Source organism: Geothermobacter hydrogeniphilus, from assembly GCF_002093115.1.
In the GTDB taxonomy this organism is placed as follows: Bacteria; Desulfobacterota; Desulfuromonadia; order Desulfuromonadales; family Geothermobacteraceae; genus Geothermobacter_A; species Geothermobacter_A hydrogeniphilus.
Map to the genome: position 1 here is coordinate 56,518 of NZ_NAAD01000008.1, position 87,189 is coordinate 143,706.

The following is an 87,189-nucleotide window of genomic DNA, read 5'->3' on the forward strand; positions in this document are numbered from 1 at the left end:
AGGCTGCGGCCGCTTCCGGGTATTTCTGCGAAAGAAAATAGGCTTCGGCTATTTTCAGTTCGGCGATGATGTTCAACTCGGGTGAATAATAGCTGTCACGAACCTTTTCCCAGTTGGCGATGGCTTCTTCGTAAAGCTCCCGGTCAAACATCCTCTCGCCCTGTTTCAGGTAGTATTCGGCGTTGCGGGGCGGCGGGACAATCGTGGAGGCGCAGGCCGAAAGAACCAGCAGGGCACACAGGCTGAGCAGTAATTTCATGAAAATTGACCTCTGTTTGATCCGGGTGTTCGGCGCTTGCAACCGATGAAACCTGAATCTGTGGGTCCCTTGTTGGTGGACAGCACACGTTGTTGATCTGTCTGAGCTTCCCGAAAATCGCCAGCGAGCCTGTGGGGGCACTTCAGATTTTTGAAAATCTCATTAAGGCCAAGCACTTGCACTCTTCCATCCAAACAGGAACTCACCGATCCAGGTGAAAGTGAACAACGCGGAATCATCGCCGAAAAGAGCCATGTTTGTCAATCATCCTGAGCAACCAGGCTCTCCCCCCTGGACAACTCGTCCAAGTGGATAAAACAACGGGGGCGGGTCATCGCCCCGCCCCCGTTCGATATTTCCGGTCCCTTTAGCGAGGCAGGGGGCTGTCGGACAATCCATAAACGGGCTGCAAATCCGTGCGTTCGGCCCATATCCCAGCTCCATTTTGCCCCATAGCCACTGCTATGAGGCTGCAATTGAGCCGAAATCTGTGCTCAAACGCCCGAATTTTCGCTTCAGCCTGTATAGTCCGACAGCCTCCTAGGGTTCTATCGCTTCACTGATCTCGCCCGGGATGAGTCGGAGTTTGAAGGTATCATCAATGGTATACCCGGCGGTTAATTTGTCTGGGCTGAGGGTGAAGGTATAGGTCCCGTTTGCGCCGGGATCTGCCACGTTTCCGATGACGGAGGGGTCTGTGCCCGTGGTCGTCGGGCCGGTGGTGGCCAAGAAGCTCCCGTCAGTCTGCTGGTACCAGATAGTCGACACCCCCGGGGTCGGGGTCACCGTGACACCCGCTACGCCGGTACCGCCAGTGTCTTTGATGCCCATGCTGAAAACGGCGTCTTTTACCGGGTCAAAGCCGAGGGCAGTGGCCATCGTGTTCACTGTTGCCGTATCAATCAGCCAGAAGTCCAGCGTCCTGTCGACTGACTCGTTTTCGATCTGGTAGTTATCGGATACATATGTTGTGCTTCCGACTGTATTCCCTTGTGCGTGCAGGTAGAAATCGTGGTTCATTGGCGCGGCGAGGGAATAGAATCCGCTCGCGTCCGTGGTCGCGCTGTTGAACACCGAGTCGTCAGAAGGGTTCCTGGCCGAAACAACAATGTCGGCAAGAGGAGCGTCCGTGTTACCGTCAACGACCGTGCCGCTGATGGTGACGGACGTGCAGTCCACCGTGACGTCAGTTACATTTGCGCTTGAAACAGTTCCGCTGCCGTTTGTTACAACACATGCTGCATTGGCGGGCTGGGTCTTCACCGTCACCAGGTATCCTGATCCGTCCGCCACGGCGACGGCAAAGGAGAAGGAACCGTTCCCCGTCACGGTCATTTCACCCCTCGCGTTGTTCTGAAGCCCAACTGATTCTCCTGTAGGAAGCCCGCTTACACTGCCGCCTACGGTATAGGTGGTGGATGAACAGGTGACATCGACAGTCGTCACATTTGCCCCGGCAATGGTTCCGCTGTTGGCCGACGCCGTGCAGGTTGCGCCGTTGGGCTGGGTCATCACCGTCACCAGGTATGCTGCTCCGTCCGACAGGGCCGTGGAAAAGGTGAAGGAGCCGTCCGCCGACACGGTCAGGTCATCCCCCGCGTTATTCTGAAGCGCAACTGATGTTCCCGTAGGAAGGCCGCTTACACTGCCGCCTACGGTGTAGGTGGGAGCGCTGACGGCAGGTTCCCCGGACGAACTGCCGCCGCAGCCGGTCAGGGTGACCGCCGGCGAGAGAAACAAAATTGCGATCAGGAATAATTTGCCGGATGTTCTCATAACATAACCTCCTTTTGATAGTTGTATTGCCCAATGGTAGCCGTGCCGTCGCGGCGTGGAATGGTTTTCCAGTACATTTTGTTGACGGGTAAGGGGGCGCCGAAGTCAGTCGCACCTGCAGGCTTTCTTTTCTTGCCGGGCGGAGTTCGTCCAGGTTCGAAAAGAGCGCTCTTCACCACTGTGCCAGGAAGATCATCGAGGGCGCGGCGGTCTATGCGGAACTATGTAACTTTCTATCGTGTGCTCGGAACGCGTTTGTATGTCTTGCGTCCCCGGTTTTCCCGCAAACGGACAGAAGTATAGTGTCCGGTGCCCTACAGATTACCTACGGATTTCCCGGTTTTTGTTTTTCGGTGCTGATGGCGGGAATGATGGGCCGGGTTGCGTCCCCTCATGCAGCGGACAGGCAAGGGACGGGAGGTGGTGAGAGTCGGGCGGGATGATGCGGGCGGTGGTGGGACGTGGGCAGGGAGGGGGCGGGTCAACCTTCCGGATGAGTTTTCAGAACGGTGGCGTGGAGTCTCTCCGTGTCGGGAGAGGGGGCGAGGCCGCGGGAGGCAAGGGTTTCGACACATCGGTGGTAGGCGGCCAGGGCCCGACCCCGGTGTCCGAGCGCGTCGTAACAGGAAATAAGACCCCGGTGGAACTCCTCGATGAGGTCGTCCTCCTCCAGTCCCTTCAGGTAGCGGGCCAGGGCCTCCCGCCATCGCCCCCTTTCTTCGAGCAGTCGGCACAACGTCAGGGTGGCGCGGATGAACTTGTCACGCAACCGCTCGCGTGGAGAAATGATCCACTGGTTGTCCCCGCCGGCCAGGAATGACCCGTCATACAGTTCGAGCGCCTGCCTGAGCAGCCGCAATGTTTGATCGTCCACGTTCCCTTCCCCTGCGGCGGCCGTCCTTGCGAGGAGGTCTTCAAAGGCGGTCCGGTCGACATGACAGCAGCGCCTGTTGAGCGTCAGGCGGCCGGCCCGGCAGAGGACGGCGTCCCGCCGGCCGAGAAGGTTTCTCAGGCGCGTTATCGTGACCTCGAGACTTTTGTGAGCCGCGTCGCCGTCGGCGTCGGGCCAGAGGATGTCGCAGAGTCGGCCCTCTTCCACTTCCTCACCGCCGAGCGCCACAAGGGCCCGGACGAGATCCAGCGGTCGCTTCGGGGTCTTCCCCGCGAATCGAAGGGGTTCGCCGTCGCGTTCTATAATGAAACGTCCGAAGGTGCGGACCCTCACCGGCCACGGCCACGCCGCGACATCCACGGGCGGTTCCCCGGGTTCGAGCCTGCGGGCAAGAACGAGATATCGCGCGTATCCGGTCTCAATATCGAGTTCCAGCGCTTTCGCGCAAAGGCCGGAGACAAAGGCGGGATTCCACCACGAGAAGTTGACGTAACCCTTTTCCCGTCCGATGCGCATGGCCCGGCGGAGGGCCGCACGCGCGGGACCTTCCCGATGGTGGTCAAAGGCGAAGCGCGCCCTCGTAAGCAGGCCCACGAACTCGATGGAAGCGCTCTGCATGCGCCGGGCGGTCCGCAGGGCGGCGTCGAGGCGTTTCCGCGCGGCGTCATGATCGCCCCTTTCGTGCAGCAGGTGAGACATGGCGATATTCCCTTGCGCCGTCGCGTAGTGCAGCCCGGTCTGTTTCGCGAACTCCATCGCCCTTTTCTGGTGCGTCAGGGCGTGGGGCAGGTCACCTTTTAAGTAAAAATACCATGAGGTCTCGTAGTGGTAGTAGAACCTGTCCAGGAGGCGGCCGTTGTCTTCCACGCCGCCCATCCCGGCGAGCAGGTCGCCGGCCCTGTCTGTGTCCCCCGAAGAGAGCGAGGCGGCCACGCCCTGCACCATCAGCAGATAGTCCCAGATGCGGACACCCGTGTGCGTGGCCATGTCAAGCCCTTCCGACATCGAGCGGAAGGACGCGTCAAAGGAAGCCGACAGCCATGACCATGTCCCCGCCATTCTGAGCGTGATCCCGGCCAGGGGGGATGCGCCCCCGTCCCCGGCCACGTGCCGCAGCCTCCGGTAGATATCCTCCGCCCGGGGGTAATCGCCCTGCCAGATGGATGAGGTATGGAGATAGAACCCGGCCAGTATCTTGAGGGGGACATCGGGGCAGGTGTCGAGGCATGCCAGGGCTTTTTCCCGCCAGGCCCCGAACCGCGGATGCCATGGTTTTCTGACCGCGAGCGCCCCGAACATCCTTGGGGTCACAAAGGCTTCTACCTCGGCCGAGGGAAAGGAGAACCCGCCGCCGAGCATTTCCTCCAGGATGGAGATCCAGCGATCCAGCGGCCTGAGATCGCCCAACTCGTGCAGGTAGGTCTCGACCACTCCGGCCCATGACATCAGGGCGCCGTCCCTGTCTTCCCTTTTCCTGAAGAGCCGGTATGCGCGTTCGAAGAATGGTCGGCCGGCCGCGGGGGCATCCGCCATGCGGCATACGCCGTTCCAGTAGAGGAGCCATGGCGTTTCGGCGACGATATGGTCCGGCAGAGCGGATATCCATTTTCCGAGAGTTCTGCCGCGTCCCTGGGCGACCATCGACCGGGCCTGGCCCGCCGCGAGCGCGGCAAGGGATATCCATTCCCCGCCCTCAATGTACAGGGCTGCCGCCTCCTCGATATTCCCGGTTTGCTCGAGCAGCGAGGCCGAGTGCCTGCGGATTGCGGCGATTTCGGCCGCCGTGTATTCTTCCCGGGCCCGGCCCAGCAGGAATTCCCTGAAAAGGGGATGGCAGCGGAAGACGGGCTCCGGTCGCTGCAGCCGTTCAATAAAATAATTTCCCGCGTGAAGCCTGGCGAGTATTTTCCCGGCGTCGTCGTTGCCGGTCAACTGTCCCGCCGTCCGGGGGGTCATTTCTGCCAGGAACGCCACTTTAATAAGGAAATTCCGGGTTCGCACATCCGTCGCGTCGAATATTTCCTCAGCGAAATAGTCGAAAACCCCTGCCGGGGAAAGACGGCCCTCCGGGCCGGCCCCGGGCGTCTCTGCCCCGCGCCTTTCGAGCAGCAGGACCAGCCCGGCGGCCCAGCCTCCGGTCATCCCGCAGATGCGCCGGACCTCTGTTTCGGAAAGTGTGTTTCCGGCCCGAAGAGCGATGATCCCCCGGGCCTCTTCGTCTGTCAGCCTGACGTCGGCGCGGCCCAGTACTTCCATCAACCCGTTGGCTCTCGCACGGGCCAGGGCCGGTGGTGGTTTGCTCCTGCTGATCAGGAGGACGCTGACGCCGGCCGGGATCATTTCGATCCCGTTCTTTATGACGTCATGAAAGGGGGAGTGTTCCGGAACCTCGTGATAGTTGTCCAGGACCAGGACGAACGGCGGTGTTACGCGGGCGAAAAGGGCCTCGAAGTAGCGGCGGGTGAAGGTGAGGATGTCGTGACGGTATTCCGGACCCAACAGCGGCAGGGCTTTTCTCTTTCCGGGGGCCGCCTTTTTCACGGCGATGCCCATGTAATGGAAGAAAGTGGCGATGTCGTCGTCACCCCGGTCTACGCGGTACCAGATGCAGGGAAGAGAGCGGTCGTCAAGGTAGGATGCGACCAGTGTCGTCTTGCCGGCCCCGGCCGGGGCCGACACATAAACCACGGACCGGCCGGGTTTGGGGTCGAGCCGGCCAAACAGACTGTTTCTTCTGTAGACTCTCCATGAAACGGGCCGGGTTATCTTGGCATATGCGTGTTCTGATCTCATGCCCCGGGACCTTGCAGTTTGTATAATACCTGAATCAGTGAGCCCCTTGCACTCTCCATCCAGGAGGAACTCACGAATTCAGGTCACATTTACATAAAAGGGAAGGGCAGGGAGATTGCGATCATGGAGTCTCCCTGTAAATTTTTTACAGCCCCTGCCGGACCCGTCAGGCGGTGATCAGTTGTTTCGCCCGCCTGTGGCGGCACATAAAGGCGCCGTTTGCAGCAACTGCCCCGGCAGCGTCGAGGTCTGATGGCCAACCAGGCTTCGGTGGCAAAATTCTTCTCGGTCGGCATGGTGTCGAACAGCAATTTCAGAACTTTGCGCTACGGGGTCTTCGGACGAGAAAGTGCACGCAAAGGCCTTCATGTCAACCATTTTTTTTGTGCCCGAAAATTTTCAACAATCATGAACCTCTAAATATCACCTGTATCAGTTACGGAAATGCCCTCGTTTTGTTGTGAGGCCGGTCCTCAGCAGAGCGCGGCGGAGTTCGGGGGGAACTGAAACATCATCCGCCTGCCCGCCGGCGGCAAAACGCCGGTCACGCAGTTGCCAGTATCTCTCCAACTGAGTCAGCAGCTCTTCGGAACCGCCGGCGGCGGCCAGTTGCGCGAGTCGCTGGCGGCGTGGTTCACACGGATGCTCTTCGTCGAGCCAGGCACGCAGATGTCTGGTCCGTCTGGTTTGACGGTAAAGGAAGGCTGTGGCGAGAAGCATCAGCAGCGCGATTGTCGCGGGCAGCAGCCGTCGGGACGGTTGCTGCCCGTCGACGCCGGTCTGATGATAGCGGCCGGTTCGCGGGTCGAACCAGTTCAACCCGACTCGCAGTTCCCCCCGGCCGCCGTCGGCCGGAGAGTACAGGTAACGCAGTCGGCGGACGAAGATGTTCCCCCGGCGTTGCAGCTGTTCGTCGAGCAGCGTCAGGAGGTCTCCGGGGCGGGCCGACAACGGTGATTGCGCCCGGGTGAGGTCGGCGTCACCGTTTAATTCCAGCACCACCTGCCGCCGTCCCCGGCCGACCTCGTCCACCAGCCGGTAGTCCAGTTGACCGACCATGCCGCTGAAACGGGCCGGTTTTCCCAGCTGCGGCAGGGGGCGGACATGGATCTGCAGGGGGGCGGGCTGCATGCGGAGGGATCTTCCCCCGGCTGTTGCCGCCGTCAGCAGCAGGGGGCCGGAACGCAGGGGCCTGACCAGCCGTCGCAGGTTTTCGACGACCTCGTCCGAGCGGGGCCCGGTCCGGCGGTGGACCGTCCCCGGGAGCTGCGCTTCAACAGCCAGTCCTGCCACTGCAGGCCAGTTGACATTGATTATGCCGCTGAGCCGGTCGCGGTGGACTGCCACGCTCAGGACGAACGCTTCCCCGAGGTAGGGCTCGGGATTCGAGACCAGCAGCCTCGCGCCGGGCTCGGCCCGGCTTGCGGTTGCGATCAGCAGCAGGGCCGTGATGATGAAGGGGAGTTTTTTCATCACCAGTCCTTCTCCAGGATACTGTCATGGATGGTGAGCGTTTCCGGCGCCGTCTCGGTTTCAGAGAAGGGTTTGATGACTGTGCCCCTGAGCATCTCCCGGGCTTCCGCGGCCGACAGTTTCCGGTTGTTCCCCGATGGCTCCGGGCGCTTTTGTCGTCCGTCATTCCCGTCACCTGCCGGTTGCCGGGCCAGCTGCCGGATGGCGAAAGAGAGATCAGCGGCACTGTCGTCCGCTCCGGGGTCGGCAAGCAGGGCTGTTTCACAGCGGCGGAGTGCGTCCCGATAGCGGTGGGCGGCAACCAGGCTGCTGCAGGCGTTGTGCAGTGCCGCGGCTCGTTCCCCGCCGGTAAGCAGTGCCGCCGAGCGGTCGAAGAGCCGCGCCGCCGCGACCCGGTCCGACTGCTTCAGCCCCCTCTCGAACAGCGTCCGGCCTGCGTCACTGCCGGTATCCCGGTCGCAGCCGCCGAGGACCAGCAGGACGGCCAGGACCAGCGCCCCGCTGGTTTTTCGGGGTAGGTCGATCTGCCGCAGGAACAACAGCAGCAGGGCCGGCAACAGCAATGAGATATTGTCGAGAGGACGCGGCGATGCCGGCGGACGCCAGCGCTTGAGCAGGCTGGAGATTGCCGGTGTCGTGCCCTCGTCGGGCAGCAGCCGACCGCCGGTTTGTTCCGCCAGACGTTTCAGTCTTGCCGGATCGGGGGGCGAGACCGCCGGTTGCCCCGCCAGGGTCCGTCCCGGGACCGGGCGCGGCTGACGATCCCCGGGAAGGATCGCGTAAACGGGTATATCGTTCGCGACTCGCGGGGCGGGGGTGGCCACGGTCCGCTCGCCATCGCTGAAGAGCAGGATTGCCTTCTCGCCCCTGACGCCTTCCAGTTGGCGATGGGCGAGTTCCAGGGCTTCCTCCGGGGCTGACCCGGGGGCAGCGACCTGGCCCGGCTGCAGGGCGCGGAGGAAAAAACGCAGGGCCTGGTGATCGTCGGTCAGGGGGACCTGGGTGACAGCTTCGCCGGCGAAGGGGATGAGAGCTATCTGCGCGCCGGGAAGGCCGTCCAGCAGAGCGTTGACTTCCTGGCGTGCCAGGTCAAGGCGACTCAGCCCTTTGTCGCGCAGCCCCATGCTGGGTGAAACATCGATCGCCACAGCCACCGCAAGCGCCGGCTGTGTGCGGGGTGCGGCGCGTCCTTCGTTCGGCAGTGGCTGCATCAGCAGTCCGAGGGCGGCCAGGCTGAAAAGGTCGTAACACAGGCGTGACCAGCTTGTGCGGCGGATGAAGGCCGCCTGCCGGCCGCGACAGAAGGTCCATTCACGCCAGCCGAGCAGCAGCGCCAGGGAGACCGGCAACAGCAGCCAGGTCATGGCAGCCTCCGCAGCCAGCCGCGGAACAGCAGCAGTTCCAGCAACAGCAGCGCCACCAGCCAGGGGCGGATCAGCGGTGCGAGGGGACGGTCGTGGTTGATCGTCTGTTCCTCCAGGGGACTTTTTTCCAGTTTGTCGATCTGTCGGTAAACCTGTTTCAGCGTGTCGGCGTCGGTCGCCCGGAAGAATTTTCCGCCGGTCTGTTGAGCGATCGCCTGTAGCAGGGGTTCGTCGAGGGTGGCCAGCCGGGCCCGGCCGGGGTGTCCCGGCGGCAGCGGGCCGCGCGCGGTGAAATGCAGCGGCGCCCCCTGTTCGGTTCCGAAGCCGATGGTGTAGATGCGGATGCCGAGCGCGGCCGCCGTCTTGCCGGCAATTGCCGGCGCGAGGCGGCCCCGGTTCGACCGGCCGTCGGTAAGCAGGATGATGGCGCGGCTGCGGGCGCGGGAATCCTTGAGCCGGTCAGCGGCCGCCGCCAGCGCGTCGCCGATCGCGGTTCCGGTGCCCCGTTGCTCGGCCTGAACCGCGCGCAGTCGTTGCGCGATCTGTTGCCGGTTGCCGGTGGCCGGGGCAAGGAGAAACGGGGTGCCGGCGAAGAGAATGACGCCGACCCGGTCGTTGCGCCGTCCGGCGATGAAATCGGCGGCCGCTTCACGGGCAACCGTCATCCGGTCCGGGGGGATGTCGGCGGCTGTCATGCTGGCCGAAATGTCGAGGACCAGCATCATCTCGATCCCTTCCCGGTTGATGCTGGTGGTCGTTCGGCGCAGCACCGGTCCGGCCAGCAGAATCAGCAGCAGGGTCAGCAGCAGCGCGGACAGGTACGGCTGCAGCCGGGCGAGGCGCAGTTTCCAGCCGGGTCGGCGCGCCTGGAAGACCCGCAGGCTGGAGACGGTCAGTGCCCGGCGGCCGGTTCGAAAGGGCAGCAGCGCCAGCGGCAGCAACAGCAGCCATAACGGGTTGGACCAGAGCAGGTTCATTTCTCTTTCTCCAGTTCCGTCAGGCGTTGCCGCCAGGCGTCCAGTTCCTCACCGGTCGGTGGATAAGGACCGAAACGCCACGCTGTCAGCATCTTCTGCAGCTGCGTTTTGCCACCACCGGGGGGCAGCGTCTCAAGCCGGTCGGCCATGTCCGCGAAGCGGTTGTCCCCGACCTCCGTCGGCCCGGTCCGATGCTTGCGCATCAGCAGCAGTCCGGCCGCCGCCGTGGCCGGCAGCAGGCCCCACCACCATGCACCGGGCAGCCTTTCACCCGTGGGCAGGGGGCGAAGGGCGCTCGGTTGCCGGATGTCACGATAGGGGTCATCGATGTCGATCGTTCGGGAGGGAGAATTCCAGCTGCGGCTTCCTTTGTACAGCGGGAATTCGGGGAGTCGTGCCGGACCGGGACGCAACGGCAGCAGGGTGATGTGCAGCCGGTCCTCTTCGATGACCGGTCGGCCGAGCAGGCGGAAGGGACGCAGATCGGGATAGTCGCTCAGCTGCCAGTCGGTTCCGGGGAGTTGAACGGTGATCTCAAGAGGCGTCCCCAGTCGGGGCGGATCGGGTTCGATCCGCAGCGGATTTACCGCGGCGCCCAGCAGCAGCGGCAGCATCCCCGCCAGCAGCAGGCCGTAGAATCGGCGTTTCATGACCGTCTCCGGCGTCGCAGGAAGAAACGGCGCAAGGGCGGCAGAACGGGGTGTCCGCCTGCCAGTTTCAGCAGCTCGATTCCACAACCGCGCAGGGTGGTGGACAGCTGTTGATCCTCCCGCTGCCAGAGCAGGTGGCTGGTGCTGCCGTCGCAGAGGGTTGCGGCACCGGTTTCGGCATCGCGCAGCAGCAGCGGCGCTGCCGGCAGCCGCGCTTCTTCCGGGTCGCGCAGCAGCACCGCGATCAGGTCATGGCGGGAGGCGACACGCTGCAGCAGGGCTGTCGGCAGCGCGGCGTGGAAATCGGACAGCAGCAGGATCAGTCCCGGTCGGCGCAGCAGACGCAACGCCTTGTCGAGGGGCGGAGCCAGACGGGTGCCGGTCGCGGTTCGCGGATGATCATCCAGTCGTCCCAGCAGACGGTGGACCTGGGTTGTGCTGTTGCCCGGCGGCAGCACCAGTTCGGTTTCTTCGGCGAATCCGACCAGGCCGACCCGGTCACGCTGGGCAACGGCGGCAAAGGCGAGCAGCGCGACGGCCTCCTGCAGCAGCGCGAACTTGACCGGGGTGATCGAGCGCGACAGGTCGGTCAGCAGCAGCACCTGGCGACTGCGTTCCTCCTGGTAGCAGCGGATGTGCGGCTGGCCCTGGCGGGCGGTGTGGTTCCAGTCGATCAGGCGCGGGTCGTCTCCCGGCTGGTAGGGGCGCAACTCGGCGAATTCGAGTCCCTGGCCGCGAAAGCGGGAGCGTTCTCCACCGCCCAGCAAACCGGCCAGCTGCCGTCGGGAGGTCAGCTCCAGTTGCCGGATCTGTCTGCTTCGCGAAAGGGTCATGGCGGTCGCCGGCGGGTGAGGTGTCAGGGTGTCGGAAGGGTTTTCAGCAACTGGTCGATGATCTGATCGGGGGTGTGTCCGTCCGCTTCCGCTTCGTAGCTGAGCAGCAGCCGGTGACGCAGTACCGGATGAGCGATGCTGTACAGGTCGTCGGGGACCACGTAGCTGCGGCCGCGGATGAAGGCCAGCGCCTTGGCGGCCCGTGCTAGGGCGATGCTGCCGCGCGGGGAGATGCCGTGGGCGATCAGAGGGGCGAGCTGGTCGGCGCCGAAGCGTTGCGGCTCACGGCTCGCGGCGGTCAGGTCGAGCAGATGGTCAAGCAGCTCCGGCGCCAGGTGGATCTCCCGCACCTGTTCGCGGGCCGCGGCCAGCTGCTCCCTGCCGATGCGCAACCGCGGGGTCGGGGCGCTGCCGGAGCTGTGGGCGATCACCATCCGCTGTTCCGCCTCGCGGGACGGATAGTCAACATGCAGTTTGAGAAAAAAACGGTCGAGCTGGGCTTCCGGCAGGGGGTAGGTTCCCTCCTGCTCCAGCGGATTCTGGGTGGCCAGGACGAAAAAGGGGTCGGGCAGCCGGTGGCTGGTTTCGCCGAGGGTCACCTGGCCCTCCTCCATGGCTTCGAGCAGCGCCGACTGTACCTTGGCCGGGGCGCGGTTGATTTCATCAGCCAGCAGCACCTGGGTGAAGACCGGCCCTTTGCGGGTGCGGAACTCTCCGCTCGGAGGATGATAGATGGGGGTGCCGGTCAGATCTGCCGGCAGCAGGTCGGGAGTGAACTGGATACGCTGGAAGTCGAGGTCGAGCAGTCTGGCCAGGGTTTTTGCGGCCAGGGTTTTGGCCAGGCCCGGTACGCCCTCGATGAGTACGTGGCCGCCGCACAGCAGGCCGACCAGCATGCCTTCGATCAGGGACTGCTGACCGTGGACGATCTCTTCGGCGGCGGCCAGCAGTTCCGGGATGAAGGCACCGGTTTTCCGGACGCGGGCATCATCCCGGGTCAGGCGGCTGTGGGCGGACTCAGGCACTGAAGTGCCTCCTTCATTTTTTTCAGGGCATTCTGCTCGATCTGACGGACACGCTCGCGGCTGATGCCGTAGCGGTCGGCCAGCTCCTGCAGGGTCAGGGGCGGATCGTCCAGCAGGCGTGCCGCAACAATATCACGTTCCCGGGGCTTCAGGCGAGACAATGCCTCGCCGACCTGTTTGCGACGCTGCTCGTCTTCCTGTCGCTCTGCCAGCAGTTCTTCCTGGTTGGCGCGTTCATCCGCCAGTGAATCCATCAGGCTGTAGTCATCCCCGTCGACCAGTTTCAGGTCCAGGGAGGCATCCCGGGCGTGCATCCGCTGTTCCATTTCCTCGACTTCGGTGGTGCGGACATCGAGTTCGGCGGCGATCTCTTCACTGTTGCTGCCGCCGGTAAGGCGTTTCAGGGCCTCGCGCGTCTGGTTGAGTTTGAAGAAAAGCTTCTTCTGTGCCTGGGTGGTGCCGATCTTGACCAGCGACCAGCTTTTGATGATGAAGTTCTGGATATAGGCCCGGATCCACCAGACCGCGTAGGAGATCAGGCGGATGCCGCGATCCGGATCGAATTTCTTGACCGCCAGCATCAGGCCGATGTTTCCTTCCTGGACCAGGTCGAGCAACTTGCAGCCGTAGTTGCGGTATTCGTAGGCGATCTTGACCACGAAGCGCAGGTTGCCGGTGACCAGGCGCTCGGCGGCGGTCAGGTCGCCCTGGTCGCGGTAGCGGCGGGCGAGATCGATTTCCTGCTCTGGAGTCAGCAGTTCGAAACGATTCACCTGGGCCATGTAGTGTTCGAAATTGTCGCTGACAACAGCTAGCGCGAGGTCGCTCATGTCGTCACCTCCAGGATGTTTTCTTTTGTAAGATCAAGTCATTGGCACTCTCGACCGGAGAGTGCCAAATCTTTATAGCAAACTCTTCCGCCGCTGGCAAGAGGTCCGGGCAAGATCGGAGGTTGACAGTCCCGGTTTGCCTTCCGATAATGTCGCGAACCCTCAGGAGCTACAGAGTCATGCAAATCCTCTATATCGGTTTGTTCGGCGCTTTCGGCTGCGTCTCCCGTTACCTGGTGTCCGGCTGGGTCTATGCCCTGGCGGGTCGTTCTCTGCCCTGGGGAACCCTGGCGGTCAATGTTGTCGGATCGCTGCTGCTCGGTTTCCTGATGGAGTCCGGCCTGCGCAGCACCCTGCTGCCGGCGCAGGTGCGGATGGGCATCACCACCGGTTTCATGGGCGGCTTCACCACCTTTTCGACCTTTTCCTATGAAACGGTGCGATTGATGGAGGAGGGAAGCACCCTGCAGGCCGGGGCTAATGTTGTTCTCAATATGACGGTCTGCGTGGTCTTTGCCGGTCTGGGCATCTATCTCGCCCGCCAGCTCTAGCTGATGAAAGACGTCCATCTGCGGTGTTGCCCTCACCCCGTGTCAACGACGTACCTTCCGGTACGCCTTATGCCGCAGGGCTTCGGACACCTTGCATCTGAACATTTTTGCTCAGCCTGGGGGACGACTTTTTCAACACCCTGCCAGTCAATTTTGGGGAGGACTCATGACGCGACTCGATGGTGAACTGACCCTGATGCGGATTTTTTTCGGCGAATCGGATCGCTGGGAAAAAAAGCCGTTGTACGATGCCCTGCTGGCCCTGTTTCGGGAACGGGGCCTCGCGGGGGCGACGGTCATCAAGTGCGCCGCCGGTTACGGCGGCGGCAGCGTGCTGCACACCGACAAGCTGCTGCGTTTTTCATCCGACCTGCCGGTGATTGTTGAAGTGGTCGACAAGCAGGAAAAAATTGATCTGCTGCTGCCGGAACTCGACCGCATGATCACCGGCGGCATGATCACCCTGGAAAAAGCCCGGGTGATCCGTTACTTCTGACCAGAACCGGGAAAACTCATGTTTCACAAACTCCTCAGTCTTCTTTCCGCCGGGGCGGGAACCGCGGCCGCCGAGCATCGTGATCGTATCCAGGTCGCGGTGGCGGTGTTGTTGCTGGAGATGGCTCACGCCGATCGAAATTTTCAGCCCCTCGAAGTCCACCTGGTCGAACAATTGCTGCAGGACAGATTCGGTCTCTCCGTCGAAGCCGCCGATGAACTGATCGCCGCGGCCGAAGAGGTGCGTGCTGAAAGTTTCGACCTGCAGCAGTTCACCAGTCTGATCAACCGGCACTTCAGCATCGAGGAAAAGCTCAAGGTGATGGAGGGCCTCTGGCGGCTGGTCTATGCCGACGGCGAGCTGGACAAGTACGAGGATGCCCTGGCGAGACAGCTGGCCGGGCTGCTGCGGCTCTCTCCCCGCCAGGCTATCGACCTGAAGATCAAGGTCCTCGATGAGATCGCCCCGGACCGCCACTCCTCCTGAGTCCCTTGCTCCCCGTTCTTCCCTCGGCCGGGTCGTTGTTCTTGCGCAGCGGCTGCTGGCCGAAGTGATCCGGCCTGATGCCCGGCTGCTTGACCTGACCGCCGGCAACGGTTGCGACAGTCTCTTTCTGGCCCGTCACCTGGGACCGGACGGTCAGCTGCTCAGTTTCGATATTCAGCTGTCGGCAATCGAGGCCACTGCCGTCCGCCTGGCCGCCGCCGGTTTTCTTCCACGGCGGGTGGCCACCCGGGTGCCGCTCCACGAGCCGGGCTGTCAGCTGATCCATGACGGTCACCAGTTTCTCGACGCCTATCTCACCGGGCCGGTTGCCGCCGCCATCGGTAATCTCGGCTACCTGCCGGGCGGAGACAAGCAGCTGATTACCCGCGCTGAGACCACCCTGGAAGCCTTGCGCGCCCTCTGGCCCCGCCTGGAAGCGGGCGGGCGCCTGGCACTGGTCCTCTATCCCGGTCATCCGGGCGGGGATGAAGAATGCGCCGCGGTCGAGTGGGAATGCGCCGGGCTTCCGGCCGCCGCATTCGACGTCATCAGACTGCAGGTCTACAATCGCCGCCGGGCGCCCTCTCTCCTGGTTGTCGAGCGCCGTTTGTGACGCTAAAACCTTAAGGGATGGGGTGGGGGAGCGCCTGCGAGTATGACGTGCCGCGTTCCCAGCGGATTTTTCGGTCGTTTTTGGGCCGAAAGTTTTCATCCTGCCCTCACATCTCACATCTCACATCTCACATCAGTCATCCATGATCTGCAGCCGCTCCCGGTCCCAGCAACCGAGCAGCACCAGTAATTGGGTCACCAGCCGGTAGGTGATGCCCCACAGTACCGGACGGCCTGGACCGAGCAGGTCGATGGCCCGCGCGGTACGCAGCCGACCCTGCCAGTGGAGACTGATTTCTCCGTGGCGGGAGGGGTCAAGCAGGTCGTCGCAGGGGAACCAGAAACAGTCCGTGACTTCTTCGTTGGGGGATAGTTGCGGCATCACCGGTATCCGGTAGACGAAACAGGCGACCTGGATCGGCAGGTAGGCGCCGTGGATGTCGTCGAGGCGTCCAATGCACCAGTCCCGCTTCAGCTGCAGGCCGACCTCTTCCCGGGTTTCACGTTCGGCGGCGGCCTGTTCATCGGCATCTTCCGGGTCGACCCGCCCGCCGGGGAAGGCGAGGTTTCCCGACCAGGGGTCCCGCGGATGGCTGGCCCGTTCGATGAAGAAGATCTGCAGGCCGTCCCGGCACTGGTGCAGCAGCAGCGCGACCGCCGCCCGCTGTTTGCTGCCGGCGGCGGCCAGTTGCGGTTCGTAGTCGGCGAGAACCCGGCGAATTTCTTCCAGTGTGATCAGCATCGTCGACAGCCCTCAGGGGATCAGCACGATTTTTCCCAGGGTATGGGTCTCCAGGACCTCGTGATGGGCTTGGGCGGCCTTCTCCAGCGGCAGTTCGCGGCTGACGCGCGGCGTCAGCACCCCGCTCGCCAGGGCTGCGTCGAGGGCGGCGTGGGTGCGGTGATGTTCTTCTTCACTGGCGGCGAACAGCGACATGCCGCGGATGTCGGTTTCCTTGCCCATGGTCAGGCGCGGATCGATTTCAATGCGGCCGCGGCTGCCGACGATCACCACCCGGCCGCGCGGGGCGAGCAGCAGCAGGTCCCGCTCCAGGTTGACGTTGGCCAGCATTTCGAGGATCAGATCGACCCCGCCGGTCACCTCGGCCAGTCGGTCGGCGTAACCTTCCGCATGGTGGTTGAACACCGCCGCGGCGCCGGCCTGGCGGACCAGTTCCTCTCCTTCAGGGCTGCCGGCGGTACCAAAAACCCGCAGCCCGGCGGCTTTGGCCAGCTGGACCGCGGCCAGGCCGGCAGCGCCGCTGGCGCCGTGAATCAGGACCTTCTCGGCCGGTCTGGCGTCGCCGCGGATAAAGAGCGCCCGCCAGGCAGCCCCGGCGGGGATGGCGACCGCCGCCCCCTGGGCGAAGCTGACCGCATCGGGCAGCGGGTGGAGCTGGTCGGGACGGCAGAGGGCGTGTTCGGCGTAGGTACCGGTCAGCGAGCCCGACAGCCAGACCCGGTTGCCGGGTTCCCATCCCGTGACGTCATCACCGACCGCCTCGATGGTGCCGGCGGCATCGAAGCCGGGGACGTAGGGGGTCTGTGGCAGCACCGGGTAGACTCCGGCACGAATATAGGTGTCGACCGGGTTGACGCCCGCCGCTGCGATCTTCACCAGGATTTCACCGGACTGGGGCCGGCGGGCTTCGATCTCGCCGACCCGCATGGTTTCAGGTTCGCCGAAACTGTTGACCAGGACTGCGCGCATGATGACCTCCTGAATGGAATCTGGATCAGGGAGTCCTTTGTCGGCGGACAGCACTTGCACTCTCCATCCAACAGAAACCCACTGATTCAGGTGGAAGTAATGTTGTGATCTTGATTCAGGGATTTGCTCCGCTTCATTTCTAGCCGGTTTGGCGGGACTTGGCAAGCAGGACTCTCGTTTGCGGCGGTGCGGCAGGCGACCGCCAGCCTTGCGGGGCGGGCAAGGCTGGCGGGATCCGGGTCAGGTTAGGACCTTGTCCGGGATGACGTACCAGAGAATGGCGAAAAAGTGCATCGTGCTGCCGGCCAGGACGAACAGGTGCCAGATGGCGTGGTTGTAGGGCAGCCGGTCCCAGGCGTAGAAGACCACTCCCCCGGTGTAGGCGAGACCACCGAGGACCAGCAGCAGCAATCCGCCGGGGGCGAGCCCGGCCATCAGCGGCCGGGCGGCGATGACCACCACCCAGCCCATGGCGATGTAGGTGGCGACCCGCAGTACACCCATATTTTTGGCAAAGGTGGTTTCGCAGATGATGCCGACCAGGGCGAGTCCCCAGACCACGCCGAAGATGGTCCATCCCCAGGGACCGTGCATCGAGATCAGGGTGATCGGAGTATAGGTGCCGGCAATCAGCAGGAAGATGGCGGCGTGGTCGAGGGTGCGGAGGATATTTTTGGCCGACACATGCTGGATGCTGTGGTAGAGGGTTGAGGTCAGATAGGAGAAGATCAGGGTGGCGCCGAAGACGCTGCAGGTAACAATGTGCCAGGTGTTGCCGCGGGTGCCGGCGTAGGCGGACAGGACGCCGAGCCCGCCGATGGCGAGCAGCGTGCCGATACCGTGGGTGATACTGTTGGCGATCTCTTCGCCGGGGCTGTACTCGGAACAGGTATCGTGGGGGGCTGCCATGGGTAAAACCTCCTTGGCAAGGGTGTGACCAGACATATGGGGTCGCGCAGGGTTAAGCAAACGTTAGCACGCTATTCGGGGGACGGCGAGCCCATGACCAGGAGTTTTACAGAACTTTTACCCGTCTTCGGTGAGTCGTGACCATGCCTTTATCGCAGGTACATCGGCCGGTTTTCCGACAGTTTCAGCCAGCCGTTGACGATCCGGTAGATGAGCCAGATGCCGGTGAGGACGAGAATGAAGTAACCGATGACAAAGGTGAAGGTGATGCCGCCGAGGATGCTCCAGAACAACCCGAACCAGAAGGTCCGGCGTTGCCAGCGGAAGTGGGATTCAACAAAAGTGCCCTTTACCAGATCGGCCTTGAGATAGTTGAGAATAATGCCGATAATGGCGGTCAGGCCGAAGATGAAGGAGGCTGCCTGCAGGGCATAGATAATGGTTGCCATTTTCCGGGCGCGGCCGGTCGGATCAAGGGTGACGGCTTCGTCGTTCATGAAGTCCTCCTCGAGAACAGGGATATGACAGAGCAGGTATTTCCATAAATTGTAACGGATTTTTCCTCTCTGTCATCTTTGATGCTTTCGCAAAAACATCAAGAGTGTTGGCTAAGCAAAAAGCGCCAGCAGCAAGGCGCGCGATTGTCGCGCAATGAGGCGTACTTACGTACGTTGAAGCAGCGAGACAAACGCAGCAACGCAGCTGCTGGTGAGTTTTTGCGACGCCATCATCTTTCGGTTATCGTTTGCGGGGGATTTGCAGTTAGAATGAATCATCGGTCTTGACACGTTTCCCGTCCTGGGTGAAGGTCCTGATCCAGGTAACCAAAAGGAGTCTGTTGATGCGTTTTTTCCTGATTTTCCTGTTGTTGCTGCTGTTCGTGTCACCTGTTCAGGCGGCGAAAAAACAATCGCAAACGGTTCTTGACGCCATCGAGGTTGTGCATGAGATCAACAAGATTCCCGAACAGGGGATCCCGCCGGCACTGCTGAACGATGCCTACGGCCTGGCGATCATTCCCGGGATGCTCAAGGCCGGTTTCATTATCGGCGGCAAATTCGGCAACGGAGTCCTGCTTACCCGTGGGACATCGGGCCGTTGGAATAATCCGGTCTTCGTCTCCCTGATCGGCGGCAGTTTCGGTTGGCAGATCGGTGCCCAGTCGACCGACGTGATCCTGGTCTTCATGACCGAAAAGAGCATCAACGATGTCTTTGAGGGGAAAATAACCCTCGGCGTCGATGCCGCGATTGCTGCCGGTCCGGTCGGTCGCCGGGTCGAGGGTTCGACCGATATCACCCTGAAGGCGGAGATCCTTTCCTATTCGCGCAGTCGCGGCCTGTTTGCCGGGGTCTCTCTCGAAGGAGCCTCGCTGGCGGTGGATGACGATGCCGACGGTGCTTTCTACGGTCGCGAGGGAATTCGTCCCGACGAGATCCTGAAACTCGGCTACGGCCGTCTGCCGATTCCGGCCAGGAGCCTGCTCGATACCCTCAACCGGAGCGCCGCCAAAGGGAAGTGACGATCGTTGCGGAGAGATTCCCGTGCCCTGAATGGATACGGATGCGGCAAGCAGAAAACGGCTGCCTGTTCAGAGTTTTGAGAAAATTCTCCACCGGATGTTGAATATTCTTCATCGCGCCTTTGTCTGATCTTGTAACAGGTTGAATTTAAACGGTGTTGTCTTCGGCACGCAGTTTGAATATCCAGCTGCAGCAACGGAAGCAAAGGAGGCGACATATGCCGGAACGTGGTGGGACCATCCTGGTCGTCGATGATGATGCCGGTCTGCGCAGGGTTATTCAGCACAACCTGGAGGAGGCGGGCTACAATGTCATGCTGGCGGAAGACGGGGAAACAGGGTTCCGGCTTTTTCAGCAGACCCATCCCCGGTTGGTGCTGACCGATGTCCGTATGGGCGGACTGGGCGGCCTGGAGCTGTTAACCCGTATCAAGGCCTACAGTCCGGACGCTCTGGTTGTTGTGGTCACCGCCTTCGGTTCCCTGGAGGAAGCCGTCAAGGCGATTCGTCTCGGTGCCTATGATTATCTGGGCAAGCCTTTCAGCCGCGAGCAACTCGTCCTTGCGGTTTCCAAGGCACTTGCCTTTCAGGGACTGACCCGGGAAAACCGTAAACTGAAAGCCGCGCTCTCCTCCCGGAAACACCGGGTGCTGCTGGGGGATTCCCCGCAGATGCAGGCGGTGCATAACCTGATCCGCAGGATGGCGACCGCCGAGGCCCCGGTGTTGATTCTCGGGGAAAGCGGTACCGGCAAGGAGTTGGTAGCCCGGCAGCTGCACCGACAGGGAGCGCGCCGGAAGGGGCCTTTTGTTGTCGTTAACTGTGCCGCTATCCCGGAAAAACTCCTGGAAAGTGAGTTGTTCGGGCATCTGCGCGGCGCTTTTCCCGGTGCCGCGCGCAACCATCGGGGAAAGTTCGATCAGGCCGATGGCGGCACCCTGTTTCTTGACGAGGTCGGTGAACTGCCGGCCGAACTGCAGTCCAAGCTGCTGCATGTCCTGCGGGAGAATGAGATTACGCCGGTCGGCGGCAAGGCCCATCGGATCAATGTCCGCGTCATTTCCGCAACCAACCGCAACCTTGAAACAGAAATCAGCTGTGGGCGCTTCTGCAGAAACCTGTACTCCCGGTTGGCTGTTCTGCCGTTGTCTTTGCCGCCGTTGCGTGACCGGGAGGAGGATATTCCTCTGCTGGCCCAGCATTTCCTCGATCGTTACAGTGGCGACCGCAACCTCTCTCTGAGTCGGGAGGCCCTGAGTGCCCTGCAGTGCTATCCCTGGCCAGGCAACGTGCGTGAATTGGAAAACCTGATGGAACGGTTGGCGATTCTGGCCAGGGCCGATCTGGTTGAGCGGGATGAGCTGCCCTTGAAAATACTGACCTGCGGCATGTCGGGAGCCCGTCGGGTGGTCCACCTGCCCCCCGACGGCTATTCACTGGAAGAGATCGAGAAACAGGCGATTCTTCAGGCCCTGGCGCTCTGTTCCTGGAACCGGACCAGAGCCGCGGAATTTTTGCGGATCTCAAGCCCCCTGCTGACGTCCCGGATTGAAAAATACGACCTGGTTCCCGAACAGCGGGAAGCCGCGGGAATTTCCCTGGAATCTTCATAGGAGTCGGCCGGACCTTTGGGTTCCGTTGTTGACTCTGTATCGCGCTCCGAACTCGTCGGCACAGGTTCCATCGTGCTGGATGCGGAGCGGCCAATTTTCATCCCGGCAGTATCCTGTGACCAGTTGATGCCACCTTCACATGGGACCTGCTCTGTATGACGCATGAGAATTTTCAGCATAAATCTTCGATTCTGATCGACTGGCTCGGGTTACGGCGGGACGAGCTGCAAGTTTTCGTTCTGGCGACCCTGGCTCTGCTCTGCATCACTGCCTCCAATGTTCTGTTCGGCAATTACGCCGAGACGACTTTTCTGAAGCGTTTCGGCGTGCATTTTCTGCCGACCATGATCCTGATCAATGCCGTTGTGACCTTCTTCGTGATGAGCCGGGTTGGTCGCTGGCTGACGCGGATGTCCGGCCAGACGCTGCTGAGCCGGACCCTGGTTTTTTGCGCCCTGAGCGCGGCCCTGGTCAGGCTGATGGTTCCCCTGGGGTGGCCCCTGCTTTATCCCCTTGTTTATGTCATGAAAAGCCAGTATGAACTGCTGCTGGTTTTTCTTTTCTGGAACCTGGCCAACCAGGTTTTTTCCACCAGACAATCGAAAAGGATGTTTCCGCTGATGGTTTCCGGCGGACTGGTCGGCGGCATTGGCGGCAGTGTCGCCACTCCCCTGGTGGCACGTCTCGGTTCCGTGGACAATATCCTCTGGGTTTACCTGGGCGGTGTTCTGAGCGCGACGGTGCTGATTCGGCTGATGACCCGGACGGTGCGGGCGGCCGCGGGTGCCGAGAAGGTCTCCGGGAAGGAGCACGGCAGGTCATCGCTGTTTGCCGGCATGCGCCAGGCGCTTCCGGTGATGCGTCGTTCCCATCTGGCGCGATGGCTGGTGCTGCTGGCGCTGATTCCGAACATCCTGATTCCGCTGCTTAATTACCAGGTCAGTTTTGCTGTCGATATGACCTATGCCAACGAATCCACCATGCTCGGGTTTTACAGTTTTTATCGCGGTGCCCAGTTCGTTCTCGCGTTGCTGGTGAGCCTGTTTGCCGGGCGGATTTATGCGCGATTCGGTTTGTCCGGGGGGTTGCTGGTCCATCCTTTCAACTACCTGCTGATCTTTGTCGGATTCATGCTGCAGTTCGATATTTTTACCGCGGTTTACGCCGGAATCAGTTCCGGAGTTATCCGCCGAGCGATTCAGACTCCGGCCCGGGCGGCCCTGAACGGCCTGTTTTCTGATGAACAGCGGGTGGCGCTGATGCCCTTTCTGCGCGGTGTCGTCGTGCGTGTCGGCATTCTGATCGGCGCGGTTTTTGTGCTGATCTGCCAGTCGGGATATTTCGTGGTTTGCCGGTTTCCCCTGCACCCGCAGAATCTGGCCCCTTTCGGTTTCGGTTTTGCCCTGCTCTGGTTGATGGTTGCCCTGCGGATGAAAAAGCACTACCCCGAACTGGTGCTGGAGACCCTCGGCTGGTACGGACCGGAGCGCGGCAGGATCAACTTCGCGCCCGAGGTTGTGCGCGCCGCCCGTAAGAAACTGTTTCTGGCCCGGCGCCGTCTGGCCCAGGCGGTTGCCGTGGGGCAGCAGAACGACGGTGTCCATGCTGACAGGCTGGTGGAACATCTGCGCGACACGGCGGCCCGGCTTGCCTTTGAGGTTCTCTGTGAGTTGGAAAACTGGGATTCTTCGGGACGCCTGAGAACCGTGCGGGAGGCCCTGCAGGGGGGAGACGCGCGGCACCGCGCCAACGCACTCGAAGCCCTGGAACAGCTTGTCCCGCACAGCTTGGCGTATGGTCTGGTGCGGGGGCTTGAGAAAGACCTGCAGGGAGGCTGGAGCTACCCGGGGCCGGTGCTGCAGGTTCTGGCTGTCGACGACGATCAGACCACCAGGGAGCTGGTGCGCTGCCTGCTCGGCCGCGTCGCGGACGGCCAGGAGGCATCAGCCGGACGTTCTTCAGCAACCGGGTCCATGGTCAACTGATATCCGGATCGGGATCAGACGCGTTCGATCACCTGCTGCAGTTTATCCCGCACCTGTCCGGCAATATCCGCCAGGTCCGGGTTTTCCACCGCCTGCATCGAGGCCATGGGGTCCACGGCCGCGATTTCGGTTTCGCCCTTGTCGGTGGTGCGGATAATCACATTGCAGGGCAGCATGGTGCCGATGTTCGGTTCGGCCTGCAGCGCCCGGTAGGCAAAATGAGGATTGCAGGCGCCGAGAATCTTGTAAGCCGGCATCTCTTTTCCCAGTTTCTTCCTGATCGTAGCCTGCACATCGATTTCCGTCAGGACTCCAAAACCCTCTTCCGCCAGCTGCACTCGGACTTTTTCTTCTGCTGCTTCGACCGTGCAGGGAACAATTTTGTTGAATGTGTAGCCCATCTTTATCTCCTTTGACCGGATCTTGAGGACTGTTGCAGGAAAAACAAATGGTCCGCGAAGAATTATTCTTCGCTGGCGGTTCCCTGCGGTTGTTTGGTTCTGTGCAACTGCCAGGAACGCCATATCAGGTAGACGACCGGAACCAGAATGAGAGTCAACAGGGTTGCTGAAACCATCCCGCCGACCATCGGTGCGGCGATTCTCTTCATCACCCTGGCGCCGGTTTCCTGACTCCACATGATCGGCAACAGGCCGCCGATGATGGCGCAGGCGGTCATGGTGATCGGACGAACGCGTTCCGCGGCACCTTCCAAAATTGCATCATAGAGTCCCGCCTTGTCAAGAGTCCCCTCCTCGGCACACTTCTTCTCGAAAGCCCGGTCGAGGTAGATGATCATCACGACGCCGATCTCGACGGCGACACCGACCAGGGCGATGAAACCGACCATGACGGCGACGCTTATATTGTAGCCCAGCAGGTACATGAACCAGATGCCGCCCAGGACCGAGAACGGTACCGTCAGCATGACGATCAGAACTTCGGTCAGGTTGCGGAAGTTGAGGAAAAGCAGCAGGAAAACAATCAGCAGGGTGACTGGAACCACCACCTTGAGCCGTGCCCGCGCCTCCTGGATGTACTCGTACTGGCCGCTCCACTGGATGCTGTATCCCGGCGGGATGGTGATTTTCTCCTCGACCAGTGCCTTGGCTTTTTCCACGTAACTGCCGACATCCTGGTCGGAATTGATGTCGACATAGATCCAGGCCTGGGGCCTGGCCCCTTCGGTCTTGATCGAGGGCGGACCCATGCGGGGGAAGATGTCGGCCACCTGCTCGATGGGGATCTGGGCGCCGGTCGGGGTGGCGATCAGCACGCGACGCAGTTCTTCCGGGTTGTGGCGCAGATCTCTCGCGTAGCGGACATTGACCGGATAGCGTTCGAGCCCTTCGACGGTTCTGGTGACATTCTTGCCACCGATGGCCGACTGGATGACGTCGTTGATGTCATCGACGGTCAGCCCGTAACGCGCGGCCTGGTCGCGCTTGATGACGAAATCGAGATAATAACCGCCGGCGACGCGTTCGGCGAAGACACTGCGGGTTCCGGGCAGCCCGCGCACCACTGGTTCGATCTCTTCGCCGAGTTTCTGCAGGACCTTCAGGTTGGGACCGGTCAGCTTGATGCCGACCGGGGTCTTGATGCCGGTGGAGAGCATGTCGATGCGGGTCTTGATCGGCATGACCCAGGCGTTGGTGACCCCGGGCAGGCGAACCAGACGATCGAGTTCGTCGGACAGTTTTTCAATGGTCATGCCCGGTCGCCACTCCTCCTCAGGTTTCAGAATGATGGTGGTTTCGAGCATTGAAAGGGGTGCCGGGTCCAGCGGGGAGCGGGCTCGGCCGACCTTGGCCAGCGCGTGCTTGACCTCCGGCAGGGTCATGATCAGCTGGTTGGTCTGCTGTGCGACCGCCGTCGCCTCCGTGATTGAGACCCCGGGGAGCATGGAGGGCATGTAGAGCAGATCCCCCTCGTTGAGCGGCGGGATGAACTCGGAACCGAGCTGCCGGTAGGGGATGATGGTCAGCACCAGGAAGGCGAGGGCTGCGGCCAGTACCACCCAGCGCAGTCTCAGCGCGGTTTTCAGGACCGGTCGATAGAGCTTGGAGAGAATGCGATTGACGGGGTTCTTGTGCTCGGGAAGAATCCGGCCGCGGATCAGGTAGCCCATCAGGACCGGTACGACGGTGATCGACAGGATGGCTGCCGCCGCCATCGAATAGGTCTTGGTGAACGCCAGGGGAGTGAACATGCGGCCTGACTGGCCGGTGAGAGCGAAGACCGGCAGGAAGGAGACGGCGATGATCATCAGGGAGTAGAAGAGCGCCGGTCCCACCTCCTTGGTGGAGTCAACGATGATGTCCCAGTGGGGTTTCTTGTCCCGATCCCGTTCGAGATGCTTGTGGGCGTTCTCGATCATGACAATCGCGCCGTCCACCATGGCGCCGATAGCGATGGCAATACCGCCGAGGGACATGATGTTGGCACCGAGCCCCTGGAAATACATGATCGTCATGGCGATCAGGATGCCGACCGGCAGGGTGAAGATGGCGACAAATGCCGAACGCAGGTGCAGCAGGAAAACCACGCAGACCAGGGCGACAATGATGCTCTCCTCGATCAGTTTGCCGCGCAGGGTGTTCTGGGCACGGTGGATGAGGGCCGAACGGTCATAGATGGGGACGATTTCAACGCCCTCCGGCAGGCCGGGCTTCAATTCCTCGATCTTCTGCTTGACCCGGTTGATGACGTCGAGGGCGTTGTTCCAGTAGCGCATTTCGACAATGCCGACGGCGGCTTCTCCGAGCCCGTCCAGGTCAATCGCCCCGCGCCTGATTTCGGGTCCGAGACTCACGTTCGCGACATCCCGGATCAGAATCGGCGTGCCGTTCATGTCGACACCGACCGGGATCTGTTCAATATCCTTGACGCTTTCGATGTAGCCGATTCCTTCCACCATGTATTCGGTCTCGGCGTATTCCACCACCCGGCCGCCGACATCGTTGTTGCTGCGCCTGACCGCGCGGATCACCTTGCTGAGCGGCAGGTCGTAGGCCAGCAGCTTGTTGGGATCGATATTCACCTGGTACTGTTTGACGAATCCACCCACCGAGGCGACGTTGGCGACCCCCGGTACGGTCTGCAGCTGATAGCGCACGTACCAGTCCTGCAGACTGCGCAGTTCGGAGAGGTCGTGTTGGCCGCTGTGATCGACTAGGGCGTATTCAAAGACCCAGCCGACCGGGGTGGCGTCGGGGCCGAGGACCGGTGTTATGCCGGGCGGCAACTGATTTTGTACGAAGCTGAGGTACTCAAGCACCCGGCTGCGTGCCCAGTAGATGTCGGTGCCGTCTTCGAAGATCACGTAGACGAAGGAAAGGCCGAAAAAGGAGTAGCCGCGTACAACCTTGGCGTTGGCAACTGCCAGCATGGTGGTGGTGATGGGGTAGGTGACCTGGTCCTCGACGATCTGCGGCGGCTGTCCCGGCCACTCGGTGAAGATGATGACCTGGACATCGCTGACGTCCGGAAGGGCGTCCAGAGGGATGCGTTCGAAAGCGAAGATCCCGGCGCCGATGGCGGCGACCACCGCGAGGGCCACCAGGAACTGGTTGCGAACCGACGCTTCGATCAGTTTACGCAGCACGCGTCACTCCTTGGGATGGCGGGCGGGCATGGCCATGGCGTCAGGGCCGTTCATCTTCTTCGACATGCCCCCGCCGGTTTTATCCATGTCGGGCATTTTCATGCCGGGCATGGCTTGCTGCTGCTTGCCGGTGGTCGGTGCCATCGTCGGCGGAGCCTGGCGCATCTTGTCGATGGCGGCCTGCAGGCTGCTTTCGGAGTTGATCAGGAACTGGGCCGAGGTCACCACCTGATCCCCTTCCCGGAGGCCTTTGAGAACTTCGAATTCGTCACCGACCTGGGCTCCCAGCTTAATTTCGCGCGGGGCGAAACGATCGCCGTCGAGGGCCACCAGCGCGATGTCCCGTACACCGGTGCGGATAATGGCCTGAACCGGGACAGCGAGTCCCTGCCGGTTGATGTCGACTTTTATCGATACATTGGCCCACATGTCGGGCTTCAGGTCGAAATCGTCGCTGTTGGGGAAGGAGATGCGTACCTGCAGGGTGCGGGTCATGTTTTTCAGGTAAGGATAGATATAGATGATTTTCCCGCGATAGGTTTTTCCCGGCTGGTAGGCGAGGGTGATCTCCGCCTCCTGCCCCAGTTTCAGCCAGGGGGCTTCGTATTCGTAGATGTCGGCGTAGACCCAGATGGAGGAGATGTCGGCAATTTCGTACAGGTCCTGGCCGGGTTTGACGTAGCCCCCCTCCGGGACATTTTTGCGCACGATGATGCCTTTGAACGGTGCGTGCAGCGCCATGGTGCGGGTAATTTCACCGCGTTCGCGCAGAGCCCTGATCTGGGCCTCGGTGATATCCCAGTAGCGCAGTCGCGCTTCGGTGGCCCGCAGCAGGCTGTCGGCTCCCGCGGAGATGCCTGAAATCGGACTCTGCTGCAGTCGGCGCTGGTACTGCAGGGCGACCAGGTATTCCTCCTGGCTGGAGACCAGGTCCGGACTGTAGATGGTCAGCAGCTGCTGGCCCTTTTCAACCACCTGGCCGGTGAAGTTGACCTCCTGCCGCTCGACCCAGCCGCCGATTTTGGGAGTGATCCTGCGGACCCGGGTTTCGTCATAGGCGACCCGGCCGATGGTGCGAATGTTTCTGTTCAGGTTTTTGCGGACCAGTGTGACTGTCTTCACGCCGATGTTCTGCCTGGTTGCCGGGTCAATGGTGATCGTCCCCGGTGGTCCTGATGCTCCCGCTCCCTCATAGACCGGAACCAGATCCATACCCATGCGGTCCTTGCCCGGTTCGGGGTAGGTTTCGGTCGGGTTCATGGGCGAGCGCCAGTAGAGAATCTTTTGTCCCTGCTGGGAGGCTGAAGGTTCGGACGAAGGCTGTGTGAGATTCAGAAAGTAGAAGGCTGTTCCGCCGACAGCGAGAATAACGGCGGCCAGGGTGATAATAATCCAGGTGATCCAAGGACGCTTCCGGTTCGTGCGATTCATGGATGAACCCACTTTTTGGAGGATATTGACAAGCTGTCGCAGCCGATATTCTACACCGGCCCTGTCGGCGGAGGCCGGAACTGAAGAGGGTTGGAAATGACCGTTCCGCAGAATATGGCTAAAATGTTGCCGACGTAAACCTCTGTTTGAAATCTACCAGATCTGAACAGTCTTGCAAGACGACTATCCTGAAAGACCATGGGAAGGCCCGTTCGGAAGCAGCGGCTTGCCAACTCAGATTCGGGTATTAAACTTAAAATAAAACGGTTGTTGGGGGGGGCACCAGATTCCGAGGGAGGTACGCTATGAAAGAGATTAAGGCCTATATCCGCACGAGCGCCCTTGAGGCGGTAATCGAAAACCTGCAGAAACATGGTGCGCCCGGCGTTACCGCCATCAATGTCCATCCGGTCGGGTACGGTTTCGATTCGCGGCATCCGCTGAAGCTGAGGGAAGCCAAGGTTACCGAGAAGTATTATGCCGTCACCAAGCTTGAGCTGGTCTGTGATGCGGAGGAGTTGGATAACTATGTCGATGCCATCGTTGAAGCCGCGCACACCGGGACATCAGGAGACGGTCTGATTTTTATTTCCGATGTTGATGAGGTGGTCAAAATCCGCAACCGTGGTCGGGGAACCAATATTGCCGCGGTGTCGGCAGAGGTGTAAGAAGGCCCTCCCCGTGACAGGGAGGGCCGTGCTGCCGCGCGTTTCTCCACGGCAAAATCTCCTCCGGGGAAACCGGGCAGAAAGAAATCCTGGTCGATTCAGATTTCCCCCCGTTCGTGCATTTCGATCAGGCGCTCGAATTTGCGTTCCATGCCGCTGATGATCTCCGCGTGGCTTGCTCCCAGGTCATCCCACAGGAACGCCAGCAGCGCCTGCCTGACGCAGATGTTGCATTCGCTGGCGTGGGAGTCAAAATCCCCGCCGATCTGACCTTTCTGCCAGAAGCAGTAAAGCAGGTTGTCATGTCCCATGCGGTTGCAGAAGCAATAACAGGGGATGATACGATCCTTGTCCGTGACGTTGGCTGTGCCGAGCAGGTCCGGGTTCTTGACCGCGACCTTGTAGCTGATTTCAATCGGATCGTCGGTGTAGACGAAGCTTGGAAACCGGTATTTCTCCCAGTCTTCGTCCGGGTACTTCTGTTCCAGCCGGGCTTCGACCCGGTCTGCCAGATCCTCCAGCGACATCGCGTAGATGCGTTCGAATTCCTTCTTTTGCGCGGCATTCATGGCCAGCAGCGGGCTTGCCGGCAACAGCAGCCCCAGCGTTGTCAACAGGACGATGACATGTTTCATGGTTTTCTCCATTGCGATAGTGTCTCCTGGTTTCAGTTTACCCTGCCCGGCGGGCAGTTTCTCAGTTTATCCCGTGAATCTCAACCGCCGCCCGGCGGCCAGACCCAGCTCCAGTTCGGACCCCGGCACCAGAGCCCGATGGCGATGAAGACCAGCTGGGAGCAGAGCATCAATATCAGCAGCAGCTGCCAGGGACGGGCCCCGGGTGCCAGCCACCGGCCGCCCCCCCGTTCTCTCCGGTCAAGCCAGGGCAGCAGGGCTAAAAACAGGATCATCAGGCTCGGGATAATCACGCCTCCCCAGGTGGCTGAATAGCTGACCATCTCCTGGAATCCGACGAAGTACCAGGGGGCCTTGGCCGGGTTGGGCGGATGTCCCGGATCGGCTCTTTCACCCAGGGGGGCATTGAGCCACAACGCGAGCAGCAGCAGGACCGTCAGGGTGATCAGGGCGACGCTTCCTTCCGCCCGGTAGAGCCAGGGGCGGGCGGGGAGTTCGGCGGGGGTTTCACTGGGGGCGGCCAGCCCGCCGTCCCTGCGGACGCGCCACAGGTGCAACCCCGCCAGACCGACCAGTCCGCAGGGGACCACCGCGGCATGAATGGCGAACGCGCGCAACAGGGTTTCCGCGCCGATCTCTTCTCCGCCGAGCAGGAAGACCTTGAGGGGATGGCCGAGCAGCGGCAGGTAATCGGCGAGGCTGGAACCGACCTTCAGCGCCCAGTAGGCAAGTTGATCCCATGGCAGAAGGTAACCGGTGAAGGCGCCGGCGAAAATCAGGAACAGCATCAGCAGGCCGTAGCACCAGTTCAATCGCCGGCCCCGGTAGCCGGCGGTCAGGGCCACGCGTGCCAGGTGCAGGACCGCGAGGATCAACAGGGCGTTGCCGGCCAGGTAGTGCAGGTTGCGCAGCAGGGTGCCGAAACGCAGAGTCGTGGTCAGGTGCAGGATGCGTTCATAGGCCCGTTGCTGGTCCGGCAGGTAGTAGAGCAGCAGGGTCAGCCCGGTGATCAGCAGGATGCCCAGGCAGGTCAGGGCGGCGATACCCAGTCCCAGGGTCGTTTTCGGGTGCAGGCTGCGCAGCCTGACCCGGGCGGGATGCAGGTGGTCGAGAAAGTTGCGTTGCGGGCCGTTCATGCCGGGCTCTCCTCGCGCGGGTGCCAGAACGGACTGGTCTGCTTGCGTCCGCTGAGGACCCAGATCGCGCCGTGATGCAGGCGCAGCCGGTGCCACGGCAGGTCACGCGTGGCCGGGCCGTTGTAGACCTGGCCGCGGGGGCCGAATTCCGATCCATGGCAGGGGCAGTAAAACCCGCGCTCGTTGACGGTGACCAGGCAACCGAGGTGGGTGCATTCGAGGCTGATGGCGGCGATTTTTTTCGGTGAAACCAGCAGGGCGACCTTCATCTGCGGCAGAGGCACTACCCCGTCGGGAGGTAGCTGGTCGATCGGCAGCAGACGCTGCCAGCGGGCTTCGGAGAATCGCCTGGCCCCGGACCAGATATCGAGCAGGACGGCGCCGCCGAACAGGCCGAGAAGCGCCAGCAGCCCCTTTAACAGCCTGCGTCTGATCAGATCACTCATGGTTGTTCTCCCATGGACAGTCTGCGGACTTCGCGAAGCAAGGCCCAGATCTGTTGTTCATTCAGTTCGCCGAGCCAGGACGGCATGGCGGTGCCCGGTACGCCGTAGGTGATGGCTCTCAGCAGCTGGTTGTCACTGCGCGATACGAGGTAGCCGGTGTTGGTCAGGTTGCGTGGCGACGGTTGCAGCCGCAATCGCGCGGCGTCCGGACCGCGGCCGGTCCCGCTGCGACCGTGACAGCGGATGCAGTATTGTTGGAACAATTGTTGCCCGGCTGCCGCGGTGAGTGCGAATTCCGGCTTCGGCGGCAGTTCCGGCAGTCTCCGCTTGGCGTAGCGATCCCCGCCGATAAAGGCTTTGAACAGCAGGTTAAGCAACATTTCCCGCCGTTCGGGGGACAGCAGCCGGGCAAAGCCGGGCATCGAGGTTCCGGGTATCCCCTGCGCCAGACTCTGCTGCAGTTCCTTGTCGGATTTGTCGGCGAAAAAGTTGCGGTTGTTCGCAAAGGCCCGCGGCATCTGTGCCAGGTTGGCAGCGATCGGCCCCAGGCCGTTGCCGTCGGCGGCGTGACATCGCTGGCAGAGCAGCATGTACAGGTCGCGGCCCTCGGCGGCTTTGGCCAGGCGGGTCTGTTGAAGCCGATCGGCGTTTTGGCGCAATTCCTTTACCAGCAGGCGTTGTTCCGTGGCTGTCAGGCGGATCGCCGGCATGCGCGTGCCGCCGATCAGGGCTGTCGGATCGCCGGGGAAGTCGGCCAGGTATTTGTCGGTTCGCAGCAGCCCGCTGTAGCTCAGGTCCGGTCCGATACGGCCGTCGTCCCGGTTGTAACGATGGCAGGCGATGCAGCGTTTGCGCTGCAGGAGAGCCTGCCCCGGAGAAAGTTGTTCGCTGCCGGGGAACAGATCGTCCGGTTGCAGCAGGCTCTTTTTCTGCAGTTGAGCCATGGGCGTCTGGAACAGTGGACGGGCGGTGCGGCTTTTCAGGAACAGGGCGATGTTGCGGGCCTGACGTTTCGATAACGGATAGCGCGGCATGGTCGAATTGACCGGCTCCCGGTCCGGATCGCGAATGGCGGTCACCAGTTGATCGATCCCCAGGTGGTCGCCGACGGCCGTCAGGTCGGGGGCGTAACGGCCGCTTTGTTGCAGCCCCGCAAGCGGATGGCAGCTGTCGCATCCTTTCTGCAGGTACAGGCGGTAGCCGTTCCAGGCTTTTTCAGCGCCGGCCAGGGGCTGCAGGGGATGGCAGCGGTAGCAGCTCGCCTGAATATCCTTTTTTTTCAGAATGGCGCGGGCGCCATTGCCCGGCAGCCCGTGGGAAACAACCAGGTCAAGCGCCATCCCCTCGCCGAGATGACAGCCGGTACAGCCCAGCTCCGCAGTTTCATGTGGTGCGATGTCGGGGTGCGGGCTGCCGGTTGCGGTGCTCCCTTCCGGGTGGCAGGAGGTGCAGTGTTCACGTACCGGGGTGCCGCCGAGATTGATTGTGACATCGGCAATGTCGCCGTCGAGCGGCCAGGGGTTGTGGCTGATCCCCATAAACAGAATGGTTCCCAGCACAGCGAGAGCCGCGGCCAGCGCCGCGATGTAGAGTGGGGTGACCCAGCGTGGAGGAGACGGTTGATTCATGATCGCCAAATAGGTTCAGCTTTTATGCCAGCATCAATGTTCACAAAATATACAAGAATTTCCTGTAATTACAATGGATTGTGTGATGGTAGGGTTTTGTTTCGCCCTCATGCTCTCAAATTCGCGCAACGAGCCATGTAGAGTATTCTTCACTTTGCTGTCGAATATTCAGCAAATCCGCTTCCGGGAGTTCTCTCCGGGGGTTCCGAAGTTGATCTGAAGCTCGTAAAAACAGCAGGTTCTTTCTGTCGGAGAGGGTTGGCACGGGATGTGATAAGGCTCCCCCTGAGTTTTGTTGAACGAATCCTTGCGAAGGGGTGGTCCATGAGCATGAAACGACGTTACCTGATCTATCTTGTCCTGCCGCTGGTTCTGGTGGCTGTTGCCGCCGGCTGGTGGTTGAAACCGGCCGGTTTCAACCGGGCCGAGGCGGCGCTGGCGGAATTCAGCGTGGAAAAACTTTCCTGCGGTTCCTGTGTGCAGAAAATCAACGAGGCCCTGCAGCCGGTTGCCGGAATCGGGACGATCGAGGTCAGCGTGACCAGCGGCCGCAGTCGGGTGGAGTTTGATCCCTCTCGAACCAGCAGTGCCGAAATCGGCCGGTTGATCACCGAGGCCGGATATCCGGCCCGATTGAGGACCGAACTGAGCCCGGCGGAATATGCCGGTCTGCGCCAGGAGCAGACCCGCCTGGGAGCCAAGTACGTTGCCAGAGTCGGTTCGCGGCTGGTGGCGCGTGATGACTTCGAGCAGGCGTTGAAGCTCCGGCTTGGAGATCGCGAGGCGTCCCCCGCGCTGCTTGAGCAGCTGCGTCGGCAGCTCTGGGAAGAACTGCAGCAACGTGAAATCCTGCTGGCCGCCGCCGAGAGCAGTGGGGTCGTGGTGCAGCCGGGTGAGGTCGATGTGCGTCTCGAAAAACTGCGCCAGGGACACGACGATCTGGACCAGCTGGTGACCAGGCGTTTCGGCAGCATGGAAGCATTCCGTCGCCAACTGCGCAACGACATGACGATTGAAAAACTGATGGCGACAAAAGTCCCGGCTGACATTGCCGATCCGGCGCAACGGCAGCTGCGGCTGCAGCAATGGTACGGCGACCTGGTGCAGCGGACCGAGGTGGTTATTTTCGATCCCCAGCTCAAGCGTGTCACCGCCGGCGGCGGTGACTGCGGCAGTGGCGGTGGTGGTAGTGGTGGCTGCTGCGGCTGACCCCCGATTCAGACCTGAACCAAAGACAAGGAGTTTGTAGAGATGTCCGATCGTCAAACCAAACGTGACCAGTTCAAGAACGAAGAAAAGAAGTCGGCCGGAAAGTTGCTGCTGCCGGGGGTTCTGGCCCTGCTGGCGATTGTCACCGGTGCCGCCTGGTTGCTGCTCGGCTCCGGCGGGACTGCCGGAGCGCGGACCGTAACCGCTGCTGAAGATGGTGTCATCCGCCTTGCGGCGAGTGATTTCGATGGCGGCCGGGCGCAGTTCTTCCGTTACGAAAGCCGGCGCGGCCCGATCACTTTTTTCGTGGTCAGGAGCCAGGATGGGGTTATTCGTGCCGCTTTTGATGCCTGCGACGTCTGCTACAAGGAGAAGAAAGGCTACCGGCAGGAAGGGGACGCCATGATCTGCAACAACTGTGGACAGTCGTTCCCCTCCAACATGGTCAATATCGTCAAGGGGGGCTGCAACCCGTCTCCCCTGTCGCGGCAACTGGCCGGTGGGCAGGTCCTGATCCAGGTTGCCGCCCTGGAGCAGGGAGCCAGGTATTTTTAACGGCATGAGACATCAATATGGCGCCAAGAAGAGTGGGCGCCCTGATGACAGGACGTCAGTGTCCAGATTTAAAGGCTTGAATTATGCGTCTTGAAACAATCACGTTCAACAACCTGAAACGCCGTAAGGGGCGGGCGATCTTCCTGCTGACCGGATTGCTGATCGGGGTGGCGACGGTGGTCGCGCTGTTGTCGCTGACCAATGCCCTGGCCGAGCGTGCCCGGAATGAGTTGGAGAGCTTCGGCGCCAATATCCTGATCACGCCGCGCAGTGATCAGCTGGCGCTCAGCTACGGCGGCATCACCCTCGGTGGTGTTTCCCTGACGGCCCATGAAATCGCCGAGGATTCCCTGGCTGCGATCGGTACCATCCCCAATAACCGTAACGTGGCGGCGGTTGCGCCCAAGGTGCTTGGCGCGGTCGAGGTCGCCGGAGGACGTGCCCTGCTGATGGGGGTTGATCCAGAGGTCGAGTTCGGTTTGAAAAAATGGTGGCAGTTGATGGGCAGCCGCCCTGAGGCGGATGACCAGCTGGTTCTCGGCAGCGCTGCGGCGGCCCGGCTCGGTCTGGCCATCGGTGACACCCTGGATGTTTCGGGGAAGCGGTTTCGGATCAGCGGCGTGCTGCAGCAGACCGGCAGTCAGGATGATCAGCTGCTGATCGCCCGGCTTCCGGCTGCCCAGCGGCTGCTCGGCAAGCCGGGACAGGTTTCGCTGGTCGAGGTTGCCGCCCTCTGCGCCAACTGTCCGATCAGCGATATGGTCAACCAGATCAGCCGGGCCCTGCCGGATGTTGAAGTACAGGCGGTACAGCAGGTGGTCAAGACCCGGATGCACGCCATCTCCCAGTTTCGTATTTTCGCCTGGGGGGTTGCCGGTGTGGTGATCCTGGTCGGCGCCCTGCTGGTGTTTGTCACCATGATGGGATCGGTCAGTGAACGTACCCGGGAAATCGGCATTTTCCGTGCCATCGGCTACCGGCGCAGTCATGTGCTGCGGCTGGTGCTGGTCGAGGCCGGCCTGGTCAGTGCTTTTGCCGGTCTGTTCGGTTACCTGGCCGGGGTCGGCGTAGCTGTCGGCGCTCTGCCGCTGCTCGGCGACGGTAAGGCGCTCTGGCATTTCGATCCGCTGCTTGCCGCGTCGGCGTTGATCGCGGCCGTGGTCGTCGGACTGCTGGCCGCCCTGCAGCCGGCGCTGCGCGCCAGCCGCCTGGAACCAAGCGACGCGCTGCGGGCACTCTGACCAACCCGAAAGGAACCGATATGGCTCTCATCCGGATCAGTGAACTGACCAAACATTTTGTCAATGGCGCCGATTGCGTCTCCGCCCTGCATGGACTCGACCTGGCGATCGAGGAAGGAACCTTCCTTGGTGTGATGGGGCCCTCCGGTTCGGGCAAGAGTACGCTGCTCGGACTGCTTGGCGGCCTCACCCGGCCGAGTGCCGGCAAGGTGGAGATCGACGGCATCGATCTTTATCGCCTGTCGAATGAGAAACGCGCTGATTTCCGCCGGGAATACCTCGGTTTCGTTTTCCAGAGTCACAACCTGGTTCCCTACCTGACCGCCCTGGAAAACGTCATGCTGCCGTTGGCGGTCAGTCGGCTGAAGGACGCCGAGAAGAAGCGCTTCGCGGCCGAAGTCCTGGAGCGGGTCGGCCTCAAGGACCGGCTGCTGCACCTGCCGCAACAGCTCTCCGGCGGTGAACAGGAGCGGGTCGCCATCGCCCGGGCGCTGGTCAACAAGCCGCCGCTGATCCTGGCGGACGAGCCCACCGGCAGCCTGGACTCGGCCACCAGCCGGCAGGTGATGGAACTGTTCAGCGAACTGCATCGTGAGGGGCAGACCATTGTCATGGTCACCCACAACCGGGACAACCTGGACTGGTTCGACCGCACAATCTTTCTGCGTGATGGACAGATCGTCGAGGAAATCAACCAGCGGCCGGAAACACCGGCGCGGGAGTGCGCATGATCCTCTTCTTTTTCATCAGCCTGGCGTTTCTGACCTGGTTGATCTGCCGGGAGCTTGAACGGCGAACCGTTCAGCCGTCTCTGCCGGGTGGTCGTTGCGGTGACTGCGGCGGCGAGATTCAGTCCGACTGGCTGATCTGCCCGCGTTGTCGCAACCTGGTGCAGCAGCATTGTCCGGCCTGCGGCGAGGCCCATGCCTGCAGTGACGCCTACTGTCCCTGGTGCGGGGATGCGGTGCGGGAGAAGGCGGCATGAAATCGCGGCGGTTGTTCGGGCGCGAAACCCTCTGGATCGGGTTCTGGCTGGTTGCCGGAGGCGTGGCGGTAGTGGCCTACAACACCTGGTTGCTCTGCTGCGGAGTCTGCTCGGTCGACAACCTGCTGACCCTCGGCTGGCCGGGCTGGATATTGTTGGTCGCCAATCTTGCGGCGGCCTTCATTTATGTTATCGTAAGAAGGCTTAACTTTCTGGAATCGCAGGTCGATACGTGTTTCTGTGGTTGTCAGTTGCAGCCTGGATGGCGGCATTGCCCGCGTTGTGGAAAGGATCGAAAATGAAATTTCTCTGGCTCTCCCTGTTGCTGCTGACCGCCGTCCCGGCTTTCGGGCATGAAGATCATCCCGGCGGTGACCACATGGCGGGTATGCAGGCGATCAAGGACAAGGTTCCCGCCGAGTACCGGGTCATGGATCGTTCGCCGGTTACGCCGACGGCGGAGTCTCTGGCCCGTGGTGCCTCATTGTTCGCTCAGAACTGTGCTGTCTGCCACGGTCCGGAAGGACGCGGCGACGGTCCCGCCGCGGCGTCGATGCGGACCCGGCCGGCCAATTTTCATGATGCTCATCACAGCGGCTTCTACAGCCCGGGGGAGAAGTACTGGATCATCAGCAACGGCCTGAAGAGCAGCGGCATGCCGGCCTACGGCGACCGGCTGACCCCGCGACAGCTCTGGGATCTGGTCAACCATGTTCTGTCCCTGCCGCAGAAGGGCATGGATGACCTCTTCAACTAGGCTGATGAAGAACGCCCATCTGCTGCCTCTTTCCCCCGAATCAACGACGTACCTTCCGGTACGCCTTATTCCGCGGGGGGGCGGACGCCTTGCACCTGGACATTTTTGCACAGCCTTGGGAACGCGACTTTTTTCCTCACGTTCTGCCGGGTCACGATGGAAGACGTTCCTGCTCGCGCTGCTGTTGCTGGTTCCGGCGGTTTCGGCCGCGGCTTTTCAGCCCGGCGAGGTGGCCCCGGATTTCACCCTCAAGGATCTTGCCGGGCGGGATGTTTCCCTGGCCGATTACCGCGGACAGCTGGTGGTTCTTGATCTCGGCACCACCTGGTGCCCCGGGTGTCGCTACCAGAACCGGGAACTGGCCAAAATCGATGACATATTTGCCGATAACCAGGTCCGGATTCTTGAGATCTTCATGCGGGAGACGGTCGAAACGGTGCGTGGTTTCCTCAAGAGTCTCGATCTTTCGGAGGCCAATGCCCTGCTTGATGACGGTAGTGTGCAGAAGGGCTACAACGTTTACCTGATTCCGCGCGTGCTGATTATTGACGGCAAGGGCAGGGTCAGGTTTGACGCCGGGTTGACCGGAGCTGACGAAATTGAAACAAAGATCCGCACCTTGCTGGCGGAGTCCAAGGAGGTTAAAGAACCATGAAATATTTGTTCAGCATCCTGCTTCTTATTTTGCTGCTGCCCATGTCGGTGTCGGCTGCCGATTCCCTCGACGGGCTGGTGGCGGAGGCCCTGAAGAATAATCCCGACCTGAAGGCGGCGGAGTCCCGCTGGCACATGTTCGAGCGCAAAATCATTCCGGCGCGCTCTCTGGATGACCCGATGCTCTCGTTTGCCTTTGTCAACTATCCGACCGATTCGTTTGCAGCGGGCGACACCCCGATGACCGGCAAGGATTTCAAGCTGTCGCAGAAGTTTCCCTTCCCGGGAAAACTGGGGACCAAGGGGGAGATCGCCGAGCAGAAGGCCCTCTGGTACAAGGGGGCTTATGACGACCTGAAGCTGCAGTTGACCCGTAAGGTCAAAGACGGCTGGTATCGGCTTTTCTATCTTGATCGCGCCGTCTCCATCACCAACAAGAATATCAGTATCCTGGATGACTTTATCCGCCTGACCGAAACCCGGTACCAGGTCGGCACCGGCATCCAGCAGGATGTGCTCAAGGCCCAGGTCGAACGCTCGAAACTGATGGACCAGTTGTTCACCCTGCAGCAGCAGCGCAAGACCGTGCAGGCCGATCTGGACAGTCTGCTGAATCGCCCCACCGGAACCCCGATCGAGACTCCGGAAATTGTTCCCGTGACCAAGGTCGAGCAACCATTACAGGAGCTGCAGACGATATCGGAGCAGAAGCGGCCGCTTTTTGCCGCGTTCCAGTCCATTGTCGATCGTTATAAAGCCCGGCGCAAGTTGGCCAAACTTGAATACAAACCGGACTTCAACATCTGGGGTGGTTATCGTTTCCGCGAGGAAGCCGGCAACGACCCGGTTGACGGTCAGGATTTCGCCAGTATCGGTATCAGCATCAACCTGCCGATCTATCTGGACAAGCGGGATGAGGCTGTTGCCGAAGCCGATTCCGGTATCCGCATGGCGCTGCAGCAGTACCATGAGTTCCGCAACCGGGTCAGTTTCAATATCCACGATGCCTTCGTGCAGATGGAGAAGGATCGTGACCTGGTGCTGTTGTACAAGACCGGCATCGTGCCGCAGGCTGATCAGACGTTCAAGGCCAGCCTGGCCGCCTACCAGGTCGGCGATGTCGAATTTCTCAGTCTGCTGGATGCCCTGCTCAAACTCTACAGCTATGAAATGGATTATTACCGGGTTCTGGCCGACCACGAACGCGATGTGGCCCGCCTGGAAGCGGAATCCGGCCTCAGGTTCATGGCCGTCGAAAAGATAGATACCAAACCCCAGCCCTAATGGAAGTCAGCGTCCACCAGAACTGACGATGCAAAGGAACAGAATCATGACCCGAGCAGAAAAAATCAGCCTTTCACTCTTTCTTCTCTTTTCGACGGTTTTTGCCGGTGAGGCTCTTTTCAACCAGATATGTGATCGTATCTTCGATTGTCCCGACAAGTGGCATATCGGTGAAGCCCAGGCCGCCGGGGAGAAATATACCTGCGGCATGCACCCGATGGTGATTGTCGACGAACCGGGCACCTGTCCGATCTGCGGCATGGAACTGGTGCCGCTCAAGGCCGGGACCGGCGGCGGGAGTGCCTCCGATAAACCTGCCGGGGAACGGAAAATCAAGTACTGGCAGGCGCCGATGGATCCGACCTACATCCGCAACGAGCCGGGCAAGTCACCGATGGGGATGGATCTGATCCCGGTTTACGAGGATGAAGCTCCGGGCGGATCGCAGATTTCCATTGATCCGGTGACCGCGCAGAACATGGGGATTCGGACGGCTGTTGCCGGGACGCGGGATATGAGCCGGACCATCCGGACCGTCGGCCTGATTGCCTATGATGAACCGAAACAGTTTTCCATCAACAGCAAGATCGCCGGCTGGGTTGAAAAGCTGTATGTCAATGAAACCGGACAGTTTGTCAAGAAGGGGCAGAAGCTCCTGGAAATCTACAGTCCGGAGCTGGTTTCGGCCCAGGAAGAGTTTCTGCTGGCGCTGAATAACCGGAGCGCCCTGGCCAGCAGTTCCTTCCCGGAAATTGCCGAAGGCGCCAACCGTCTGCTTGAGTCGTCCCGCAGGCGACTGCAGCTCTGGGATATCTCCCAGGATCAGATTCGGCGTCTGGAAAAGACCCGTAAGGTCGAAAAAACCCTGGTTCTGCGGGCACCCTATGACGGCATCGTCAACATGAAAATGGTTAACGAGGGGATGTATGTCAAGGCGGGCCGGGAGCTGTTTCAGATCTCCGATATTTCCAAGGTCTGGATTTATGCCGACATCTATGAATACGAACTGCCGTGGGTTCGGGTCGGCCAGCGGGCTGAAGTCATCCTGCCCTTTGTCGGAGAGAAGAGCCTGACGGCCAAGGTGGTTTACATCTACCCGTACGTGGAACCGAAAACCCGGACGGTCAAGGCGCGGCTGATTCTGGACAACCCGGGTTTTCAGCTGAAGCCGGACATGTATGTCAATGTTCGTCTGAAATCGGAAACTGTCAAGGACGCGCTGGCGATTCCGGCCGAAGCGGTTCTCTATTCAGGTGAGAAACAGACCGTCTTCATTGCCCTTGACGGGGGCAAGTTTGAGCCGCGTCCGGTGAAGGTCGGCATCCAGGATGACAACGGAATGATCGAAATCAAGCAGGGGGTTCTGCCCGGGGACCGGGTCGTCACCAGTGCCCAGTTCCTGCTTGACTCGGAGAGCCAGCTGCGGGAAGCCATCGCCAAGATGCTCGAAGTGCAGTCCAAAAAGACGGCCGGCGGGAAAGACGCGTCGATGTCTGCCGACGATATGTCCGGAGAGGACAAGCCGGCCGGGAGTGACCCCGCCGGGTCCAAACAGGGCAAGCAAGGAAAAGCCGAGGATCTGTTCTGAAGAAAAGACCCTGGCGCCGGCAAGTTTTTGTAACTCCTGACCCCTGACATTCTGGAATGACGAGATGCTTGAAAAAATAATCGATTGGTCCATAAAGAATAAGTTCATGGTTGTCCTGGCGACCCTCTTCTTCATTGTCGGCGGCCTCTACTCCATGATGAAAATGCCCATTGACGCCATCCCGGATCTCTCGGATGTGCAGGTTATCGTTTTCACCGAATATCCGGGCCAGGCTCCGCAGGTGGTTGAAGACCAGGTTACCTATCCGCTGACCACGCAGATGCTGGCGGTGCCGGGGGCGAAGGTGGTCCGCGGTTACTCGTTCTTCGGTTTCTCTTTTGTCTACATCATTTTTGAGGATGGAACCGATCTCTACTGGGCCCGATCGCGGGTGCTGGAATATCTCAATTACGCCGCGGGCCGGCTGCCGCCGGGAGTGACGCCTGCGCTGGGGCCGGATGCCACCGGGGTCGGCTGGGTCTATGAGTACGTCCTGGAGAGTGACAACCACGATCTGCAGCAGTTGCGCTCGATCCAGGACTGGTTCCTGCGCTATGAGTTGACCAGCGTCCCCGGGGTTTCCGAGGTCGCCTCCATCGGTGGTTATGTCAAGCAGTATCAGGTTGAGGTTGATCCGGACCGGCTGCTCGCCTACCACATCACCATCCCGCAGATCAAAAGGGCGATTCAGCGATCCAACAACGATGTCGGCGGCCGGCTGGTCGAGATGGCCGAGACCGAATTCATGGTTCGCGGACTCGGTTATATAAAATCGGTTGAAGATCTGGAGAATGTCGTTGTCGGGACCGACCGGCGCGGCACGCCGATCATGCTGCGTGACCTGGCCAAGATTCATCTCGGACCGGAGTTGCGTCGAGGTGTGGCTGAACTGGACGGGGAAGGTGAAGCGGTCGGCGGGATCGTGGTCATGCGGTTCGGCGACAATGCCCTGAAAACCATCGAGGGGGTCAAGGAAAAACTCAAGCAGCTTCAGGCCGGTCTGCCTGAAGGGGTCAAGATCAAGTCGGTCTATGACCGCAGCGGCCTGATCGAGCGGGCGGTAGACACCCTGAAGGAAAAGCTGATCGAGGAGAGCATCGTCGTGGCCGTGGTCACGGCCCTGTTCCTGTTCCATATTTCCAGTGCCCTGGTCGCGATCGTGTCCCTGCCGATTGCCATTCTGATGGCCTTTATCATCATGTCCTGGCAGGGGGTCAATGCCAATATCATGAGTCTCGGCGGTATCGCTATCGCCATCGGCGCGATGATCGACGCGGCCATCATCATGATTGAAAATGCCCACAAACACCTGGAGCGCGATCGGGGTAAAAAACCGCACTGGGAAATTATTGCCGACTCGGCCAAGGAGGTGGGCCCGGCGCTCTTTTTCTCCCTGCTGGTGATCACCGTTTCCTTCTTCCCGGTTTTCACTCTCGGGGAGCAGTCGGGGCGGTTGTTCAAACCGCTGGCCTACACCAAGACCTATGCCATGGCTGCCGCCGCCCTGCTTTCCGTGACCCTGGTTCCGGTGCTGATGGGCTGGTTTATCCGCGGCAAGATTCCCGATGAGGAGAAAAACCCGATCAACCGCCTTATGATCAAGGCCTATCATCCGGTGGTCGACTTCGTCCTCAAATGGCGCTGGCCGGTGCTGATTGTCGCACTGCTGCTGACGGCTACCAGCATCTATCCGCTGAAAAAAATGGGTTCGGAATTCATGCCGCCCCTTTACGAGGGGGATCTGCTCTACATGCCGACCACTCTGCCGGGCATTTCGATCACCAAGGCCAGGGAGATCCTGCAGCAGACCGACCGGATCATCCGCCAGTTTCCCGAAGTTCACCATGTCTTCGGCAAGGTCGGGCGGGCCGAAACCGCCACCGACCCGGCTCCCCTGTCGATGATGGAGACGACCATCATGCTCAAGCCGGAGGATGAATGGCGCAAGGTCCATCACGACCGCTTCTATACCAACTGGCCGGATTATCTGGAAATACTGAAAAAACCGCTGCGCTGGATGTTTCCCGAGATGGGAACGATCACCGTCGAGGAACTGAAGACGGAGATGAACAACGCCATCAAGTTCCCCGGTCTGACCAACGCCTGGACCATGCCGATCAAAACCCGTATCGACATGCTCTCGACCGGGATCAAGACCCCGGTGGGCATCAAGATCATGGGGGATGATCTGCAGACCCTGAGCGACATCGGTGAAGAGATCGAGGCGATCGTACGCGATATCCCCGGCACCCTGAGTGTCTATTCTGAACGGGTGGTCGGCGGTAATTATCTTGATTATGACATTGATCGCGTCGCCGCCGCCCGCTACGGGTTGACCGTCGGTGATGTGCAGGATGTCATCCAGTCGGCGGTTGGCGGCATGAATGTCACCCAGACGGTCGAAGGTCTGGAACGCTACCCGGTGAATGTGCGTTATGCGCGTGATTACCGTAATGACCTGCAGTCGCTGGAACGGGTGCTGATTCCGCTTCCCGACGGCAAGCATATTCCGATTTCACAGGTGGCCAAGATCCACATCAGAAAAGGACCGCCCAGCATCAAGAGTGAAAACGCCCGGCGTACCGCCTGGATTTACGTTGACCTGAAAGATATTGACGTCGGTACCTATGTCGCCAACGCCCAGGCGGAGCTGGCGAAAAGGATCAAGCTGCCGGCCGGTTACAATATCGTCTGGAGCGGCCAGTATGAATACATGCAGGCGGCGGCCGCCAAGCTGAAGGTGGTCATCCCGCTGACCCTGCTGATCATCTTCGTCATCATCTATACCAACACCAAGGGGCTGGTTAAGACCGGTATCATCTTTCTCGCCCTGCCGTTGTCGCTGGTCGGATGTTTCTGGTTTCTGTACGCCCTCGACTACAACATGTCGGTGGCGGTCTGGGTCGGAATTATCGCCCTGGCCGGTATCTCCGCTGAAACCGGGGTGGTCATGCTGCTCTACCTCGATCTGGCGTTTGAACTCTGGAGAGACAACGGTCGGATGAACAATCTGGGGGATCTGACCCAGGCGATCCATCACGGCGCGGTCAAACGGATCCGGCCGAAGGTCATGACCATCTGTGTCATTATCGCCGGTCTGATGCCGATCATGTGGTCCCATGGCGCCGGCGCCGACGTGATGAAACGGATCGCCGCGCCGATGATCGGCGGGGTTATCACCTCGGGGGCCATGGAATTGATGGTCTTCCCGGTTATCTATTTCATGTGGCGGGGATTGAAACTGAAGCACGAATTCGAACCGACCGCGATGGAAGATATTCACGACTGATGCAGACTTCGGCTCATCAGCTTGCCGGGCGCAAGCCCGTACCACAACCAAGGAGAAAAAGAATGAAGACTGTTGGAAAGCTCGTATTGATTGCCGTTTTTATGCTGACCCTGCCGTTGGCCGCAATGGCTGACGGTAACCACGGCAAGAAGATGGATATGGACCATGGCAGCATGAAAGGCATGAAAGGCATGGACCATGACAAGATGAAAGGCATGGACCATGGTGATATGAAGGGCATGAAGATGGACGGTGACATGATCATGCTCGGCAATGACAGTGACGAGGGCATCAAGGCCATGGCCCACGCCAAAGTCTATGATCAGGCGGGGCGTGATGCCCTGGCCAAGATGGGGATGAATTCAACCCATCACCTGATGCTCATGTTTACCGATGAAAAAACCGGCAAGCCGGTCACTGAGGGCAAGGTCGCCGTCAAGGTGAAGCGTGAGGGTGGTGAAGAAAGCAAACCCGTCATGCTGATGGCGATGAAAATGGGGATGGGAGCCGGTTTCGGCGGTGACATCAGCCTGCCCGAAAAGGGTGAATATGAAATCAAGGTCGGCACCCGTCTGGCCGACGGCAAAAAACGTCAGTTCAAGTTTGAAATCGAGGTTAAATAACCACTGTTGCTCTGACAGACCGGGGGGAGGCGGCGATCGCCTCCCCCTTGATTTTCTTCTCAACCAGGAGTCGATGAGTGCGAGCCCGGGCCGGAAGGATTCGACGAACGGAAAAAGTCCTGTCGATCCGTCCGCAATCGTCCTTGTCAGGGCCCTGCATCCTGTCTCCAGAAACAACAGCCCGGCATTCCATCGCTGGTCTTTTTCACACGCGACATCCCCGCATTACCGAAAAAAATGTGCAGCCGGTTTCCGCGCTCAGCATAGTGGTTTCCGCTCATCATGACTGGAGCCAGGCGGAGGCCGCCGCGGAAACCTGATGGCGAAAACGGTTGTTCGGCTGAGATGGTCCGCCGACGTTCTCTTTATCTTCATTGGAAGGATTTTGTTGGTATGAGTCAAGAAATCAAGCAGGCCATTGAAAACCTGATCACCGCGATCTCCAGCAAACCGCAGATGGCCACTTCGGTTTTTCGGGCCTCCTCCTACTCGGAGCAGGACAGCCTCGCGGTGGAGTCACGGATGCGAGGCTTTACGACGGCCATTGATGAACCCCTGGAACTCGGCGGCACCGACAGCGGTCCGAATCCGGTGGAAATGCTCCTTGCCGCCCTGGGGGGATGCCAGGAAATCGTCTACCGGGCCTATGCCTCGGTCATGGGGCTGCGGATCGAGCGCATTGAAGTCCACGCCAAGGGATACCTGGATCTCCGCGGATTGCTCAATCTGGCCGAGGTCCCCGCCGGGTTTTCACAGATTTCATTCACGACCCGGATCGTGTCGGACGAACCGGAAGAGAAGATCCGTCAACTTGCCGAGATGGTTGAGTGCCATTGCCCGGTCATGGATACCCTGCAGCGACCGGTGCCGGTTGCCGGCAAGGTGGAGGTGGTGACCCCCGAGGGAGCCACCGGGGCAGGAAAGGTTATTCTCACCAGTGTTCCGGATAATCCTTCTGTGTCGGGTGACTAGCGATGTCGGGTACACTGTCGGTGAAAAAGTTTCTCGGCGCGGTTCTCCTGCTGGGCTTGTTGCTGCTCTGCGGCGGCTGCATGCACCTTCCGCATTCCGGCCATGCCGGTTCGGCGGGATCATCCGCGGCCGGCGCCCCGATGTCGGGCATGAACTGCGGCGGATTGGACCATCAGGCGATCGACAATCAGGCGAAGGCAGCAAACGGTGACCGTCTCGGCCTTTTTTCGGAGGGACAATCCTCCTGGGCCTGGCTGGCCGGCGGCGGTATGGCCCTGATGATGGTTCTGGTGATGCTCTGACGGCAACCCCGCGCCTGTTCGGAAACTGTTGCCCGAAAGAGGCAACCGGGGAAGGGCTTTCCCCGGACAAAGGAGAAGGGACGAAATGATGAAAAAACTGTTGTTCTTCGGACTGATGTGGGCGATTCTGGCGGTAGCTCCCCTGACTTCCCTGGCGGCTTCCTATCCGGTTGGGGATGGCGTCAAACTGTTTCTGGAAGAACCGTCATCTCCCTGGAAAGTGTCTCCACGTCCCCCCGCGTTCCTGGTAAGGGAGCGGGCCGAGCATCTGCATCCGCCGCAGCTCGAAGCGGCGCGCAAGGCCGGCATCAATGACCCTGAGGATGTGGCGCGCAAGCTGTTGAGTATCAACGAACTGTTTGCTTTCAACGCGGAGACCGGTTCACACATCGAGATTGATTTCAGTGCCTTGAAGGACGGCGAAGATCCACCGACGGAAAAGGTTGTCAAGACTTCCGCCTCCTACGCGGGCGAGGGGCTCTCCAGCGAGGACGGGATTACCGGCGCCCAGACCGAGGTCAGGCGTTTTCCGATCGCCGGAGCGGAAATCAGTTACCGGTTGGATGCTGAATACAAGCTTCACGGGAAGCCGGTGCGCTTTATCGGTGTCATCGGTTTCGCCGCCAGGCACTGGTTTTTCATCTATTACACCGGCCCCGGAAATATTGCCGGTGACGTGGCCGTGGTTGAGAAGTTGCTGGCGTCCTGTCGGATTGAGGCGCCGTGAGTGCCGTTGATTCAGACCTGAATCAGTGAGCTTCACGTCGGCGGATAGCACAAGTCATTGACCTGCCTACGCTTCCCAAAAATCACCGGCGAACCTAAGGGTGCGCCTTAGATTTTTGAAAATCGTATCCAGGCCAAGCACTTGCACTCTCCATCCAACAGAAACTCACTGATTCAGGTCAGGTTTACGTCAGCGCGGCAGGATCAGGTAAACCTTTTCCGGGGACGGTCGTCTAAGGGAGGAGTGATTCCGCTGAACAAAACACTTTTCAAGGAGTAGACGATGACCAGAATTTACCTGTCGATTTTGGCTGTCCTGTTGACCGCGCTTCCGGTGTCGGCCCGGGGCTTGAGTCTGGAGGTCGGCCTGGATGTCACCAGCGGCGATTATGGGACGGATGAAACGGTGACCGGGGTGACGATTCCGTTGACGGTCAGTTACAGCGCCGAGCGTTACAGTCTTGCTGTCACCCTGCCCTGGGTCAGCCAGTCGAAGGGGACCACCATCTTCATGGGCGGGCGTCGTTTTGACAATGGCGTGCCGGGGACGATCATCGGAGGCGGTGGAATGGGCGGCCGCCGGATCGATACCACCGAGTCAAATTCAGGTCTCGGAGATGCCTCGCTGGATGCCGACCTGGTTCTCTGGCGCCCCGCTTCCGGTCCGGAGATCCGCCTGCTGGGTTACCTCAAGGCTCCGACCGGGGATGATGACAAGGGCCTGGGGACCGGTGCCTGGGATTTCGGCGGCGGCCTGTCCGCCCGGCAGGATCTCGGCGACTGGTTCCTGGATGGTTCGTTGCGCGCCATCTTCCCGGGAGAAAATGGTGATTTCCAGCCCGATCAGTACTGGGACTGGACGGCTTCCGTCGGTCGTTACCAGGGCGAACATCTCTGGTTTTCGGGTGGGCTGGAAGGTGCGACCGCTCCCTATGACGGTGGCGATAATGCCCTGGAAGTGGTCGGTCGCTGCGGCTGGGATGGTGAGGGTTTCGGATTCGGCGGGCACCTGCTGGCCGGTTTGAGCAACGGCAGCCCGGATATCGGCGGCGGCGTTTTTGCCTATCGGAGCTTTTAGTTCCCTGATTTGAAAACTGTATAAACCTGATTCAGGATAAAGAAACACCGGCAACGCCCCGGCCATTCGGCCGGGGCGTTGCTGCGTCCTGCCGCAAAAAAATCAGATTTTTTTGTAAACCTTTTTTCTCCCGCTGCGTCAAAGAGATCAAATGCTGACGATCCCCTGAATGCAGTAAAGGAGAATGCCCATGAAAAAACATCTTGCCTGGTTTCTGTTGCTCGCCGTCGTTCTTGCCGGCTGTGCCCCCGGTACCGGTCCCAAACAACAGGGCGGCACTCTGCTCGGCGCCGGCACCGGCGCCCTGATCGGTTCCGCCTTCGGTCACGGTCACGGTCGCCTGGCGGCGGTTGCCGTCGGTACCCTGGCCGGAGCGATGATCGGCCAGGAAATCGGCCGCGGTCTCGATCAGCAGGACAAGCTGGCCATGGAGCGCACCGCCCAGCAGAGCCTGGAAACCCTGCCCAGCAACCAGACCGGTACCTGGCACAACCCGGACAATGACCATTCCGGAACCCTGACTCCGATCCGCACCTACCAGACCGCCCAGGGCACTTATTGCCGGGAATACCGGCAGACGGTGACGGTTGCCGGGAACGAAGAGAGTGCCTACGGCACGGCCTGCCGGGAACCGGACGGTTCCTGGAAAATCATCAATTGAGCGGCCCACTCCACGTGATTGACAAACCCGAACCAAAGGATAAGAGCATGATGAAACACAAGGTTGTTAAAGCCCTGGTTCTGACGATGACCCTGACCCTGCTGGCTTTTTCCCTCACCGCCTGCAGTGGCGGCTCCAGCACCACGTCAGATTCGGCGACCGGCACCGCGACCACCCTCAGTGGTACCGCCCAGTAGCATTCCAATCTCACACCCAATGATGGAGATTCCCATGAAGATATTGACCACCCTGGCCCTGACCCTGTTGCTGCCGCTCTATGCAGTGACCGCGGCGCTGGCCTTTCCGGCAAACCATGACTACACCGTGCAGCTTTCCACCATTGCCGACAATGGACAGAAGATGGTTGTCGAGCAGGTCAACGCCACCAGCGACGCCGATGGCAAATTGATGTTCCAGTTCAGCCAGGTTCCCGATAAGGGCACGGCGCCTTTCCTGCTGGTCGAGGTGCTGGATGCCGCCGGTACAATGCAGGTGGTGCGGCAGGCGATGGTTCCGGCCCCGGCGCCCGGGCAGGCTCTGCAGCTTGGCGTCAATGAAACCAGCCACCGTCAGGCGACGGCCGCCCTGCGCGCCTTTACCGCCGCCGGTCGCGCTGATGCCGGGCGGGCCATGTTCGCCCTGATGTTGGTTCCCACCGGGGCGGTCAGTGCCGCCGACGCCGATGCGTTCGGGCAGCTGGCCGACGACGCCGAAACAACCTTTGAAACCTGGCTCACCCAGGCCGGGGTCACCGCTGCCGAGATGGATGCCTTCCGCAGCGAGCTGATGACCGCTATGCAGGACCTGGCAGTTGCCTGCCGCGGCGCGGTGCAGCAGACCGATCCTGTGGTTGCCGCGGGCATGCACGGCACAGCCACCGGTCAATTCATGCAGGCGGTGATTGATGCCGGCACCATGGCGGGTATTGATCCCGAACTGATGGCGACCGCCTTCGATCAGGCCGGTCAGATGATCGACAATTCTCCGTTGACGGGCCCCCTCTCGCAGTCCGCTCTTGACGCCATGCACGCCAGTTTCATGGTCGATGGTCGGCAGCGGCAGCTGCACGCCGAGATGCGCCGTTACCAGGATGCGATGATGGTTGTCGGGGCGACCACGGAACAGCGGCAGAGTTTCACCGCTGCCATGACCGCCCTGCAGGATGCTCTCTACCAGGCCCGTCATGACTTCCAGATGATTTTTGCCGACCCGGCGACTCTTCCCGACCAGACCACCATCGACCAGGCACAGATGGACATGGAAACAGCCATGCAGACCGCATTCGACGCCTTCCACCAGGCAACGACCGCTTCCGATACTGCGGTCGGCGGCATGCTTGATGCCATTGCCGGGCAGATGCCGGTGATGAGCGGCGGCATGATGGGGAACGGAATGATGACCGGCAGTGACCTGGCCGGCATGGGATTCGGCCGCTGGCAGGTCAGCGCGGACGGGACGACCGGCAACTGGTCGACGATGATGGTTGCCGCCGGCAACCTCATGCCGCAGGTTCCCGGCATGGCCTATGTGCCCGCTACCGCCGCGCTGGAAAACCGGCTGGCCCAGCTTCCCCCGCTTGCCTCCCCGCCGGTGGCACCCGACTGGACCCAGCTGGCGGATGGCCCCTACAAGAGCATGCTGCAACTGCAGTATGACCTGATGCTGGAAAACCTGGTCATGGAGCAGACCATGGCGGGTATGACACAACCGCTTTCAGCAGCGGACCGGGCCCGGTTGACGGAAGTCCATCGCAGCAACCTGCAGAGCATCCACCAGGGGTTGTCGGGTATGACCGCGACCGAGGCGGATGCCCTGATGACGGTGATGACGCCGCCGCATTTGCTGTAACCCGGATATCGTTCGGAGAACAAAAAGGGCCGGATTCCCGCAACGGGGGTCCGGCCCTTTTGGGTTTGCGCCGCTCGGGGGATCAATGCACGGTGAGAATCTCGCCGCTGGCCAGTCCCGCTTCCTTGCGGGCGACAAACCGGCTGATGTAACCGTTGAGGGCACCCGAGGTTTCTTCCGGAAGATTGACGAATTCGAGCCCGAAGCCTTCGGGAAGCCCCTGGGCCTGGCGGCCGAGAGGGTTGTTCCAGGCGACCCGGCCCTGCAGTTTGAGCAGCTGGTCGGGGCTGTCCGGCAGGGCGAAGATGACGTCGATCAGGTTGCCCTCATCGAGACCGGTGTCACTGGCGATGAAGATGCCGCCGTTGCTCAGGTTGGTACTGGTCCCGGAGATGGTGCGGTTGGCCACCTGGCAGGAAACCTGGGTGCGGCAGGGAACCCGCACCTTGCGGCGGTCAAGTTTCTTTTCCTCATCGCCAGAGTTGTCGACCATGCAGATCTTGTTTTCACTGATGTGACAGAACAGGGCATCGACGACCTGCTTGTCGAAGTGGACCAGGCTCTCCTCGGCCAGCAGCTGCAGCGCTTCGTGATAAGGCATCGGGTCACGGTAATGGCGCTTGGAGGTAATCGCTTCGAAAAAATCGGCGACCGCGATGATGCGGGCTCCCAGCGGTATCTCATCACCCTTCAGCCCGTTCGGGTAGCCGCTGCCGTCCAGTTTTTCATGATGGGCGCCGACCACCTCGGGAATCTGCCGGTAGATGCCTTCAAAGGGGATTCGCTCCAGGATCTCGCGACTCTTGTCCGGATGGGTGCGGATCAGGGCCTTCTCTTCGGCGTTCAGTTCGCCGTCCTTCTTCAGGATGAAATCAGGAACCGCCAGTTTGCCATAGTCGTGCAGCATCGCCGCAATGCGTACCATGTCGGTATAGTCGCTGCCCAGGCCGAGCTGGTTGCAGATGCCGACGGCATACTCGGTGACCTGCACCGAGTGCCCGGCGGTGAGGAAGTCCCGTGCGTCGATGCTGGCTGCCAGCACCTGGATGACGGACTGGAACTGGGCCGAACGTTCATCCAGCAGGCGGGAATTCTGCAGGCCGATGCCGATCAGGGGGGCAATCCCTTCGAGTAGTTGCAGGTCGCTTTCAACCAGCAGGCGTTTGGGTGTGCGCAGGTCGAGGGCGAGCATGCCGATCACCTGCTGGTCGCTGATGATCGGACAGCAGGCAAAGGCGCGGCTGCCGAGGCCGGCAAACCAGCGGCACAGGTTGTGGACCCGGACATCCTGGAACTGACGCACGTCATTGATCAGCAGCCCGCGTTTATTGATCAGCAGCGGCGCCAGCGGGGTGCGATCATGGCGGCCGGAGAGGGCCAGGGGGCTTTCCAGACGCTTCAATTCGGCGGCGTTCAGACCGAAGCCGCAACGGTAGTGCAGCGCCTTGCGCTGACTGTCGGCCAGCAGGATCATGCCGCGGTCGAAGTCAAGTTGGTGAGCGAGGATGTCGCTGACCGCCCGCAACAGGTCGTCGCTGTCGCTGCGGCTGCTGATCGCCTGGCCGATTTCACGGGTCAGCTGCAGGTTGATCAGGCTGGCGTTCGCCTGGTCGACAACCTCTTCGGTGGTGGCCTGCTGATGCTGCAGGTGGCGGCGCAGTTCGTTGCGTTCCAGGGTTCCGCCAAAGGCGGTCATGGCCAGCATGGCGGCCAGCCCCAACGGTGGCAGGGTGGCGGCGGCGACCGGCGGCAGCCAGGGGACGGCCAGCAGGGAAACGGTTGTCAACATTGCCGTCCGGTTCCGGCGCCGGCGCCAGGATTCGGCCGGCGAATCATCCCAGGTCAGCTGGTAGTGGCAATGCCGGTCTCCGCGGCGGCTGCAGCGGGGATGGGCCAGTCCCGGAGAGCGTTGGTTGAACAGCAGCGCCAGGCTTTCGAGAAACCCGCTGTGGTACTGGCAGGACCAGTGATGACTCGGATCGCCGGGGATGGTGATATCCAGGAGGTTGCGGCCGGGACTGCGGATGTCCCATTGTTGACCGGAGAGGGCGGCCTGCTCGCGGATCAGTTTTTCCAGCAGTCGCGTGGGGCCGCCCAGTCCAAGACCGAGCTGCTGCATCAGTCCCAGTCCTGAACGTCGACCGGCAGCCCGGCCCGCAGCGCGAAGAATCTGCGGGTTGCCGCTGCGGTTCAGCAACCTGCTGGTGAACAGCGCCATCTGGCGACTGTCAACGGAGCCGCTGTCCGGTGTAATGTGGCAGCTGTGACAGAGTTTTTCGAAATCGATGTCCGGTCGTTCCTCCTGCAGGAACAGCCGGTAGCTTTGCAGCAACGCGGAGTAGTCCCGTTTCAATGGCTTCAGCGATGCCATGAAACCTCCGGGAGGAGTCGCAGCAGATCCGGCTCAAAGGGGAGGAAACGAACGGAAAAGAAGGAAAGAGAATCCATCACCATGCCCGGGATGGCCTGGCGAAAGAGGTGTTTCGAGTCTGGGTGGGGCAACCGCTCCGTGTTCACCCGCGGCGTCCACGTTTCGGTCTTTCCCCGGCGACAGCCGACAACCATCATTGCATCGATTTCTGGGACATTGAATGGAATAAGTAGTCTATGTCCCCCCTCCAACTGTCATTCCGGCCCTGTTCGCCGGTGCCGTCAGACAGTCAGATACTCCCGTCACTATAGCGGCCGACATCCTTCAGAACAAGAAGAAAATGGTCGGACGCGAGATGTCGCATGATGGTCGGCGATGAATTCACCGGTGCCCGGATTCCAGCCAGAAATCATTGTTGCTGACCGGGTCGGCATAACGCATCCGGCCGCCGACCCGGATCGGATGCCGTTTTTCCCGCGGGTCGTTTTCATGGATCAGCCGATCGACGGTGAGCATGACACCGATCCACGGCCCGTGCCTGGCCAGCGCCTGGCGCGAATAGGCCGAACAGGTCGGGTACATCGGACAGCGGGGGCCGTCGACCGGAGAGATGTAGAGCTGAAAGAAATGCACCGCCTGGTCGAAAGGGGAGGTGTCATGCTCCGGCTGTCGGGAGGAACCCTTGTGTGTCGGAACTTCCCAGGGCCCCCAGTCGGCGGCAGCGGCCGGCAACGGACAGAACAGCAGCAACGGCAGCAGCAGGGCGACGAACCTGATCATGAGGATTTCTCGTCCGTCGCGCGGTTATTTTTCAGTTGCTCAAGCCAGGCGAGTCGTTCGCCGATGGTTTTTTCAAAGCCATGATCGGTCGGCTGGTAGTAGCGGCTGCCGGCAAGTTGCTCGGGCAGATGGCTTTGTGTCACGATCCCCTGTGGATCGTTGTGGGCATACTGGTATCCCGCGCCGTAGCCGAGCTGCTTCATCAACCCGGTCGGGGCGTTGCGGATATGCAGGGGGACCGGCAGAGAACCGCTTTTTCGGACTTCGGCCTGAGCCGCTTTGATGCCGGCGTAGGCGGCATTGCTTTTCGGCGCGGCGGCCAGGTAGGTGGTTGCCTGGGCCAGCGGGATGCGTCCTTCGGGCAGGCCGATGAAGTGGACCGCCTGCTGGGCGGCGATTGCCAGCTGCAGGCCGCGCGGATCAGCGTTGCCGATATCCTCGCTGGCAAGAATGACCAGGCGCCGCGCGATGAAAAGGGGATCTTCCCCCGCTTCGAGCATGCGTGCCAGCCAGTAGAGGGCGGCATCCGGGTCGGAGCCGCGGACGCTCTTGATGAAGGCCGAGATGACGTTGTAGTGTTCTTCGGCTCCCTTGTCGTAACGCAGGGTTCGGGTCTGCATCGCCTGCTGCACGGTTGCCGCGTCGATTTCCCGGCAGCCGACGGCGGCCGCCGTTTCGAGCGCGTTGAGGGCCGTGCGCGCGTCACCGTCGGCCTGGCGGCAAAGCAGCTCCTTCGCCTCTTCGGTCAGACTGTATCCCTGGCCGCCGAGGCCGCGCGGGTCTTCGAGGGCCCGGTCGAGCAGTTTGCCGATCTCTTCTTCAGGGAGCGGTTCGAGGGTGAAAACCCGGGAGCGCGAGAGCAGGGCGGCGTTGACTTCGAAGGAAGGATTTTCGGTGGTGGCACCGATGAGGATGATATCACCCTTTTCGACATAGGGGAGAAAGGCGTCCTGCTGTGCCTTGTTGAAACGGTGGATCTCGTCGACGAACAGCACTGTCCGCCGATCGTGAAAGGCACGCTCTTCGCGGGCCCCGGCGACGATCTCCCGGATCTCCTTGACGCCCTGCAGGACCGCGGAGAAAAAGACGAAGCGGCTGCTGGTGCTGTTGGCGATCACCTGGGCGAGAGTGGTCTTGCCGACCCCCGGAGGGCCCCAGAGGATCAGGGAACTGATCCGGTCGCTGCTGATCAGTTGGCGCAGCAGTCTGCCGGGGCCGAGCAGGTGTTGTTGACCGACCACTTCATCGAGGTTGCGGGGCCGCAGCCGTTCAGCCAGCGGCGTGCCGCCGGCGGGTGCCTGTTCGAACAGATCCATGAACTTTCCCGGTTGACGTGAGGAATCCCAACTTTGATGCTTTCGCAAAAAAGCATCAAGAGTGTTGGCTAAGCAAAAAGCGCCGGCAGCAAGGCGCGCGGTTGTCAAGCAGTGAGGCGTGCTTACGTACGTCGAAGCAGCGAGGCAAGCGCAGCAACGCAGCCGCTGGTGAGTTTTCGCGACGCCATCAACTTTAGCACAGGGGCAGGGGAGGGACAACCGAATCCTGCGCTAAGTGCCTGAAAGCGATAGACTAATAGTCGCAGCTGTGATAGTTTTCAAATTCGTCAAGGAGTTTTCATGAAACGGATCGGTATCTACGCCAAACGCAACCATCCCGACGCGGTGCAGTTGGCCCGCAATGTCTGTCACCATCTGCGGCAGCGTAAGGTCGAGGTTTACCTCGATGAGCCGCTGGCCGAAGATATGGGCGAGTCGCAGGGCTACCCGGGGGGGTCGATTCCCGCCCTGGTCGACCTGGTGATCGTCCTCGGTGGCGATGGTACCCTGATTTCAGTGGCGCGGTTGGTCGGCGAGCTGCGGGTGCCGATCCTCGGGGTTAACCTCGGCCGTCTCGGCTTTCTGACCGAAATCACCCGGGACGAGCTCTTTCCGGTGCTGGACCGGGTGATCCGCGGGGATTTCGATGTCTCGAACCGGTTGATGCTCGAAGCGGTGGTGCGACGCGGCGACAAGGTCGCCGGCCGTTTCCGGATGCTCAACGACGTGGTCATCAACAAGGGGGCGCTGGCGCGGATCATCGACATGGAGACCAGCGTCAACGAGGACTACCTGACCACCTTTCGTGCCGACGGTCTGATTATCGCCACGCCTACCGGCACCACGGCCTATAACCTTGCCGCCGGCGGTCCGATCATCTACCCCGGGATCCATTGCCTGGTGGTGACGCCGATCTGTCCCCACATGCTGACCAACCGCCCGATCATCGTCTCCGATGAAGCCCTGGTTCGGGTCGAGGTCAAGTTCCAGGATGAAGAGGTGATGCTGACCGCCGACGGTCAGGTCGGGATGCCGCTGGTCGGCGGCGATGTTGTCGAGGTGCGGAAATCACCCCACACCACGCTGCTGATCAAGAGTCCGCATCGTGATTATTTCGAGGTGTTGCGCGCCAAGCTGCATTGGGGCCAGCGTTGATTTCGGGTAGAGGATAACAGTCTCATGCTGACGGAATTGATCATCCGCAACTTTGCCATTATCGACCGGCTTGAGGTCAGTTTCGGTCCCGGCTTCAATGTCCTCACCGGGGAGACCGGCGCGGGGAAGTCGATCATCATTGATGCCGTCGGCCTGCTGCTGGGGGATCGTGCCCGACCGGAAGTGATCCGCACCGGGGCCGAGGAGGCGACGGTCGAGGGCCTGTTCGATTTAAGCGGACTGACCGTGGTCAAGGACAGATTGGCAAAAGGCGGGTTTGAGGCTGCGGACGAATTGTTGATCAAGCGGGTGGTCAGCCGATCCGGTAAAAACCGGATTTTTCTCAACGGTTCTCTCTCCCGGCTGTCCCAACTGCAGGACATTGCCGCCGGCCTGGTCAATATTTACGGCCAGCATGAACACCAGCGGCTGCAGAAGACCGATACCCACCTGAAATTTCTCGATCGTTTTGCCGGCCTGGAAAAGGAGCTTGCCGCTTACACCGACCTGTACAACCGGGTTGTCGCCTTGCAGCAGCGCCTTGAAGGGATCGACCAGGGAGAGCGGGACCGGCGGCAACGCATCGATTTCCTCAGTTTTCAGCAGCGCGAAATAGCCGCGGCCGCGCTGCAGCCGGGTGAAGATGAAGAGCTGGAGCGGGAACGACTGCTGCTGCAGCATGGTGAAAAGCTGACACTGGCCACCGGGGGCGGCTACGAACAGCTCTATGGCCGCAAGGGGGCGGTCTGTGAAATCCTCGACCGGGTCGCTGCCGATCTCGAGGGCCTGGCAACGGTTGATCCCCAGCTGGGAGAACTGGCGGGCACGGTTCGCGGCAGCCTCTATCAGCTCGAGGATGTTGCCGTCCAGCTGCGCGGTTTTGCCGATCGTCTCAATTTCGAACCGGGACGTCAGAATGAGGTCGAAGAAAGGCTTGCCCAGATCGCGGCGCTGAAACGCAAGTACGCACCGACCATCGAGGAGATCCTGGCCGGTCTGGTCCGTATCGAAGCCGAGTTGGCCGAACTGACCGATGCCGACTCGACCCGTGAGGGATTGCTCGCCCAACTGACGGAGGCGCGTCAGGCTCTGCAGAAGGCCGGGGACGGGCTCTCCCGCAAACGTCAGGCGGCAGCCCGAAAACTGGCTTCAGGGGTGATGCGCGAACTGGCCGACCTGGCATTGCCGAAGGCCCGGTTCGAGTGTCATTTCATTGCCCTTGAAGAGCCGGGGCCGTTCGGCCTGGAGCGGATGGAGTTCTATCTGGCACCGAATCCCGGGGAGGATATGCGGCCCCTGGCCTGGATCGCTTCGGGGGGCGAACTGTCACGCATCATGCTGGCGATCAAGCGTATCGCGCCGGATGCCGATGGTGTCTCGACACTGATTTTCGACGAGGTCGATGCCGGCATCGGTGGCGCTGCGGCGAGTAGTGTCGGGGCCAAGCTGCAGCAGGTCGCCGATTCGGCCCAGGTGTTGTGCATTACCCATCTGCCGCAGGTCGCCGCTTTCGGGGATGCTCATTATCGTGTTGAGAAGATGGTTGACAATGGCCGGACCTTCACCGCCCTGGTCGCCTTGAAGGGCGAAACCCGGGTGAGGGAAATGGCCCGCATGCTCGGCGGCGCCCGGATCACCGAGCGCACCCTCGAACATGCACGGGAAATGATCGAGAGCGGTCAGAACCCGGCAGGAAAGGGTTGAATCCAATGGTCAGGAAAGCCGTTATTGCCGATGCCCCGGTTATCCACCAACTGCTCAATACCTACGCCGGTGACGGCCTGATGTTGTCGGCTTCCCTGGCGGAGATCTACGAATATATCCGCAGTTTTTATGTCTACGTGCAGCAGGATCGGGTTGTCGGCACGGTCAGGCTGCAGATCTGCTGGAAAGATCTGGCTGAGATCCGTTCCCTGGCGGTCGCCGCAGAGGTCGCCGGTCAGGGAATTGGCCGGCAACTGGTTGAAGCCTGTCTGCAGGAAGCACGCGATCTCGGTCTGCCGCAGGTTTTCGCCCTGACCTACAAGGTTGGGTTTTTCACCCGTCTCGGATTCAACGAGATCGACAAGGCGCGGCTGCCGCAGAAAATCTGGCGGGATTGTATCAAGTGCGCCAAGTTTCCTGAATGCGACGAAACGGCGGTCAGCCTGTTGCTTTCTCCGGGGAAACCACCGGTTTCTTGACAGAAACTGTCCGACAACGGTATTAATGAGCCCGAATTGTCGGGCTCAGTGTCGGTTTGCCGGCATCCGTTATTGTCCTGGTCGGGTTGTCGGGGAACGCCGTCAGGTTTGCCGGTGGCCCGTGGATTCAGGGAAGTTCTATTCAGGTCAAGGGGTTAGGTCGCCCATCCGGAATGGACGCAGGTTTTTTCCGGTGTCACGGCTGGTTTGACCGGACTTTCCGGCCTGAAGATTGCAGATGTGTCCATCTTGTTTGGCGTCTGACAGGAGAGTTTATTGGCTTCCAAGCGTTTTACCATCCTGGTTATTCCCGAAGGATCCCGCCGGGTTCGCCGTTACTACGTCCGCAGTGGCTGGTTGAGGTCGCTGGCGGTCGCGGCCGGGGTGGCGGTTCTTGGGGTCGCCCTGTTGACTTACGGCTATCTGCGGAATCGCTACGATTCGGCGGAGCTGGCGCGTCTGCGCACCACCAATCTGCAGCAGCAGGTCGAACTGGCGCGGCTTTCCGGCGAACTTGACCTGCTCAACCGGGATGTTGTGCTGCTTGCGCAGAATGACGCGCAGGTCAGGGTGATGGCCAAGTTGACTCCTGCCAAAACCAACGTCCTCAGTGGCATCGGCGGACCGCCCGACGCGGATACCCATCCCCGTTTTTCCGAATTGCAGCGCCAGATCGACGAGGTGCGTCAGCAGATCGATCTCCGCCGCCAGAGCCAGGAGGAGATCCAGGCGGTCCTCAACGACCAGCGTTCCCTGTTGGCTTCGAAACCGCAGGGATGGCCGGTCAAGGGATGGATCACGTCGCTTTTCGGCATGCGTAAATCCCCCTTCACCGGGCGCCGCAAGATGCATGAAGGGCTTGATATCGCGTCAAACACCGGCACCCCGGTCCATGCCACCGCCGACGGCATCGTGGCCCGTGCCGAAACCGTACCGGGTTATGGAAAGCTGGTGGTGATCGACCACGGCTATGGTTATCGCACTTACTACGGTCATAATTCCAGGCTCTATGTCAAGGTCGGCCAACGGGTCCGGCGCGGTGATCGCATTGCCGCGGTCGGCAATACCGGCACATCCACCGGCTCGCATGTCCATTACGAGGTGCGGCGCAATGGCGTGCCGCTCAATCCCCGCAAATACCTCTGATCGATCATGAACTGTCAACACCTGATGGGCTCCGGAATTCCGGGGCCTTTTTCTCTTTTCGAGTCTTGCCCGGAAGAACTCCCAAATCCACCGGCAATTTCGGGATTCGGCTGTCGTTACGGTTGAATCTGCTTCGTTGCCTTCACCTCTTCGGTGAGTTCCTTGCGTCTTGTGAGCGGGGTGTTGCTGTGGTAGAATTCAGCGCTTTTCGCCCCGCGTGACGGGGATTATACCTTCAGGAGTAACGCTATGATTGGCGCTTTGGTTAAAAAGGTGGTCGGCAGCAAGAATGAACGGACGATCAAGAAGATGCAGCCGCAGGTCGACCTGATCAACAGTCTCGAACCGCAGATGCAGGCTCTCGACGATGAACAGCTGCGGGGCAAGACGGCGGAGTTCAGGCAGCGGCTGGAGCAGGGAGAGCCCCTCGACGATCTGCTGCCGGAGGCCTTCGCCGTGGTTCGCGAGGCCGCGGTAAGGGTCCTCGGGATGCGTCACTTTGATGTTCAGCTGGTCGGCGGCATGGTGCTGCATCAGGGCAAGATCGCCGAAATGAAAACCGGTGAAGGCAAGACCCTGGTGGCCACCCTGCCGAGTTACCTCAATGCCCTGACCGGCAGGGGAGTCCATGTTGTCACGGTCAACGATTACCTGGCGAAACGTGACTCCGAATGGATGGGCCAGGTCCACCGTTTTCTCGGTCTCAAGGTCGGCTGTATTGTTCACGGTCTCAATGAGAAGCAGCGCCAGGAAGCCTATGGCTGTGATGTCACCTACGGCACCAACAACGAGTTCGGGTTCGACTATCTGCGTGACAATATGAAGTTCGCCCTGGAGGATTATGTCCAGCGCGAGCACCATTTTGCTATTGTCGATGAGGTCGACTCGATTCTGATCGATGAGGCGAGGACACCGCTGATCATCTCCGGACCGTCCGAGACGTCGAGCGAACTCTACTACAGCGTCAACCGCATCATCCCGAGTCTCAAGAAGGGCGAGATGATCGAGCACCGCGACGGCAAGATCGGTCAGTCGGTCAAAGAGTACACCGGTGATTACACCGTTGATGAAAAAGCCAAGGCCGCTTCGTTGACTGAAGAGGGGGTCGCCAAGGTCGAAAAACTGCTCGGGGTCGACAACCTCTACGAGCCGGGCAATATCGAAATCCTTCACCATGTCAATCAGGCCCTCAAGGCGCACGCGCTCTTCAAACGGGATGTCGACTATGTGGTCAAGGACGGTGAAGTGCAGATCGTCGACGAGTTCACCGGACGACTGATGCCGGGAAGGCGCTGGAGCGATGGTCTGCACCAGGCGGTGGAAGCCAAGGAGGGGGTGAAGATCGAGAGCGAGAACCAGACCCTGGCGACCATCACCTTCCAGAACTATTTCCGGATGTATGAAAAGCTCTCCGGGATGACCGGTACCGCCGACACCGAAGCGGCCGAGTTTCAGGAGATCTACAAGCTCGACGTGGTGGTGGTCCCGACCAACCGGCCGATGCAGCGCAAGGACCAGCCGGATGTCATCTACAAGACCGAGAAGGACAAGTTCAACGCGGTGGTGGAGGATATCAGGCGTTGTCATGAAAAGGGGCAGCCGGTGCTGGTCGGTACGATTTCGATCGAGAACTCCGAGCGTCTTCACGAACTGCTGAAAAAGAAGGGCGTGCCGCACAATGTTCTCAACGCCAAGCATCACGAACAGGAGGCGTTCATTGTCGCCCAGGCGGGCCGCAAGGGGGCGGTGACCATCGCCACCAATATGGCGGGCCGCGGTACCGATATCGTTCTCGGCGGCAACCCGGAGATGCTCGCCCGCCGTCAGGCCCAGGACGCCGAGGATTTCGAGCAGGCCTTTGCCGAAGCGCTGGAGCATTTCAAGCCGATCTGCGCCGCGGAAAGAGAAGCGGTCCTCGCTGCCGGCGGTCTCTATATCCTCGGTACCGAACGCCATGAGTCGCGCCGTATCGACAACCAGTTGCGCGGCCGTTCGGGTCGCCAGGGCGACCCGGGGGAAAGCCGTTTCTATCTCGGCCTCGATGACGATCTGTTGCGCATTTTCGGTTCCGAGCGGGTTGCCTACGTGATGGACAAGCTGAAGATCCCCGAGGGCGAGCCGATCGAGCACGGCATGATTTCCAAGGCGATCGAGAATGCGCAGAAGAAGGTCGAGGCGCACAACTTCGAGATCCGGAAACACCTGATCGAATATGACGATGTCATGAATCGCCAGCGCGAGGTGATCTATCAGCAGCGTCGCGAGGTGCTGGCCGGCGAGAATATCCGTGAAACGGTCGACGGCATCGTTACCGAGATGGTGCAGGATATGATCGACACTTTCTGCCCGGACAAGGTTCCGGCGGCCGACTGGAACTGGAAAAGCCTGATCGACGACTGCCACGCCCAGTTCTTCCTCCGGCCGACCCTGCCCGAGCCGACTCCCGACCTGACCCGTGAACAGCTCGAAGAAGTCCTGATCGAGCAGGCCCGCCAGCGCCTTGATGAAAAGCGCGATGATTTCACGCCGCCGGTTTTCGATCACCTGATGAAGGTTCTGCTGCTGCAGTCGATTGACAGCCAGTGGAAGGACCACCTGCTGTCCATCGATTACCTGAAGGAAGGTATCGGGCTGCGCGGTTACGGGCAGAAGAATCCCAAGGAAGAGTACAAGCGGGAAGCCTACGAGCTGTTCATGGAGATGATGGGGCGGATCCGCCAGGAAGTGGTGCAGAAACTCTTCCGTGTGCAGCTGGTGCGCGAAGAGGAAGTCGAGAAGATGGAGCAGGAAGAGCGCCAGCAGCGTCTCGCCATCGGTCGCACGGGCGGTCCGGCGCCGGCGGCGAGAACGCCGAAAGTCAACCCGGAGAAGATCGGCCGCAACGAGCCCTGTCCCTGCGGCAGCGGCAAGAAATATAAGAAATGTTGCGGCTGACCCGGTGCGGGAGCCGTCGTGAGCCCGACTGACCCTCGGGATGAGGGGCTTTCCCGGGATTACCGGGCGCTGGTCTCCGGAGAAGCCGAGGCCCGCGGACACCTGGAAGATCTGCTGCTGATGCGCCATGCCGCCGAGGCGGCGCATTCCAGTCCCGACCTGGCGAGTTATCTCGATGCCCTGGTCGAACGGATCATGGCGGCGGTCGGGGTGCGGCACTGTTCACTGATGCTTTGTGACGACAGTGGCTGCCTGCGCATCGCCGCTGCCCGCGGCCTGCCGCCCGAAGTGATCGCCGAAACCCGGCTGGCTCCCGGTGAGGGCATTGCCGGTCTTGTGCTGGCGACGGGGGAGCCGCTGCTGGTTCCCGACCTGGATGCCGACGACCGGTTCGTCAACCGCAACGATTTCGATCATTACCTTTCCCGGTCACTGCTGTCGGTGCCGCTGGTCTGCCGCGGGCAGGTTCGGGGGGTGCTCAATGTCACCAACAAGCAGGACGACGCTCCCTTCGGCAGCATCGATCTGCATCTGCTCAATGGCGTGGCCCACCAGGCGATGCTGGCCCTGGAGAATTTTCGCCTGGTCGCCGAACTGCAGCAGTCCCGTGCCGAACTGGAACGCAGCAATGTCCGGTTGCAGCAGTTGCTGCGCGGTCGTTCCCGTCTTGTCTGCAACCTGTCCCACGAACTGAAGACGCCGCTGACTTCGGTCCTCGGCTATGTCGATCTGGCCATGAATCATTTCGACCAGCTTGATGCCGAAGAACTGCGGGCCTATCTGCAGCGGGTGCATGGCGAGGGGCTGCAGATGAAGCAGCTGATCAACGACATGCTGACCCTGTTCAGCCTGGAGAGCGGTTTCGGGCGCTGGGAGGAGCAGTCGGTCGATGTTGCCGGGATGCTTGCCGGGGAACTGCGGCGACGACGGGACGACATCGAACGGATGCGGTTGCGGTTGGAATATCATCGTCCCGCCGAACTGCCGGAAGTCCTGGCGGACCCGGACCGCCTGCGTTACCTGCTGGCGGCCCTGATCGACAACGCGATAAAATTCAATTGTCCGGGCGGGTTGCTGGAAGTTCGGTTGCGGCCGCTGGAGGGTGGGCTGGAGCTGCATGTTTTCAACCAGGGCACCCGGGTGCCGCCGGAGGCGGCCGATGTTATATTTGAACAATACACCCAGCTCGGAGATATCACGTCGGGCAAGCCGCCGGGGGTTGGTATCGGTCTGGCGATCTGTCGCGCCATCGTTGATCGTCTCGGCGGTTCGATTCAGCTGGTCCCTCGGGGCGACGACGGGACCGGCGTGGTGGTCCGTTTCCCCCGGCAGGAGAGATTGAATGATGAAAAATAACCAGGTTCCCCGGGTGCGGGGATTCAAATTCGCGTCCCGGCCGGCCGGCATCAAGTCGTCCGCGAAGGCCGATCTCGGACTGATCTATTCCGAAGTCCCGGCCGCCTGCGCCGGGGTCTTCACCCGCAACCAGGTGGTTGCCGCCCCGGTGGTGATTTCCCGCCCCCGGATTGCCGGGGGGCGTTGCCAGGCCGTTGTCGTCAACAGCGGCAATGCCAATGCCTGCACCGGTGACCGGGGAATCAGGGATGCTCTGCGCATGACGGAACTCACGGCCCACACCCTCGGTCTGCCGGAGGACCTCGTGGTTGTTTCTTCGACCGGTGTCATCGGCCAGGCTCTGCCGATGGACAGGCTGGAAAAGCATATTCCCCTGCTCGGGTCGGAGCTTGTCGCCGACGGCGCCGAGGGATTGGCCGAAGCCATCCGCACCACCGACTCCTTTGCCAAGCTTTCCTGGCGGGAACTGGATGGCTGTCGTGTCCTCGGTATTGCCAAAGGGGCGGGGATGATTCACCCGAACATGGCAACCATGCTCGGTTTCGTGGTCAGTGATGCACGGATTGATGCCGCGTTGCTGCAGCAATTGCTGGCGGCGGCGGTCGACCGCAGCTTCAATGCCATAACCGTCGATGGTGATACCTCGACCAACGACATGGTCCTGGTTATGGCCAACGGGCAGGGAGAGGGGGATGCCATTCTCCCCGGCAGTTCGGCCGCCGAACAGTTTTCTGAGGCCCTGCAGGCGGTGCTGCTTGATCTGGCCAAAATGATCGTGCGGGATGGCGAGGGGGCGACCAAACTGGTGGAAATTGCCGTGCGTGGCGCGGAAAGCGAAGCGGACGCGCGCGCCGCGGCACGCAGTATCGCCACATCGAGTCTTGTCAAAACAGCCTTTTTCGGGGAAGACGCCAACTGGGGACGGATCATTGCCGCGGCCGGTTATTCCGAAGCGCGCGTCGATCCGAATCTGGTGGCCATCGATTTTGACCGGGTTCCGGTGGTTCGCGCCGGTGTAAGCACCGGTGCCGAACAGGAGGCCGAGGCGAGCGAAGTCCTCAGACAGGCAGAGTTCCGGGTCACCGTCGACCTCGGTCTGGGCACGGACTGTTTCAGCTATTACACCTCCGATTTGACCTATGATTACGTCAAGATCAATGCCGATTACCGCACCTGACGGCCGTTCGTTCAGGGGGAACCCGGCAGCCTGTATTGACCATACTCTGCTCAAGGCCGAGACAACCGGGCGGCAGATTCAGCAGCTCTGTGAGGAGGCGGTCGAATACGGCTTTGCCGCGGTCTGTGTGCCTCCCTGCCATGTCCGTTTCAGTGCGGACATCCTCTACGGAACCGAAGTCGCGGTTGCCACGGTGGTGGGTTTTCCCCTCGGCTATGCCGAAACCGCGAGCAAACAGCACGAAGCCGCGCAGGCGGTCAATGCCGGCGCGCGGGAAATCGACATGGTGATCAATCAGGGCTGGGCGGCGACGGGTGATTTCGCCCATGTCGAGGAAGAGATCCGGGCGGTGGTGCGGACGGTTCCCGGGACGTGCGTCAAGGTCATCATCGAATGCTGCAATTTCGGCCGGGAGGCGAAGTCACGCCTGGTCGAGGCGGCGGTTGCGGCGGGTGCCCGCTATGTCAAGACCTCGACCGGCTTTGCCGCCTCCGGCGCCACCGTCGAGGATGTCCGCTTGCTGGCCGCCGTCGCGGACGGCCGCGTCAGGGTCAAGGCCGCCGGCGGTATCCGCAGTCTTGAGGACTGTCAGGCGATGCTTGCCGCCGGGGCCGACCGTATCGGCAGTTCCAGCGGGGTCGCCATCGTTGAACAGTGGCTGCGGACAGAGGGGCTGTCGTGAACCCTCCCTTTCGCCGGGTGCTGGTCGTGGTCCTCGACGGGGTGGGGGTTGGTGCTCTGCCCGATGCCGCCGCCTACGGTGATGCCGGGGCCAATACCCTGTTGCACGTTCTGCAGCGTTCCCCCTCTTTGCGGCTGCCGAACTTCGAGCGTTTCGGCCTCGGGCGTTTGGTGCCCGCTGCCGGACTGGTGTCGGGAGAAGGGCTGGCCGCCTGCGGGCGGATGGCCGAAAAGGCGGCGGGCAAGGATTCGACCGCGGGGCACTGGGAGCTGATGGGGGTGACCCTGGAACAGCCTCTGCCGACTTACCCGCAGGGTTTTCCCGAAGAAATCATCTCGGCGTTCACCGCCGCCACCGGGCTGGCGGTCCTCGGCAACCGGGCCGCCAGCGGCACCGACATCATCCGTGATCTCGGTGAGGAGCATCTGCGCAGCGGTCTGCCGATTATCTATACCAGCAGTGACTCGGTTTTTCAGATCGCTGCCCATGAAGAGGTCATCCCGGTCGAAAAACTGTACGACCTCTGCCGGAAGGCGCGGGAACTGCTCAACCCCTTTCGCGTCGGGCGGGTTATTGCCCGGCCCTTCACGGGCCGGGACGCCGCCGGTTTCCGCCGGACGGCCGGTCGTCATGACTTCTCGTTGCCGCCGATTGCTCCAACGCTGCTTGACCGTCTGCAGCAGGCGGGCGTACCGGTTGTCGGCATCGGTAAAATCGGCGACCTGTTCGCCGGCCGTGGTCTGGACGAGTCGTTGACAACCGCGAGCAACGCTGACGGGATGGCCGCCACGCTTGAATGCCTGGAGCGCGTCGACAACGGATTGATAATTGTCAACCTGGTCGATTTCGATATGCTCTGGGGGCACCGGTTGGATGTTTCCGGTTTCGCCGACGGACTGGCGGCAGTCGATGCCTGGTTGCCGCAATTGACCGCCCGCTTGCGGTCCGATGACTTGCTGCTGATAACCGCGGATCATGGATGTGATCCGACCACGCCGGGCACCGATCACAGCCGTGAGTATGTGCCGTTGCTGGCATGGTTTCCCGGTCTGCGGCCGGATATTGATCTGGGAACCCGTGCCGGATTTGCTGATGTCGCCGCAACAGTGGGGGAGGCTCTCGGCTGTACCTGTCCGGCAGGCCGGAGTTTTTTGCCGGAGTTGAAAGCGGGGAGGGTTTGACGGATCAGGAAATGAGGCCCGGAGAAGGTCGAGCTGCCCGGCTGCGCAGCATTCCGAGATCCAGCTCGGCGCCGCGTCGGCCTTCACTCAGTTCTCCCAGCAGCCGCTGTTCGAGAAAGGCTTCGAGCTGGCGACGGGTTTCATCGCTGAGGTCGGCAAATTCCAGGCCGACTCCCTGGCGATAATTATTTTCGGGACGTGGTTCCATGCGGTAGACAACCCGGCCGGGAAGTTCCAGTTCGCGGTTCATTCCCAGCAGTGGGAAGACAACCTGGAACTGGTCCTGGGGTTCAAGCCGGTAGCTGGTTTTGATGAACATCCCCCGGGTGCTGATACTGAGAACTTCCGCCAGCTCGGAGGTGTTGTCCCGGCAGACCATCCCGGGTATCCTGACTTCCATGCGCAGATTGCGGCGGGGGTGTTTTTCAAGGTGTTTCTGGACCAGTTCAAAGAGGGCGAAAATATCGATTGGAACGTCCAGGCCAACCCATGGTACCGGGATGGTCGGCCCGTGAGGCTGCCCGAGGATAACCAGCGGCAGTCCGGTTTTCCGGATTTGTTCCCGCAACCGTTGTCGCAGCGTCTCATCGGCTGCGGCCAGCATGCCGTCGCCGATCAGGATAAACTCGGGATTGCTGCCATTGAGCAGTTCTTCGAACTCCCCGACTCGGGACGTGACCAGCACCCGGTAACCCCAGTGCTTGAGGATGATTTCGAGCGTTCCCAGCAGGTCGGGGCTGGTGGCGCCGAGCAGAATTCGTTTCATGGACATGGCAACCCTTCGTGCAGTGAATGTAAAGGATTATCCGCCGGTTGGCAAGCTCACTGATTCAGGTCAGACAAAGGAGATGAAAGATGAAGAAAATGATGATTGTTCTTACCCTGTTGCTGTTGTTGCCGTCCCTCGGGTGGGGGCTTGAGGTTGTCGAAGGAGTTGTCGCGACCGGCGTTGAACAGCGTCAACCGGTCGGGGTGGCCGATCATTTCCCGGCCGACATCGGGCGGGTCTACTGCTTTACCCGGGTGCGGGGAGCTGTCGGGGATGATGAGATTACCCATGTCTGGTTGAAGCAGGGACGGGAGATGGCGCGGGTCACATTGGCGGTTCGTTCCGACAACTGGCGGACCTGGTCCTCGAAACAGGTCCTGCCCGAGTGGCGGGGCGCCTGGACGGTCAAGGTCCTGGACCGGGCCGGCAACGAGCTGACCAGCATCTCCTTTGATCTGGAGTAACAGCCGGTTGCCGGATGGGGATGGAAACAGCGGCGGGGCGTCCATATCGGACGCCCCGCCGCATGTGTTTTAGAAGTGCAGTCGTGGTTATTTCTTGCGGGTTTTGCGGCCCTTGGCAGCGCGAGCTTTCGCCAGGTTGTCAGCCAGACCGCGGTCAATGGCCATCTGACGGCGTTTCTCGGAATAATTTTTTGCCGCCAGCGGCTGGGAGCGGGGGATGTCAAACTGTTTACGGTAATCTCCCGGCGTCATGTCGTGCTTGGTGCGCAGGTGGCGTGCCAGCGTTTTCATTCCTTCACCGCAGATCATGCAGTAGACCTTGTCGCGACCGAACGCTTTCTTGCGGGTGACCGCCGGAGCGTTTTCGTCGGCTTCGGCATTTTCTCCCACGGCAGCGAGGCCCTGCAGCGCCTTGTGGATTTCGGACAGGGAAACCACCATCTCTTCAGTTGACATGGAGCGGGAGGTTGCCTGGGCTTCGACCAGGTCTTTTGCCATTTGCAACAGTTCGGACATTGTTTTTCTCCTTCTTTATCAGTTTTTCTGCCATTGATTGATTGCAGAGTGGCAATACTAATACAATATCCAGGCTGTAAATCAAGTCTTTTTAGGCTTTTTGGTTGTTTTTTTCTTGAATTGGTTATAATTGCACCGTATCTTTTGGTTGTTCATCCCGATTAATTATATCCATCTCCAGGCATCTTGGAGTGAACGGCAATACATTGCCTCAACAGCGACGTTACGAGTGTACCTTCCGGGCCGTTCTCGGGTTCATAAGAAACAGATTCAGTGAGTATAATGGTTGTACGAACCCTGATTGAACATAAAGAGCAACAGACCCTGTCTTCGGTCGCGTGCCGGAGCAGCATGAGCCGTGGCCGAAAGGTCGAGGAAGATCCCTGTCCCGTTCGAACGGTTTTTCAGGTTGATCGTGATCGGATTCTTCATTGTAAAGCCTTCCGCCGACTTAAATATAAAACCCAGGTGTTCCTGTCCCCGGAAGGAGACCATTATCGCACCCGTTTGACTCATACTCTTGAAGTCTCGCAGGTTGCCCGAACAATTTCTCGCGCTCTTGGCCTCAATGAGGATCTGACCGAAGCCATTGCTCTCGGCCATGACCTTGGCCATACGCCTTTCGGTCACGCCGGGGAGAGGGTTCTTAACCGACTGGTTCCCGGCGGCTTCAAGCATGTCGGACAGAGTGTCAGGGTGGTCGAGGTTCTGGAAAAAGAAGGTCGAGGATTGAACCTGACCCGGGAAGTGATTGACGGCATTGCCCGTCATTCGAAGGGGAGCGGTCCGCTTCAGGCGCCTGAAGCGGCAGATCGCCCGGCGACCCGCGAAGGTGAGGCGGTTCGGCTGGCCGACATTATCGCCTACGTCAACCATGATCTTGATGACGCCCTGCGGGGAGGTCTGGTGCGTTCATCCGATATCCCGTCGGAGTTGACGGCGGTTCTGGGCCGGCGAAACAGTGAACGCATCGGTGTTCTGGTCGGTGACGTGATCAATACCTCTCTGAACGCCGGCGGAAAAATCGTGACCCTTTCGCCGGATCTTGCCGAAGCGGTGCTGGCGTTGCGGGACTGGCTGGACGAACATGTCTATCGTGCCCCTGGTGTTGATCGTGAATTTGACAAGGCGGCACGTATTGTCGAGGAGTTGTTCGGCTATTTCCTGGCCCATCCGGACCAGTTCGAGGTCTTCGGACATTCCCGGCGTCCCGACGAGCCGCTGGAAACGGCGGCGGCTGATTTTATCGCCGGCATGACCGACCGCTTTGCCTTGAATCTCTACCGTAAACTGTTTTTCCCCGTGCCCTGGAAACCTTTCTAAGGGTGCATAACTGCTTGGATTTTTGCTTGTTGTCGACTTGACACGGGGAATGTCGTGCGCTACCGTTGACCCATTGTCGGGGTTCTGTCGGCGATGACTGAAGAGAACCCGGCCGGAGAAGGGTGTATGGCGGGTTCAGAGTCCTTGAAATTGGTTGCGCATCGCGGTGGTTACGACCTGCTCTTTTCAGTCTCGGAGCTGGTTGAGATCGTTGCCGCCGATACCCTGCAGTGGGAAACTGACGATAATTCCGGGTTGCACGCCTGCCGTTTTCGTGGTGAACTGCTTGCGATGCCGGATTTTACTGATTTTCTCGGACAGCCCCCCGCGGAAGGGGCTATGAACAGTCATCTGCTGGTTGTCGCGGGGGAATTTGCCCCTTTTGGGGTGCTGATCGATGGCGTTTGTGGTATTTTCGCGGCAGACCGGTTTCGTTACCGTGATCTGCCGCCGATGTTGCGGGTTCCCGGGCGGCAGTGCTACATTCGTCTGGCCCTCTGGAAGGACAAAGTGTTGCTTTGTTGCGACGCTGCCGGGTTGGAGGCCTGTGGTCGATGATGAGTTCGGACGCCCGCCTGGCCCTGTTTGGTAAAAAGGGTGATGCTCTCGCCTGCCACGCCAACCTGATCGAGGCTGTTTGTGAACGGCCCACGGTTTTTGTTCTTCCCGGGATCCCTGGTGGTTTTGAGGGGATTTGCCTGTTTCGGGATGAACCGGTGCCGGTGCTTGCCCGACAACAGTTCTTTGATGGTTTGACCCTGCAGGGTGATGACCTTGCCATCTGCAGGTCCGAGATGGGGCTTGTTGCCGTTCCGGTTGCCGCCGGCGGCCGGATTGTTGAAATTGCCGAGGGGCGCATTGAAACATCCCGGGAAAATATATCTGAGTGCATGGCCGATTGTTTTATTTATCAGAATCTGAGATATCCGTTGCTGGATCTCGATAAATTGCTGCCGCAGTTGCAGCCCTGAGCCCGATGTGCCTGTGTTGACACAAGGAGGCATCCCATGAGTAAAAGGCTTTTGCTTGCCGATGACAGTATTACCATCCAGAAAGTTATCGGCATCACCTTTGCCAATGAAGACTTTCAACTTGACATTGTCGACAACGGAGATGCCGCCCTGCAGAAGGCGCGGGTCGATCGTCCCGATCTGATTCTGGCCGATGTCTACATGCCGGGTAAAAACGGTTATGAACTCTGCCGGGCCGTCAAGCAGGACCCCGGGTTGCAGGGTGTCCCGGTGCTGTTGTTGACCGGGACCTTCGAGCCGTTTGACGAAGACAAGGCCCGACAGGCCGGTGCGGATGACTGGATCTCCAAGCCGTTTGAATCCCAGGCCCTGATTGACAAGGTTGAAGAACTTCTGGCCACCGCCGCGATACCGGAAGCTGCGCCGGTTGCCCCGAGTGCTGCCGAGAGTATCGAACGCCCCGTGGTTGAGCCGGTTCGGGAGGTTTTCGAGCCCGCGGAGCCCGCGTCGGTCGATGTCGAACCGATTGTGGAGCTGGCTGAAGATGACCTCTGGGCCGAAGAAGATGCGTTTGACCTGGTCGAACCTGACACTCCGGTTGCCGATATCGTGTCGGCGACCGATGCCGGCTCCGAAGTGTCATCCGTTGCCGACGATGATGTCTGGGGGGCGGTTTCCTTCGACGAAGATGAATTGCTGACGACCCCGGTGGAAGAGGTGACGACCGGCTTGGGAGCAGAGGCTCCACAGGTTGAAACCACGGCCGTTGACGCGACCGACATCTGGCAGGATACCGAAGAAGAGATCTTTGACCTTGATGATGTTGACATTATCGATGAAGAGGACCTGCTGGTTGATGAGGCCGCCGTCACGGCGGAGCCGGTCAGCGGTTTCGATCAAGCGTTTGGGGCTCCTGACGTACAGCCCGCCGCCCCGGTGGCTGAGCCCGCCGCTCCGGTAGCTGAGCCCGCTGCCCCGGTGGCTGAGCCCGCCGCCCCGGTGGTTGAGCCCGCCGCCCCGGTAGCTGAGCCCGCCGCCCCGGTAGCTGAGCCCGCCGCCCCGGTGGCTGAGCCCGTTGCCCCGGTGGCTGAGCCCGTTGCCCCGGTGGCTGAGCCTGCTGCCGCTTCGATTGAGCCGACTTCGGTGGGTGACGATACTTTCCAGTTGTCTGACGACCTGCCTGAACAGGCTCCGGAGGTTGTTGAACCGGTCGCCCCCATCTCTGCGGATGAATTTACTGCTCCGGTCGAATCTTCCGCCGCTGTTGTCGAAGACCGGGTCGCGGCCCTGAGCGATGAGCAGCTTGAAGCCATTGTCGAGAAGGTCGCGTCAGCCGTTATCGAGCGTCTGGCGGGAACCATCCTCGAGAAGGTGGCCTGGGAGGTTGTCCCCGACCTGGCCGAGAACCTGATCAAGGAAGAAATCGGCAAGATCAAGGCTGCTGTTTAGGCCCGGACGAGTCATCGTGAGAAAAGTCCGCCTTGACGGCGGGCGTAGATATTGACGCTGGAAGTGGGGATTGCTAGAATCCCCACTTCTTTTTTCGAGGGCGCCGGCTTTTTCATTAACCTGAATCCGTGAGTTTCTGTTGGATGGAGAGTGCAAGTGCTTGGTCTGAATGGGATTGCCAAAAATCTGAAGCGCACCCATAGGTTCGCTGGTGATTTTTGGGAATCCCAGGCAGGCCAATGACTTGTGCTGTCCGCCGACAAGGAACTCACGGATTCAGGATTACTCTGCGTTGCAGACCCGCTTCGCTTGTGCGACGTAGCTGCCGCTACGCCTCCGCGCTCATTGGGCTGCGCCTTGATTTGATAAAAAATCCGACGCCTTGAGACGGTGGTGCGGATATGGGCCTGCCCAACGTTGTTGAACCTTTGCCGGCCGGCTTCAGGATTACTCCGCGTTGCAGACCCGCTTCGCTTGTGTGTGCGACCTGGCGAACGCTACGCCTCCGCGCTCATTGGGCTGCGCCTTGGATTGATAAGAAATCCGGCGCCTTGAGACTATCCTGGCCTGATCGTGTAATGTTGAAAAATTTCCAAGGCCGGTTGCAGGCCATGTAGAGAGGCTGTTGAAGATGGAAAAAAATCTGCCGAAAGGTTACGAACCTCATCAGGTCGAAGCGAAGTGGTATGCAGCCTGGGAAAGGGACGGTCGCTTTGCTGCCGACGAAAATTCCTCCCGTCCCTCTTACTCCATCGTCATTCCCCCGCCGAACGTCACTGGCGTGCTGCACATGGGGCATGCACTGAACAACACCCTGCAGGATATCCTCTGCCGCTGGAAACGGATGACAGGACACGAGGTTCTCTGGATGCCGGGTACCGATCATGCCGGGATCGCCACCCAGAATGTGGTCGAGAAGCAGCTCGCCGCTCAAGGGGATGATCGACACGACCTGGGGCGGGAAAAGTTCGTCGCGCGGGTCTGGCAGTGGCGCGAGGAGTCGGGCGGCCAGATCATCAACCAGCTTAAGCGGATGGGAGCCTCCTGCGATTGGCCGCGGGAGCGCTTCACCATGGATGAAGGCCTGTCGAAGGCGGTGCGCGAGGTGTTCGTCAGTCTCTACGAGGACGGCCTGATCTATCGCGCCAACCGCCTGATCAACTGGTGCCCGCGCTGCCACACCGCGCTCTCCGATCTGGAGGTCGAACACGACGACAAGCGGGGGCATCTCTGGCACCTGCGTTATCCGGTGATCGGCACCGACCGCTATCTGGTGGTTGCCACCACCCGGCCCGAAACCATGCTCGGCGACAGCGCGGTGGCGGTCCATCCCGAGGATGAGCGCTATGCCGACCTGGTCGGCAGGAAGGTGTTGCTGCCGCTGGTCAACCGGGAAATCCCGGTTGTGGCCGACGAATATGTCGACCGGGAGTTCGGTTCCGGAGCGGTAAAGATCACCCCGGCGCACGATTTCAACGACTTCGAGGTCGGCAAGCGGCACGACCTGGAGCAGATCAACATCTTCGACGCCTCCGGAGTGGTGAACGAGAATGGTGGACCTTACGCCGGTCTGGACCGGAACGAGGCCCGCCGGAAGGTTCTGGCCGATCTTGAGGCGCAGGGGCTGCTGGAAGGGACCGAGGATCACGCCCACGCAGTCGGCGAGTGTTACCGCTGCAGGACGGTGATCGAGCCCTACCTCTCCAAGCAGTGGTACGTCAAGGTCGGTCCGCTGGCCGCCGAGGCGATCAAAGCGGTCGAGGACGGGAGGACGAAGATTGTTCCCGCGCAGTGGGAGAAGACCTACTTCGAGTGGATGCACAATATCCAGGACTGGTGCATCAGCCGCCAGATCTGGTGGGGGCACCAGATTCCGGCCTGGTTCTGTGACGACTGCGGCGAGATCACCGTCAGCCGTGAAGACGCCACCGCCTGCAGCCACTGCGGCAGTGACAATATCCGTCGTGAAACCGATGTCCTCGATACCTGGTTTTCCTCGGCCCTCTGGCCCTTTTCGACCATGGGCTGGCCGGAGAAGACCGCCGCGCTGGAGAAATTCTATCCGACCTCCTGCCTGGTGACCGGTTTCGACATCCTCTTCTTCTGGGTCGCGCGGATGATGATGATGGGCCTCAAGTTCATGGGCGAGGTGCCCTTCAAGGAGGTCTATATCCACGCCCTGGTGCGCGACGCCCAGGGGCAGAAGATGAGCAAGAGCAAGGGCAATGTCATCGACCCGTTGACCGTGGTCGAGGAGTACGGGACCGACGCCTTCCGCTACACCCTGGCGGCCTTTGCCGCCATGGGCCGTGATATCAAGCTCTCCACCGAGCGGATTGCCGGTTACCGGAATTTTGTCAACAAGCTCTGGAACGCCAGTCGTTTCGCGCTGATGAACCTGGACGATTTTCAGCCGGCCGGAAAATCGTTGTCCGATCTGGATCTGTCGGCCGCCGACCAGTGGATTCTGACCCGGTTGAAGGAAACCGCCGAAGCGACCAACCGCGCCCTGGCCGACTACAAGTTCAATGACGCCGCCGGCACTCTCTATGCCTTCACCTGGCACCAGTTCTGCGACTGGTACATCGAACTGATCAAGGAGGATCTCTACGGTGAGGATGCACAGGCCCGGGAGCGGGTGCAGACCGTCCTCTACACCGTGCTGGAGCAGTTGCTGCGGCTGCTGCATCCCTTCATGCCCTTTGTCACCGAGGAAATCTGGCAGACCCTGCCGGGAGAGAGACCGCAACCGAGCATCATGCAGGCGGCCTATCCGGATGGTTCGGAACTGACGGCCGACTCCGGGCTGGCCGGACGGATGGAGCAGGTGATGGAGGTGATCAAGGCAATCCGCAATATCCGCGGTGAAATGGATGTCGCGCCGGGAAGGCTGGTCAACGCCGTGCTCGACTGCCGTGACCAGGCCGCCGCGGACGTGGTTGCCGAGGGAGAAAGCTATATCCGTTCTCTTGCCAAAGTTGATGAACTCCGCTACGGAGTGCAGGTCGAACGTCCCGCCCAGGCGGCGACCCAGGTTGCCGGAAACATTGAAATTCTGCTGCCGCTCGCCGGCCTGATCGATGTTGCCGAGGAGGAAAAACGGCTCGGCAAGGAGATTGCCAAGGTGCAGAAGGATGTCGATTTCTTCACCAAAAAACTCTCCAACGAAAAATTCGTCACCAATGCCCCGCCGCAGGTGCTGGAGAAGGATCGCGCCAAGCTGGCGGCCGCCGAGGAGAAACTCGGTATTCTCAGGCAGAGCCTGGAAAAGATTCAGGCGCTGAAATGAAATAAGGTCCACCACCTCATCCATCAAAAGGGGGCCGGGAGTCAAACTCCCGGCCCCCTTTTGATGAAAACTGGTGACGTCGCAAAAACTCATCATCGGCAGCGTTGCTGTGCCTGCACTCTCCTTTCCGAATACGCATTTGTTCCGGCATCGTAGACAAAATCCATAAATCTATTCAAAAGCAAGATCAGTTTTTTGAAAAAGTTTGTCATATTGGGGCGGTGAACGGTTTTCTGCTCAGACATAAACCAGCCTGGCGGCATCCAGGGTCGGTTCGCCATCCCAGCGGTAGGCGCACAGCACCCCGTCTTTGGCCACGCTGAAATCGACACAGGCGGCATTAGGCGCGAGCAGGCGGACCGGCGGTTCCATCCAGTAGTGGCCGAAGAAGACCGGTTTCTCCTCGCGCGGATAGATGTTCCGGCCGTTGCTCTTCAGGGGCAGCTCCGGGATGGCGGCGAGCTGACTCTCCGGCAGCATGGCGATCTCGCGGTAGCTGGCCGCGCTGCTCTGCCACCAGCGGGTGCGGATCTCGCGGCGATAGTGGCCGTCCTTGTCGTGGAAACCGTGTCCGGCGGGCAGTTCTATTTCCGACCCCTTGAGCAGAGTTTCAGCGCAGACGTGTTCCGGGGTGCCCGGTGTGGCCGACTGCAGCAGGAAGGCGTCATCGAGCTGGAAGCTACTTCTCATTCCGCCCCTGCGTTCCAGGGCTTGGACCAGCCGGCCATCCCATTCGGCATGCACGGCGCGCACGCCGTCCAGGTCCAGGAACAGGGGCAGGGTTCTGAACCAGGCCAGTGTTTCCGCCAGGAGCTGCGGCCGGCCGGAGAACTCGTCCAGGAAACTGCGGTGCTGGCGGTTGTTCTTCGCCGTGTGCGGCCGCAGCGGCTCGCCCGTTTCCGGGTGGCGGCTGTGGTAGCAGAGGGCGTTGTACTCGTGGTTGCCCATCACCGCTCGGGCCGAGCCGGCGTCGACCATGGCACGGACCAGGTTCAGCACCGCGATGTTGTCCGGCCCCCGGTCGATGAAGTCTCCGGTGAACAGTACCGTCCGCTGTGGATGTTGGAAGCTGCCGTCCCGCCTGGTGTAACCGAGTTTCTTCAACAGGGCGATCAGCTTGTCGGCATGGCCGTGAATATCGCCGATGATGTCGCAGCCGGCCAGTCCTGAGCCGCTCATAAGGTTCTTCCGGCATGGATGAGAAGAGGGGTGAGGGATTGCAACAACGGCCTCCTTTCAGGTTCCGTCGATGGCGACGGTTTGAATCTGCTTGGGGTGAAAAAAATCCTTCAGCGGTCCTTTTCGGTTTTTCCGCAGTTCAGCGACCTCACCTCGGAAGAGGAACTTTTCGACCTGAGTTTCAAACACCCGGGGGCTCCGTTGGCAGAACATCCTTTAACCGCCTTTGATGACAGAAAGAAGAACCTTGCATGACCATCTATAGTTGAGCGGTGCGACAGTCGGTGTCGCATGGAGCGGTCGATTTGGGAAAGATGCCTTCTGCGACGTGAAGATTTTAAGTCTCCCGGTAGATTTGGGAGAGGCGCCCTGCGATCTCACGAAACTCCCGGCGTAGCGCTGCAGGACCCAGCACCTCGACCTGGTCGCCGAACCCGAGCAGCCACCAGCGCAACTGGTGGCTGTCAAGGACGGTCGCTTCAAGGAGGATTCGGTCGTCCTTGGCGGCGGTGATGGTCTGGTCTTCACTGAGACGGCGCTCTTCGAGATGGCGGGAGATTTCGGCGGCGAAGCGGGCGCGCAGGCGGATGGTTTTACCTTCTTCGATCGGCCACTCGAAGCGGCCGGCGCGGATGTGCCGGTCGAGATCGAACCCGGCCGGACGTTCGACGGGCTGTTCCAGCCGTTCCGTCGTGACGAAGCGGTGCAGGGCGAAGTGGCGGACATCCTCATAGCCGTCGATCCGGGCCACCAGGTAGATGACCGCGTCGGAGAAGACCAGCCCCAGGGGATGGAACAACAACTTCTTCTCCCGGTTGTCGACCGCCGCCCGGTAGTTGCCGCTGAAACAGCGGTCGCGGAACAGGGCCTCGGTAATTACGTCAAGGACCTGCTCCGGGATGTCGGGCGGCAGCAGCGGCTGGGTGCGCGAAACCAGCTTGACCTTCTCCGGCCAGCTGCTGTGGCCACTGTCGGACAGCTCGTCGAGAATGGAGGCGGCACGCCTGAAATGCCCGTCCAGGCTACGCACGCACTGGCCGGGGAGCATGCGGAGCATGAAGGTTTCGACCATCCGCAGGGTGAGGGCCGCGCTGCTGTCCATGCCGGGGACATCGAACACCTCGGCATCCTGCTGCCAGGACCAGCCGGAGGGTTTGCGGCCGTCGGTCACCAGGGGAAACTCGCGCGAAAGCTTGTCGAGGTCGCGCTGAATGGTACGCCGGGTGGTGGTGTACCCTCGGGAGTCGAGCCGTTGTTCGATTTCGGAGGTACTGACGCGCCGCGGGTAACGCGGGATCATGCGCAGCATCTGCCAGTGGCGCAGCAGGGTTTCCATCCGTTTTCTCCTCGGCAAAGATGAGACGACATCAGGGCGACAGGTATTGTCGCATCAAGAATTGGGGGGTGTCCAGTTTAAGTCTGCAGACAGAGTTGAAAAACCGGGATAAACGCCATGCCTGGCCCTGATCCGGCGAAGTTCTTTCCGGCTTGTACTCTTCATTCGGCATGACAACCGATTCCGGGCGTTGTCACCCGGCCTGGGTGGTGTGCAGGATATCAATCAGGTGGGAGCGAATGGCGATGCTGTCACCCAGTTTGAGGACTTTGTCGGCGGCGTTTTCGGCCGTGGGCAGGTCGAGGTCACGCAGAAAAGCCTTGGTGCGTGGAATGAAGGGCGCCGGCATCGAGAATTCGCGCAGGCCGAGACCGACCAGGGCCAGCAGGTTGAGTGGATCGGTCGCCATTTCTCCGCAGAGACACAGCCCCTTGTCGTGTTCGGCGGCGACTTCGCAGATGCAGCGAATGGCCTGCAGCACCGCCGGATGCAGTGGATCATAATACTTGTTGACCAGCGGATTGTTGCGGTCGGCGGCGAGCAGATACTGCACCAGGTCGTTGGTTCCGAGGGCGAAAAAGTCGACCAGTTCCGCGAGCTGGTGGGCGATATGGATTGTTGCCGGGACTTCGATCATGACTCCCAGCGGCATGTTTTCGGCGAAGGGAATGCCTTCTTCACTGAGGGTCTGCTTCGCCTGGCTGACCACCGCCCGACAGGCCTTGACCTCTTCGATACTGGAGATCATCGGGAACAGCATCTTCACCGGGCCATGGATGCCGGCCATCAGGATTGCCTCGATCTGGGTGCTGAAAATGTCCGGGTTGTCGAGCGATACGCGCACCGACCTCCAGCCCATGAACGGATTGTCTTCGGCGGGCGGGGCAAAATAGGGCAGCACCTTGTCGCCGCCGATATCAAGGGTGCGGATGGTGATCGGCTGACCGGCAAAGCCTTCCACGACCTTGCGGTAAAGGCGGTACTGGTCCTGCCGGTCGGGGAAGTCCCCGCGTGCCATGTAGGGGAACTCGGTCCGGTAGAGGCCGACGCCGGAGGCCCCGTTGCGCAACGCGACATCGACATCGCTGACCAGGCCGATATTGGCCCGCAGGGTGATACCGGTGCCGTCCCGGGTGATCGCGGGCAGGTCGCGCAGGCCGTCGAGTTTGTGCAGCTCGCGGTTGCGGTCTTCCTCCAGGCGGCGATATTCCTCGACAATGTGTTCGGCCGGCCGGATGTAGAAGGTTCCCGAGTTGGCATCGAGAATGACCGGGGCTTCCGGTTCCAGTTTCCGCAGCAGCCCTTTGACTCCGACCAGGGCCGGGATGCCGAGCGATTTGGCCATGATGACCGCGTGCGAGTTGTTTTCACCGGCCTCGGTGACGATACCGAGGATCTGTTCATGGTCGAGGGCCGCCATGTCGGAGGGCAGCAGTTCCCGGGCGACGATGACCCCCGGCGTCTTCAGATGCAGGGACTGTTGTTCGTGGTCCACCAGGCTCGCCAGGATCCGTCGGCCGATGTCGTCCATGTCGGCGGCGCGTTCCCGCAGGTAGGCGTCTTCCATGTTGCTGAAGGCAGCCAGGTAGTCGCCGACCACCTTTTTCAGGGCATAGGGAGCGCTGTGTCCCCTGGCGATTTCGCCGTCCAGTTTGTCCAGGAAACTGCGGTCCTCGAGGATCATCAGGTGGGTATGGAAGATGGCGGCATCCTCGTCGTTGAGCCGTTCGCTCACCCGTTTCTCCAGAAACAGGGTCTGGATACGGGTTTTTTCCAGGGCATCATGCAGCCGTTGCCGTTCCTGTCGCGGGTCGATGCCGTCTTCATCGAGAATGTCGGTAAAACCGAGGCGTTCATCGAGCAGATGGGCAGGGCCGATGGCGACTCCCGGGGAGGCGACTTGTCCCTTGAGGACCGGATGGGGCTCCTTTTCCGGTTCCTGTCTGTTTTCCTCTTCCTCGATTCCCGGCAGCATGTCTCCACGGGCCTGCAGGGTGTCGAGCAGGCGGGCATTGACGACGATGGAGGCAACCTGGAAGGCAATGGTCGACAGGGCGCTGATTTCTTTTTCAGTGAAGTCGCGCCGTTCGGTGGTCTGGATGACAATCACCCCGAGCGGCTGCCTGCGGTCGAACAGCGGGATGCCGAGAAAGGAGTGGTAGCGCTCTTCGCCGGTCTCGGCGAAGTACCGGTAGCGGGGATGGGATTCCGGCTCCTGGATCGATACCACCCGTCCTTCGTCGACGGCCAGTCCGGCCAGGCCTTCATGGACGCCCATGCTGACCTTGCCGACGGCGCCGGCCGCGAGCCCGCAGGTAGCACGCAGCCGCAGCGTGCGCTGGTCGTCATCAAGCAGATAGATGGAACAGACTTCGGACTTCATTCGTCGCGCGACCAGGGAGACGATATTGGTCAGGGTTTCGTCGAGGTCGTGCGACTGAAGGATGAGAGCGCTGATATCTTCGAGGGTGCGCAACCCGAGTTGTTCCGGCATGGTCTGTTCCCGCTGTCAGGGTGTTGAAACGTCAGGTTCCCCGGGTTGAGCAAAAATGTCCGGATGCCAGGCGTCCGCCCCCCCAACGGCATAAGGCGTACCGGAAGGTACGTCGTTGACGCGGGGAAGGTGGCCGCAGATGGGTGTTTTTCATCAGACGGCTGAAATTGTGTCCCATGATAGCCAATCACTCGCTGAAACGGCAAAAAAAAACGCCGCCCGGGGGAGAGAGGTCCCGGTGCGGCGTATAAAGGGGCAGGAGTTTTTGTATCAGTCCTTGGAATCCCCGACATGTTGACAAATTTACTAAGCAATCGGCGTGCCAACATTAATTTTGTGTCGGGCCGGCGGGTTGTGGCCTGTTTTTGCCTGTTTTTGTGGCTGAAACTGGCGAAAACGGCTGATTTTCACCGCACCCTGTTCCGGGGAGGATGTCGCCACGGGGCGTTGGTCGTCATTTCGACATCTGCGTTCAGTGGTAAGACCATTTGGTGGTGTGCCGCTGCTGACACACTGTGCAGGGTTGGTGTGTCAGCCGGGTCTCAGTTGTTTCCATTCAGCATGAATTTGCTGCTTCCGGTATGACCAATTGTCGCGGCCGGTACCGGTGAACGGGCTACAGGCCGTTGGAGTTCAGTTGTCTGGGGTGCCGTCAGGAGTCTGACGGCCGGTTGCGGAATTTGCCGACTTTTTCACTGAAATGACAGGCGGAGAGATGCCCGGGAGCCTGCTCTTCGAGAGCGGGCTCCTGTTGGCTGCAGATCTCTTCGGCATAGGGGCAGCGGGGATGAAAGGTACAGCCGCTCGGTGGTGAGATGGGGGAGGGGACTTCTCCTCTGAGATGGTGCGGTTTGCGTTTCCGTTGCGGGTCAGGCTCGGGAATGGCGTTGAGCAGGGCTTCACTGTAGGGATGCCGCGGTGCCCGGTAGATTTCGATGGCCGATGCCAACTCGACGATGCGGCCGAGGTACATGACCGCGACCCGGTCGCTGATGTGCTCGACCACTGCCAGGTCATGGGCGATGAAAAGATAGGCCAGGTTGAATTCCTTCTGGATATCGCGCAGCAGGTTGATGACCTGGGCCTGGATCGACAGGTCGAGGGCCGAGACCGGTTCGTCGGCGATGATCAGCTTCGGTTGCACCGCCAGCGCCCGGGCGATGCCGATCCGTTGACGCTGCCCGCCGGAGAATTCGTGAGGATAGCGCGACAGATGCTCGGGACGCAGGCCGACCCGTTCGGCAAGGTCGGTGACGGCTTCCGACAGTTTGCCGTTGGTGACCAGACGATGCAGTTTGAATGGCTCGGCGAGGATGTCGAAGACCTTCTTGCGTGGGTTCAGCGAAGAGAAGGGGTCCTGGAAAATCATCTGCAGATCGCGCCTGATCGGCCGCAGCTGGCGCTGGCTCAGGGTGGCGATATCCTGCCCCTGAAAACGGATCTCACCCTGATCGGGGTCGATCAGACGCAGGATCAGGCGCCCGGTGGTTGATTTTCCGCATCCCGATTCTCCAACCAGTCCCAGGGTTTCGCCGGGGAAAATCTCGAAACTGATGCCCGCCACCGCCTGCAGTTTCCGCACCGGACCGCCGAGCGGACCCCCCTTGACGGTAAAGGATTTTCGCAGATCACTGACTTTCAGCAGCGGTGTTGTCATTGGTTCCTCCAGCAGCGTGCCCAGTGGCCGGGTTCGACCTCCCGCAACGGCGGACAGCCTTCGGCGCAGGGGCCGAAAGCTTCCGGGCAGCGGTCCCTGAAACTGCAGCCGGCCGGCAGGTTGCGGACGTCGGGAACCTGGCCGGGAATCGGATCGAGCCGTTCGCGTACTTCCCCGAGACGGGGAATGCAGGACAGCAGGCCGCGGGTATAGGGGTGCAGTGGATTGCCGAACAGGGATGTGGTGGTGGCGGTTTCGACAATCAGGCCGGCATACATGATCGCCACCCGGTCGGCGTTTTCAGCCACCACGCCGAGGTCGTGACTGATCAGCAGGGTCGCCATGTCGCGGCTGCTTTTCAATTCGGCCAGCAGGTCCATGATCTGCGCCTGAATCGTGACATCGAGGGCAGTGGTCGGCTCGTCGGCGATCAGCAGTTGCGGGTCGCAGGCCAGGGCCATGGCGATCATCACCCGCTGGCGCAGCCCGCCGGAGAGTTGATGCGGGTAGTCCAGGAGTCGTTGCTTCGGTTCGGGAATACCGACCTGCTCAAGCAGCCTGGCCGCGGCGGCGGTCGCTTCCCGCCGGTTCATGCCCCGGTGCAGGCGCAGCACTTCGAAGATCTGGTCGCCGACCCGGAAAACCGGGTTGAGCGACGTCATCGGTTCCTGGAAGATCATCGCGATCCGGTTGCCGCGAATACGCCTGATTTCCTCCTCGGGGAGCAACAGCAGATCTTCCCCGGAAAACTCGATCCGGCCTTCGGCGATCCGGCCCGGTTCGGGAACCAGGCGCAGGATCGAGAGGGCGGTCATCGATTTTCCGCATCCCGATTCACCGACCAGGGCCAGGGTTTCCCCGGCATCGATGGTGATGTCGATGCCGTCGATGGCCTTGAGCGTCTCCGGTCCGGAGTGGAAATAGGTTTTCAGATTGTGAATCTCAAGCAGGCTCGGCATGGCGGGTCCGGAAGCAACGGGGATGCGGGGCATCGTTAGTGGAATGGTCTGCCATTCCAGGTAGTAAGGACTTTACACGCTCATTCCCGGGGGGTCAACCGCGCCGGCGACGGAGTCGGTTGTGAAACCTTCGCTTGACGAAAAAATGCCTTGGGGTAGAGTAGTGCTTTCAATGCCATTGCCAACCCGTTTCCCCGAAGGAGAATCCGATGAGTGAACAGTTCAAGGCTTTCTGGATCACTGAGACCGAACCGAAAAAATACAGCCGCGAAGTTGTTGAGCGCGGTATCGACGACCTGCCCGCGGGAGATCTGCTGGTGCGGGTGCGTTATTCGTCGCTTAATTTCAAGGATGCCCTTTCCTCTGTCGGCAACAAGGGTGTGACCCGCAAGTTTCCACATACCCCGGGTATCGATGCCGCCGGCGAGGTGGTCAGTTGCGCAGACGGTCGTTTTCAGCCCGGCGACCAGGTGCTGGTGACCGGACATGATCTGGGCATGAATACCGCCGGAGGATTCGGTCAGTACATCCGGGTTCCTTCCAGTTGGGCGTTGCCGTTGCCGGCGGGACTGACCCTGGCGGAAAGCATGATCCTCGGTACCGCCGGGCTGACGGCCGGGCTTTCGGTGCAGGCGCTGGTTGGCGCCGGAGTTGTTGCCGATGCCGGCGATATCCTGGTCACCGGGGCGACCGGCGGCGTCGGTTCCCTGGCGGTGGCGATTCTGGCGGCGGCCGGTTACCGGGTTGTCGCCTCGACCGGCAAGCAGAGCGAACATGATTTCCTCAAGAGCCTGGGCGCCGCCGAAGTCATCAGCCGTGAGGCGGTGACCGAGAACTGCGAGCGGCCGATGTTGTCCGAACGCTGGGCGGGGGCGGTCGATTGTGTCGGTGGCACCACCCTGGCGGCGGTTCTCAAGGCGACCTGCGCCGGCGGCAGTGTCGCCTGTTGCGGTCTGGTCGGATCACCCGACCTGCCGATCAATGTTTTCCCCTTCATTCTGCGCGGCGTCAGCCTGTTCGGTATCGATTCGGCCGAATGTGACGATCAGCGCCGCGCTCGGGTCTGGACAAATCTCGCCGGAGAATGGAGGCCGGCCCGGCTCGGCGAGTTGAGCCGCGAGGTCGGGCTTGACGGACTGGGCGCGGAAATCGACAAGATGCTCAAGGGAGAGTCTCACGGCCGGGTGCTGGTGAATCTCGATCTGTAGTCTGAATCAGGTTAATAAAAAAGCCCCGGAGCATCTGCTCCGGGGCTTTTTGTTCGACCTATGCTTTGTCAACGCTCAGATTTTGCGCACGCCGCTGGCCTGAGGGCCTTTCTGCCCTTCGGTGACATCAAAGCTCACGCGCTCGTTTTCGGCGAGAGTCTTGAAGCCGTCACCTTCGATCTGGGAAAAGTGAACGAAAACGTCCGGGCCATTGTCCTGCTCGATGAAACCGAAACCCTTCGCTTCGTTGAACCACTTCACGGTACCTTCAGCCATTGTGAATCTCCTTGTGTCCCGTTCCGGGACATTTTCTTTGCGGTGCGGCCTTGCGTTGCTGATAAATAAAAACCGCCCAGCCAAGAAGGTCTGCGCGGTCGATTCCTCATCGATGAGCTTTTGAACCTGTTCAGCAATAAAACCAGCACACTGTTTACACTTGGAACGAACACTAGCATGGGGTGCGTGTCGATGGCAAGGTTTTTTTTCGACCTGGATCGGTGATGAACTCGACTTTGATCCAGATTCGAGTTTTCAGCCGTTTCCGGAGCCGACCAGACCCTGGCGCAGGGAACGCAGTTTCTGTTTGACGCGACGCATGTTTTCGGGCCCGCAGCGGATCAGCATTTTCTGCCCGGCGGAGAGGCTCTCCAGTCCCGGGTTGACGAATTTAAAGCGGCGGACGTGGCGGATGACCTTGATCGGCTGCACCGGCTCGGGGGTGCTGAGCAGATGATCGATAACCTGGATCAGGCGGTCGTTGAAATAGCCGCTCCGGTTGCCGGTCTGGCGGTAGGCCTGCTGGAAAAGGGGGTAGAGACCGCGGTAGATATGCAGCAGGACGGTATCGGGAACCGCCTCGAAAAGTTCGACGTAGGGGGTGTAGCGCCCGGCGTTGGTCTTGTCGATCAGCTGTTCATCGCCCTGACCGATGGTGATGAAGCCCGGTTTCGGCGGGCGTAGGGGCAGGTGCTGACGGGGAATGGTGGTTTCGGGGAGATTGTCGATGGTAACAACCAGTTTCTGGATGAAGTGGTTGAGGATCAGCAGTGAACGCAGTCGCTGGTTCCGAACCAGTTGCGTGACGCGTTCCTGCAGGTAGCCGTCGGTCTGTTCGAGATTGTTCGGGAAGGGGGGCTCCGTCGGCCCATCTCCCTTGACCTCTGAGGGTTTTTCCGGCAACGCGACCGGATGACGGGGCGGCAGGGGGTGACGTTCCGGCGGCTTGCTGTTGTCGGCGCTCCGGTTTTTCTGCGGTGCTGCCGGCTGGACTCCGGTCTGCAGCCCCGCGTCCAGATGGTCGCCGTATTTGTCGTAGAGGGACCAGCCGCCGTAGAAGGCGAGCAGCAGGACCAGCAGGGCGATGGCAAAGGTTTCGAGTTTCATGAGGTCAGGTCATTGTCTCTCTGGTTGAATTCCGCATCGCTTCGTCCTCAGCTTAGGGGAAGAACGGCACAACGTCAAACCTTCTTCGTAACCCATGTTTTTGCCGTGGTCATGTTCGCCGGGTCCTGCTAGACTCTTAAAATTATTTCGCGGCGGCAGTGCTGGAGATTCCCTCCGTCTTTTTTATCCAATCTCTCGATGTCGGGCAACGGTTTCGATGCAGACGAAAATCTGGTATCTCAAGAAAGCCGAACTGTTCAAGGGATTGAGCGAAGCCCAGATGACCGAGCTGGCCGCCAACAGCGCCATGTTGCGTTGTCAGCGGCGCCACCGGTTTTACTTTGCCGATGATGACAGTGACAGGGTCTATCTGGTCAAGGAGGGGAAAATCCGTCTTGAGCGGACCAACGAGGATGGTCGGGAGATTCTGCTCGATATTCTCGGTCCGGGTGAGATTTTCGGTGAGCTGGCGCTGGCTGATGAAGGAACCCGCAGTCACAGCGCCGAGGCCATCGAGGAGAGCCTGGTCTGCAGCTTCGAACGTGACCGGTTTCTGGCTATCCTGCAACGCAATCCCGAGCTCGCCTTCCGGGTGGTCAAGCTGATCGGTTTCAGGTTCCGCCAGCTTGAAGCCCGCTTCGAGGATCTGGTCTTCAAACCTCTCGCCGAACGCCTCTGCTTCACCCTGGAGCAGCTCGCCGGGCGTCACGGCATCGCCGACCCATCCGGCGGGGTGCGTCTGCCGCTGACCCAGAAGGATCTGGCCACCCTGATCGGCGCCTCGCGTGAAGCGGTCGCCGAGGAACTGGCCCGTCTCAAACGCGCCGGCCTGGTGCAAACCGGCTACCGCTCGCTGCTGCTGCCTCATCCCGACCGTCTCTGCTGAACCGTTGTCGGCGACGCGGAGGGCTGCGGAAGAGTTCCGCAGCGCGCCCCTTCCTGGCACTTCCAGTCCCAGCCCTCATCTTGCAGATTGTCATCCCGGTGATATTCTTTTTGCTCTCGACCGATCGAGAATGAAAATCTGCTTCAACAACTGTGGTTGGCACAGTGAAGCCCACCTACCCGTGAAAAAGGAGCAAGCAGATGAAAAGAACGCAGATGTTTTTTGTTGCCCTGGCAGTTGTCGGCCTGGTTGCCGGTGTCGCGATGTCGGTCTTTGCCGGCGGCATGGCTAAACCGGCTGCGGAAGGCAAGGCGGTCTGGGAGTACATTCACCAGGCGGACCCCTACCAGCAGTGGCCGCTTTTTCCCGGCAAGGGCAAACTGTACAAGGGACGCCATCCCCATGGTGCGTTTCTGACCACCTATGTCAGTCCCGATGCCAAGGACGCCATTGCCGCCAGGGCCGGCATGTTGCCGAACGGTGCCTTCGTGGTCAAGGAAAACTACACGCCGGAGAAGAAACTCGCCGCGGTGACCGTCATGTACCGGGTCAAGGGCTATGACGCCGAGGCCGGAGACTGGTACTGGGCCAAGTATGCGCCGGACGGCAAGGTCCTCAAGGACGGCAAGGTCAAGGGCTGCATCCAGTGTCACCAGGCGGTGATCAGCAATGACTGGATCTTTACCGGTCCGGTTAAGTGATTAAAAGGCCCGGAGCCCCGCTCCGGGCTTTTTGTTGAGGGCGCCGGCTTTTTCATCAACTCTGCGTTGCAGACCCGCTTCGCTTGTGCGACGTAGCTGCCGCTACGCCTCCGCGCTCATTGGTCTGCGCCTTGATTTGATAAAAAATCCAGCGCCTCGAGACGGTGGTGCGGATATGGGCCTGATCAACGTTGTTGCACCTTTGCCGGCCGGCTTTTTCATCAACTCTGCGTTGCAGACCCGC

At 60.7% G+C, this 87,189-nt stretch carries 79 protein-coding genes (1 of these 79 only partly in view); 45 read left to right on the forward strand and 34 right to left on the reverse strand.

The window, feature by feature from the left end:
* The 10 genes from B5V00_RS07840 to rpoH all read right to left on the reverse strand — a co-directional run.
* On the reverse strand, positions 1–259 hold the 5' portion of the coding sequence (locus B5V00_RS07840) for an outer membrane protein assembly factor BamD (protein ID WP_085010220.1). Its footprint begins 476 nt before the window's first position; 259 of the gene's 735 nt are visible here — the first part of the coding sequence; it begins with the start codon at positions 257–259; the stop codon falls past the left edge of the window.
* 540 nt (positions 260–799) lie between these two features.
* Complete coding sequence (locus tag B5V00_RS07845; RefSeq protein ID WP_085010221.1) at positions 800–2,035, reverse strand: carboxypeptidase-like regulatory domain-containing protein; 1,236 nt, start codon at positions 2,033–2,035, stop codon at positions 800–802.
* Positions 2,036–2,516: 481 nt separating this feature from the next.
* The gene (locus B5V00_RS07850; protein WP_172399658.1) at positions 2,517–5,615 is read right to left on the reverse strand and encodes an AfsR/SARP family transcriptional regulator; all 3,099 of its coding nucleotides are present in this window, start codon (positions 5,613–5,615) and stop codon (positions 2,517–2,519) included.
* 537 nt (positions 5,616–6,152) lie between these two features.
* Positions 6,153–7,196 carry a BatD family protein gene (locus B5V00_RS07860; RefSeq protein ID WP_172399659.1) on the reverse strand — a complete coding sequence of 348 codons (1,044 nt, stop codon included), beginning with the start codon at positions 7,194–7,196 and terminating at the stop codon, positions 6,153–6,155.
* Positions 7,193–8,557, reverse strand: a complete 1,365-nt coding sequence (locus B5V00_RS07865) for a VWA domain-containing protein (RefSeq protein ID WP_085010225.1) — start codon at positions 8,555–8,557, stop codon at positions 7,193–7,195. The genes B5V00_RS07860 and B5V00_RS07865 overlap by 4 nt, the downstream gene beginning before the upstream one ends.
* Entirely contained in the window at positions 8,554–9,534 is a 981-nt protein-coding gene (locus B5V00_RS07870) for a VWA domain-containing protein (protein WP_085010226.1), read from the reverse strand. Before B5V00_RS07870 ends, B5V00_RS07865 begins: the two co-directional genes overlap by 4 nt.
* Complete coding sequence (locus B5V00_RS07875; RefSeq protein WP_085010227.1) at positions 9,531–10,184, reverse strand: hypothetical protein; 654 nt, start codon at positions 10,182–10,184, stop codon at positions 9,531–9,533. Before B5V00_RS07875 ends, B5V00_RS07870 begins: the two co-directional genes overlap by 4 nt.
* Entirely contained in the window at positions 10,181–11,017 is an 837-nt protein-coding gene (locus B5V00_RS07880; RefSeq protein WP_085010228.1) for a DUF58 domain-containing protein, read from the reverse strand. The genes B5V00_RS07875 and B5V00_RS07880 overlap by 4 nt, the downstream gene beginning before the upstream one ends.
* Positions 11,018–11,040: 23 nt before the next feature.
* Positions 11,041–12,042: an AAA family ATPase gene (locus B5V00_RS07885; RefSeq protein WP_245803931.1), complete on the reverse strand. Its 1,002-nt coding sequence runs from the start codon at positions 12,040–12,042 to the stop codon at positions 11,041–11,043.
* Positions 12,015–12,872 carry an RNA polymerase sigma factor RpoH gene (gene rpoH / locus B5V00_RS07890; protein WP_085010229.1) on the reverse strand — a complete coding sequence of 286 codons (858 nt, stop codon included), beginning with the start codon at positions 12,870–12,872 and terminating at the stop codon, positions 12,015–12,017. The genes B5V00_RS07885 and rpoH overlap by 28 nt, the downstream gene beginning before the upstream one ends.
* A 179-nt stretch (positions 12,873–13,051) precedes the next feature.
* Here rpoH and crcB point away from each other — a divergent pair, with 179 nt between their 5' ends.
* From crcB to mnmM, 4 genes are all read left to right on the forward strand, one after another.
* A complete protein-coding gene (gene crcB, locus B5V00_RS07895) occupies positions 13,052–13,423 on the forward strand; it encodes a fluoride efflux transporter CrcB (protein ID WP_085010230.1) in 372 nt (123 codons plus the stop codon).
* Between the two features lie 166 nt (positions 13,424–13,589).
* Positions 13,590–13,919 carry a DUF190 domain-containing protein gene (locus B5V00_RS07900; RefSeq protein ID WP_085010231.1) on the forward strand — a complete coding sequence of 110 codons (330 nt, stop codon included), beginning with the start codon at positions 13,590–13,592 and terminating at the stop codon, positions 13,917–13,919.
* An 18-nt stretch (positions 13,920–13,937) separates the two neighbouring features.
* A complete protein-coding gene (locus B5V00_RS07905; RefSeq protein WP_085010232.1) occupies positions 13,938–14,405 on the forward strand; it encodes a tellurite resistance TerB family protein in 468 nt (155 codons plus the stop codon).
* On the forward strand, positions 14,374–15,018 hold the full coding sequence (gene mnmM, locus B5V00_RS07910; RefSeq protein ID WP_085010233.1) for a tRNA 5-(aminomethyl)-2-thiouridylate-methyltransferase MnmM: 645 nt from the start codon (positions 14,374–14,376) through the stop codon (positions 15,016–15,018). Before B5V00_RS07905 ends, mnmM begins: the two co-directional genes overlap by 32 nt.
* A gap of 132 nt (positions 15,019–15,150) precedes the next feature.
* Here mnmM and B5V00_RS07915 read toward each other — a convergent pair whose 3' ends face one another.
* From B5V00_RS07915 to B5V00_RS07930, 4 genes are all read right to left on the reverse strand, one after another.
* Entirely contained in the window at positions 15,151–15,759 is a 609-nt protein-coding gene (locus B5V00_RS07915) for an NUDIX hydrolase (RefSeq protein ID WP_085010234.1), read from the reverse strand.
* A 12-nt stretch (positions 15,760–15,771) separates the two neighbouring features.
* Positions 15,772–16,728, reverse strand: coding sequence for an NADPH:quinone reductase (locus B5V00_RS07920; RefSeq protein ID WP_085010300.1), 957 nt, complete (start codon positions 16,726–16,728; stop codon positions 15,772–15,774).
* Positions 16,729–16,968: 240 nt separating this feature from the next.
* On the reverse strand, positions 16,969–17,637 hold the full coding sequence (gene trhA, locus B5V00_RS07925) for a PAQR family membrane homeostasis protein TrhA (RefSeq protein ID WP_085010235.1): 669 nt from the start codon (positions 17,635–17,637) through the stop codon (positions 16,969–16,971).
* Positions 17,638–17,786: 149 nt separating this feature from the next.
* On the reverse strand, positions 17,787–18,134 hold the full coding sequence (locus B5V00_RS07930) for a DUF4870 family protein (RefSeq protein WP_085010236.1): 348 nt from the start codon (positions 18,132–18,134) through the stop codon (positions 17,787–17,789).
* A gap of 344 nt (positions 18,135–18,478) precedes the next feature.
* Here B5V00_RS07930 and B5V00_RS07935 point away from each other — a divergent pair, with 344 nt between their 5' ends.
* The 3 genes from B5V00_RS07935 to B5V00_RS07945 all read left to right on the forward strand — a co-directional run bounded on the left by B5V00_RS07935 (position 18,479) and on the right by B5V00_RS07945 (position 22,757).
* Positions 18,479–19,159, forward strand: a complete 681-nt coding sequence (locus B5V00_RS07935) for a lipid-binding SYLF domain-containing protein (protein ID WP_085010237.1) — start codon at positions 18,479–18,481, stop codon at positions 19,157–19,159.
* A 218-nt stretch (positions 19,160–19,377) separates the two neighbouring features.
* Complete coding sequence (locus tag B5V00_RS07940) at positions 19,378–20,772, forward strand: sigma-54-dependent transcriptional regulator (RefSeq protein ID WP_085010238.1); 1,395 nt, start codon at positions 19,378–19,380, stop codon at positions 20,770–20,772.
* Positions 20,773–20,927: 155 nt separating this feature from the next.
* Complete coding sequence (locus tag B5V00_RS07945; RefSeq protein ID WP_085010239.1) at positions 20,928–22,757, forward strand: Npt1/Npt2 family nucleotide transporter; 1,830 nt, start codon at positions 20,928–20,930, stop codon at positions 22,755–22,757.
* 14 nt (positions 22,758–22,771) lie between these two features.
* Here B5V00_RS07945 and B5V00_RS07950 read toward each other — a convergent pair whose 3' ends face one another.
* The 3 genes from B5V00_RS07950 to B5V00_RS07960 form a co-directional block, all read right to left on the reverse strand.
* Positions 22,772–23,158, reverse strand: coding sequence for a DUF302 domain-containing protein (locus B5V00_RS07950; protein WP_085010240.1), 387 nt, complete (start codon positions 23,156–23,158; stop codon positions 22,772–22,774).
* A 62-nt stretch (positions 23,159–23,220) separates the two neighbouring features.
* Entirely contained in the window at positions 23,221–26,364 is a 3,144-nt protein-coding gene (locus B5V00_RS07955) for an efflux RND transporter permease subunit (protein WP_085010241.1), read from the reverse strand.
* A gap of 3 nt (positions 26,365–26,367) precedes the next feature.
* Positions 26,368–27,795: an efflux RND transporter periplasmic adaptor subunit gene (locus B5V00_RS07960; RefSeq protein ID WP_085010242.1), complete on the reverse strand. Its 1,428-nt coding sequence runs from the start codon at positions 27,793–27,795 to the stop codon at positions 26,368–26,370.
* Positions 27,796–28,100: 305 nt separating this feature from the next.
* On the opposite strand from B5V00_RS07960, the gene B5V00_RS07965 reads away from it, so the two are divergent.
* Positions 28,101–28,463, forward strand: coding sequence for a P-II family nitrogen regulator (locus B5V00_RS07965; RefSeq protein WP_085010243.1), 363 nt, complete (start codon positions 28,101–28,103; stop codon positions 28,461–28,463).
* A 98-nt stretch (positions 28,464–28,561) separates the two neighbouring features.
* Here B5V00_RS07965 and B5V00_RS07970 read toward each other — a convergent pair whose 3' ends face one another.
* The 4 genes from B5V00_RS07970 to B5V00_RS07985 all read right to left on the reverse strand — a co-directional run bounded on the left by B5V00_RS07970 (position 28,562) and on the right by B5V00_RS07985 (position 32,308).
* On the reverse strand, positions 28,562–29,098 hold the full coding sequence (locus B5V00_RS07970) for a PCYCGC motif-containing (lipo)protein (RefSeq protein WP_172399660.1): 537 nt from the start codon (positions 29,096–29,098) through the stop codon (positions 28,562–28,564).
* 80 nt (positions 29,099–29,178) lie between these two features.
* A complete protein-coding gene (locus tag B5V00_RS07975) occupies positions 29,179–30,234 on the reverse strand; it encodes a cytochrome b N-terminal domain-containing protein (RefSeq protein ID WP_085010245.1) in 1,056 nt (351 codons plus the stop codon).
* Positions 30,231–30,680, reverse strand: coding sequence for a QcrA and Rieske domain-containing protein (locus B5V00_RS07980; protein ID WP_085010246.1), 450 nt, complete (start codon positions 30,678–30,680; stop codon positions 30,231–30,233). The genes B5V00_RS07975 and B5V00_RS07980 overlap by 4 nt, the downstream gene beginning before the upstream one ends.
* A complete protein-coding gene (locus tag B5V00_RS07985) occupies positions 30,677–32,308 on the reverse strand; it encodes a c-type cytochrome (RefSeq protein WP_139800703.1) in 1,632 nt (543 codons plus the stop codon). Before B5V00_RS07985 ends, B5V00_RS07980 begins: the two co-directional genes overlap by 4 nt.
* Positions 32,309–32,632: 324 nt before the next feature.
* On the opposite strand from B5V00_RS07985, the gene B5V00_RS07990 reads away from it, so the two are divergent.
* The 19 genes from B5V00_RS07990 (at position 32,633) to B5V00_RS08075 (ending at position 50,080) form a co-directional block, all read left to right on the forward strand.
* Positions 32,633–33,517, forward strand: coding sequence for a cation transporter (locus tag B5V00_RS07990; protein WP_085010248.1), 885 nt, complete (start codon positions 32,633–32,635; stop codon positions 33,515–33,517).
* A gap of 42 nt (positions 33,518–33,559) precedes the next feature.
* Entirely contained in the window at positions 33,560–34,072 is a 513-nt protein-coding gene (locus B5V00_RS07995) for a DUF2318 domain-containing protein (RefSeq protein ID WP_085010249.1), read from the forward strand.
* 83 nt (positions 34,073–34,155) lie between these two features.
* Positions 34,156–35,313, forward strand: coding sequence for an ABC transporter permease (locus B5V00_RS08000; RefSeq protein ID WP_085010250.1), 1,158 nt, complete (start codon positions 34,156–34,158; stop codon positions 35,311–35,313).
* 20 nt (positions 35,314–35,333) lie between these two features.
* Positions 35,334–36,044: an ABC transporter ATP-binding protein gene (locus tag B5V00_RS08005; protein WP_085010251.1), complete on the forward strand. Its 711-nt coding sequence runs from the start codon at positions 35,334–35,336 to the stop codon at positions 36,042–36,044.
* On the forward strand, positions 36,041–36,298 hold the full coding sequence (locus tag B5V00_RS08010) for a zinc ribbon domain-containing protein (RefSeq protein ID WP_085010252.1): 258 nt from the start codon (positions 36,041–36,043) through the stop codon (positions 36,296–36,298). The genes B5V00_RS08005 and B5V00_RS08010 overlap by 4 nt, the downstream gene beginning before the upstream one ends.
* The gene (locus tag B5V00_RS08015; protein WP_085010253.1) at positions 36,295–36,600 is read left to right on the forward strand and encodes a hypothetical protein; all 306 of its coding nucleotides are present in this window, start codon (positions 36,295–36,297) and stop codon (positions 36,598–36,600) included. The genes B5V00_RS08010 and B5V00_RS08015 overlap by 4 nt, the downstream gene beginning before the upstream one ends.
* Complete coding sequence (locus tag B5V00_RS08020; protein ID WP_172399661.1) at positions 36,597–37,055, forward strand: c-type cytochrome; 459 nt, start codon at positions 36,597–36,599, stop codon at positions 37,053–37,055. The genes B5V00_RS08015 and B5V00_RS08020 overlap by 4 nt, the downstream gene beginning before the upstream one ends.
* A 115-nt stretch (positions 37,056–37,170) precedes the next feature.
* Positions 37,171–37,710: a TlpA family protein disulfide reductase gene (locus B5V00_RS08025; protein ID WP_172399662.1), complete on the forward strand. Its 540-nt coding sequence runs from the start codon at positions 37,171–37,173 to the stop codon at positions 37,708–37,710.
* Positions 37,707–38,993: a TolC family protein gene (locus B5V00_RS08030; RefSeq protein ID WP_085010256.1), complete on the forward strand. Its 1,287-nt coding sequence runs from the start codon at positions 37,707–37,709 to the stop codon at positions 38,991–38,993. The genes B5V00_RS08025 and B5V00_RS08030 overlap by 4 nt, the downstream gene beginning before the upstream one ends.
* 46 nt (positions 38,994–39,039) lie before the next feature.
* Positions 39,040–40,581, forward strand: coding sequence for an efflux RND transporter periplasmic adaptor subunit (locus B5V00_RS08035; RefSeq protein WP_245803932.1), 1,542 nt, complete (start codon positions 39,040–39,042; stop codon positions 40,579–40,581).
* A 64-nt stretch (positions 40,582–40,645) separates the two neighbouring features.
* Positions 40,646–43,870, forward strand: a complete 3,225-nt coding sequence (locus tag B5V00_RS08040) for an efflux RND transporter permease subunit (protein WP_085010257.1) — start codon at positions 40,646–40,648, stop codon at positions 43,868–43,870.
* Positions 43,871–43,932: 62 nt separating this feature from the next.
* A complete protein-coding gene (locus B5V00_RS08045) occupies positions 43,933–44,493 on the forward strand; it encodes a hypothetical protein (RefSeq protein WP_085010258.1) in 561 nt (186 codons plus the stop codon).
* 393 nt (positions 44,494–44,886) lie between these two features.
* Positions 44,887–45,465, forward strand: coding sequence for an OsmC family protein (locus B5V00_RS08050; RefSeq protein ID WP_085010259.1), 579 nt, complete (start codon positions 44,887–44,889; stop codon positions 45,463–45,465).
* A 2-nt stretch (positions 45,466–45,467) separates the two neighbouring features.
* Positions 45,468–45,767 (forward strand): hypothetical protein, encoded by a 300-nt coding sequence (locus B5V00_RS08055; RefSeq protein WP_085010260.1) that lies wholly within the window; start codon positions 45,468–45,470, stop codon positions 45,765–45,767.
* 85 nt (positions 45,768–45,852) lie between these two features.
* Entirely contained in the window at positions 45,853–46,494 is a 642-nt protein-coding gene (locus B5V00_RS08060) for a hypothetical protein (RefSeq protein ID WP_085010261.1), read from the forward strand.
* 282 nt (positions 46,495–46,776) lie between these two features.
* Positions 46,777–47,571: a transporter family protein gene (locus B5V00_RS08065; protein ID WP_085010262.1), complete on the forward strand. Its 795-nt coding sequence runs from the start codon at positions 46,777–46,779 to the stop codon at positions 47,569–47,571.
* Between the two features lie 190 nt (positions 47,572–47,761).
* Positions 47,762–48,232, forward strand: coding sequence for an RT0821/Lpp0805 family surface protein (locus B5V00_RS08070; RefSeq protein ID WP_085010263.1), 471 nt, complete (start codon positions 47,762–47,764; stop codon positions 48,230–48,232).
* 47 nt (positions 48,233–48,279) lie between these two features.
* Positions 48,280–48,429, forward strand: coding sequence for a hypothetical protein (locus tag B5V00_RS17165; RefSeq protein WP_172399663.1), 150 nt, complete (start codon positions 48,280–48,282; stop codon positions 48,427–48,429).
* 34 nt (positions 48,430–48,463) lie between these two features.
* Entirely contained in the window at positions 48,464–50,080 is a 1,617-nt protein-coding gene (locus B5V00_RS08075; RefSeq protein WP_085010264.1) for a hypothetical protein, read from the forward strand.
* Positions 50,081–50,162: 82 nt separating this feature from the next.
* On the opposite strand, the gene B5V00_RS08080 is transcribed toward B5V00_RS08075, so the two are convergent.
* The 3 genes from B5V00_RS08080 to B5V00_RS08095 form a co-directional block, all read right to left on the reverse strand.
* On the reverse strand, positions 50,163–52,451 hold the full coding sequence (locus tag B5V00_RS08080) for an HD domain-containing phosphohydrolase (protein ID WP_085010265.1): 2,289 nt from the start codon (positions 52,449–52,451) through the stop codon (positions 50,163–50,165).
* A gap of 381 nt (positions 52,452–52,832) precedes the next feature.
* Complete coding sequence (yidD, locus tag B5V00_RS08090) at positions 52,833–53,231, reverse strand: membrane protein insertion efficiency factor YidD (protein WP_085010267.1); 399 nt, start codon at positions 53,229–53,231, stop codon at positions 52,833–52,835.
* Entirely contained in the window at positions 53,228–54,547 is a 1,320-nt protein-coding gene (locus B5V00_RS08095) for a replication-associated recombination protein A (protein WP_085010268.1), read from the reverse strand. The genes yidD and B5V00_RS08095 overlap by 4 nt, the downstream gene beginning before the upstream one ends.
* 300 nt (positions 54,548–54,847) lie before the next feature.
* Between B5V00_RS08095 and B5V00_RS08100 the strand changes: the two genes are divergently transcribed.
* The 9 genes from B5V00_RS08100 to B5V00_RS08140 all read left to right on the forward strand — a co-directional run bounded on the left by B5V00_RS08100 (position 54,848) and on the right by B5V00_RS08140 (position 66,361).
* Positions 54,848–55,702, forward strand: a complete 855-nt coding sequence (locus B5V00_RS08100) for an NAD(+)/NADH kinase (RefSeq protein ID WP_085010269.1) — start codon at positions 54,848–54,850, stop codon at positions 55,700–55,702.
* A 24-nt stretch (positions 55,703–55,726) separates the two neighbouring features.
* On the forward strand, positions 55,727–57,406 hold the full coding sequence (gene recN, locus B5V00_RS08105) for a DNA repair protein RecN (RefSeq protein ID WP_085010270.1): 1,680 nt from the start codon (positions 55,727–55,729) through the stop codon (positions 57,404–57,406).
* A 5-nt stretch (positions 57,407–57,411) separates the two neighbouring features.
* On the forward strand, positions 57,412–57,885 hold the full coding sequence (locus B5V00_RS08110) for an N-acetyltransferase (protein WP_085010271.1): 474 nt from the start codon (positions 57,412–57,414) through the stop codon (positions 57,883–57,885).
* A 276-nt stretch (positions 57,886–58,161) separates the two neighbouring features.
* Complete coding sequence (locus tag B5V00_RS08115) at positions 58,162–59,031, forward strand: M23 family metallopeptidase (protein ID WP_085010272.1); 870 nt, start codon at positions 58,162–58,164, stop codon at positions 59,029–59,031.
* Between the two features lie 249 nt (positions 59,032–59,280).
* A complete protein-coding gene (gene secA, locus B5V00_RS08120) occupies positions 59,281–61,965 on the forward strand; it encodes a preprotein translocase subunit SecA (protein WP_085010273.1) in 2,685 nt (894 codons plus the stop codon).
* 18 nt (positions 61,966–61,983) lie between these two features.
* Positions 61,984–63,321 carry a GAF domain-containing sensor histidine kinase gene (locus B5V00_RS08125; RefSeq protein WP_085010274.1) on the forward strand — a complete coding sequence of 446 codons (1,338 nt, stop codon included), beginning with the start codon at positions 61,984–61,986 and terminating at the stop codon, positions 63,319–63,321.
* Positions 63,311–64,498 (forward strand): bifunctional glutamate N-acetyltransferase/amino-acid acetyltransferase ArgJ, encoded by a 1,188-nt coding sequence (gene argJ, locus B5V00_RS08130; protein ID WP_085010302.1) that lies wholly within the window; start codon positions 63,311–63,313, stop codon positions 64,496–64,498. Before B5V00_RS08125 ends, argJ begins: the two co-directional genes overlap by 11 nt.
* Positions 64,479–65,180, forward strand: a complete 702-nt coding sequence (gene deoC, locus B5V00_RS08135; RefSeq protein WP_085010275.1) for a deoxyribose-phosphate aldolase — start codon at positions 64,479–64,481, stop codon at positions 65,178–65,180. The genes argJ and deoC overlap by 20 nt, the downstream gene beginning before the upstream one ends.
* Complete coding sequence (locus B5V00_RS08140) at positions 65,177–66,361, forward strand: phosphopentomutase (protein WP_085010276.1); 1,185 nt, start codon at positions 65,177–65,179, stop codon at positions 66,359–66,361. The genes deoC and B5V00_RS08140 overlap by 4 nt, the downstream gene beginning before the upstream one ends.
* A 4-nt stretch (positions 66,362–66,365) precedes the next feature.
* On the opposite strand, the gene B5V00_RS08145 is transcribed toward B5V00_RS08140, so the two are convergent.
* Entirely contained in the window at positions 66,366–67,133 is a 768-nt protein-coding gene (locus B5V00_RS08145; RefSeq protein ID WP_085010277.1) for a PilZ domain-containing protein, read from the reverse strand.
* A gap of 83 nt (positions 67,134–67,216) precedes the next feature.
* On the opposite strand from B5V00_RS08145, the gene B5V00_RS08150 reads away from it, so the two are divergent.
* On the forward strand, positions 67,217–67,594 hold the full coding sequence (locus tag B5V00_RS08150) for a DUF2914 domain-containing protein (protein WP_085010278.1): 378 nt from the start codon (positions 67,217–67,219) through the stop codon (positions 67,592–67,594).
* 87 nt (positions 67,595–67,681) lie between these two features.
* On the opposite strand, the gene B5V00_RS08155 is transcribed toward B5V00_RS08150, so the two are convergent.
* Positions 67,682–68,110: a Ros/MucR family transcriptional regulator gene (locus B5V00_RS08155; protein ID WP_085010279.1), complete on the reverse strand. Its 429-nt coding sequence runs from the start codon at positions 68,108–68,110 to the stop codon at positions 67,682–67,684.
* Positions 68,111–68,392: 282 nt separating this feature from the next.
* Between B5V00_RS08155 and B5V00_RS08160 the strand changes: the two genes are divergently transcribed.
* From B5V00_RS08160 to B5V00_RS08180, 5 genes are all read left to right on the forward strand, one after another.
* Positions 68,393–69,433, forward strand: a complete 1,041-nt coding sequence (locus B5V00_RS08160; RefSeq protein WP_085010280.1) for a deoxyguanosinetriphosphate triphosphohydrolase — start codon at positions 68,393–68,395, stop codon at positions 69,431–69,433.
* A gap of 126 nt (positions 69,434–69,559) precedes the next feature.
* Complete coding sequence (locus B5V00_RS08165) at positions 69,560–69,991, forward strand: CheW domain-containing protein (RefSeq protein WP_085010281.1); 432 nt, start codon at positions 69,560–69,562, stop codon at positions 69,989–69,991.
* Positions 69,988–70,404, forward strand: coding sequence for a hypothetical protein (locus B5V00_RS08170; protein WP_085010282.1), 417 nt, complete (start codon positions 69,988–69,990; stop codon positions 70,402–70,404). Before B5V00_RS08165 ends, B5V00_RS08170 begins: the two co-directional genes overlap by 4 nt.
* Before the next feature lie 36 nt (positions 70,405–70,440).
* Positions 70,441–71,853 (forward strand): response regulator, encoded by a 1,413-nt coding sequence (locus B5V00_RS17530; RefSeq protein WP_085010283.1) that lies wholly within the window; start codon positions 70,441–70,443, stop codon positions 71,851–71,853.
* A 631-nt stretch (positions 71,854–72,484) separates the two neighbouring features.
* Positions 72,485–75,142, forward strand: a complete 2,658-nt coding sequence (locus tag B5V00_RS08180; protein ID WP_085010284.1) for a valine--tRNA ligase — start codon at positions 72,485–72,487, stop codon at positions 75,140–75,142.
* Between the two features lie 237 nt (positions 75,143–75,379).
* Here B5V00_RS08180 and B5V00_RS08185 read toward each other — a convergent pair whose 3' ends face one another.
* The 5 genes from B5V00_RS08185 to B5V00_RS08205 all read right to left on the reverse strand — a co-directional run bounded on the left by B5V00_RS08185 (position 75,380) and on the right by B5V00_RS08205 (position 82,767).
* Positions 75,380–76,321 (reverse strand): metallophosphoesterase, encoded by a 942-nt coding sequence (locus tag B5V00_RS08185; protein WP_085010285.1) that lies wholly within the window; start codon positions 76,319–76,321, stop codon positions 75,380–75,382.
* 337 nt (positions 76,322–76,658) lie between these two features.
* On the reverse strand, positions 76,659–77,657 hold the full coding sequence (locus B5V00_RS08190; RefSeq protein WP_085010286.1) for a helix-turn-helix transcriptional regulator: 999 nt from the start codon (positions 77,655–77,657) through the stop codon (positions 76,659–76,661).
* Between the two features lie 193 nt (positions 77,658–77,850).
* The gene (ptsP, locus tag B5V00_RS08195) at positions 77,851–80,151 is read right to left on the reverse strand and encodes a phosphoenolpyruvate--protein phosphotransferase (RefSeq protein WP_085010287.1); all 2,301 of its coding nucleotides are present in this window, start codon (positions 80,149–80,151) and stop codon (positions 77,851–77,853) included.
* 652 nt (positions 80,152–80,803) lie between these two features.
* The gene (locus B5V00_RS08200) at positions 80,804–81,808 is read right to left on the reverse strand and encodes an ABC transporter ATP-binding protein (RefSeq protein ID WP_085010288.1); all 1,005 of its coding nucleotides are present in this window, start codon (positions 81,806–81,808) and stop codon (positions 80,804–80,806) included.
* A complete protein-coding gene (locus B5V00_RS08205) occupies positions 81,805–82,767 on the reverse strand; it encodes an ABC transporter ATP-binding protein (RefSeq protein WP_085010289.1) in 963 nt (320 codons plus the stop codon). The genes B5V00_RS08200 and B5V00_RS08205 overlap by 4 nt, the downstream gene beginning before the upstream one ends.
* Before the next feature lie 209 nt (positions 82,768–82,976).
* Between B5V00_RS08205 and B5V00_RS08210 the strand changes: the two genes are divergently transcribed.
* Positions 82,977–83,975, forward strand: a complete 999-nt coding sequence (locus tag B5V00_RS08210) for a YhdH/YhfP family quinone oxidoreductase (protein ID WP_085010290.1) — start codon at positions 82,977–82,979, stop codon at positions 83,973–83,975.
* 75 nt (positions 83,976–84,050) lie between these two features.
* Here B5V00_RS08210 and B5V00_RS08215 read toward each other — a convergent pair whose 3' ends face one another.
* Together B5V00_RS08215 and B5V00_RS08220 are read right to left on the reverse strand one after the other, a co-directional pair.
* Positions 84,051–84,251: a cold-shock protein gene (locus B5V00_RS08215; RefSeq protein ID WP_085010291.1), complete on the reverse strand. Its 201-nt coding sequence runs from the start codon at positions 84,249–84,251 to the stop codon at positions 84,051–84,053.
* A gap of 255 nt (positions 84,252–84,506) precedes the next feature.
* Complete coding sequence (locus B5V00_RS08220) at positions 84,507–85,358, reverse strand: DUF3014 domain-containing protein (protein ID WP_085010292.1); 852 nt, start codon at positions 85,356–85,358, stop codon at positions 84,507–84,509.
* A 217-nt stretch (positions 85,359–85,575) separates the two neighbouring features.
* Here B5V00_RS08220 and B5V00_RS08225 point away from each other — a divergent pair, with 217 nt between their 5' ends.
* Complete coding sequence (locus B5V00_RS08225; RefSeq protein ID WP_172399664.1) at positions 85,576–86,244, forward strand: Crp/Fnr family transcriptional regulator; 669 nt, start codon at positions 85,576–85,578, stop codon at positions 86,242–86,244.
* A 200-nt stretch (positions 86,245–86,444) separates the two neighbouring features.
* Complete coding sequence (locus B5V00_RS08230) at positions 86,445–86,945, forward strand: cytochrome P460 family protein (protein ID WP_139800704.1); 501 nt, start codon at positions 86,445–86,447, stop codon at positions 86,943–86,945.
* Between the two features lie 55 nt (positions 86,946–87,000).
* Here B5V00_RS08230 and B5V00_RS17295 read toward each other — a convergent pair.
* Positions 87,001–87,189: hypothetical protein (locus tag B5V00_RS17295; RefSeq protein WP_216355473.1), on the reverse strand; the 189-nt coding region annotated here is incomplete at its 5' end.

Coding starts and splice junctions, on each gene's coding strand:
- mnmM (WP_085010233.1), top strand. CDS start 14,374: ATGAGATCGCCCCGGACCGCCACTCCTCCTGAGTCCCTTGCTCCCCGT.
- B5V00_RS07865 (WP_085010225.1), bottom strand. CDS start 8,557: ATGACCTGGCTGCTGTTGCCGGTCTCCCTGGCGCTGCTGCTCGGCTGG.
- B5V00_RS08065 (WP_085010262.1), top strand. CDS start 46,777: ATGACCAGAATTTACCTGTCGATTTTGGCTGTCCTGTTGACCGCGCTT.
- yidD (WP_085010267.1), bottom strand. CDS start 53,231: ATGATCAGGTTCGTCGCCCTGCTGCTGCCGTTGCTGCTGTTCTGTCCG.
- B5V00_RS08165 (WP_085010281.1), top strand. CDS start 69,560: ATGGCGGGTTCAGAGTCCTTGAAATTGGTTGCGCATCGCGGTGGTTAC.
- B5V00_RS07930 (WP_085010236.1), bottom strand. CDS start 18,134: ATGAACGACGAAGCCGTCACCCTTGATCCGACCGGCCGCGCCCGGAAA.
- B5V00_RS08185 (WP_085010285.1), bottom strand. CDS start 76,321: ATGAGCGGCTCAGGACTGGCCGGCTGCGACATCATCGGCGATATTCAC.
- B5V00_RS08070 (WP_085010263.1), top strand. CDS start 47,762: ATGAAAAAACATCTTGCCTGGTTTCTGTTGCTCGCCGTCGTTCTTGCC.
- rpoH (WP_085010229.1), bottom strand. CDS start 12,872: ATGAGCGACCTCGCGCTAGCTGTTGTCAGCGACAATTTCGAACACTAC.
- B5V00_RS08155 (WP_085010279.1), bottom strand. CDS start 68,110: ATGTCCGAACTGTTGCAAATGGCAAAAGACCTGGTCGAAGCCCAGGCA.
- B5V00_RS07960 (WP_085010242.1), bottom strand. CDS start 27,795: ATGAATCGCACGAACCGGAAGCGTCCTTGGATCACCTGGATTATTATC.
- B5V00_RS07920 (WP_085010300.1), bottom strand. CDS start 16,728: ATGCGCGCAGTCCTGGTCAACAGTTTCGGCGAACCTGAAACCATGCGG.
- B5V00_RS08210 (WP_085010290.1), top strand. CDS start 82,977: ATGAGTGAACAGTTCAAGGCTTTCTGGATCACTGAGACCGAACCGAAA.
- ptsP (WP_085010287.1), bottom strand. CDS start 80,151: ATGCCGGAACAACTCGGGTTGCGCACCCTCGAAGATATCAGCGCTCTC.
- B5V00_RS08010 (WP_085010252.1), top strand. CDS start 36,041: ATGATCCTCTTCTTTTTCATCAGCCTGGCGTTTCTGACCTGGTTGATC.
- B5V00_RS08060 (WP_085010261.1), top strand. CDS start 45,853: ATGATGAAAAAACTGTTGTTCTTCGGACTGATGTGGGCGATTCTGGCG.
- B5V00_RS07945 (WP_085010239.1), top strand. CDS start 20,928: ATGACGCATGAGAATTTTCAGCATAAATCTTCGATTCTGATCGACTGG.
- B5V00_RS08170 (WP_085010282.1), top strand. CDS start 69,988: ATGATGAGTTCGGACGCCCGCCTGGCCCTGTTTGGTAAAAAGGGTGAT.
- B5V00_RS08095 (WP_085010268.1), bottom strand. CDS start 54,547: ATGGATCTGTTCGAACAGGCACCCGCCGGCGGCACGCCGCTGGCTGAA.
- deoC (WP_085010275.1), top strand. CDS start 64,479: ATGCCGATTACCGCACCTGACGGCCGTTCGTTCAGGGGGAACCCGGCA.
- B5V00_RS08045 (WP_085010258.1), top strand. CDS start 43,933: ATGAAGACTGTTGGAAAGCTCGTATTGATTGCCGTTTTTATGCTGACC.
- B5V00_RS07915 (WP_085010234.1), bottom strand. CDS start 15,759: ATGCTGATCACACTGGAAGAAATTCGCCGGGTTCTCGCCGACTACGAA.
- argJ (WP_085010302.1), top strand. CDS start 63,311: ATGAAAAATAACCAGGTTCCCCGGGTGCGGGGATTCAAATTCGCGTCC.
- B5V00_RS07935 (WP_085010237.1), top strand. CDS start 18,479: ATGCGTTTTTTCCTGATTTTCCTGTTGTTGCTGCTGTTCGTGTCACCT.
- crcB (WP_085010230.1), top strand. CDS start 13,052: ATGCAAATCCTCTATATCGGTTTGTTCGGCGCTTTCGGCTGCGTCTCC.
- B5V00_RS07995 (WP_085010249.1), top strand. CDS start 33,560: ATGTCCGATCGTCAAACCAAACGTGACCAGTTCAAGAACGAAGAAAAG.
- B5V00_RS07940 (WP_085010238.1), top strand. CDS start 19,378: ATGCCGGAACGTGGTGGGACCATCCTGGTCGTCGATGATGATGCCGGT.
- B5V00_RS08220 (WP_085010292.1), bottom strand. CDS start 85,358: ATGAAACTCGAAACCTTTGCCATCGCCCTGCTGGTCCTGCTGCTCGCC.
- B5V00_RS08110 (WP_085010271.1), top strand. CDS start 57,412: ATGGTCAGGAAAGCCGTTATTGCCGATGCCCCGGTTATCCACCAACTG.
- B5V00_RS07870 (WP_085010226.1), bottom strand. CDS start 9,534: ATGAACCTGCTCTGGTCCAACCCGTTATGGCTGCTGTTGCTGCCGCTG.
- B5V00_RS07990 (WP_085010248.1), top strand. CDS start 32,633: ATGAGCATGAAACGACGTTACCTGATCTATCTTGTCCTGCCGCTGGTT.
- B5V00_RS07980 (WP_085010246.1), bottom strand. CDS start 30,680: ATGAGTGATCTGATCAGACGCAGGCTGTTAAAGGGGCTGCTGGCGCTT.
- B5V00_RS07900 (WP_085010231.1), top strand. CDS start 13,590: ATGACGCGACTCGATGGTGAACTGACCCTGATGCGGATTTTTTTCGGC.
- B5V00_RS08005 (WP_085010251.1), top strand. CDS start 35,334: ATGGCTCTCATCCGGATCAGTGAACTGACCAAACATTTTGTCAATGGC.
- recN (WP_085010270.1), top strand. CDS start 55,727: ATGCTGACGGAATTGATCATCCGCAACTTTGCCATTATCGACCGGCTT.
- B5V00_RS08160 (WP_085010280.1), top strand. CDS start 68,393: ATGGTTGTACGAACCCTGATTGAACATAAAGAGCAACAGACCCTGTCT.
- B5V00_RS08145 (WP_085010277.1), bottom strand. CDS start 67,133: ATGTCCATGAAACGAATTCTGCTCGGCGCCACCAGCCCCGACCTGCTG.
- B5V00_RS08190 (WP_085010286.1), bottom strand. CDS start 77,657: ATGGAAACCCTGCTGCGCCACTGGCAGATGCTGCGCATGATCCCGCGT.
- B5V00_RS07965 (WP_085010243.1), top strand. CDS start 28,101: ATGAAAGAGATTAAGGCCTATATCCGCACGAGCGCCCTTGAGGCGGTA.
- B5V00_RS08200 (WP_085010288.1), bottom strand. CDS start 81,808: ATGACAACACCGCTGCTGAAAGTCAGTGATCTGCGAAAATCCTTTACC.
- B5V00_RS07950 (WP_085010240.1), bottom strand. CDS start 23,158: ATGGGCTACACATTCAACAAAATTGTTCCCTGCACGGTCGAAGCAGCA.
- B5V00_RS08020 (WP_172399661.1), top strand. CDS start 36,597: ATGAAATTTCTCTGGCTCTCCCTGTTGCTGCTGACCGCCGTCCCGGCT.
- B5V00_RS08205 (WP_085010289.1), bottom strand. CDS start 82,767: ATGCCGAGCCTGCTTGAGATTCACAATCTGAAAACCTATTTCCACTCC.
- B5V00_RS17165 (WP_172399663.1), top strand. CDS start 48,280: ATGATGAAACACAAGGTTGTTAAAGCCCTGGTTCTGACGATGACCCTG.
- B5V00_RS08215 (WP_085010291.1), bottom strand. CDS start 84,251: ATGGCTGAAGGTACCGTGAAGTGGTTCAACGAAGCGAAGGGTTTCGGT.
- B5V00_RS07845 (WP_085010221.1), bottom strand. CDS start 2,035: ATGAGAACATCCGGCAAATTATTCCTGATCGCAATTTTGTTTCTCTCG.
- B5V00_RS08035 (WP_245803932.1), top strand. CDS start 39,040: ATGACCCGAGCAGAAAAAATCAGCCTTTCACTCTTTCTTCTCTTTTCG.
- B5V00_RS08080 (WP_085010265.1), bottom strand. CDS start 52,451: ATGGCATCGCTGAAGCCATTGAAACGGGACTACTCCGCGTTGCTGCAA.
- B5V00_RS08100 (WP_085010269.1), top strand. CDS start 54,848: ATGAAACGGATCGGTATCTACGCCAAACGCAACCATCCCGACGCGGTG.
- B5V00_RS08225 (WP_172399664.1), top strand. CDS start 85,576: ATGCAGACGAAAATCTGGTATCTCAAGAAAGCCGAACTGTTCAAGGGA.
- B5V00_RS08180 (WP_085010284.1), top strand. CDS start 72,485: ATGGAAAAAAATCTGCCGAAAGGTTACGAACCTCATCAGGTCGAAGCG.
- B5V00_RS08075 (WP_085010264.1), top strand. CDS start 48,464: ATGAAGATATTGACCACCCTGGCCCTGACCCTGTTGCTGCCGCTCTAT.
- trhA (WP_085010235.1), bottom strand. CDS start 17,637: ATGGCAGCCCCCCACGATACCTGTTCCGAGTACAGCCCCGGCGAAGAG.
- B5V00_RS07905 (WP_085010232.1), top strand. CDS start 13,938: ATGTTTCACAAACTCCTCAGTCTTCTTTCCGCCGGGGCGGGAACCGCG.
- B5V00_RS07975 (WP_085010245.1), bottom strand. CDS start 30,234: ATGAACGGCCCGCAACGCAACTTTCTCGACCACCTGCATCCCGCCCGG.
- B5V00_RS08015 (WP_085010253.1), top strand. CDS start 36,295: ATGAAATCGCGGCGGTTGTTCGGGCGCGAAACCCTCTGGATCGGGTTC.
- B5V00_RS07880 (WP_085010228.1), bottom strand. CDS start 11,017: ATGACCCTTTCGCGAAGCAGACAGATCCGGCAACTGGAGCTGACCTCC.
- B5V00_RS07970 (WP_172399660.1), bottom strand. CDS start 29,098: ATGAAACATGTCATCGTCCTGTTGACAACGCTGGGGCTGCTGTTGCCG.
- B5V00_RS08055 (WP_085010260.1), top strand. CDS start 45,468: ATGTCGGGTACACTGTCGGTGAAAAAGTTTCTCGGCGCGGTTCTCCTG.
- secA (WP_085010273.1), top strand. CDS start 59,281: ATGATTGGCGCTTTGGTTAAAAAGGTGGTCGGCAGCAAGAATGAACGG.
- B5V00_RS07875 (WP_085010227.1), bottom strand. CDS start 10,184: ATGAAACGCCGATTCTACGGCCTGCTGCTGGCGGGGATGCTGCCGCTG.
- B5V00_RS08040 (WP_085010257.1), top strand. CDS start 40,646: ATGCTTGAAAAAATAATCGATTGGTCCATAAAGAATAAGTTCATGGTT.
- B5V00_RS08230 (WP_139800704.1), top strand. CDS start 86,445: ATGAAAAGAACGCAGATGTTTTTTGTTGCCCTGGCAGTTGTCGGCCTG.
- B5V00_RS08150 (WP_085010278.1), top strand. CDS start 67,217: ATGAAGAAAATGATGATTGTTCTTACCCTGTTGCTGTTGTTGCCGTCC.
- B5V00_RS08030 (WP_085010256.1), top strand. CDS start 37,707: ATGAAATATTTGTTCAGCATCCTGCTTCTTATTTTGCTGCTGCCCATG.
- B5V00_RS07985 (WP_139800703.1), bottom strand. CDS start 32,308: ATGAATCAACCGTCTCCTCCACGCTGGGTCACCCCACTCTACATCGCG.
- B5V00_RS17530 (WP_085010283.1), top strand. CDS start 70,441: ATGAGTAAAAGGCTTTTGCTTGCCGATGACAGTATTACCATCCAGAAA.
- B5V00_RS08050 (WP_085010259.1), top strand. CDS start 44,887: ATGAGTCAAGAAATCAAGCAGGCCATTGAAAACCTGATCACCGCGATC.
- B5V00_RS08000 (WP_085010250.1), top strand. CDS start 34,156: ATGCGTCTTGAAACAATCACGTTCAACAACCTGAAACGCCGTAAGGGG.